Here is a 115,343-nt window from a genome sequence, read left to right as displayed (position 1 = left end):
CACCTCGCCGTGCAGTCGCGCCTCATGACCTGGATGGTGGCGGAAAGGCCGGCTCACGAATGATTAGATCGTTCGAGATCGGGTCCAGTCAGTGCCGGGCGTGTTCGCATTGGCTGTGATCGGCCAGCACCTCAATCACCCGGCATTCACCGACCTTCCCGTGCCGGCAGCCTTCGACCATGAGTTCCAGTTCGGCCTTCAATGCCGTGAGGCTGCGTATCCGCTGAACGACGTCGGCCAGCCGCGCCTGGGCTATGGTATCGGCCGTGGCGCAGGGCTGGCTGGGATTATCCTGCAACGTCAGCAGGGTGCGGATGGCTTCGATGCCGAACCCCAACTCGCGTGAATGGCGAATAAACGCCAGCCGGCGCAAATCGCTGGTTTCATAGTGCCGTCGATTGCCCTCGCTGCGCTTCGGCGCGGGCAGCAGGCCGATTTTCTCATAGTAGCGGATGGTCGGCACTTTCACGCCGCTCTGTCGTGCCGCTTCGCCAATCGGGACACTGCGCATGATTTTTTCGCTTGCTCCTCTAGTCGCTAGAGAATGTAGCGTGCCGCTGGAATGGTTCAAGGAGTGAGACGATGGCTACAACCGCCGCACAAACCCGTTATCGCGTTGAAGGCATGGATTGTGCCGGCTGCGCGACGAAAATCGATAGCGCGCTGCGGCGCATGCATGGCGTCCAGGATGTGAACGTCTCGGTCACTGCCGGCACCATGACCGTCAGGCACACTGCCGAAAGCGACCTCGCCGCGATCGAAAAGAAGGTGACGGGCCTCGGCTATTCTGTGGCTCAGCTCACGAGCGAAGCCGGCCAGATTGCCAAGCCGGCCGGGTACGGCACCAAAGGCGGCCATGACCACGCTGGCCACGACCATGCTGGCCGCGACCATGCCGGCACAGCCAAAGATGACCACGACGACGTGGAGGGGTTGCACGGCCACGACCACACGCCGGCCACGGGGCCGTGGTGGGACAGCGCCAAAGGCCGACTGAGCATCGCCAGCGGCGCCGCATTGGCCGCAGCTTTTGCGATTCACTATGTCTGGCCGGCCAGCGGCGTCTGGCTTTTCATTGCCGCCATGCTGATCGGACTGGTGCCGATTGCACGGCGAGCTGTGATGGCCGCGCTCGCCGGCATTCCCTTCACCATCGAAATGCTGATGACCATCGCGGCGATCGGCGCCGTCATCATCGGTGCCGGCGAGGAAGCCGCCACCGTGGTCTTCCTGTTCCTCATCGGCGAGTTGCTGGAAGGCGTGGCCGCCGGCAAGGCGCGCTCCAGCATCCAGGCGCTGACCACGCTGGTGCCCAAGACGGCATTCCTGGAGGAGAATGGCGCCACGCGCGAAGTTCCGGCCGAAGCCCTTGGGGTTGGCGCCGTCATTCTGGTGCGGCCGGGCGATCGCATTCCAGCCGACGGCAAGATCATCGAGGGCGAAAGCGCCATCGATGAATCGCCGGTGTCGGGGGAAAGCGTGCCGGTGCGCAAGGGCGTCGACGCGGACGTATTCGCCGGCACCATCAATGGCGACGGCGTGTTGCGCATCACCGTTACGGCTGCGGCGTCCGACAACACCATCGCCCGCATCGTCAAGCTGGTCGAGGAGGCCCAGGAAAGCAAGGCGCCGACGGAACGCTTCATCGACCATTTCTCACGCTGGTATACGCCCGCCGTCGTCGCCGTGGGGGCTCTGGTGGCCGTCGTCCCGCCGCTGGCCTTCGGCGACGACTGGAACGAATGGATCTACAAAGGCCTGGCGCTGCTGCTCATCGGCTGCCCCTGCGCCCTCGTCATATCGGTGCCGGCGGCAATCGCCGCCTCGCTCTCGGCCGGCGCCAGGCGTGGTCTTTTAATGAAAGGCGGCGCGGTGCTGGAAGGCTTGGGCAAGATCACCGCCGTGGCGTTGGACAAGACCGGGACGCTGACTCAAGGCAAGCCCGTGGTGACGGATGTCGTGGCCATCGAGATCAGCGAAAAAGAGGTGCTGTCGCTGGCCGCTGCACTCGAAACCGGATCGAGCCATCCGCTTGCCCTGGCTATCCTGCGAAAGGCCAAGGCCGATCGCGTGCCGGTGCCGCCGGCGGCAGAGGCCAAGGCGCTCGGCGGCAAGGGCGTCGTCGGTCGCATTGGCGGTAAGAACGTCTTCCTGGGCTCGCCGATCGCTGGAAGCGAGAAGGTCGCGCTTCCGGCCGAGCAGGCGGCCCGCATCGCCGAACTCAACGACCAGGGCAAGTCGGTGTCGGTGCTACTGATCAACGATTTGCTGGCCGGTTTCATCGCCATGCGCGACGAGCCTCGGCCGGATGCGCAGGCCGGCCTCAAGGCGCTGACCGATGTTGGCATCAGGACTGTCATGCTGACTGGCGACAACCAGCGCGCGGCGGAGGCAATCGGCAAGCAACTCGGTATCGAGGTGCGCTCGGAACTGCTGCCTGAAGACAAGCAGCGCATTGTCGGCGAGTTGAAAGGCCAGGGGCTGACGGTCGCTAAGGTCGGCGACGGCATCAACGATGCGCCGGCGCTCGCCGCGGCCGACATCGGCATTGCCATGGGCGGCGGCACCGATGTCGCCCTGGAGACGGCAGATGCGGCGGTGCTGCATGGCCGCGTCGGCGATGTCGCGGCGATGATAAAACTGTCGCAGGCGACCATGGCCAACATCAAGCAGAACATCGCCATGGCGTTGGGGCTGAAGGCGGTGTTCCTGGTGACGACCGTAGTCGGCATCACCGGCCTGTGGCCCGCCATTCTCGCTGACACAGGCGCGACGGTGCTGGTGACAGCCAACGCCATGCGGCTGTTGCGCTGGAAAGGTGGGGTGTAGATTGCCGCCTTCTATGTCGTTTGGGATGGCCGATGAGCAACAACCATTCGCATCGAAGCGGCGCTTATTATTCGCCCGCGCCGTTTATCGGGGCATTTCTGGCGATTGCCCTTTTCGGTGAGCCGGCATCAATCCCGAGAAGAGCATCTACACCTATTGGAATTTCTCCTATGGAGGCGGTTACGATACGAGTTCTGGCCTGCGAATGGACCATCTGCTTCGCGTTGGCACCGCGGCTGCGCGGTGCCGGTGTAGATGTTGAGGTGAGAGGATGGGAGAAGCCAAGCGATCACGCGCCGGCCTGGATCGATCTGGAATAGTCGAAGCGCAGGCCCCGTTTCCGCGCTGAGCTCCCGGTTGAAGCTTGATCCGTTGTCCAGTAATGCGGCACCATCTCGATGAATTGGGTGCAATAACTGGGGACATGTTCAGCAGCCCCTCCGTTCAAGGCCGCATATTTCGGGCTTCCCATTGCAAAACCTACAGAATTGCTGTAGCTCTTGAACGTCACTGCGGCTGTCGCACACAGCTTGTGGGTGCAGACTGGCGAGTACGCTACATCTAGAATGCGGTCGATGGGGTCGAGATGCCGCCCACGGATTTTTCGCGCAGTTATTGGTGAAATGAACGCACTTAAGCATCCATCTCCGCCTGCCGTGACCAAACGAGCCGACGCGGTCGTCACCATCTGTACGTTTCGAAAACGAGCCCGCCCACCGGTCGAGTCCACACCAGCCTCGCTACCAATCGACACGCAGGACGCGATCCAAACTGCGTGGATTGAAAGGGTCCGGACGTTACCCGCCGATGTCACTGCGGGCGAAATTTACGCGGGACGCGGCTTTTCGTTGGCAGCCCGCTCCTCAGAGATCGCTTCGGCCAAGCTTTACATTCTGTCTGCAGGGCTCGGTCTGGTTGCTGCGGACCGAAAAGTTCCCTTGTATGGGCTTACCGTGTCCGCGGGACACTCCGACTCTATCATGGCGCGGGTTAGGGGTGAATTCGACCCCGGCGCTTGGTTCTCTGGCTTGCAATCATCGGCTCTGTCGGATCCCTGGGTCGACGCGGTTGGTCGAGGGTCTGGGCGCATTCTGATCGCCCTTACTCGGCCCTATGCTCAAATGGTCGGCGAAAGCCTGAATGCACTTGGCCCGCAGGCTTTAGCTCGACTGAGAATTTTCGGTGCTTCTCTTGCCTCAGTTTTGCCACCTGCGTTGCATTCGGTGGTCGCTCCCTATGATGCGCGACTAGAAGCTATCCTGCCTGGAACCCGGTCCGACTTCTCTCAGCGGGCATTGCATCACTTTGTGGGTTTGATTGCCGGAGAGGGGCAGCAGGATCGTGACGCCGATTATGCGGCAGTCAGCAGCGCGCTCACCAAGGTGACGGCGCCCGACAAGCCGCGCCGGCCGCGTCGATCTGATGCAGAGTTGCTTGAGTTGATCGCGGTTCGCCTGCAGTCTCAATTGGGCGTTGCGCGCATTCTGCGTGCACTTCGAGACGAAGAGGGTGTTGCCTGCGAGCAATCACGCTTCAGTCGGCTCTATCAGATCGCCCTTCACAAGAGGGAGGCAGCATGACGCGGCCCCGGAAGACGACCGAGCCTACTCTCGCCGTGCGTGCGGTCCGGACTGAGCAGGCGGACAAAGCTGTTTACGCCTTCTTTGTTGCTGGCGCAGACCTGCTGAAAATAGCGGAAATCAGCCGCGTGCATCGCGACGGTGAAGGCTCGTTGCGAGGATTTCAGCGCAAGGGGATCAAGAGTCACGTTCAGGCGATCACAGAATTCTTAGACCAGGGTCCTGTGCTTTTTCCGAATGCCATCATTCTGGCGATCTCGCCTCGAGCGCGCTTTACCCAGGCACGGGGTGAGAGACCGAGCGGCGACGTGCGGGTTTGTGAAGCAGGGACGCTACGTATCCCACTGCCGAAGGACGGCCCAAAGGCGGCATGGATCGTAGATGGCCAGCAACGCTCGATCGCTCTGTCGCAAGCTCAAAACAAGAGCTTTCCGGTCCCGGTTGTTGCCTTTGTTTCGGAGGAACTTTCCGTCCATCGAGAGCAATTCATCTTAGTCAATAAGGCCAAGCCCCTTGATCCTCGACTGATCAACGAACTCCTTCCGGAAGTCGATACCGCCTTTCCGCGCGATCTTTCATCTCGGAAGATCCCTAGTGAACTAGTCAATCTTCTCCAATCGTCTCCCGATTCCCCGTTCTTCGGTCTGATCAGGAGGCTATCCGAAGACTCCGCCAATGCGGTCGTTACAGATTCCGCTTTGGTCAAGGCGATCAGAAACAGCATTAATAGCGCTCTCGGCTCTCTGGCCCCCTATAAGGCGACGGCTGAATCCCCCGCCGACATCGACGCCATGTATCGCGCACTGGTCTCTTATTGGAGCGCTGTACGCGTCGTGTTCCCGGAGGCGTGGGGTCGTCCGGCTACCGAAAGCCGGCTTATGCACTCGGCCGGGATCGAGGCCATGAGCCTTTTGATGGACCGCATCATGTCGCGTGCCGCGCCCGGTGCAGACTTGCTCGCTCACGCGAGCGAGTCGCTTTCACGCATCGCTCCTTACTGCCGCTGGACCAGCGGCAGGTGGACCGAGCTTCAGCGAGATTGGAACGAAATTCAAAATGTCGGCCGCGACATCAAACTTTTGTCCGGTCACCTGGCGCGCCTCGACCATATGCACGCCTTCGCCAAGGTGGCCTGATGAAGTTTCTCTTTGCAGACAGCGTCGACACGATCGACCCCGACTATGACTTCATTGAAGATCGCAACGGCAGAGGCCGGTCAGTGCACCGGGACGACGAATACCCGCACGAATTCTTAGAGCAAGCACCCTATGACGGGATCCTAGTATCCCGCGGCATCGTGGGGGATATAGGGCACCCAGGAAAGTATTCTGAAGCTCAATTGATGCGATTCCGTCGAGAAGGCGCGCGGCGATTTCTGCGCTATCCGCTCGAACGATTTCCGGAAAGCATCATGCTGGGAGACTGTGGTGCCTTCTCGTACCGCAACCTACCAGAGCCTCCTTATCGCGCCGAAGACACGGCAGAATTTTATGCCGACGGTGGCTTCACCCACGGATGCTCACCCGACCATTTGATCTTCGATTTCGACGACGTTGGTGTGACCCGCAATTTGCATGATGTCCCCGAAGACGTGCGCGGTCGATACGAGATCACCCTTCAGAACGCCGCCGAGTTCCACCAGGCCTCAAAGGCGCTAGGACCGGGATTCACGCCATTGGGCGTCATCCAAGGATGGTCAGCAGAGAGCATGGCGGAGGCCGCACGGAACCTGGCGAGTATGGGATACGACTACTTGGCCATTGGGGGCACAGTGCCCCTGAAGATCGAACAGATCCGCCGCGTTTTGGACGCGTTGCGTGGCGTCCTCCCGGATCATGTCCGCCTTCACCTGCTCGGTTTTGGAAAGATCGAAGAGTTGGCGGTGCTCGAAAAGTACCGCGTAACCAGCTTTGACACGACTTCACCATTGCTACGGGCGTTTAAGGACGCACGAAAGAACTACTGGGCCCGCACGGCCAGTGGCGAACTCTCATACTACACGGCAATACGCATCCCGCAGGCCACCCAGAACAACAAGCTCAAGCACAAGGCGCTTGAAGGGAGGCTCAACCAGGAGGATGCGAGGCGTCTTGAAGACGCCGCGCTGTACCACGTCCGCGCCTATGCCGCCGGTGGGGCCACGCTGGATCAGACTCTTGATGCGGTAGTGGAGTATTGGGCGGTCCTCAATTGGAACGAGGAGGCCTCGGCAAGTCGTCGAGCGGATGCAGCAGCCCGACAACGCAAGGCATATACGCACACACTTGGCGATCGACCTTGGGAACGGTGCAACTGCCGCGTCTGTCGGGAAAGCGGTGTGGAGGCCGTTATTTTTCGAACGTCCAATCGCAACAAGCGACGAGGCATCCACAACCTCCACGTCTTCCACACTCACCTTAGCGAATTTCGACAGGAAACCGTATGAGCAAGCAGCACCTTATTCGGTTCGACGCGCTCGCGCCGGTTCAGAGCGACACGTTGGTGGTCTTTACCTTCGTCGCCAAGGCATCGGAGGTTGCGCGCATCGCTCGCATCGAGCGAGCAGGACGCGACGACGGCGGCGCCCTCCAAGGTTTTCAGAGACCGCAGATAGCGGGCCACATTCGCGAAATCCGCGATTACCTGGAAAAGCCGAACTCGATCTTGCCCAATGCGATAGTGGTCGCTTTCATGGGTGGTGCTCGATTAGAGCCCGCAATGAGCCCTGGTGGCCGCCTTCATCAATTGGTCGTCGATACAGCCAATGGCCCTCCGGGCTGGATCGTCGACGGGCAGCAGCGCTTCACTGCGCTTTCCGAACTTCGTGGCCGCGAGTTTGAAGTGCTCGTTTCAGGCTTCCTTTGCGAGACAGAGGAGGAGCTGCAAAAGCAGTTCATCCTGGTCAACAATACCCGCCCGCTGCCAAAGGCACTTGTCTATGAGTTGCTCCCCAAAGTTGGTGATCTGCCGACACGCATGACGAGCCGATCACAAGCCGCTCTTGTTACCGAGGCGCTAAACTATCGAAAGGGATCCTCGCTAAAGGGTCTGATCAAACAACAAACGAACCCGAAGGGAGTGATCCGCGACACCGTCCTCCAACGGGTCATCATGAATTCCCTCAGCGACGGAGCCCTTCGGCTCTATTCCGGCGAGGACCAGCTTCTGCTCGCGCAGGGTGTCACGACGATGAGCGAATTCTATCACGCGGTTCAGCACGTGTTCTCGGACGATTGGATTGGGCAAACGCCCAAGTCCTCCAGGTTGCTTCACGGCACCGGTATCATCGCGCTGGGCTATGTCATGGATTTTCTCAACAGCGTTACCGGTGCCTCGACACGCGGCGAATTTGCCGCTGGCCTGCGACTGCTCAAAGGAAAGACCGCCTGGAGCGCGGGCGAATGGGAGTTCGGTTCAGAGCGCCGTCGCTGGAACGGGTTGCAGAACGTTCCGGCAGACGTCCGCCAACTGTCATTTCACCTGGTCCAGGTCCTCAAGCGGCGCCTCGCCGAGAACGAGAAGGCAGCCTGAGACGATGAGCTACGCAGTCAAAGAGATGTTCTACTCATTGCAGGGCGAGGGTCGCCATGCTGGTCGCCCCGCCGTCTTCTGCCGCTTTGCTGGCTGCAATCTTTGGAGTGGCCGCGAGCGCGACCGGGCCTCGGCGGCCTGCAATTTTTGTGACACAGACTTTGTCGGTACCGATGGTGAGGGCGGCGGGCGATTCGTCGATGCCAATTCACTGTCCGCTGCGGTCGAGGAGATGTGGGGAGGGGGCGAAACCGAACGGTTCGTCGTTCTTACCGGCGGCGAGCCCCTCTTGCAGGTTGGAGGAGAGCTCATTTTGGCTCTCCACGAGCGTGAATTTGAGATCGCGCTCGAGACCAACGGATCGCTTGCGGCGCCAACCGGGATTGATTGGATTACCGTCAGCCCCAAGGGCGCCATACCGCTTTCCCAAACATCTGGGGACGAGCTGAAACTGGTTTTCCCACAAGTCGGAGTCGACCCAGCTTCGTTCGAGAGCCTCGACTTTGAGCACTTCCTCCTGCAGCCACGTGACGACACCGAGCGCGAAAACAACACGGCGGCAGCTATCGACTATTGCCTGCGGCATCCGCGCTGGCGGCTCTCCCTTCAGACTCACAAGTTCATGGGCATCCGGTAATGTACGAACTCAGCAGGGAGTTTCGCTTCGACGCGGCGCACACTCTTCAGCGAACGGTGGACGTTGAACCAAGTCGCCGGATCCATGGTCATTCTTACCGTGCGGAGGTCGTCATTCGTGGTCGTCCAGATCCGCAGACCGGCATGCTCATGGATCTCTCCCTCTTTGATCAAGCCCTCGAAGAGGCTCGCGACGGCCTGGACCACCGCTTCCTCGACGAGATCAGCGATCTAGGGCCGACCACGATCGAGAACCTGTCGTCCTGGATCTGGCGCAAGGTCGCGCCAGTCTGTCCAAACCTATGGCGAGTAACCGTCAGACGCGACAGTGATACCGGAGCCTGCAGCTTCTACGGTCCGGAGAGCCTGTGATGTCAGGCGATGGCGCTCTCGTACTCTTTTCCGGCGGCCAAGACTCCGCCACCTGTCTCGTTTGGGCGCTTGAACGCTTTGATAGAGTGGAGACGATTGGCTTTGACTATGGTCAGCGGCACCGAGCGGAACTCGATGCGCGTATGGAGTTCCGTGCCGGCCTGACGACAGCCTTTCCGGCGTGGGCCGCAAAACTCGGCGAGGATCGGGTGCTCGATCTGTCCGTACTCGGCGAAATCAGCGACACAGCACTGACGCGTGAAGTTGAAATAGCGACAACGTCATCCGGTTTGCCGAACACGTTCGTGCCGGGTCGCAATATCGTTTTCCTCACCTTCGCAGCTGCAGTGGCCTACCGCCGAGGTCTGAAGCATATGGTAACTGGCGTTTGCGAGACCGATTTTTCGGGTTATCCGGACTGTCGAGACGACACGATCAAGGCTCTTCAAGTTGCTCTCAATCTCGGCATGCAGAGCCGCTTCGTTCTCGATACGCCACTGATGTGGATCGACAAGGCTCAGACTTGGTTGCTCGCGGAGCAGCTCGGTGGGGATCCACTGGTCGACCTAATCCGGGAGCGGACGTTGACCTGCTACAATGGAGACATTGGGCACAACCACGAATGGGGTCGTGGTTGTGGTGGGTGCCCGGCATGTGAACTGCGCGCCCGAGGATATCAGAAGTTCCGCTCAATGGTTCGGGAGACAAGCGATGCATAATCTGGATACCAGGCGAACTCTAGAAGGCGCCGTGTTCTTAGTCGCCTTTGCTTGCACCATTCCTCTCGCCAACTGGCTCATTGGAAACGTGGGCACGGTTTGCGTGCCGGATGGACCGTGCCTCATCCCGGTCGCACCGGGCATTCTCGCACCCAGCGGCGTACTTGCCATTGGCGCGGCGCTAGTTCTCCGCGATCTAGTTCAGAGGCGGCTCGGTCTGATCTGGTCTTTCGCCGCCATAGCCATCGGGGCAATTCTCTCGAGTTTTCTTGCGCCGCCGGCACTAGTGGTTCTGCACAGTGATTATGACTCTTTGGCGGTTGGCACTGGATAGGCTTTGGCCAATTTGAGGCGGGCCTGTTCAGTTGAGAACATCCAGTTGATGCGGGCGCCGCTATTGTTTCGCTGGTTTTCCCAAGCGGCGACCTCGGCAACGAGGCTGTCGCGACTTTCGATGCGGCGGTCGAGGCACTGACTGCGCAGGACGCCGATCTCGATCTCGACCATGTTGAGCCAGCTGGCATGCTTGGGCGTGTAGTGGAACTCCAGCCGTCGCAGGATGCGTCGCGCCTCTGATGGCGGCAAGGCCTGATAGAGCGCGGCGGGCGAGTGGGTCGACAGATTGTCGAGGACGACGCGGATACGCTCGGCATCGGGATAATGGATATCGGCAAGGTCGCGCATGCAGTGGGCAAAGTCCTCTGCCGCGCGCCGCTTGGTGACCTTGACCTTGCGCCAGCAGCGCTGCGCGTCGAGGAAGACGAACAGGTTGGCGGTGCCGTTGCGCTTGTACTCGCAGTCGTAGCGCGCAAGCCTTCCCGGCGCGGCCGGGATCGGCTGGCGCACTTCGCCGATGAGTTGGGTGGGGCTTTCGTCGAAGCACACGACCGGCCGCCGTGGATCTGGCGCCTCGGCGTAGAGGTCGAGCACATCCTCCATGCGCGCGACATACTCGGCGTCGATCTTGGGAATGCACCACATGTCCTTGCGCCACGGCTTGAGGTCGTTCTCGGCCAAGCGACGGCGCACCGTCTCGCGCGACAGCTGTTCATGCTCGGTCAACTTGACGAACGCGTCGGCCAGCAGCTCCAGTGTCCAGCGGGCCCGGCCGGGCGGCGGACTGGAGCAGGCGGTGGCCACCAGCAAGGCTTCCTCCTTGCCCGTCAACTTGCGCTCCGCCCCGGGACGCGGCTCTTCGCTGAGCGCCGCCTCCAGGCCTGTCTCCACGAAGCGGCGCTTGGTGCGGTAGACCGTGGAGCCGCCGACCACCACCGTCGTCGCAATGGTCTCGTCGTTCTGGTCGGCATCGGCAGCCAGCAGGATCTGGGCCCACTTGAGCTTGCGCGCCGGATGCTTGCCACTGCGCAGCATCGCTGTGAGTTCGTCGCGCTCGGGTTGGTCGAGATCGACGCGATAGCGTACATTCATCTGGATAGCCTCCTTCGGTTGCGGAGGTTCCGGAAGAATCGGAAAATGAATCAATTACTTGACGGACAGCCGCCAGCCCAACCCCGCTTCACCGAAAAGCAGGGACAGTATCTCGCCTTCATCTGGACCTACGCCCTGCTCAACGGGCGCTCGCCGGCTGAACGCGACATGCAGCGCTTCTTCGGCGTCACCGCGCCTTCCGTCCATCAGATGGTGCTCACCCTCGAGCGCGCGGGATTGATCCGCAGGCAACCGGGCCTCGCGCGCAGCATTGAACTGCTCGTCGAACCCAATAGCCTGCCCAGGTTACAACCCATCGAACCCGTCAAATCCTCTGTGCAGAGGAACTAGTCTTCGCTTCGACCGTTGCCTTCGCTCTATCCGAAACCGCGGACCTTCTGGTGTACACGCCGCTTCAACGGCGCGGTTTGGTGCTCGCTGCCACCGCAAGCAGTGTGGTGGGACTCATCGTCGACAGCGTTGTGTTCCTGACCCTGGCATTTGGCAGCCTGGATCTTCTCCCTGGGCAAGTCCTGGGCAAGTTTTGGATGGTTCTTCTGGCTTTGCCAGTGCTGGCGTGGATCCGGTCGCGGGAACGAAGGATGGGAATGGCACCTGCCTAGGCGCGGCATGTGGAAGATCGTTCGTCGGATGCTCCAAAAGGCGGCGCATAGTCTGGGACGAAGTGCTCGGTGACTCGCCCCGAACCTACTTCGAGGGGAAGAGGGGAATCGCACGATTGTAATTCCTGCGTTCCCCGAGTTAGGGTCACACTGCGGGCCTTAGATTTATTGCCTGGCGCTACTGTTGTATTCAAATAATCGTGGTGGGGCGGTCGGCATTAGGGAGCGATGGCCCCGCTCGGGGGAGCAATAATCTGTTCAGGGGGATGCTCGTTGGCTTGCCCGGCCGAAGAGGAATAGGGAAGCTGGTTGCAGCGGCCGATGGGCGATGCACGGTCTCGATCTTCTATTCGATCCTACGCACAGAGGTGGTCGAGTACGGCATCGGCGAGATCGGACGGGCGTATCTCAGTCCACAGACCCGCGCCTATGTTCCGGGCAGCTTCGCGATACGCACCCAAGGTATGCGCATCGCGATATATTCGTTGACCGAGTCCTCGGCCCGGCAGGCAAAGGCAGCCTTGGAGCAAGTTTCTGTCAAAGTGACTGTGGATACCAACGCAGATCATGGCGGGACCGCCCGCTTACGTGCACTCGCGGAAAATGCCGATCTATTTGTAATGACGTGGCTGTCGGCAAAGCACGCGGCGACTGAGTTCATCCGGGAGCACCGGGGCAGCAGGCCATTGGTTTACGCCCAGGGCAGAGGCTTCTCTAGCATATTGCGCGCAATCGAAGATCACTTCGGAGGCGCTTCGGCGTCTGGAACATGAAGAGTGGCAGTTCTGCGTGTGTCAGGACCGGAAACGCCAGACCAACGGCCGCGTTTGCAGAACAAAGCTGTCCAGGTGGTCCAGCGCGGGCAAAGGCATGAGGGTCGGACCATGGAAACAGAGTTGAGCAACGACACCGAGATCACTGAACAGGTCCGAAAGGCTTGGTTGTGGGTCAAGGACTCACCCCTGGTCATCGATGACGAGAACATCGCTCGCTTCTACGATGCGATCGTGCGTCCGGCATTCAAGGACGGGCCGCGAACCATTCGTCTCACCAAGGAGCAGAGCGTAGAAGTCCAGACGAGCTTCATGGGCACGGTGCGTGGTGGCTTGGCCGGTCTTTTCGGCATGTTCACCGCGGAAGCTGAGGGCAGCGCGCAACGGCAGAAGACCAAAGGTTGGAACAAGGGGAGCGAGCAGGAACTGGTGCTCGAGCCGATCAGCACGTCGCATCGCCGGCTTGAACAGTTGATCGTCTACTACTCGCTGCTGCATCCCGAGCGCCTGCTCGTTGGCGACAATACCGCGCTTCTCGACTGGCATGACAGACACCTCGCCCAAAGTCTGCCGCGAGCCCTCTGCTTGATCGACCTGCCGCCCGGGCTGCGCTTCATCCCGATGGCCGCCGAGTTCGAGAACGGCAAAGTGCAGCGGCTTTTCAAGGATCTGGCGAGCAAGGCCGGCCGGGAGTTACCAGTATACGATCGGGACCGGAAGGCAGATTACTGGCTCAGCCTGACCGAACTCGCGGAGCCCGGCCGGGCCGCCGAAGTCATCGAAGAGGCTTCTGCCGAGCACGGAAGGATCGAGTGGATCGATTTCCGCGTGGTGCTCGATGGGACTGGTCGCTCGGTGCACCTCCACCTTGAGTCCCGCGGCCGCTACTTCACTGGCGCCTTCGCGTATATGGTAATTCGCCGCGTCGTCGGTCATGGCCTTCGCCTCGTCGGAACGCTCAAGGACGGCCCCGATGTGAATGTCCTGGCAATTTACGAAAAGTGAGGTCGTCCAGGGATTGCTTCGACGGGGCAGGCCCTCGTTCTGTTTTCTGAAGGTCAGGACTCCACGACTGCCTTGGCCTCTCGCGGTTCGAACACGTGGAGACGGTGGGGTTCGACTATGTCTCGCCTTTGGCAGCCTCGACTTCCTGCTCGGTCAGGTACTCATCAAGAGGTGGCTGATCCTGCTTTCCCTGCCAGTGATGCTTTGGCTGCAGTCGCGGCATCAGCGGATTGGCCTGGCGGCTGCGTAGGGCATTGACGGGCACAGCGCCGGTCAAATCTCATCTTGTAAGGTGTCTTCGTCGCCGATCCTGTTGCCCGTACGCAGGAAGCCGTCGCAGAAGTAGCGGAAGTCGCAGGCGGCGCAGGTCTTGCTGTCATTGCAATCGCCTAACCAGGTCGTGAGGATGCTCACGGCCTGCTCTTCCTGAAGCACCCGGCCTTCAATCTCAGCCACCGTGTTGTCGAACGCGCCCGTGGCGTTCGCGATGCTGTCCGGATTGACCGGAATGACCCGGATGGCGCGCTGAAAGAGAAAGTCGTCGCTGAAGTTGGGGTGGGTGCCTGAACGCCAGTTTTCGAGGATGCGCCGATCGCTATCCAAGAAGGGGACGATGTCGGTTCGGTCAGTATTCAACGCGGCACGCAGCGCAGTGATGTCCCCGTCGCCCGGCGACAGTTCATTGATGTAAATGAGGATGCCGGCGGCAACGCGACGGCTGACCCGTTGTTCGTGCCGGAGCCACGCATATGTCTGCACTTGCCATTCGCCATCGGTCCATTCGGGGCTGTCCGTGTCCGGCCGGCGCGTTCCCTTGTAGTCGACGACCACCTCGAACATACCATCCAGTTGCCCCGTCGCCTGCTGAACGGCCTGACGGATCTTGTTTCCCGTGTCAGAGCGGTCTAACTCGATCTCGGTCAACACGTCGATGACGCCGGTCAGCGCATATTTCTCCGCTCGACTGTGGACGCCGGTGCCGGGTATCTCGCGTGTTCCAATGACGCGCTGCTCGGCCTCGGCAATCAGCGGAAACAGATGCGGACCCAGCGTGTTGATAGCGGCCTCTGCTCGCCGGTAGGCCGCCAACCTCGCCTTGCGGCTTCGAGCCCGCTTGTTCTGATTTAGGAGCGATTCTTCGACCGGCCAGGCGAGACGGCGCAGGTCAAACGGCGAAAGGTCAGATGCCGGCGGAGCTATGGGGTCGTCGAGGGTGAAGGACGTATAGGGCACCGGAAAGGGCAGCCCGCCCTGGTCCACCCACAGCCGATAGACGTTCTCAAGCAGCCCATGCATGAACTCTCCATACCAGAGCTGGACGGGGCGGGATGGCGGCAACGAACTGCCATTCTGGTAGCGATATTGCCTCGAACACCTGCGATAGGACAGCAGGTCGCCGGTCAAGGAATACTCCGGAACGATACGGTCGGGCCGTTTTCGAGAGAGTTGCATTCTATATCCAATCGAACGGGATGCGGTCGGGCAGCACAGGCGGACGTCGACATGTCGGGTCGCTGAGCCACGGCCAACTGCCATCCCGTCGCCAGAATGTGGCAACGTTCTTGATCTTGGTGCGATACTGCAGCCCTTGCTGGCAGCCGACGAGCATGAGCAGGCTCTGGGGCCGACTGTAGGCGACGTAGTAGAGCCGGATCAGGTCCTCGAATGTTCGCTGCATGCCGTCTCTGTTCAGGCGCGCGCCTCCAACCGGCGTGGCGTGCGCGAGGTCGTTCTCAAGTCTGGCGACTGAACTTTCCCCTTCTGGAAAGCGCTTGAAACGCTGAGCCGGGGCGTCGCGGGTGAAGTCAGAAGAGATGTCGACGATGACCAAGGGAAACTCCAGACCCTTGGCCTGGTGGATTGTCATGATGTTCAGTCGGTCCCGCGGCACGCTCGGCATGATTTCCTCGTCAACGGCAACGAGGTCCTCGGCGATTGCTCCGAGGATGTCGCGGATGGCGCCTTCCACGGAACGGCCACGATGTGGCTCCGTCCGGTGGATTGACGCCTTGTATCCCGAGAATGTCGATGCCGCGGCGACCGTTCGCGTGATTGCCTCGAGGTAGACCTGCGCCTCCGGATCATCCTGGAAGTCGTCGAACCAGGGTAGAAAGCTGTAGCAGATATCGAGGACAGGCCACTCCGATTCCGGGTCGTTGCCGTGAACCGCCAGGCGGCGCCATCTGGCAACCTTGTCGGAAAGCAATTCCCCGCGTCGGGACCTCGGATTGAGGTCGAGCATATCGAGTGCGTCGTTGCGCCAATGATCGAGGAAATTCCTGGCGTCATTGGTGAGAGCCATCCGCGTTTGGTGGACACCGGGTGTGCCGCGAACCGCCGACGGGTCGATGGATTCGATGAGCAGGCCCAGAAAGCGTCGCACGATTGGAACGTCGCGCAACGCAAGACCGCGAGGATTGAAGACGGATAGGCCCCGTTGCTCGAGCTCGCGTCTCAAATGCAGTGGCAGGCGTTCGCGGCCCTGCTGGCCCCAGGAGGGACGAGTCTTTTCAGCGGCGGTCGACCCGAGCAAGACGGCGTCGCCCAAATCCCCTCCCTCCGCAGCGAAAATCGGTTCTGCGAGGGTGTTTTCATGCGGGCCGGGTATCCGGCCACCCGCCCTAAAGATGCGATGCAGGAAATCGGCGAGGTCGGTGGCAAGCTCGTTGACGTTGTCCCGGAACATGCCGATGACGCCGATCGGGGCGGGGCCAAGCGTGGACACAACGCGACGCTGATGTGGTGGTGCAAGTGGCACCCGCGCGCCGATGAAGTCGGGGTCATTGTTGATGTGGTCGGAGAAGAACTGAACGATCTGATCCGATGAGCGGTAGTTCTCCTCCAGCACGACCAGTTCGGACCGGGTGCCGCCAAGGCTCGCTTGCGCGCGCTGCGCAAAATCGCGGAACAGTTCGATCGTGGCGCCACGGAAACGATAAAGCGCCTGGTCGTCATCGCCGACAACCGTCAGGGATGCATTCCGTCGCCGCGTCAGCTCGAAGTAGATCTCTTCTTGGAGGGGGTTGGTGTCCTGATACTCGTCCACGAGGATGGCGCGCAGTTCGAGCATGCTTCGAGGCATCTTTCCGCCTGCGAGCCGGTCCAGAAAACGCTGCTCCAGCAACGCAAAGTCCATCTGGTTGGTTGTCGCAAGATGGGTCTCATAGCGGTCTTTGATCCGTAAAATGGCCCGACGAAATGCTTGATCGGGGTGTGCGGCGGCATAGGCATTCAGATCGACGCGGTCCTGCACGAGCCGATCGACGATCGTTCTGATGATCTCGGTGGCCTCACCGTTGTTTCGGGTAGGTTCACCACTGAAGCTGTAGCGACCAAGGTAATCTTTGAACGGGTCGCCTAGTTGCTGCAGCTCGGTTCGCAGGTCGCCGCGGCGGTTGAGGATTGCCCGTGCCGCCGATGGTTCGAGGATGACGGGCGGCGCCTCGTTTGGGTCACGCATATCCCGCACCGCTTCCTCGCAGATGCTATCGAGGGTGCCGGCTATGAAACGATTGACGTCGACGGTTTCGAGGTAGCCCCGGTACTCGTGGTCACCGGCGCCTTGAGCGCGGGCCATCAGGTGCGTGCGGAGGTCGGTTCCCCATTCAATAAGGCGCGAGCGAATCTCGCGGCCGGCCTTCTCGGTGAAGGTGGTGATCATAATGTCTTCGGGGGCGATTCCGTCGACGAAGGCAAAGCGCAGGGCGCGCAGCACGAGCGTCGTGGTTTTGCCGGTACCGGGGCCAGCGACGACCAGCAACGGGCGATCAATGTCGGACGCGATCGCATCCTGTTGCCGCTGATTTGGCTGATGCATCGAGAGCGCTTCCGCCACGAGCCCGGGAAAGCTTTCCAAGGTCGGGGCCGTCGGGTAATTTATCAAACTCTACTCCTCCAGGCGGCGTCGCCCGCCGCCTCACCGACAGCTCGCAAGGTTGCACGGTTCGAAGGAAGCGGCATGGTCATCGAGCACACAGCTAGTTCAGCCTTCATCGATCCAAGGCTACACTTGGGAATGGCCAAGCCAGAAATATCGATCAACTATATGCCCCAAATACCCGCAGCGTGCGCGCGGACTCATTGAGAGCATCTTATGAGCGGCGCTCTCGACACGGAAGGGGAAAAGTATTTATCCGCCCCACCAAAATATCGACGTGCAAGTCGGCAGCCCGACCGAGTGGAGGATGAGCCCGATCGTCCGAGCCGCGGTCCCGGCTCCGCCTCGGACGATTGCGCGCCCGGTGCCTAGGAGAGCTGCAGTAAGTTTCTTTACGAAAATAGTAGCAACTCCGCCGGTCGGAGCCGTTCGAACCTTTGCTGCATGGTATATATGACAACTCATGACAACGCTCGCAGGGCGGCAAGCAAGCCGACGCCCTTTGGGGAGATCGTCTCGGGATGCCATTTGGATAAAGCGGGTGAACGCGCTTAGGACGATAGCAATAGCAAGTGGACGTCCGCCATCAAGGGAAGAGACGTACCCCCGTCAATGAAGTCTACGACATGAGCAGGTGGTTTGCGGCTAGCAAAGCCGCCTGGGATAGCCCGCATGAAATGTTCGATGAGTTGCAGGCGGTTCCACTTTAAGTCACCGGGCTTGCAACAGCCGGCGTACGTGAACGTTTCCGAGCCGCAGCCGCATAGCTCATTGTCTCCGCACTCGCTGAGGCGATAGTGGACCTGCAAGGCAAGCGGGCTCCCAATCAGCGCATATTGCTTGCCGGGCCAAGACCCAAGGACCTCAAGAAACAACTGTCGTGCGGCCCACACGGTGTAGAGGTCGAGCAGTGTCCGGAGATCGTCGCCCTCGACCCATGCCCCGTCGTTAGGCGCGAAGGCGCAAACCGAACCGTCCTGGAAGTTGGTGTGACGAGGACCGATCCACCTGGGCGCACTGCCGGTCTCGGTCCAGAATCCCCACGCCCGGGGGCCAACTCCTGATCGATAAGGAAGGGCCACTAGAAAAGTGGCTTCCCGCGTCAAGCCCGGGAGGATCGAGCTTTTGACGAGAAGCCACAGGCCGTCTTTGTCGGGGTATGTTGCCAGTGTCGGGTACGCCTCACCGGCGCGCCTCAATTGGCTTTCGTAGGCTTGTTGAAGGCCGCGGCCGACCCGTGATGCGGGACTGGACGACCGTGATCCACCGGGCGTCCCTTGCCGTCGGGGGGCCCTTTGCCGTGGTCGGGCTGCGGGTCTTCTCTCTCTTTGTCGTTCATCTGCACTTTCCTTTTGCGTTTGGGGATCAACGGAGATCACACCATCGATGTGCACTCGGAGTGACCCGTTCGTGTTGAGGGCCGCGCCGATCTGCCGCAACATAGCTTCGGTCTCCGGCGCCAAAGCGACTTCCCTTGGCATCGGTGATGTGCGAGTCTGTGTCACCTGCACAGGTTGCGCCGATCCACGTTGCCGTGTCAAGGTGTGTCATTCGCACAGGCAAGATGCTTTCATTCGAAGAAAAACTGATCCAAGCCGTAAAGAAGAAACGCGAGGCCGAAGGGCTGAGTATTCGCGGCCTATCAACCGCGGTGGGGGTGAGCTTTTCCACGCTTGCCCGGATCGAGCGGGGAGAGGGGCAGCCAGATAACAATTCCAAGATTCGACTGCTTCAATGGCTTGGCCCCTATGCAGACGAGGCAGGCCTCAGCTTCGACAACGTGGCGTTCGTACATTTTCGCGCGGGACGAAACGTTCAGTCTGGAACTGTTCGAACGCTGCTGCAGGCTGCCGACTGCCTGCGCCAATCATTAGGGAGCGCAAGCGTCGCGACCGATGAAAGCGATATCGCGAACCATGACGCCTTAGCGCTCTCGAAGGAGGAACTCGAGGAGACTGCAGAGCGGTTTCGCGCGGACCTCGGCTTGGACACAGATGACCCCCTAGACAGCCTTCGCCTTGAGGTTCAGGACATCGTCATCGTACCGCTGTCCAAGAATAATTGCATCGACGTGCGAACCGTGAAGCACCTGCGGGATGGTGCTAGCGGTGAATGGTCGGCGATGAGCGTGCCGTTGGACTTGGAGAATGACCGGTGGGCCGTTCTTCTCAACGACAGCCACACAGTGGAGCGCCAGCGTGTTACCGTGCTTGAGGAGTATTGGCACATTCTGCTGGGGCACAAGCTCACCAAAATTAGCAAGGTGGCCGAGGCCTTCGGCCGCACCTACGACGCGACCGAAGAGCATGATGCCTACTACCTTGCCTCAGCATCCCTTCTCCCAAAGGTCGCCATCATCGACGCCGTCTCCAAGAACCTCTCGTCGGCCCAAATAGCCGGGAAATTCGGCACCTCCACGGAATTGGTAGAATACCGAATCAAACGGCTCGGCCTTTGGCGCGAGTACACGGGCAAGCAGATCAAACTAACCCCAGGCTGAAGATAGAAGGGTAGTGCTGGTCAGCGATGTGGCGCGGGTCTACTTTTCGGGAAGGCGTGAGGCAGGGTTTGTGCCGCCGTGGGTCCGCGACGGCCGACAGACCGGTGGGTGGGGTCGCTTGCTCCAAACCATCCCTCGAGTGGACCTTTCCCGATCCCATGCCGGCCGCCGAAATGACGAGCGCCGGCTGGCGGCAACTCGACCCTGCGGCGGCAAATCGGCCTTATGACGCTTCGAGGTATGTCTAGAGAAATCGACGATACACATCGGCGCCTCCGGCCTTCCTCTGAGCAGGGGTCTGGACTGGACGCCGCTGGATGAAGGGCTGGTCAGCGCGGTAGCCGGATCGAGTCGCATCGACATCATGGGTGGTTACTACAGTTCGACCAGACTGATCGAAATGCTGAAATCCGGTCGGCGGAGTGACCGGAAAGACTGCGCGGTAAGGATTGCCGTCGGGCTCGACGCCTCGATCAAGATGGTGCAATGCTGGCGAGACATGCGGGACATTAAGGAGGAGCTTCAAAGCTCTGGTTTTCGGGACGTAACCGTCAAGATCGTCACAGGCCGCCCGCATTTCCACACCAAACTCTTCCATTTTCTCCATAAGACCCAGCATCTATGGCTGATTAGGATCAGCCAATCCAGGCAGCGAGCGGCACGAGTTAGTGGTATCGTTACGCGGAAAGCACCCCGCGCTATCCAGCTACATGGAAAGTGTGTTTTCTAGCGCGACCGAAGTCACCAAGGATATGCCGAAGCGGCAACCGATACGAGACGTCAGAGACTTTTTCCTATCAGGAGCGCTGCTCCACAACCCGCCGAGACACAGCCCATCGTTCGATGCCTTCAGAATGCAGCCAGAGGATCGAGACAAAATAACCAAAGCCGTCGCTGCGGCGATCGATGTCCCGCATGCGAACCCGAGGACTCAGGGGTTTTCATTCAGCTTGCGCAGTGCCGCTGGCGTCGAGCCGGAGGAGGAGGATGGCGACGAGATTAGTCGCATCAAAGTGCGCCACCTGAGTATCGACACGATTCTCGGTAGATGGGTACCTGCATCCTATGCCGATGAAATTCATGAGCAGGTCGCTAAGGACGAGTATCGCCGCTCGGCGGACCTGGAACGTCTGGGACGCTAGATCAGCGGGCCCGAGCGAAGAGACCGTTCGTGTAGCATATCGCAACTACCTCGCGCAGATGGAGCGTTTCCTGAGCCAATATCCGTGCCGACCGTTGTCGGCTTCTTCGGACGTCCACCTTTCCCGAGGATAAGGCCGGCCCCAAAATGGGCGGTGCGGCGATATCGTTCCTCGACGATTTCGAACAGATGCGAGCGCTGTTGCTCGGTAAGGGAGTGGGTTCCGAAGCCATCGAGGACGAGCAGTTGCGCGGGTGAGTTTGTCGATGAGGAGTGGGAAGCGCTCGAGATGGGCGAGCGCAATCCTCGAACAGGGCCACGCGCCACGAAAACGATCGAGCCCTGCTGCTTGCCGGCCGAAGGCGCCGGCCAGCCACGACTTGCCGGTTCCGGTCTGGCCTGTGATGATCAGGTTCCCATGGCCGTCCGGGATTTAGCGCAATCGCTGTCCGCGCTTTCGCCGGTGCCCCTGGACGGTCAGATACTGCCCGCAAGGAGCATCAGGTACGAGAGGCGGCTTGTCCGGTCGGATCGGCTTCCTCTTCGGGAATGTCGTCGAATGACGAGTAGTTCAGATTGTAGAGTTTGGAATAGAGCCCGCCCATAGCCATCAGTTTGTCATGGTTGCCGGTCTCAATAACCTGGCCGTTCTGAAGCACGATGATGCGATCGGCACCACGGATTGTGGCGAGACGGTGGGCGATGACAAGCCCAGTGCGGCCTTCCAGGAGTTTTCTGAGAGCTTTCTGGATGAGCATTTCCGTGTAGCTGTCGATGTTGGCGGTGGCCTCGTCAAGAACAAGGATCTTGGCGTCGGCGACGAGAGCGCGGGCGAAACTGACAAGCTGGCGCTGGCCGAGAGAAAGGTTGCCGCCGCGTTCGCCGAGTTGGGTTTCATACCTGTCGGAAAGTTTCATGATGAAGTCGTGGGCGCCGACCACCTTGGCGGCCTCGATCACCTTCTCCCGCGTGGCTTCCGTCTTGTGGTAGCGGATATTCTCAAAAACCGTCCCGGTGAACAGAAACGGCTCCTGCAGCACCATAGCGATCTGAGTGCCGAGCGATTCCTGGGTGAGATCGCGCACATCATGTCCGCCAACCAGCACTTGGCCTTGCTGAACATCATAGAAGCGGTGGACGAGGGCCATCGCGCTCGATTTACCAGAGCCGGTCGGCCCGACCAAGGCGACCGTCTCGCCGGGATTGACCCGGAAAGAGACGTTTTTCAGCACCGGCTGTTTGGGATCGTACCCGAACGTGACGCTCCTGAACTCGACCGAGCCGTCCATTTCGGGCGCAAGGATCCTGGCATCCGGTTTGTCCTGGACCTCGATCCTGACGTCGAGCACATCGGTCAGGCGCTTGCCGGAGGCCATTGCGCGCTGCATGACGGAATATTGCAGAGTAAGTGAGCGAATTGGGTCAAAGAAGCGTTGGATATAGAATATGTAGGCAACCAATACGCCCACATCGACGCGGCCATTCATGATCATGGAGCCGCCGACCACAATGACGACAGCCATGGCGAGGCCGGTGAGGCCATCGACGATCGGGACCATGACCTGTGCATATTTGGCAGCGGTCAGGTGGGTCGTGAGGTCGGCATGTGCCTTGTCGTCATACAATACGAAGTTGACGTACTGGCGGTCCATGGACTGGACGGTTCGGACGCCTTGAATCGCTTCGGCCAATGCGCCGTTGACGACTGAATTGGTCTCTTGTGCAGCCATGAAGGCCTCGCGGGCACGCGGCAGCCACACGATGCGGATAATCAACAGGGCCGGCAAGACCGAGAGCGTCAGAAAGCCGAGTTTGAAGTTGACCGACAGCATTACGAAGATGATGCCGAAGAGAAGCGCAATGTCGCCTACGGAGTAGATCGAGTTTTCGAGAAATTCGTGGATAGAGTTGACGTCGCCCTGAAGGCGAGACATCAGGCGTCCTACCTCGGTCTTGTCCATGAAGGAGAGCGATACCTTCTGCAGATGGGCAAACATGGCGCGGCGGATGTCGAAGAGGACGTTCTCGGCCATTTTCCCTACCACGGTTTCTTGCGCGTCGGCGGCGCCGAAATTAACCAGAATGGCAAGCGCAAACGCGATGGCGGCCTCAAGCAGGGCGGAGGCATCAGCGCCTGCCGGAGTTATGGCGTGGTCGATCGCGTAGCGGATGATCAGCGGGATGAGAAGCTGCGTGCCAGTGAAAATCAGCAATGCGGCAAGCGAGACGACCGCCATGGCTCGGTAGGGACGAACGAAGGCCCACATGCGGCGAATGGTGTTCTTGTCGAAAGCCCGGCCAAAGATCTCCTCCTCGATGCGATGGGACCCGACGACCGCGCGCGGAGGGCGTCTACCGCTATCATTCGGTTCGATTTCGATTTCGTTGGCGTGCCGCTTGGCCATCAGGGCGCGCCTCCAAACGTGGTCGCAATGTCATCTCCCGGGCGCAACTGAAGATCATAAAGGGCCTTATAGCGTCCTCGCTTGGCCAAAAGCTCTTGATGGGTGCCGCGTTCCACGATCTCGCCGTTGTCGACAAACAGAATCCGGTCGGCGTGCTTGAGTGAACTCAGCCGGTGGGCGATGATGATCGTCACCCTATCCTTGGCGAAACGCCCTATCGCCGCGCGGATGCGCTGCTCTGTGGCGGCGTCGATCGCGGCCGTTGAGTCGTCGAAAACGACGATTGATGGGCGCAACATCATCGTGCGAGCTATGGTGAGACGCTGACGCTGGCCGCCCGAGAGAGAGGCGCCACGTTCGCCGACGACCGTCTTGTAGCCAGCGGGGAGGCCGAGAATGTAATTGTGCAACTGGGCGGATTCGCTAGCGCGCTCGATCGGCTGTTCCTTCGCCCACGGGTCGCCATAAGCGATGTTGTTCTCGATCGTGGTTGTGAACAGGAATGCATCCTGCTGTACGACCGCGACCGCCTTGCGAAGCGATGCGAGGGTGACCCCGCGGATGTCCTGCCCGTCAAGCATGATGGTGCCACCAGTGACGTCGTAAAAGCGGGGGATCAGGTGAGCCATTGTCGACTTGCCAGAACCCGGCGGACCCACGATCGCGATCGTCTCGCCCCTACGGGCGCGGAAGGTAATATTCTTAAGAATGACGCGGTTTCCGGTGCCGGGATATGCAAACGAGACATTGTCGAAGCGCAGAGTGCCTTCACCGATCTCGAGCGGTCTTGCACCGGAAGCATCCCCGATCGTGATGTCCTGGTCGAGCAGACTGAAGAGGCGCGAACCGCAAGTGTAAGCGCGGGCGAAGCCGTTGACCATCAGTCCGATCTGGCGGACGGGCATTTGCAGGATCGTCATGAACGTCAGGAAAGTCGTGAGCGTTCCAACGCTGATCTGGCCGGCGATGAGTTTGTCGCAACCGATCCAGAGGACCAACCCCATGGCGACAAAGAAGGCGAGGGTCATTGCCGACGTGTTGGGCACGTACACGTCAACTTGCTCGTGCGCGAGTTCGAGCGCATTTGTCGAGGCGATGTCGAACTTCGCCATCTCATAAGGCTGTGCCGAAAACGCCCGGACAACGCGGATGCCCGCGAGATTTTCCTCCATCACGCGGCCTAGGACGGAAAGCCGCTCCTGCAGGTCGAGCCAGATGGCGCGTAGCTTAAGCTGGGTGACCGACGATCGCCAGGCTACGAAAGGCACGAAGCTCAGCGCGATCAAACCGAGCACCGGGTCGGTTGAGATCATCATGCAGGCGCCTATCCCGATCAGCATGGTGAGCAGAAAGAACCTAACCAGGGCGGTGGAAAAATACATCCGCACGCCGTCGAGATCGAGGATGCCGAGGGTGATCAGGTCGCCTGAATGCACCCGATCGTGAAAGGAAAAGCTCAGGCGCTGGACCTTGTCGTAACAAGCAAGCCGCAGTTCGTACGCGACGTGGTGCCCGACGGCTTCGGCAAAGTAGTTTTGCGCCATCGTAAAGACGCCGCGTAGCGTACTCGCGCCGAGCAGCAGGAGAGCAGGAGTCCAGAGGGCTTGTTCTGCAGCCGTCACCGTGACACCGCCCCCGATGGCTACTTGGGTCTGGTCGACAGCCCGGCCGAGAAGCTGGGGAATGAGCAACTGCAGGATTACGGCTACCATCATCGAACCGATAGCTAACGCGACCTGCCACGGGTGCCTCAAATTCATGCGCGTAATGCGCAGTAGCGTGCTCAAGCCCCGGCCCCACCCGGCCGCTTTTACATGCGCGGACGATTTGAGAGAGGTCGTGCCAACAGCATCACTGCCCACCGAGTGCCCCCGACTGAATTTTCCGCCTTCGGAAGCGAGCCGGTCGACTCACATCAAAGACGTCCCTCCAAGTTGATCCTGGCCACCATCGGCTCAAGATGCTGATCCGGCGAGTTGCGCCACGGCTTCGCTCGCTGGCATGTCGATCACCGTGATTCCGCTCGCCGCAAGGAAACGGGCTTCGTTTCTGGTCAGCGTTTGCCCGTCCATTATCGCGTAACGAGGGCCTTCTGAGCGCTTCATGATCTGCCTGGCGTAAGTGCGCAGCATCTGATCATTGAAGCGGCAGCCGACGAAGAAAAAACCCCGGTCGACGCGTCTTTCCTTGACCACGTCAGGGATAGGCGTCTGGATATCGATTTCAGTCAGGGCTTCGACATAGTCGGAATCGGCGATGAGGAAATTTGCGGCCGGCCTAATACTGCCATGTGGCGCATAGAGAACCGTCTTTGTCGCTGCTCCAGCCTCGAGTTCCCTTCCCGACAAGTCGTAAGTTCTGGTCCAAATGTCGCCAACTTCGTTCGCCCGCATAACGCCTTGTATCTCGACGACGTCGGTTCGGCCGGCCTCTGCCAGCGCCGCGCGCATGACGCCTTCGTACCAGCTGTCGATGATGAGGGAGAGCGGGAGTTTTGCGAGCCAGGCGTGGAGGATGCTCGGCGCCGCCGGCCCGGCAAATATATCAGTCATCCAAGCTTGAAGTGTGCGGCGATGCCGGCGCTGTTCGATGAACTGCGCGACCGACCACATATTGGTGCGGATCTTCGAGGGGGCTGGCGCCCGCGTGTTGAGTGCCTCGGCAACGGCTTCGGGGGTACACGGTACAGGCGGCTCAGCAGAGCTGAGCCGGAGGAGACCCGGACCGAGATACGGGATCACCTGATCGGAGACTAACGCTCGTCTGGCCAGCTCAAGCAGCTTTCGGGCAAAACTGTCCCGGACGACGACTAGGTGGCCCGAGGTCGGGATCGTGTTCATGCTCGTTTCCTCTTGATGCCTCTCATTGCCGGGCGGCATCAGTCCCCGTCGGAAAGCTTCCTTGCCTCGACGGTGATCGGCAGACGCGTATGCGGCGGAAGATCGGGAAGGAGGAGCCGCCAGCCGTTCCTGAGCGTTACGACCCCGCCCCACAGGTCCTGGTTCTCGAACTTGATAATCGGCTCCTCGATATCCTTTTTGGGGACATACGCCGACAACCCGGCCTCGGTCCTGCGGATCATTACTTTCATGCGGCCGTTCCTTTATTGGGGTTTTCTTCGGCACTGCAGGGAGCGTCGGCTTTGTCGAGGCTCGTCAATTCACGCGCTCGCATGCCGACGACCGTCCCACGGTCGATCCATTCGACCGCGTAGATGAAGAACTGCTGTAGAAACGTGCCAATGTCGCGCACATAACCCTCTTCGCCCTTGCGCACGAGATTTTCGCCGATCTCCCTGCCAGGATAGGTGCCGTCGTTCTTTATGTGACGAGTGGCACGGACCCGCTCTCCCGGCCTAAATTGGGGCGGCCTGCGGATTTCGACCTCCTGTTCGCGTGCGAGCGACATGACGATTCCTTGTTTCTTTGAGGCTACCGTCGTTGATGAGGCGCTCAGGTCTCCCCCAGAGGCAGCCACTGTGTCGGTAGCCCAATTGGAGTCAGGCAGGAACGCAGGTCTTCGGTACCGGACATACCGAGGCACATTGCTGCGTATCGAAGGCCCCCTCGCATTCGGTGCACTTGTGCGGTTCGACCACGTAGCTCTCGCCTTTGAACTTGATCGCACCGGAGGGGCATTCGAATTCGCAGGCGCCGCATTGCGTGCATTGGGATGCGATAATCTTGAAGGCCATTTTGACTCCTGGTTCGGGTGAATGAGACGGCTCAGGCGATCGCCTCGAGTGCCGGGACGCCGGACTCGGCGGCATAAATCGCGCCGATTGCCGTTTCGATGTAATCATGGCCGTAAGCGTCGGTTACTCGGATACCGGCGTCCGCGAGCTGATCCTTGGGGCAATTTCCAATCTTAACGCAAAGCACGACGTCTATGCCTTCCAGCGCAGCGATGACGCCGTCGAGAGTGGCGTTCTCGCCCCAACCCCCGAGGCAATACTGCTCAACCTTGCGGTGACCGACAAAGTTGATCCCCATCGGCGAGGCTTCATACACCTGGAATTCCTTGGCATGGCCGAAGTGTTCGTTGACGCGGCCGCCGCCCTTAGTTGCCACCGCGACGAGGAGGGACTTGCCGGAGCTCGCTGTCTTGACCATTCCGACCGCTTCGCTCCTGGCCGCCAGGTGATCACGGCGCTCGTCCGCCACCAGCTCCCGATAGGCTTCGCGCTTGCTGGCATCGTAGGTGAGCTCACGGGGGATATGGCCGAGCGTGAATTCCTGGCCACGATCCTCACCCAGCAGGCCGACGGCATCTGCCCGGCACTGCCGGCAGTGGCGCATCAACTTGGCGCCGCCTTCAAGACGATCCTGAAGAGCCTTCATCTCCATTGCATTTGGGCCACGCTGCCCGATCAACCCGTAGTGCGTGCCGTGCGCCGGGTCCGAGATCAGAGGCATGACGTTATGCAGGAACGCGCCGCGCTGCCTGACCCACTTGTTCACCTCAATCAGGTGCTGGTCATTCACTCCGGGGATCATCACCGAATTGATTTTGGTGAGGATGCCGCGTGCGCTGAGCATCTCCAATCCCAGCATCTGCCGCTCGTGCAGAATTCTGGCGGCTTCTATGCCGCAATAGCGGCGGTGATCGTAAAAAATCCAGGGATAGATTTTTGCGCCGATTTCCGGATCGACCATGTTGATCGTGATCGTCACGTGGTCGACATTCATGTCGGCAAGCTCGTCGACGTGGTCGGGCAGCGCGAGCCCATTCGTAGAGACGCAAAGCTTGACGTCGGGGATTTCCCTGACGACGCGTTCGAACGTCGCCTTCGTCTTCTCCCAGTCGTAGCAGGCATCGCCCGGTCCGGCGATCCCAAGCACGGAAAGCTGCGGCACTTCATTGGCGACCGCGATCACCTTGCGTACTGCCTGATCGGGCGTCAGCTTTTCCGAGACAACCCCGGGCCGGCTTTCGTTGGCGCAATCATACTTGCGATTGCAGTAGTTGCACTGGACATTGCAGGCCGGCGCGACGGCGACGTGCATGCGCGCGAAATAGTGGTGCGCCTCTTCTGAAAAGCACGGGTGATCCTTGATCTTGTCCCAGATGGCCGGATCCACATCGTCCGGCCTTGTCGACGACCCGCAGGAGGAAGATGCGCAGCCACCCGACTTCGCGCTCACCAGCAACTGGTCGGAGAACCTCGCGCCGGTCAGGCTCTCAACTGAAATCACCGGTGCGGCCATTGAAGGGCTCCGTTACGGGTTAACGTCGCGGTTCGAAGCGCAAGAGAAATGCCAACTGAAAAGGTGGCGCTAGTTCACGAATTGGCTTTGCGCGTCGGATATCATGGAGTTGCTCCGACGTAGCTTTGTCGGACTTCTAACAGGACTATGTTAGAAGGTGAGGAAGACGACCCGGCCGGACATCAGTTCAAGATAGAAATCCCGCGTCGACCGCTCGGCCGTGATCGCCCTCGGCACAACTCCCGACCGGTCTTCCGACGAGGATGTCGGTCTCGGCGACGGCGAGCTCGTCCGCGGTGAAGTTGCCACTGCTCACTTGGGTCTGCATGGTTCCGATTCAGGAGAGTGGGGTGACTCCTTTCTGCGATCGGCAAGACGTCGGCAAGGGCGGGTGATGAAGGGGTGTGACAGCATCACACACTCGCGCAGCTTTGGCCCGGGCTCCGACACATTTGGCGTAGCTGGCGCAGTGTTCTCGTTCTCCACGTCATGAGAACGCTAGAATTTCTTCACCTCAATACCGTGTCGGCGCAAAGCGTATCCGACCTGTCGTGGCGTGACGCCGAGGACACGGGCGGCCTTGGCCTGAACCCAGCCGACCTTCTCCATCGCGCCGATCAGCCGGTCGCGTTCCGTCAGGCGCGGGCCTATTGCAGGGAGAGCGGGATCGTTTGCAGGGTCGGCAGTATGGGGTAGCACGTTATCCTGCGGGGCGCCGAAGCGCCCGGCCGGCATCGGCAATCCGGCGGGCATTATATTGCTTCGAAAGCGCTGGTTGCCGGTATTGCCGCTGTGCGAATGATCAGCTCTTTTCCAGAGGAGCCAAGATAGGCATTGGTTATTGTTGCAGGCAAAATCTGATGGAGCGATTGTCCTTGAACGCGCTAGCGTGGCCGTCCTTTGCACGCAGTTCTCCAATTCGCGGACATTACCAGGGAAGTAGCATTGCGAGATAAACTCGAGCGCCGACGGCGCAAAGGCGAGTTCGAGATGGTTCTCCTTGTTGAATCGTTCGAGGAAGGCGTTCGCAAGGCGAGGGATATCCCCCGGTCGCTCTCGGAGCGGAGGCAGGATGATTGGCACCACATTGATGCGATAATAAAGGTCGGCCCTGAACTCCCCGCTTACGACAGCCGACTCGAGATCCCTGTTGGTGGCGCATATAAGTCGCACGTCGACCTGCAGCGTCTTGGTACCGCCAACACGCTCCAGTTCGCCTTCCTGCAAAACACGTAACAGCTTGGCTTGGAATGCAGGTGAAATCTCGCCGATTTCATCGAGTAGCAGCGTTCCCCCGTTTGCCAATTCAAAACGGCCGGCGCGCTGGGAAATTGCCCCGGTGAAGGCGCCTTTTTCATGTCCGAACAGCTCCGACTCCAGAACGCTTTCCGACAGTGCGGCGCAGTTCAATTTGACGAAAGACTTCCTCTTCCGACCTGAGAGCTTATGGATGGCTTGCGCAAAAAATTCCTTGCCGGTGCCGCTTTCGCCCCGCAGAAGCACGGTGGAATTCGTCCTTGCTACGATGGAGACGGTTTCGAGCACTTGCTTCAATGCGGGACTTTCCCCGATGATCCCATGCATTTTGACCGGCGGATGCGGGACGGGGTCGGTCCTGTCCTCATCGGACGAATTCTCCGGTGTCCATTGCTCATAGACGCGCCGCTCACGATGGAGGCGAATAGTTCGGCCGACGAGATCGGCGACCATCGTCAGAAACCCTATGGCCTCATCGTAGAGGGAGCCGGTGGGGCAGTCCCTTACGCGGTCGATCGACAACACCCCCAGGATCTTATGCTCAGCCTTCACCGGGACTCCAATAAAAGCAATCGAGACGGAATTGCCGCTTGGATATCTCTCAACGTCATCCTGAAATAGCTCGGACGTGCTGACGTCCGGTATGACGAGCCGGGTCCCCGTAGCGACGATCTCGTCTATTGCTGCCTGCGGTATGATGGGGTGCATGCCTGATCTGGCGGTATCGACGTTGCCAGCACTCGCGGCAATCTCCGGCTCACCTTCAGAGTCCAGTAAAACGATTGCTCCCTGACGCATTTGCACAAACGACGGGAGTATATTCGCGACATTGGCAAGCGTAATCTCCAGCCGGGCGGGAGTGGTCAGGGCCTTCGATACCTCGTAGATTCCCCTGAGCCAGACATCTGCTTGGGACAGCGCATCGCTGGCCGGTTCGCGGCGGGTGTCTCGAAGTCCTACCTCGCTAACCCGATCATCCGGCCGTATGTGAGCCATGGAAACACCTCAGGAGTTGTGGTCCACAATGCTCCTCCCAAGCGCCTTTCATATCAATTCTGGAAGCACACTGTTCACCCGCTCCCCTTTGCGAGATGGTGCCAGCAGCGGTTGGCGCTTGAAGTAACTTCAGGAGTACACAGGTGCCCCCATCAAACGGTGCAAACGCTGATCATCCGAACTTGAAGAGGACACCGAAGCCACCGCGCGGATAGTTCCATTCGATCTCGCCGCTGGTCTCGCACAAGATCCGGCAGGTGCCGCACTCCATGCAGCCATCGGCGGTGATTTCAACCTGACCTTTGTCATTCAACTCATAGCATTTCGCTGGACAGACGCGTGTCAGCGCGAGCAGATTCGCGCTTGGTTGCTTGTGCGGTCGCACCTTTATATGCGGACGGCCGGAGTCCACCAGATAGCGGTTCTGGTAAAGCTTGTCTTCGACACGTAATTCTGTCCCTGGGTTCGTCATGTCGTCAGTACCTCACCGCCACGCCAAGGCCAGGCGGATCGCGTCGCTGACCAGCCCCAACCGCGAGCGCGCCTTGATGAAGGCTGCCGTGGTCGCCTTTTCCTTTTCGATCTTTGGCGTGCCGTCGACACGCATGAAGTTTTGCGCGGCTTGCGACATCAACCGCGGGTAGGTCGTGAAGAAATTGCAGGCGTTAGTGTGGAGTAAAGCTGGCATGTCTTTGTATTTCCGCAGGTCTTTGACTACGAAGGATTTATCCAGCATCGTCTGGTAAAGGGCGAGGTTCCGTTTGGTCATTGGATCGTTGCGTCTCTTCACCTGGATGATAGCCTCAGCCGCAATGCGACCGGAGGTCATGGCGAGGTTCGAACCCTCGCGGTGAACGGCGTTGTTTAATTGCGCGGCATCGCCGACAACGACCCAACCGTCGCCAAAGAGCTGCGGAATAGCCTTGTAGCCACCTTCGGGAATGAGATGCGCCGCGTATTCTTTCACCTCCGAACCGGCGATCAGCGGCCGGATCGAAGGATGGTTTTTTAGCGCGTCGAGAAGGGCGTAAGGGCTCTCCATCTTCGCGGCGAAATCCGAGACGAGGCAGCCGATGCCCAGTGAGATCGATTCCTTGTTGGTGTAGAGGAACCCGAGCCCGGCCATGCCGTGGGATATCGTGCCGACTGCCTCGATCACGCAGCCTTCACTCCCTTTGACCCCGAACCGCTGCTCAATGACCTCTTCGGGCAGGAAATGCATCTCCTTTACTGCGAGCGCCACCGCTTCCGGCTTCAGCATCTTGCGAAGACCGCCCCGCGTGCCAAGCAGCCCGCAGACACCTTCTGCAAGAACAACTACGTCCGCGTAGATCGCTCCGCCGGCCCGATCCGTGCGGACGCCGATCACCTTGCCCTTGGCGTCACGGACGAGTTCCGTCACCGTCGTCTCGCACAGAACCGTCGCGCCGGCCTCGCGCACCCTGCGCGAAAACCATTTATCGAACTGGGCACGAATGATCGTATAGCGGTTGGGCTTCACCTCGTTGAAGTCGTCCGACCGATAGTGAATCCCGGTGTGGGAGGTGTCGTCCATCACCCAGAGCCGCTGTTCAACCAGATGCCGCTCGAGCGGTGCATCATCCCGGAAATCCGGGACGATCTTCTCCAGCATGTTCGCGTACATGATGGCGCCCTGGACGTTCTTGGAGCCCGGGTATTCACCTCGCTCCAACTGGAGAACCTTCAAGCCGTCGCTTGCCATGGTGTGAGCAGCTGCGTTCCCGGACATGCCGGCCCCGATGACAATGGCGTCGAACTCTTCGTTGATCATTTCCATCTCCCTTAGCTCGCAAGCTTGTCGCGACTGTGGGGTGACAGCCGCCGGGTGAAGGCCTCGGTCAGCGCGGGCAGGAAACGGACCGCATCGGTGACGATCCCGAGGTGAGCGAAATCGAAAATCGGCGCGTTCGGGTCGGTGTTGATTGCCACGATGAGATCGGCTCCCTCAACTCCAACGCGGTGCTGGATGGCGCCGGAAATACCGGCCGCTATGTAAAGCTTCGGCCGGATTGTCTTGCCTGTCTGGCCGATCTGCCGATCGGCCGACATCCAGCCCTTTTGGACCAGCGGCCGCGAACAGCCGAATTCGGCGCCTATCACTCGCGCGAGACTCTTCACAAGCTGCAGGTTCTCCGCTCCGCCGAGACCGAGCCCTCCCGCAACCACCACATCCGCATAGGCGAGATTGGCGTTACCCGACTGGCTGTCCGGAAGGAATCCTAGCACCTTGGTGACGATTTCATCCTCGGCTAGCGACAGCTTGTGCGGGATGACACGCCCGATCGCTCTGTCGGCCCGCTGGGGCATGGGCATGACCCTCGGTCGCACCGTCGCCATCTGCGGCCTGTAATTGAGCGTGTAGATCGTGCATAGCAAGGAACCCCCAAAAGTCGGACGGGTCGCGGCGAGCGAACCGTCAGCATCCACGTCAAGTTCGGTGCAGTCGGCCGTTAGCCCTGTCAGCAAGGTTGTTGCGACGGAACCGGCGAGATCCCTGCCGAGCGTGGTTGCACCGAGAAGCAGGATCTCGGGTTTGTAAGTAGCAACCAGATCGGTCATCGCCTTGGTGAAAGGCTCATTACGATAGTCGGCGAGCACCGGCGCCTCGACGAAGTAGACGAGGTCGGCGCCATAGGCGAAGGCCTCGGCGACTGCGTTCTGGGTGGCGTCTCCCGGGGGTCCGAGCACAGCACCCGCGAGCTGGGCGCCAAGTTTGTCCGCCAGCTTGCGGCCCTCGCCAAGCAGCTCGAAGGATACGGGGTGGACCTGGCCGCGTTCGAGCTCGATGAAAACCCAGACGTGCCTATAGTCCCTGAAACGCTCAGGAAGCTCTTTCTTCATCCCGGCACGGCCGGGGGGCTGGCGAGGGGTGTCTGAGTTCGTGCTCGACATATGGTCTGCTCCTTGCCGTCACGCGCCCTCGAAGGCGAGTTCCGGTTCCAGCGCCGGCTGGCGGGTGAAGATTGCACCAATCAGTTCGTCGGCGACATCGCGCAGCGTCTTCTCGGCGGTCTCAATTTGCGCCGCCTTTTCCGACCGGGCGCCAGGGGCAAAAACGCGTTTGACGACCGTCGGCGAGCCACGCAAGCCGCATTTGGTGAGGTCTTCAATGCCGGCCTCGGCCGCACTCCATTTCACAATCTGGCTGCGCGCGGCGCAAAGGGCGTCTTCGATCGAGCCCCGGCGCATCTCGTTCGTGCCTTCCAGCATGGTGATGAGGCAAGGCAGCCTGCTCTTCAGCTTCTGGGTGCCGCCCTCGCACCGGCGCTCGACCGTGATCTCGCCTGCAGCAAGATCAATGGAGGCGATTTTCGCGACATAGGTGAGTTGAAGGAGATCGAGACGCTTGGCGATGCCGGGCCCGACTTGGGCGGTGTCGCCGTCGATCGTCTGTTTTCCCGTGAAGACCACGTCCGGCGTGCCGAACGTCTCGCCGATCTTCGCGATTGCCTGGGAAAGAGCAAAGGAGGTGGCCAGCGTGTCAGAACCGGCAAAATAGCGGTCGGTCAAAAGCACCGCGCGATCGGCGCCGTAGCCGAGCGCCTTGCGCAGGGAGTCCTCGGCCATAGGTGGACCCATAGTGAGCACGGTGACCTCCCCGCCATAAGTGTCGCGCAGCCTGAGTGCTTCTTCGAGGGCGAACAAGTCGTAAGGGTTGATGATGGTCGGCACACCCTGGCGCATAATGGTGTTCGTCACCGGATGGACCCGTATCTGTGCCGAGTCCGGCACCTGCTTGATGCTGACGACGATATGCATTGGCGTTCTCTACGCTGTTATCCCGATGCGGGCTGGCGGTGCGAGTTCTTGTCTGCATCATTCGTGCCAAGTGATTTGCGAACGTCTGTTCCTTGTAAATTGCATTGATCTTTTCTGAGGCCCCCGGTTTCGGTGCCCGAATTGTTGGCTTGTCGACATTGTCGCGTCGCAACTATGTAGCGCTTATTCGCCGAACCGCTTCAGGACGGAGTCGAACGGAACGAATGTGCGGCCTGGCGTGTGAGGTTTGTTCGGATTGTGATCTTTGAGCACCTTGAAAACCCGGTGCGCGAGCGGCGAGGAAAGCGCGAACTCCTCGTAGGCGCGTTCCAGCATGGCGCGCATGCGCGCGGCGATCACCTGGTCGGGCAGACCGGAGAAATCTTCCTCGGCAAGGTATTGGCCCACACGCTTGAGGATGTGGAGCCGTGAGACATTGAGCACCTTCGGATCATACGAGACGCCAAGGACAGCGAAGAACTCCTCCGCGGACGACAGGCCTTTCAGTCGCGTGAGGATGTTGGTGACGTCGATGGAACTGCTGTCAGCGGAACAACTCATTGCGTTCTCCCTTTGTCGGAAACGGTGGTTCTGGTGCGTTGGTCGCACATTCGACATGCAGCCCCGAAAGCCGCGGTTTGATGAACGAATGCGCTGAGCCAGCGCGGCAATCGCCTCGTCGACACAACTGCCTCCGGTGCCGAGGCCGGACGTGGCGCGCGGTACAACTGGTCGATCTCCATGGAGGCAGCCGGCCCCGCTTGGAAGCGAGCGAGGTGGGCTGACGCAAGGGCCCGCAGGGCCCGAGCGGGATGGGCTCGACTGTCTCCGGATTGGCCCTCGACCTGGCGCTCGGCCCCGCCCGAGGTCTCCTCGGCCGCCAAGGGGGGCAATGCGGTGAGGCCGACTTCGGTATCTGCATCCTGAAGGACAGCCATCGCGGCGGCCACCTCTTCGCGTGCGGCATTGCCCGCGCGCTCGCCGACTCCAAGGACGACCGAGGCATGGCGCACGCCGGCGCGGATCGCGGCCACCGTGTTGGCGGTAGCGAGGCCGAGATCGTTATGCGCATGGAATTCGAGGTCGACGGGAGACTTCGCTGCGAGCGGGTGACAAGCTCGAAGGTCGAAAGGGGATCGAGGGCGCTGACACAATCGACCAGGCTGACGCGGCTTGCGCCGGCGCGCGCAGCCGTCTTAAGAAGGCGGCGAGATAGTCCTGGGCAGGTATGCGAGCATCCTCAGAGCCCAGGGCGAGGAAAAAGCCGCTGGCGGCCGCGCGCCCGACCATACGCTCGATGAGCTTTAGCGCTCGCCGGACTAGCCCGAGCTTGGTGGCAAGCTGGATATCCGATGCAGGCAACGACAGATTGAGGGCGCGGACGCCGCTCTCGACCGATGCATGGAGATCCCGTGAGGTCATCCGGCGCCATGCCGTGAGCCGCACCGGGACACTCCGTGCGACCACGGCGCAAATTGCGTCGTTCTCGATCGCAAGCTTTCCGCCACGGTCAAGGCAACGCCGGGTGCCTGCTCGCCGTCGTGCAGGGTCGTATCGTTGAGAAAGACCTGATTGCTCATGAATGGTCGCCGGCGCTTCCGGCGCTGAGACCTGGACCGCATTGACGGTCTTCGGCACTCCGCCCTTCCGGCGCAGAACTGAGGGGCTCGCGCAGCTTCTCCACGATGGCAGGCAAGACCTCGAGCACCCGGTCCACGTCGTCCTGGTCGTTGTCACGCGAGAAAGAGAAGCGGACCGCCCCATGTGCGATGTTCATCGCCCTCAGGACATGGCTCGGCTGCGCACAGGCGGAGGTGCAGGCGGAGCCGGAGGAACAGGCGATGCCCATGCGGTCGAGGAGATGCAGGATTCCATCACCTTCGATACGTTCGAAGGCGATGTTTGCGGTGTTCGGCAATCGCTCCAAGGGATCGCCATTGACGAAGGTGTTTGGAACACGCTGAAGAAGCCCGTTCTCCAGCCGGTCGCGGAGCCACTTTATCCGTGTGGTCTCGTCATCCATGAATTTCAGGGTGAGTTCGGTTGCCTTCCCAAGCCCCACTATGCCGGGCATGTTTTCGGTGCCCGCACGCCGGTCTCTCTCTTGGTGACCCCCTTTGATCAGCGAGTGGAAGCGCACACCGCGCTTCACGAAAAGTGCGCCGACGCCTTTGGGTCCATGCAATTTATGGCTGGAGAGCGACAGCATGTCGATTGCGCTCGATTTCAGGTCAATCGGGAGCTTGCCGACTGCCTGCACGGCATCAGTGTGGAAAAGGGCGCCGACTTCCTTGGCCAATTCGGCGAGCTTGGCGACAGGGAAGATCGTACCTGTCTCGTTGTTGGCCCACATGATCGAGACGATTGCCACGTTTGGGCTGAGAGCAGCCCGGTAAGCGTCAACGTCGAGCCGGCCGTGGCGATCTACCGGGATCCTATGTACCTTGACGCGGCGCGTCTCCTCAAGATGCGCGCAAAGCGTCAGCACGGCCGGATGTTCGACGGCGGAAGTCACGATCTCTGTTCGGTCAGGCATCACCTCAAGCGCCGAAAGAATGGCCGCATTGTCGCTTTCCGTTCCACCCGAGGTGAAGGTGATCTCGTCGTCGAACTCCGCGCCGACCAGTGCCTGCACCTGGCGCCGCGCGTTTCTCAACGCGGCGCCGGCAAGGGCGCCAAAACCGTGCGCCGACGAAGGATTGCCGAATTGATCCGTAAGCAACGGCAACATCGCTTCAAAGACTTCAGGATCGACCCGTGTCGTTGCGTTGTTGTCGAGATAGACAACTTTCATGGGCTATGGTCCTCAATGGATCGAATGACGTGAGGCGCAACCCGGTCGCATCGAGCCTTGCGCATGCCGTTGCTGGCGGAGACGATCCAGAAGCGGTGCAGCTGCCCCCAGATTGGCGCAGATTGGGCCGCCATCGCACCGACAAGCTCACCTCAGGCGCCCTCTCTCCTTCTTCGGCAATCAACTACAGGACTTGCCGCAGGAGCACTTCCCGCTCGCATTCGGATTGTCGAAGACAAAGCCGGAGGTTTCGAGACCCATGACGAAGTCGACGGCCATGCCGGCTACATGCGGCTGGGTGCCGGCGTCTACGAACACCTTGATCCCATCCGTCTCGATGATCGCGTCGCCCTCGCGCGGGACGCTCTCCAGGCCCATCGAGTATTTGAAGCCGGAGCAGCCGCCGGCCTCGACCATGATGCGAAAGCCTTCTGCCGGCTCACTAGCCTTGGAAAGAGCGGTTTTAACGGCGGCAACGGCCTTGTCGGTGAGCGTAATCATCGCTCGTTTCTCCTCAGTGCGTGACGGTTTGGGCATCACCGTGCATGGACCGTGCCAATGGGAAAAACCGTTTCCGGACAGTGCGACATCGCCAACGCGGCCACGATTCTGGTTCGGCTTTACCGCGAAGGCGTCGGACAATCGACAGGTATTGTCGGATTTGTCGAGACCGCCACAGGGGGATGAGCTCAAGTTCCCTGTGAACTGGCATGTAAGTCGGTTTCCGAGCGCTTCGAGCAATTGGCACGACTTTTGAGCTCTTTTTTGGCGAGGGCGAAGACGCCCAACCGACAGTATGCGCAACCAGGGGTCAAGACATGCACCAGCGCGAGAAACCTTCGCCGGAGAGAATCCGGCGGGCACGCGAAGACAGCCCTACAATCCGCGACCGCGATCTCGCCGCCCAATTGGGCATTTCGGAAGCAGAGCTTTTCGCGGCACATTGCGGTTTTGGCACGGTGCGCATCCAGCCACGCGTTAATGATATGCTGACCGGTCTCGAGGCGGTCGGCGAGGTGATGGCGCTGACCCGCAATGCCAGTGCCGTGCATGAGAAGATAGGCATCTACGATAAGGTGTTCACCGGAAAGCGTCACGCCATGGTGCTCGGCAAGGACATTGATTTGCGCATCTTCCCGAACGTGTGGGCGCACGGCTTTGCGGTCGAGACACGCGATGGCGGGGAGATCCACCGCAGCCTGCAATTCTTCGACGCCGCAGGCGAGGCAGTGCACAAGGTGCATCTGAGGTCGTCCTCCAACCTCTATGCCTATCAAAAACTGACAGACGAGCTCCAATCCTCGAACCAGGAGCCGATCGTGTCGGTTAAGGGGAGGTCAGCCGAAAACGTCGCAAAGATTGCGGACCAAGCCGCTACAGTCGATGACCTGCGGGAGCACTGGAGCCGGCTGACCGACGTGCACCAGTTCTTCGGCATGCTGAAGGCCCTGAACCTCAGCCGCCGCCAGGCGGTGCGCATGGTCGGCCAGGATTACGCCTGGCTGCTCGACAATGCTGCCGTTGGCGCCATGTTCCATCGTGCGGCCGAGGACGAGATGCCGATCATGTGCTTCGTCGGCAATCGTGGCTGCATCCAGATTCATTCCGGCCCTATCAAGTCGGTCAAGCAGATCGGGCCTTGCATCAATGTGCTCGACGAGACTTTCCACCTGCATCTCAGGGCCCACCACATCCGTGAGGTTTGGGCCGTGCGCAAGCCGACCAGGGACGGTCACGTCACGTCACTCGAAGCCTATGGCGCCAATGGCAAGATGATCGTCCAGTTCTTCGGGACGCGCAAGGAAGGCGAACCCGAGCGCCACGACTGGCGGCTACTGGCCGAGAACCTGCCGCGCATTCCCCGTTCAACCGCCGCTTGAGGTGAGGCCGATGCATATCGATTCCCGTTTCGCTCGGCATGCGCCGCTACTCTGGATTTGCTGACCACCGCTTTGCCTGCCGAGGCCAACGAGGGCACAGCTGCCTTTTGCGGCCCGCCGAGGATCACCTCGATCGGAGGCGCCATTCCCGAGGGCCACCGCGCTTGGCGAGGATCGCCATCATTGCTCCCGTTGCGATGAGCCACAACCTGAACTCCGCGGTAAAGCTACTCAATGCAGGCAAATGCGTCAGCTGCCCGGACGGGTGTGTTGTCGGTCAATTGTCCAACATCCCAGATGTACGGCAGCGGGCGGGAGGAATTGCTCGAAGTGAAGTCGATTGGTCCCTCCGTCAAGATTCCAGAGGACGGCCTCCACAAAGCCAGAGGACGGCTCCCACAAAGGCATCTCGAATGATCCTTCGCCGGCAAGAGCCCTCGGCGTCTCATGCCAAGCTCGAAAAGATAACGTCCGAGACGGATGCAAAGCTGAACACGCCCCAAAGCAGTCCGCATTATCAAAGAACGCTTAGCGCATCCTGTTCGCGCTATCGGCTCAGCGCGGCTAGATTCTTGCCAAGAGCAGCAACACAGCAGTCAACGGCCAGGTTGCCGATGCGACCAGTGCGGTCGAGGATTTCTCCGGCTACCAGCAGATACCCCCACGAGGCGATCGCCATCGTCAGGCCGATGTGATCCTGACGCAGAAGAATTGGGGCTGCCGATCTCGGCAGTGAGCTATTTGCGGGCGCCCTGATGGCCTCGGCGCCGGCGGGCGTGGACCTTGTTCTTGCCATAGGCGCGGCCGATCGCGGCCCGTCTCCGGCTCGCTCAGCCGCTCGACGGCAATCCAATCCATCTCGCGCAAGATATCAGGATCCGGAGCCTTCTCCACCAGCGCGCCGGTTCACCATGTCGTCGGTGATCGATCGTCCTTCGAATTAGTTGGGTCAGCAACCCGACCTTACCGACGAAGTGTCGATGACGACGCGAAGCCGCTCGCTCGCTACAGCGCTTGTGGAGGGCGCGCTCGCGAGCGGCTTCGCTACCGCCGAGCTACACCCTCTCTTGCAGGTGACCTCGTTCGATACTCAGCCTCTTTCACTCGGCTCCTCGTTAGCTTTCTTCCGCAAACCTTGTCGTGTCTGGAACGGTCATGAATGTCGAAATCCCTACCAAGGGTAGCCTCAGAAGGGCCGCTACAACACAGATATGAGCAGCGCCAATGGTGCGCTTACTCGGCACGCAACTTGCTTGATGGTGTCATCGGAGGCGATGTCGACCGTGCGTTGCGGAGCTCAGCGGTGGTGAACAGCCTTGCGATCCAGTCGAGCGCGTAAACGCCTGAACCCAGGAGAACCAAATGGCGACCAACCCGGCTCCAGATCATGTCCCGCCGGAAATGGTGGGCGACTTCAGCCTTTTTACTTCGCCAGGTATGTCACCGACGCCCAACGGCGACCCGCACGCAGCAGTCGCTTGCGTGCATGCCGGACCGCCAATCTTTTATTCGCCCTGGAACACGCGTACCGGGCAGGGTGCTTGGGTCATCACTCGCGCCGCAGATCAGCGCCGGGTGCTGCAGGAGACCGAAAACTTTTCCAGTCATCGCAACATCTTCGCATCCGCACTGGGCGAAGACTGGCCGACGATCCCGCTCGAACTCGATCCACCTTCCCATGGGGTCTTTCGCTCACTGCTCAATCCGCTGTTTTCGCCGAAGCGTGTAACGGAATTGGAACCGACCATCCGCGAGCGAGCGATAGCGCTTATCAACAGGATCGCCTCGTCGGGCACAAGCTGCGATGCCATGAAGGATTTCGCCTTTCCTTTCGCGGTCAGCATCTTCCTTCGCTTCATCGGACTGCCGGAGCACCGTCTTGAGACGTTTGTTGCCTGGGCGAAAGATCTGCTCCATGGCGATGATGTCAGACGGCCGGCGGCGGCTCGGACGATTGTAGCGTTCATAGACGAGCTGGCGGCGATGCGCCGCAACAAGCCCGTCGACGATTTCATGAGCTTCATTGTGCAGGCGCAGGTCGAGGGCCGCGGGCTGACAGACCAGGAGGTCCGTGGCATTGGCGTGCTCGTTTTGGTGGCGGGGCTCGACACGGTCGCTACAGCCATAGGCTTTGACTTGGCCTATCTCGCGCGAAAACTGGAAGATCAGGAATTGCTCCGAAAAGAACCGGACCGGATCGTGCGCGCAGCCGAAGAACTGCTGCGTGCCTTTCCGACCGTTCATTTGATCCGCGTCGCACGGAAAGATATCGACTTCGAAGGCGCGCCGATCCGCAAGGGGGACTTCGTTTCCTGCGCCACGATGATTGCAAATCGTGACCCGGCGGAATTCGAATCTCCCAACACGGTCGATCTGACCCGAGAAGGCATCCGCCACGCCGCCTTTGGCTATGGTCCCCACCGGTGCCTTGGTTCACATCTCGCGCGCCGGGAAATTGTCATTGGCCTGGAGGAGTGGCTGGCGCGCCTGCCGCCCTTTCGGATCAAGGAGGGAACAGCACCCATCACCCACGGCGGCCAACTGTTCGGGATTGAAAATCTGATCCTGGAGTGGGGCTAAACCTAGCCCGGCCTGAGCTGGGGCACAGACGTTGGAGGTCGCCTTGCGCATCATCGTTCACCAAGCCAGATGTCAGGGGCATGCGCAATGCGCGGCGCGAGCGCCGGCAGTCTTCAAGCTGGATGAGGCGGGTTACATCCTCCCCGGTGACATCGAGGTTGCGGACGCGGAGCAACTGCTTGCGTCGGATGGGGTGCGATCCTGCCCCGAACTTGCGCTGGAAATCGACGATCCACCCGCTGCGCGAATCGCTTCGGAGGCCACCCTCAAACCGAAGACAGAGGTCCCGGAACACGTCGGAACCACCGAATTTGCGGCAGACCCGACGGGCCAAGCGAAAATCGTCGAACTGCTCGACCGCGAGGCGATCCGCGACTGCCTCTATCGGTATTGCCGCGGGATAGACCGTGCCGATGAAGCGGCACTGCGCAGCGCCTACTGGCCAGATGCACATGACAATCACGGGGCCTATTGCGGCTCGGCAGAGGGCTTCATCCGGTTTGCGCTCGGCGTCTTCAAGATCGGACCGCGCAACATCCATCAGATCACGAACATCCTTGTCGAATTCATCAACCCGGCAGAGGCCGCAGTCGAGAGCTATTTCACCGCGCTGCAACGCGGACCGGACAAAGACGGAGAAGTGCGTCAGATGTTTCTATGCGGGCGCTACTGCGATCTGTTTCAAAAGCGGGAAGGGGAGTGGCGGATTGCCGAACGGACCGTTGTCTATGACTGGCTGGAGGAGCAGATCCCATCCTTGGTCCTGGAGGCAGAACGCTTCGGCCCGCGACAGCCGATTGGAGCACCGTATCCGGACGATCCTGTCTATGCGCTCGGGGAGCGCCGCATTGCTTCTCATGACAGTGCCATCACAACCTTGGGACCGCATCAGTATGACTACGGACTGTGAAACTTCCAACGCCACCGCGCCACCTGCAAGGGAAAGATGGGCCGGCAGGAACCCCCGCGTGAGAGCGGCAACGCTCTGGTCTGAAACCGTGAGCGCACCGAGGACGCCGGTGGTATCGATTTGCTGGAGCTTGGCAGAGCCCCTCATCGATCCTGAAACTGTCCAATCGCGTTACGGACCCAGTTGAGAGATTTCGACCAGGGACAATGCTGCCAGACCGAACTGGGGGAGACCGGATCATCCCCCCATCAACAACGCTATGGGTCATGGTTTAGCGCGGTGACTTCGAAGGCCAGCTTGGTCATGCGGTCGACCCGCGGCCCGCTGTATTGGGGTTGAGCCCGCGCCGGCGCGTGCCCGTAGTCGGACCCATGTGCTCTCGGCAGGGCCGCTGCATCGCGAAAACAAACCAGGAGAACGGGACCATGTCCGCACAGAAAGACGCATGTGTCGGCGCCGGCCAATGGCCCACCAGCATCGAGCCGGAGAGGGGGTTCGACGAGCATGTTCTTGCCTGCGTTCTCTCGTGTGCGCTCAAGGAGGTCGAGGCTGGCGAAGCGACAGCGACGGAGTCAACAGGGCTGTCCCTTGCCGAGCTGCGCGAGGTCCTGCCCCTGGGTTTGTCCGCAACCGCTATGGCGGCCTTAGCCTTGGAAGACGTCAGCGATCCTGAGCGGGGCATGGAGGAAGAACTTCTGCGCGGCCTTCTGCTGGCGCATGCCCGGCCGAGCGACCCGGCGAGCGCGCGCTTCGCTAAGATCGTCGCCCGGCGCGCCATGCGCGATGACCATCTGTGGCAGGATCTTGGTCTTCTCAATCGGGCCGAGCTCAACCGCCTGCTTGCCACCCATTTCCCGATGCTTGCAGCCGGCAATACCCAAAACATGAAATGGAAGAAGTACTTTTACCGCAAACTCTGTGAGGCCGAAGGGTTTTTGCTATGCACTGCGCCCAATTGCCGGGAATGTAGCGATTTCGACGGTTGCTTCGGCCCGGAGGAGGGCGAATGTGAAGAACGCGTCACATTTGATTTAGGGGCCGCTTTTGGTCACGAGGCCTTGAGGCCTTGATCGCCGTCCCGCCACAAGCGCTTTTCCCGGCGCCGCTGTATGGAGGAGGGGATGTTCATCGCCTCGCGATATTTGGTGACCGTGCGGCGAGCGAGATCTATGCCGCATTCCTTGAGCCGGTCAGCGATGTCATCGTCAGAAAGCATGTTATCAAGCGATTCTTCGGCGACCATCGCTTTGATCCGATGGCGGACAGCTTCGGCGGAGTGCGCGTCACCGCCTTCACAGGAGGCGATCGCGACAGTGAAGAAATACTTGAGTTCGAACACGCCGCGTGGGGTAACCATGTACTTGTTCGAGGTCACCCGGCTTACAGTCGACTCATGCATGTTGATCGCGTCAGCGACCGTCCTGAGATTGAGGGGCCGTAGGTGGGCGACGCCATATTCCAGAAAGGCATCCTGCTGGCGCACGATTTCGGTGGCAACCTTAAGGATCGTCTTGGCGCGCTGATCGAGGCTGCGGATCAACCAGTTCGCGTTTTGCAAGCATTCATTGAGAAATGTCATGTCTTTCGATTTTTTGGCGGCTCGGCAGGAAACCTCCGCGACATAGCTTTGGTTGATCAGCACCTTGGGCAGCGTGTTCGGATCAAGTTCGATCTGCCATCCACCTCCTGGCGAGCGCAGGACCCATACGTCCGGTATCACGCATTCCGGCGTTCCCGACTGGAATCTGTTTCCAGGCTTGGGGTCAAGCGCACGGATTTCCTGCAACATGTCGAGAAGATCTTCTTCATCGACGCCGCAACGCTGCTTCAATGTCTGAAAATCGCGTCGCGCAAGCATCTCAAGGTTGGCAACCAAAACCGCCATCGCCGGGTCGAACCGGTTTCGCTCGCGCAACTGTATCTCGAGACATTCGCTGAGCGATCGTGCGAAAATTCCCGGTGGATCGAGGTGCTGCAAGACGCCCAGCACCCGTTCCACATGGGCCAGCCCGACGTTTAGGGTGTCAGCCAAGTCCGAAGGACTTACCCGAAGATAGCCAGTGTCATCCAGATGCCCGGCAAGCTGATGAGCAATCAGCCGCTCGTGCGGTGTGAAGGCGGTGAGGGAGATCTGACGAGCGACATGGTCGTGCAACGTTTCCGCTAAGGCGACAAACTCCTCGTAGGCAGGACGCTCGCCCGGCGTGGTGTTCGTCGTGCTGAGCTGGGATTTCCCTTGCCTGGGCAGGTCCGGGGACCTTGCCCAGTTCGGTCCTTCAACCTCGCCAGACCACCCTTCGTCGTTTGGCGCATGCTCCAGAAGCGGATTTTTCTCGAGCTCCTGGTCCACGAACTGATGCAGTTCGGCATGCGTCAGCTGCAACAGGCGAATCGACTCGATGAGTTGAGGCGATGCCGCAAGAGACTGTTTCTGAAGTAGGCTGAAGGACGATTTCATGGTCGGTTCGGTATTCCTGTCAAAGAAGCTCTTGGCGGTGGCTAATTAGATCTCTCACAGGTCGACGCTTCTAAGCCGCGTCACGTTTGAACGACCTCACGGGCCGCGCGCCTCCAGAGCTTTGCGCTCTGCACACAGTGTCGTCCAAAACGCAGTTGCGCATGGTCGATGTGCACCAGGTCACGCAGCGTCCTTCAATGATTGAAGGACGTTCTGCGGGGATGAGACGCCATAGGGGTCGGTCTCGCAGTTGTCGGAGAAACCTTCCTCCTCAAACCACTGCTCCACCACGCCATTATTAAGCAGAGCCGCGTAGCGCCACGAGCGCATACCGAAGCCCAGATTGTCCTTGGCAACCAGCATGCCCATTTTGCGCGTGAACTCGCCAGACCCGTCCGGGATCAGCTCGACCTTCTGCAGCCCCAAGGACTTTCCCCATGCGTTCATGACAAAGGCATCGTTGACCGAGAGGCAGTAGATCGCGTCAACTCCTTCTTTCTTGAAATCCTCGTAGAGATCTTCGAAATTGGGCAGTTGGTAGGTCGAGCAGGTCGGGGTGAAAGCGCCAGGCAGGGAGAACAGGATGACGCGTTTGCCGGCAAAGTAGTCGTCGGATGTTTTTTCTTCCCAACGGTACGGATTTGGCCCCTGGATTGAATCATCGCGAACACGCGTCAGAAACGTGACGAATGGGACCTTCTTTTGACCGGTCATCAACTTGCTCCTTTTGAAGAAACTGGCGCACTGGATTTTACTGAGGCTATCGGATTGCCGCGCTGGGGTGCTGCCAGGCCAGGGCGCGAGACAATGCCCTACGCGGCTCCCGATTCTTTCCCCCTTCTGGTCTATGGGAACGGCCCGGCTCCAGATGTTCGGATCTCCAAACCGGGCGATGCGCAGTCTTCAGCGAGGACAACCACCGCCGCCTTCGCCGATCGTTTAGAGCTTCGCGTGCCAGCCATGGTTCGGTATCCGCTTTCATCGTGTTCAAGGGGCTCTGAGCACGAGCAGCAAGAGACATGCCATTTGCAATGAAGCTGCTTCTGCACTCCCCTTTCGGACGACGTCTTTCGCCACGCGGGATGCGCGCCATAGCCGTCGGTGTGTAGCGCGGATATTTGCGCTTCCGCCGGCTGGCAAACACCACACAGCGCATGCCCATGCCCACGGCGCAGCCGCGGGCACCACCGCAGCGAGGGGGCACAGTGCGCTCCTAGTAGCGGTGTTGGCAGAGGCATGACTGACGCGAACGCACGCCTGTGACAGCAATTCATGGCGGCCGCTCTTCGGCAATCGCCAGGATCCCGAGTCGATGAGGATCGAATTTGGCTCGGCCACGATCATGACATGCTTGGCGTTCCAACTGGCTTCGCCGTGCGCGTCCATCGAAACCTCTGTGTCGGAAACGGAACTAGAATTGTCGCAAGGCCGACCGAAACGTCGCCAAGCCGCCGCTGGTTAGCGGGAAGGGGCGCAACGCAAACGGAGCGCCACCCGGGCACGCAAATTGCGGTCGATGATCTTGTCGGTGGGACGTCCGCAATTCGAGCGAGACCCTCGGCTGCGCCCTAACGTCGGCGTTGCAAGAGATGATTTGACGTCTCGCTAGCTCGCGGTTGCTGAACATACGATGCCTGACCTTCAAACGATGATTGAAGAGCAGATTACGCCCTATCTCCCAAGCTCGTCGGCTCCGCCAGTGGGAAGAGTCCATGCCATGAGGCTGTCGGACATAGTTATCCGCGACGGTGAAGCCCTAGCGCTGACACCTTGCAATCTCAGGACATCGACGAGGCTACGCCTCAAGAACGGCACCTGGTCATCCATCAGCTGCCTAGCGCGACCCGCGCTCGCCCGGGCTGCGTAACCTGACCAACTCCGCCCGGGCGAACGCTGATGCACTTCCTGTAGCCGCGAACGGTGAAACCGGCGAGGCGAGGCGCCCGGCACTGGTCCAGGCCCCATCGGGTGGTAGCCGCGACCCAGGTCATATCTAGGCGAGACGAAGGCCTGAACCGACAAAGTAGTCGTGGGCGGGATCGCGCCGCGCGGCTGGTGCGGCTGCATCGCGAGCGCTGAGCTGAAGGTCTTTCCCGTCAGAGGTTGGTTAGGTTGTGCGTTTCGGGCCGAATAGGAACACCGTGAGGGCTGCGAGGAACGTGGCAACCGCGCTGTAGGCAAACACACTGGCGACGCCAACATTGTTCACAAGCAAACCGCCGAAGATCGCGCCGGCTGCGATGGCAATCTGGAACGTTGATGTCATCAGCACACCGGCGCTTTCGGCCTGCTCGGGAACGGCGCGCAGCACCATCCAAGTCTGTACCCCCACCGGCACCGCACCGAAGCCAAAGCTCCATACAGCAACCGCAATGGCCGAGGCGGAGGCCGATGCTCCAGGCATCAGCAATGAGACAGCGGCTATCGCCATGAGCAGGGGCGGCAGCGCCGCGACTGCCTTGAGGCTGTGTTTCGCCAGGAATGCGCCGGCTAAATTGCCGAAGAAGCCGCATACGCCGGAAACGAGCAACAGCAATGAGATCGTCTCGATTCGGAGGGCGGGAATCTCCTCGAGGTAGGCCCGGACATAGGTGAAGCTGGCGAAGTGCCCAGAAGCGACCAGCAGTACGACCAAAAGCGCGACCCTGATAGTTGGCTTCTTGATCACATTCAGCAGACCGCGGAGTCCAGCCATTTCAACCGGCGGCAACGTCGGAATGGTTACGAGTTGCACCAGCAATGTAACGCCATTGACGGCTGCGGCGATCATAAAGGTGGCTCGCCATCCCCAGATGTCGCCTACATAGGCGCCGACTGGAGGCGCGCAAACGATAGCGACCGAAACGCCGGTGAGGATGATTGATAGGGCGCGCGGCAGGAGGTGATTTGGAACCAGCCGAATCGCCAGCGATGCCGAAATCGACCAGAAGCCTCCAAGCGCAATGCCGAGCACGACGCGTGCCGCTAGGAAAACCGGCAGCGACCACGCGACACCCGCCAGAACGTTGGACAGGATCTGAAGCAGCATCATCGCCCACAGGACGATCCTGCGGTCCAGGCGCTTTGTTATGAAGGCGATCGTCGGCGCAGAGATCGCCGCAGCAATCGCCGTCGCTGTCATCGTCTGTCCAGCCGCACCCTCTGTGACATGCAGATCATGCGCGAGCGGCGTCAGTACGCTGGCAGGCAAAAGCTCTGCCGCCACCAACCCGAAGGTGCCCAGGGCAAGCGATATGACCGCGCCCCATGCGGGACGAGATCGTTGATCCGGCTTTTCTGGGCCGTGCAGAAAAGTCTCCATGAAGCCTGTCGCGGATTCGGTCATGAATAAGCTCGCCAGCTTGGGTGCAACTGCAACATGGGTTCGCAGCAGCGACCCGCATTCATGCCAGGAGCACGCCGTTGCCGGCGGCGTCGCACGAAAGGAATGTTCATCGCTGCCCGACATGTTGTGACAGCGCCGCGTGCAATATCAGTGCCGGTTCTCCGAGCCGGACGAGGATGTGATCGTCGGCAGTCGTCGCATCAGGCATGTTCCATGCCGACTTCGCGGGGCCAGTCTCGAACCAGCCATGCGCAACCAGCTACCGAGCACGCACGTCTGATGTCCCGCGGCGGGAGGCGCGCAAGCCGGTCGCTTTGCCGCCGCCTGTATGCAGCCAAAGGTCGGCTCTAGCTCGAAGGCCCGAGTTCTTCCAGTGTCGGTCTCGAAGCTGACGCCTTGTGTCGGGCATTGTCGGGTCCGCTACAGGGCTTGTTCCGACAATTCGCTGGCAGCAAACACTTGTTGGAGCTCAAGCTAACTCGCGGGGCACAAACGAAAAAATACCTTTTTGGTTATCAGCAAGCTACTTGGCACGAGTCTTGAGACCCTTTCGGTGTGAGGCGGCAAGAGCTGCCCATCGGCATTCATATTGCGGCCAGCCGCGACGGATGGAACGAAGGAAGGAAATCTATAATGTCAGGTCTGCGTCAGATCGCCTTTTACGGAAAGGGCGGCATCGGCAAGTCCACCACCTCCCAAAACACGCTCGCCGCCCTTGTCGACCTTGGGCAGAGAATCCTCATCGTCGGCTGCGACCCCAAAGCCGACTCCACCCGCCTGATCCTGAACTCGAAGGCTCAGGATACTGTCCTGCATCTTGCGGCACAGGAAGGTTCGGTGGAAGATCTCGAGCTGCAGGACGTGCTCAAGATTGGCTACAGAGGCATCAAGTGCGTGGAGTCCGGCGGCCCGGAGCCGGGCGTTGGCTGCGCCGGCCGAGGCGTCATCACATCAATCAACTTCCTCGAAGAGAACGGCGCCTATGACGATGTCGACTATGTCTCCTACGACGTGCTCGGCGACGTGGTTTGCGGCGGTTTCGCGATGCCGATACGCGAGGGCAAGGCGCAGGAAATCTACATCGTTATGTCCGGGGAGATGATGGCGCTCTATGCGGCCAACAACATCGCCAAGGGCATCCTGAAATATGCCCATTCGGGGGGCGTGCGGCTCGGAGGCCTGATCTGCAACGAACGTCAAACCGACCGTGAGCTCGACCTCGCTGAAGCCCTGGCTTCCAGGCTCAACTCCAAGCTCATCCATTTCGTGCCGCGCGACAACATCGTCCAGCACGCCGAGCTCAGGAAGATGTCAGTTATCCAGTATGCGCCGGATTCCAAGCAGGCCGGAGAGTATCGCGCGCTGGCCGAGAAGATCCATGCCAATTCTGGCCAGGGCACCATCCCGACGCCGATAACCATGGAGGAGCTCGAGGACATGCTGCTCGACTTCGGCATCATGAAGACCGACGAGCAGATGCTTGCCGAGCTTCAGGCCAAGGAAGCGGCCAAGGCGGCCGCCCAGTAACGACCGATATTGGTCGCCTCTCGGGTTGGGGCGCCTTGCAAAGAACGGCGCTTCATCGGTGACGCGTCATCAGACACCTTGAAAGGGGTCCCATGAGCCTGGAATACGAGAATGATGGTGCTCTCCATGCGAAGCTTATCGAGGAGGTGCTATCGCAATATCCCGACAAGGCGGCGAAGCGCCGCAAAAAACACCTGAGCATCGCAAAGAGCGGGGATGAGGCTGGCGGGGAAAGTGAGATCCTTTCCGAATGCGACGTCAAATCGAACATCAAGTCCATCCCCGGGGTCATGACAATCCGCGGCTGCGCCTATGCCGGCTCAAAGGGCGTGGTCTGGGGCCCAGTCAAGGATATGGTCCATATCTCACATGGCCCCGTCGGTTGCGGCCAATATTCCTGGTCACAGCGACGCAATTACTATGTGGGCACAACGGGCATCGACACGTTCGGGACAATGCAGTTCACCTCCGATTTCCAGGAGAAAGACATTGTCTTCGGCGGTGACAAAAAACTGGAACAGATCATCGACGAGATTGAGGTGCTGTTTCCGCTGAACAACGGCATCACCGTGCAATCCGAATGCCCGATCGGTCTCATTGGTGATGACACCGAGGCAGTTTCTCGCAAGAAAGCCAAGGAGTACGAAAAGACTATCGTGCCGGTGCGCTGCGAGGGCTTCCGCGGCGTCTCGCAATCACTCGGCCACCACATCGCCAATGATGCGATCCGCGACTGGGTCTTCGACAAGAAGGACGTCGAGTTCGAGGCCGGTGCTTACGACGTTAACGTGATCGGCGACTACAATATTGGCGGCGACGCCTGGGCCTCGCGCATCTTGCTTGAGGAGATAGGATTGCGCGTGGTCGGCAACTGGTCGGGCGACGCAACACTGGCCGAGATTGAGCGCGCGCCAAAGGCCAAGCTCAATCTCATCCACTGCTACCGCTCGATGAACTACATCTGCCGACATATGGAGGAAAAGTATGGCGTCGCCTGGATGGAGTACAATTTCTTCGGACCGTCCCAGATCGAGACCTCTCTGCGCAACATAGCCAAGCATTTCGGGCCGGAAATCGAGGAGAAAACCGAGAAGGTGATCGCCAAGTACAGACCGCTTGTTGACGCCGTCATCTCCAAGTACCGGCCGCGTCTCGAAGGCAATACCGTCATGCTATACGTCGGTGGCCTGCGCCCCCGCCACGTCATCACAGCTTACGAGGACCTCGGCATGGTGATCGTCGGCACTGGCTACGAGTTCGGCCACAACGATGACTATCAGCGCACCGGTCATTACGTAAAGAACGGCACGCTGATCTATGACGACGTTACCGGCTACGAGTTGGAGAAGTTCATCGAGGGAGTTCGACCCAACCTCGTGGGCTCTGGCATCAAGGAAAAATACCCGGTGCAGAAGATGGGTATTCCGTTCCGTCAGATGCACTCCTGGGACTATTCGGGACCTTATCACGGCTATGACGGCTTTGCCATTTTCGCGCGTGACGTGGATCTTGCCATCAACAATCCGGTCTGGGATCTCTACCAGGCCCCTTGGAAAGAACGCCCGCCCAGTGGGCGGGCGATAGCTGCCGAATAGACGCCCTGTCCTGGCCTAGTCTCCCCAGAGAGACCATGAACCCCGCGAGCTTGTGAGCCTCGGGATTACCGGAAACGTCTCGATCTATCTGAGCTGCCGAATGCGCGGCCAGATTAAAAAGAGGAATACCAATGCCGCAGTCGGCCGAAAAGATTCTCGACCACGCTCCCCTGTTCCGCGAGCCGGAATACAGGCAAATGCTCGCCGAGAAGAAGCTGAATTTCGAATGTCCGCACCCGGATCAGATCGTTACCGATCAAGGCGAATTTACCAAGACCTGGGAATACCGCGAAAAGAACCTCGCCCGGGAAGCGCTGGTAATAAATCCCGCCAAGGCCTGCCAGCCGCTCGGCGCGGTGTTCGCGGCCGCGGGCTTCGAGCGGACCATGTCCTTCGTCCACGGCAGCCAAGGCTGCGTGGCCTATTACCGCTCGCACCTGTCGCGCCATTTCAAGGAACCTGCTTCGGCGGTTTCCTCCTCGATGACCGAGGACGCGGCAGTGTTCGGCGGCCTGAAGAACCTGGTCGACGGGCTCGCCAACACCTACCAGCTTTACGATCCCAAGATGATCGCAGTGTCGACGACATGTATGGCGGAGGTCATAGGCGACGACCTGCACAGCTTCATCGAGAACGCCAAAGAGGAAAAGTCAGTCCCGCTCGACTTTGACGTGCCCTTTGCCCACACACCAGCCTTCGTTGGTAGCCATGTCGACGGCTATGACGGCATGCTCAAGGGTATTCTGGAGCACTTCTGGAAGGGCCAGCAGCGTACGGAAACCAAGGGAAGCATCAACGTCATTCCGGGCTTCGACGGTTTCTGCGTTGGCAACAACAGGGAACTCAAACGTCTGCTCGATGTGATGGGTGTTTCCTACACCTTCATCCAGGACGCGTCTGACCAGTTCGATACACCATCGGATGGGGAATACCGGATGTACGACGGCGGCACGAAGATTGATGAGGTGAGGGGGGCACTCGACGCTGAGGCAACGCTTTCGCTGCAGCACTACAACACCCGAAAAACGCTGGACTATTGCGGGCAAGTTGGGCAGGCCACGGCTTCCTTCCATTATCCGCTCGGCGTCCAGGCGACTGACGAATTGCTGATGAAGGTCTCGGCGCTTTCCGGGAAGGAAATCCCCGAGGCAATCCGGCTGGAGCGCGGCCGACTGATTGATGCCATGGCGGACAGCCAGTCCTGGCTGCACGGCAAGAAATACGCGATCTACGGCGACCCGGACTTCGTGTACGCCATGGCCCGCTTCGTCATGGAAACGGGCGGCGAGCCGACACATTGCCTCGCCACCAACGGCACCTCGGCGTGGGAAGCCGAGTTGAAGAAACTGCTTGCATCCTCGCCCTTCGGCAAGGACGCTCAGGTCTGGGCGGGCAAGGACCTTTGGGCTATGCGGTCTCTGCTCTTCACCGAGCCAGTGGACCTGCTGATCGGCAATTCCTATGGCAAGTATCTGGAGCGCGACACCGGCACGCCGCTGATCCGGCTGACATTTCCGATATTCGACCGGCACCACCACCATCGCTTTGCGCTCATGGGCTACCAGGGCGGATTACGCGTGCTGACCACGATCCTCGACAAGATCTTCGACAAGCTCGATCGCGAGACGAGCCAGACGGGCGTGACGGACTATTCCTATGACCTCACCCGCTAAAAGACGGCCGGCTTTTCGCCCAGGCGGTTCGTTGCCGAATTGGCTTTGGGGCTTAACGCGATGACCGCGCTCAGTGCCAAGATCCAGGACGTTTTCGACGAGCCTGCCTGCGACAAGAACCGTGGAAAGGACGCCAAGGCGCGCAAGGAGGGCTGCACAAGGCCGCTGACGCCAGGAGCGGCAGCGGGCGGTTGCGCGTTTGACGGGGCCAAGATCGTCCTGCAGCCGATCACTGACGTTGCGCACCTGGTCCATGCGCCGCTCGCCTGCGAGGGCAATTCCTGGGACAACCGAGGTGCTGCTTCGTCTGGGCCAACCTTGTGGCGCACAAGCTTCACGACCGACCTTACCGAACTCGATGTGGTGATGGGGCAGGGCGAGCGGAAGCTCTTCAAGGCGATCCGCGAAATCAAGGAAGCGTATGCGCCGCCGGCAGTCTTTGTCTATTCGACCTGCGTGACGGCGCTCATCGGCGATGATATCGAGGCAGTCTGTAAACGCGCCGCCGAAAAATTCGGCTTGGCCGTGGTTCCGATCAATGCGCCGGGATTGGCCGGCTCCAAGAACCTCGGCAACAAGCTCGCCGCCGAGGCGCTGCTCGACCATGTCATCGGCACGGTGGAACCCGACGACGCCGGGCCGTACGACATCAACATCCTTGGTGAATTCAACCTTTCCGGCGAATTCTGGCTGATAAAGCCGCTCCTTGATCGGCTCGGGATCCGGGTACGCGCCTGCATTCCGGGCGACGCGCGCTATCTCGACGTTGCTTCCGCGCACCGCGCCCGGGCGGCTATGGTGGTGTGCTCGACGGCCCTCATCAATCTAGCCCGCAAGATGGACAAGCGCTGGGACATCCCTTTCTTCGAGGGCTCCTTCTACGGGATCTCGGACACCTCGGAAGCCCTCCGCAAAATTGCTGAGCTGCTGGTGAGGAAGGGCGCCGATCGGGAGATCCTCGACCGCACAGAGACGCTGATCGCTGAGCAGGAGGCGGTTGCATGGAAGAAGCTCAAGGCCTACCGGCGGCGGCTCAAAGGCAAGCGCGTGCTGCTCAACACGGGTGGCGTGAAGTCCTGGTCGGTCCTCCATGCGCTGATGGAGATCGGCTTGGAGATCGTCGGCACCTCAGTCAAGAAATCCACGGTCGAAGACAAGGAGCGCATCAAACAGATCCTAAAGGACGACAACCACGTGTTCGAGCAGATGGCAGCGCGCGACCTTTACGCCATGCTCTCAGAAGGCAAGGCCGATATCATGCTGTCGGGCGGGCGCACGCAATTCGTCGCGCTTAAGGCCAAGACGCCCTGGCTCGACATCAACCAGGAGCGCCAATACCCTTACGCCGGTTACGACGGCATGGTGGAACTCGTACGCCAGATCGACCTCGCCATTCACAACCCGATGTGGTGCCAGGTGCGCGAGCGGGCCCCGTGGGAGTGCCAGCCCGATGTGAAGGACGAATTGCCGAGCACCAAGAATGACACGGCGACCATGCGCGCTGTCCAGGAATTCGCCGGCACGACGCGGACTATTTCGGCTGGTGTTGAGGAAATCCGATGACCCGAATCCTTGCCCAGACCAAATCAGCCTCGGTCAATCCACTGAAATCGTCACAGCCGCTGGGTGCCGCCTTGGCCTTTCTCGGCATCGACGGCGCAGTGCCGCTGTTCCACGGCACCCAGGGCTGCACCAGCTTCGCCCTCGTGCTGTTCGTGCGGCATTTCAAGGAAACGATTCCCCTACAGACCACCGCAATGGATGAAGTGACAACCATCCTCGGCGGGTCAGACAATCTGGAAGAGGCGATCCTCAACCTAAAGACTCGCACGAAGCCAAAGCTGATCGGGGTCTGCACGACGGCGCTGGTGGAAACCCGTGGCGAAGATTCCGCAGGCGACATCGCCGACATCAGGCTGAAACGGGCGGAAGAACTCGCGGGTACTGAGATCGTGCTGGCCAACACGCCGGATTTCAGCGGCGCCCTCGAAGAGGGCTGGGCCAAGGCTGTCACCGCGATGATTGAAGGCATTACGCGGCCTGGCGAGCGGGCGCGCCAGTCAAAGAAGATCGCAATCCTGCCCGGCTGGAACCTCACTGTGGCTGACATCGAGCATTTGCGCGAGATGGTTGAAAGCTTTGGGCTGCACCCGGTGATTTTGCCGGACCTCTCAGGCTCGCTTGACGGTACTGTACCAGACCACTGGGTCCCGACCACCTATGGCGGTACGAGCGTCGAGGACATCCGCGAGCTCGGCGCGGCCGAGCACTGCATTGCCGTCTGCGAGCATATGCGCCGGCCGGCCGAGGTGCTGCACAAGGTGACCGGTGTCCCTTACGTGCTGTTCGAGTCACTGACCGGATTGAAGGACGCCGATCAGTTTGTTTCCCTGCTGTCCACGATTTCTGGCGAGTCTGTGCCGGCCAGTGTGCGCCGCCGGCGGGCGCAATTGCAGGATGCGCTGCTCGACGGACATTTCCATTTCGGAGGCAAGAAAATTGCTATCGCTGCTGAACCAGACCAACTCTATCAATTCGCAACCTTCTTCACGGACATGGGCTCCAAAATCGCGGCGGCGGTCACGACGACCGATATGTCGGAAATTCTGGAAAAGGTACCGGCGGAGTCGATTCAGATCGGCGATCTCGGCGATTTGGAAACGCTTGCCGGCGGCGCTGATCTTCTGGTCACCCATTCACATGGACGCCAGGCGTCGCAGCGCCTTGGCATTCCGCTCATGCGCGTCGGCTTCCCCGTGTTCGACCGGCTCGGCAGCCAGCACAAGCTCTCAATCCTCTATCAAGGGACCCGTGATCTGGTTTTCGAGGTTGCCAACATGTTCCAAGCCGACCGGCATGCGCCGACGCCTGAGGAACTTGATCCATTCCGCAAGCTGGAAACGCCAGGTGGGCCCCGTTCGTCGCCTCTCACTCGTCACTGACGAGGTTCAAGGTCCGATGCGTGAACGACAAGCAGGCGCTTTGCGCGTGGCAATCGCAACCCAGGACATGAAGGAGCTCAATGCACATTTCGGGTCCGCCAAGCGCTTTGTCATCTACGATGTGACGCGCGAGGAATGGAAACTCCTGGAAGCCCTTGCCTTCGACGACGTCTCCGACGAAAGGGGGAAACATCGGACCGAGGGGGATGACCGCATCGCACCGAAGGTGGAAGCGCTGAAGGGCTGCCACCTCCTGTTTTGTCTGGCGATCGGCGGACCTTCGGCAGCCAAGCTTGTCTCGGCAAAAATCCATCCAATCAAGGTGCCGCAGCCACAACCCATCCAAGAGGTGCTGTTGCGCACGCAGACGATGCTGAGGACATGTCCTCCGCCCTGGCTGCGCAAGGTGCTGGCCGAAGCTGGTGTCGCCGGAGAGAAACCGTCCTTCGAGGACGAGGACTGAAACGAGGAAAGAGCGAAATGTTTGAAGTCGCGGTTAGCCCTGATGTCAACGAGGACGAGGCGGCCCTTGCCAGCCCGTTCATCAAATGCCTCGTGCGGTTGATCCGTGCTCAAGATTCCCACGGGTCATGGGACGGCAAAGCGGACGCCGAGTTGCTGGCCGACTTCATCGTCAGCAAGGAACAGCGCCGTACGATTCCAATAATCGGCGATCCCGATCCGGACGTGCTGTGGAGGCTCGACAAGTTTTACACTGCCGTCGCCCTTGCGATCGAAGAGCGCTCCGGCCTGATGGCATCGCCGATGATCGAAATGAGCCATGAGGGCTTCGGGCGCGTGCTTTTCACCGCCGGGCGTCTGGTCGTTCTGTCCAAGACCCTGCGCGACGTGCATCGGTTCGGCTTCGAGACCCTCCGCAAGCTCGCCGAGGCCGGCACGAAACTGGTCGGCGACGCAATCGCAGCCATCGAAACCTATCCCCAGGTAGCGCGCGCGTGATGGGAGCAGGTGTCGAGCGAAGGGGTCATGACAAGTCTTGAGCAGCCGCCATGGCCAGCCTACGCAACCGACGCGGTCCGGGCCGATGGGGCTCTTGAGGTAGCGCCGATGAAGCCACTTGTCCTGATCTGTTCGGACGATACGGAGTTCTATCTGATGTACAGCCACGTTCTGGAGGCGGACGGCTTCGCCAGTGAGCTGGCGGGCGGCGCGAAGGAAGCGCTTGCATTGGCCGACGAACGGGAATTCAAGGCCGTGGTGCTGGACTGCGGGCCAACGAGCATAACCGGGTCTGCAATCTGCGCCCGGCTCAAGCGCGAGCCCCGGACCGGCGGGCTGCCGATTATTGCCCTGATCGCGGCCGGCGCCGAGAACCAGCACCTCGATCTCCTGAAGGCTGGCATTGACGAGAGCTTTGTGCGGCCGATCGCCCCGGCCAAGCTGCTCGACTGTCTACGCGCGAGGCTGGCGCTGACCAAGCGGGGTGCAAATGGTCTTGAAAACGGCGGCTGGCTCTCCTGTGGCGGCCTCGAGATGAAGCTCGACGCCCACCGGGTTCGTGGCAATGGCCACGATATCCACCTCGGACCCATCGAGTTCAACGTGCTGCGGCTTATGATTGAAGCTCCCGGGAAGGTCTTCAGCCGGGACGAACTTATCGGCGCGGCCTGGCCGCCCAATATCCATGTCGGTGCACGCACCGTCGATGTCCATATCAGCCGGATCAGAAAAGCCCTGAAAACGGCTTCGCCCGGCAGCGTCATTCGCACCGTCAGGTCGGCTGGCTATTCGCTCGAGAAGCCGGACGACTGAATTAAGTGCTGGGTGTGGTGCCACTCCCCTCCCGCGCGCGGTGAGCCGGTCCTGCGGCCTGAAACGCCCTAAACGAATACTCAGGAGAAGCAGGCAAATGGCTTTTAAAAGCGTACTCTGTGCGACCGGCGCTGACAATTCCGATCAGGACGTCAGAACTGCCGCCGGCTTGTGTGCCGAAGTCGGCGCGCACCTTTCCGTACTGGTTATACCGCCTCCGATGCTCCTTATGTCGTATCCGTCGATCGGAGATGGTGTCCCCGAGTGGCCTGGAGGACGTGGACAGGCAATTGCCAGATTGAATGACCGGTTTCGACAAATCGACCGATTTACACAGGACGTGGCCAGAATGGAAAGACGCTCCAAAGATATCCAGAGACTGCTGAGAGCTATGTCGCTCGCCTATGACGTTGATACCGACTATTGCGATCCGGCAAGCCTCGGCGAAGTGGCACGACAGCGGGCGCTCTGCGCCGACCTCACGATCATCGGACCGTGTCTCCTCAATGACGAGAATCTCGGACCTCCTGTTGTCAACGGCTGCTTGTTCGATACGGGAAGGCCGGTGCTCGTTGTGCCGAAGGGCACTGGGGCGACCTTGTGGCCACGGCGCGTCCTGGTCGGTTGGGATTCGCGAGTCGAGGCGTCCCGTGCGGTTCGGGAAGCGCTGGGTGTCTTATGCGCTGCTGAGGAAGTTCGCGTTGCCCTGGTCGATCCGAAGGCGAACTATAACGGGAACGGCGCGGAGCCTGGAGCCGACATCGCTGCCTATCTCACTCGGCACGGTGCTCGGGTGTCGGTTGACCTGTTGCCAAGTGCCGGCAAACCGGCGGCCACGGTGCTTGCGCAGCACGCAATCGAGACGTCTGCCGACATGATAGTCATGGGCGCTTATGGCAGCCGTCGGCTGCGTGAGCGGCTCTTTGGCGGCGTGACGAGATGGATCTTTGAGAAGCCGACATTGCCGCTGTTTTTGGCTCGCTGACTGGTTGCGGAGCCGCACCGATGCTGTTCGAAGCTCTACGGTGATGCGTGGATTCATACCGTAGATGCGCTCCATCGAAACAATCGAGTTTACGGAGAGTAACGAACATGAAAAAGCTTTGCTCAGGAGGCGACGCCCACCGGAAATCTCTCCAGTCATGCGCAAGGCGGAAAGTGGAACGGAGTCCTCCCAGTTCTGATGCCCAGGGTACACCACTCAATTTAACCGCTCGCTTTCCTGGCGCATCCTGCAGCACCACGAGCTGACGATTGTGCTCGCGACCGCGGGACGCATTCGGTCCGCAGCTTTGTCGAGGCTGCCCGTGTTGGGAGGGAGATCGTCTGGAAGGGGAAGGCGTTGACGAGGTAGGCCGCGAACGCAGGAGTAATTAGGCGCTGATCCGGATAGAAGCGGCTATTTCGGTCCAGGCCGAGGGTGGACCTGCCGATTGGCGAGGGCTGCTAAGGCGGCCACCAAGCACGGTTGGAAGCCAAAGACGACTTTGATGAGCTCGTCTAATGGTCGAGACCGACTGTCACGCTTCGGAATCACGCTCGTTTAAAGGGAAAGATAATGATCTCGCTGGAGGGCAAACGCGTCTGGTCTCCGGCCACAGCCGGCATGGTTGGGGTGCGCAGTGGTGCGCCGCTATCCGGCGCGCCCGAGGCAAAGGCCCTACGTGGCTTGCCGTTGTAAAACCAACTCGCCGGATAGCCGGACACTACGCTGGCGTTATCGACAGAGTTCGGGCCATAACCGTCTCTGTAGAACCCCACCGTATGAAAGATGAAGGTATCTCGTTCGATATCGACGAGAACGATGATGTGCGGCTTCCACCCGAACCTCGGGTCGAAGCCGCTCATCCGATCCTGGAGCCGTGAATCAACGCCCGCGGTCAGATAATCTTTGCTGCTTCCAGCGTAGAGAACATCTGCGCCGGAGTCGCAGAGCTTCTCATTGTCCCTCCCGAAAATGCGCGGTTCGTCGCGGCCATTGTCACCGGAGAGTTCGTCCCATGCCTTCTCGCCGCAGGATCCGTGATCGCTTTCCCGGGTCAAAGATTGGTCGTCGCCTCCGCAATCGGCGATCCGGTCGATGCCACTGGAACCCAAGCTAACATCGTGACGCTCGTTGCCCAAGGTTTCGGAAGCTGGTTGACCGCTAAGAAACCGTTTCAGCTGTAGGATGAATTTTTTGATCTCAATTCTCCCAGATGCAGCCCACCACGCGACGAAGCGCCTCCGTATATCGCTCGTCGAGTCATCGCTCCAATCGATTGCCATTATGCTCTCATCTGCACGATGAATGTTCCCACGTGCATTTCGCCTTTCCGCCGAGCAGTGCGCATGGCACTGCGGCAGCCCCACTGGGTGGCCAATCATCTGAACATTCGAGATGCCAAACCGCCGACCGTGTGGTGGTCACGTATCTCGGCCACATCGTCGAGCAGGGCACCACAGACCAGATATTGTCGCCGCACTACCACCCCTATACCGATGCACTTTTGTCGGCGATCCCGATTGCCGACACCTGTGTCGTCAAGAAACACATCATTTCCTCGGCGATGGATCCGCCGAGCGGCTGCCCCTTCCAGACGCGCTGTCCGCGCAAGCATCTGGTTCCCAGAGAAATTTGTGAGCGCGAGGTTCCGCCATCCGAAAGCTGCCCGGTAGCCATAATATCAAGTGCCACCTACCGGACGACGCGGTCTTCGTAGTGATGGAGCCGGTCAATAAACTCAAGCCTTAGCCCGAAGAGGAGGCGGGGGTGAGAGAGGCGGGATCGGGATAGGATCAATTCGCGGTCGTGTGTGCGCCAGCTGCTGTGCGGCCGTGTCGACGTCTCTACAGCCTCGATCGCTGTTAGGTCGCCATCCGGGTCCCGACTTAGGCGCGGCGCGCCCTGCCGGTGCCCCTCCTCACTGGCAGAGCCCCTACTTTCAACCAAACCAATGACCGAGACGAATTTCCCGAAGGCCCGCCACGGGATCTTCTTGGGTAGAGATCGCCGAAGACAACGGCGTCGGCAACGCACGCCGACGTCAGGAACAAAGGATTGAGCGGGAACGGCAAAAAATTCAGACATCCGTTCGATCACTTTTCTCCAATGGTGCTGATCCGGGACATCCCGTCCCGTTGCACATCGTCGGCAATCCCTCCGAGCATTAGGGACAGGCTAACCCTTGGCACAGGAAATGCTCATTTTCGCATTTGGGTCCATTCAGTAAATCGCGAATCAGACCGCCGCCGCATTCGCAGAAAACTGGGTAGGAAGAAAAGGACGATATGACTCTTGAAAAGTGGACACGCTTGTCGTTGGCGGCGGCCAAGCGGGAGTGGCTATGAGCGAGCACCTGAGCAAGAGCGGGGGTGCCTCATCTAATTCTTGAACGCGGCCGGATTGCCGAACGCTGGCGCTCGCAGCGGTGGGACTCCCTCGTTGCCAATGGCCCGACCTGGTATGACCGGTTCCCGGGCATGGAGTTTCCAGGGACCGGTCCCGATGACTTTGCCTCCAAAGGAGGAGGTCGCCGACTATTTTGTCGCTTATGCAAAGCAACTCAATGCGCGATCCGCTGCGGCCTGGAGGTCAAGCTCGGGCAAAGAAATGTCGGGCGGCCCGGATTCCGCGCCGAGACGTCGGACGGCGTGATCGAAGCCAACAGCATCATCGCCGCGACCGGACCTTTCCAGATCCCGTCACGATCGCCCGCCGCGGGCCTATCGCGGGCGCGACTTCTAATGGTGGCTGGGGCGTCCTCGGCAAGTGGGACGCCGAGACCCCGGGACCCGGCACCGAACACGTCACGGTCGCGGTGAGCGGCGCGCGCGGCGGCGAGACGATCGACTTCGTCGTCTGGCCGCGCAGGGGCTTACGCTCTTCGGTATGACAAGCACGTACCAGGACGGCGTGATGAGCTTCACGCCTGATCTGGCTAAAAACATTGCCCGCGGCGACGCAAGCTTGATGTCGCTGCTGGATGAAGCCGACGCCTATGTCGCTCGCAACCGTCTCGACCTCTCGGAAGAGCCCGCGGCCGAATGCGTGACCAAACCGTCCGCGAGCTCGACCTGGCCGAGGCCGGGATAGCGGCGATCGTCTGGGCGACAGGCTTTGCTGTCGACTACAGCTGGCTGAAGGTCGACGCCTTCGACGAGAAGGGCCGGCCAAGGCACCACCGTGGCGTCTCGAGCCAGCCCGGCTCTATTTCCTGGGTTTACCTTGGCAGTCCAAAGAGCTTCTTCTGGGGCGTCTGGCATGATGCCAAACACGTGGCCGACCGTATTTCGACGCAGTGAAAATATCTGGCCTACCATGCTGCCGCGAAGGGCCAGCCCCTGGATGCCTGACCTGACCCTGCCCGCCTGCGGTGTGGAAGGGTCACTGCCGCGAGCATCCATCTGCCCGCATCGTCGGTTATCCGACAATGTCGGGTTCCGGACGAGCTGGAATTCGAGAACTCATTGCTTGGGCAGACTTCTTTTCCGGCACGCTTCATGCATGGGAGTTTTCGAACGCATTTGTGAGACGTCATCTCATGGTAGCCCTTCGAAGAACGAGCCGCGCCCGTTTGAAAAAGCCAAATCCTGTGGTGGAGGCAGCCGCTAGAAGCCGCCGTAACATCCGGAAAAGCTGCGCGACAGCATCACACGCGTCCTTCTCGCCCTTGGCGTGGGTTTGGCGCGCGCTGTCGATGTCGCCGACCTTGAGCCCAACGAGGACAGGCTTTTGCCTTCCTCGCAGTCGCGACCGCGGACGGCAAGGCCATTGTCCTGGTGAGCGACGACGGCGCCGGCATTTCGCCCAGCAACCGGACCCGCATTTCGAGCCATTCTTCACCACACGCCGCGATTTCGGCGGCACGGGCATGGGCCTCGGCATCGTGCTGGCCCTCCTGAAAGCGCATGACTCCGAGCGCGGCACGCGCTTCGAGATCATCCTGCCGGCTGCATGAATTGGAGCCTGATCCGAAAACCGGCTTTCGGGATCATGCTCTGGAACTGGAGAATCGAAAAAGTGCGCTACGACGTCGTCATCATCGGCGGAGCCATCGTCGGCTCCTCGATCGCTTATTATCTGCGCGAAGAAGGGTTTTCGGGCTCGATCGCGCTGGTCGAGCGCGACCCGCTGTTCGCCCATGCGGCAACGACGCTGTCCTGCGCTTCGATCCGCCAGCAGTTTTCGATTCCCGAAAACATCCGCCTGTCGCAGTTCACGCTGAAACTGTTCCGGCGACTGACGGAAGAATTCGGTGCCGACGCCGATATCGGCTTTCGCGAAGGCGGCTATCTCATCCTTGCCGGCGAGAACGGTCTGCCGATCCTTAAGCGCAACCACGAGACGCAGATGGCCGAGGGCGCCGACATCGTGCTTGAGGATGCGGAGGCGCTCGTCCGCCGGTTTCCGTGGCTGTCGCCGGAGGGCATCACCGCCGGCGCCTACGGCCGCACGGGCGAGGGCTGGTTCGACGCGCATGCCATGCTGATGCTGTTCCGCAAGGCGCTGCGGGACGAAAACATCGATTTCATCACCGCTGATGTGACCGGTATCGAACAGCAGGGCGACCGCGTCACCGGGGTAAACCTCGACAACGGCGAGCAGCTCGACGCCGGTATCGTCGTCAACGCCGCCGGGCCGAATGCCGGCAAAGTTTCCGCAATGGCCGGGCTGGCGCTGCCGGTGGAGCCGCGCAAGCGCAATGTCTTCATCTTCGAGGCGCGCGAGAAATATGACGACATGCCGCTGCTGGTCGATCCCTCAGGCATCTATGTCAGGCCGGAGGGCTCGGTCTACATCACCGGCGGCGCCGAGCCGGAAGAGGGTGACGGCCCTGCCGATCCCAGCGATTTCGAGCCCGACTGGCCGCTGTTCGAAGAGGTGATCTGGCCGGTGATGGCGACCCGCATTCCAGCCTTCGAGGCGATCAAGCCGACGCGCGCCTGGGCCGGCCATTATGACTACAACACGCTAGACCAGAACGCGGTGATCGGCCCGCATCCGCAGGTGCAGAATTTTCTCTTCGCCAACGGTTTTTCCGGCCACGGCCTGCAGCAGGCGCCGGCCGTCGGCAAGGCGCTGGCCGAGCTGATCGTGCATGGCGGCTATCGCACGGTGGACTGCTCGGCGTTTGGATATGAGCGCGTCGCCGAAGGGCGGGCGTTCAGGGAATTGAACGTGATTTGAGGGAGCGACCGTGCAGACTAAACCGTTCTGTCGAGTTCCCGCCCACCCCCCTCTGGCCTGCCGGCCATCTCCCCCGCAAGGGGGGAGATCGGCAGCTTCGCTGGGGGCTCCAAACTTCTAGCCTTGGAGATTGGCGAAAGCAGCGATGACGGCCAATCTCCCCCCACACGGGGCAGGGCTATCGCATTTGAGTCATGAGTTGGAAGAGATAAGCATCGTTCCAGCCTGCACGCATCATTTTGCCGCGCATGGTGTCCTTTTTGCTGTCGGTTCGAAAGGTATTGAGGCAGAAGCGCCGAGCAGATCGAGGTTTTCAGGGCCGTGATCCTTTCTGGTCCGGCAGTCGGCGGCGCAACATTTCGGCTCGCTTCGTCTGACGACGGTAAAAACCAGCAGCAAAGTCCAAGGTAGGCCATAGTCCACCTCCCCTGCCGGCCGAGTCTCTACGCGATATCGGCGACAGGGGCGAGCGTCTGCCTCTGAGGAAGACGCCGAACAGCAGGCCAAGCCTTACACTGATTTTGGTGGCATTGAGTTCGCTGACACCGTGACATGGAGCCTATCACGGGCGGGAAGTGCCTGGTGGCAGAACTCGACAAGCGGCGCTAGGTTCTGGACGCTGGCGTTGCTGACCAGGACATCGAGGCGCCCGAAGGTTTCGATCGCCTGCATCAGCCGCTTTCCACCTGCCCCTCACGCTGGCAACCATTTTTTGTCAATCGATCGATCCCGGACGCCACTGTTGGACTTCGCTGTGATCAAGATCCGCGGACCACTCTTGCTGCCCCCATCGCGTTGGTTCCATGAGATCTCATTGTAAAAGTTCATGGTTTCTCCTTTCCGATGGCGAGGCTCGGCTTCCGCGAGATAGTCGTGGACGACCTTCCCGAGCGCGAGCGTGAGATCTGCGACGAGGTGTACGGCCGAGACTACTTCCAGCACCGGCAGTTCGGCGACGGGGGCAAGCGCATGCGACCAGAGGTTCAGGGCTGCCGGGCCGGTCCAGGCGCCCCTCAGATGGACGTCCTCTAGATGATATTCCACGAGCTCACAGATACGCGGCGTGCCGTCGACGTGCGGGATGATTTTGAGGAGGAAGCTCGGTTCAGCGAGCGAGGCCCTCACACTCGCGAGGTCGGCGGTTCGGTGCTTGTAGCCCATGGTACCCGTCGCGACGCGGACCGGCCCGTAGTCCAGCGTGCCAACAAGGGTATCCGTCTCCGTTCGGAGCGTTGGGCTAGCGAGCTTCTTGGGAAAGCCCCACAACTCGCGTCCGCCCGCTATCGGCGGATGGTCGTCGAGAAACATGCAGTGGGTGTAGCTCCCCCTGCGGCCACAGAAGGAGACAGGGATGACCTGTCCGCCTTCCGTGTAGTCGCCGAAGCCCGTCGAGTCCGGCATGCGAATGAACTCGAATTTGACCAGAGGCTCGCACACCTGAAGCGGCTCCGGCACAAGGTCGCGCAGTTTCTGCGGATCGGTGCGATATGTGATGATCAGATACTCCCGGTTGCGGAACCGATATGGGCCGGCCGGGTAGGCCGGGCTGGTCAGGGGCATGGCGAAAGCTCTCCCACGGACGGTATCTTGGTGCATGTTTGAAATTCCTTTGTGCTGGATCAAGTGGGCTTAGATCGGTCTGCATGATGGCGGCGAGGCTCTCCGAGGTGCTGTCGTAATTCGTAAGGGATGCATGGCGTAATCGCGCGTAGCCATTTTGCGCTGGGCAATTGCGTTGGGGCGCGATCATTGGCGATGGTCGCGGACGCGGTTCCATGGCTCCGGTTGTGATCGAGAGGCAAGATTCGAGTAAAGTGATTTTGTTCCTCATTTGAAGGCGCTGCTTCCCGTCTGCCCTCGTGGTAGGAGGAGGTGGAGTGGCGGCCAGCTCCGTTTCTCCTCATGACGGGGTTTGCGGATCGACGCGCATGCGCCATGCCAAATGAGAAATCGTTCGAGGCCCGCAGGACAGACGGCCTCGGCGAGCCAGTCGAGAGACAAGGTCTTCGCCTCACGCGGATCAGATACGAATTCCCGAGCACTGCGGTGATGTAGCAGGAAGGCCTGCGATGCCACCAAACCTCTGTCGCGAAAAATATGGAGGTGACGCGGTATCCGCCGTCTAGCGAAACAGCATCCGGCAGCTCGCACTCGACGGCCTGGCTTCATCGCCGGCTTCAGGAGAAAAGATCAGCTATGAGCCGGCAGGCAATCGCTGCACGCGGCGGTCAGGTCGTGTAGATCTTCCGCGCACACAGCCGGCGCCGAAATGATGCTAGATGATGAGCCGACGCCAACATTACCGCAGGGGAGCCAGCCAAGTCTGTCCTCAAGCGTCTGACGATGAGTGATGCATGTCCAAAAGCTGACAGCGACAAAAAACATGTCTGGTCCATTACACACCGGCCGCCTTGGGCGTGAGGTTTTTCGAAGCCTACTCATGCAGTTGCTGCGGCTAAGCGCGCTGGCACGGCCTTTGCTGGAGATGCGGTAATATTGAGTGGGGGCTGACCGCATGAGAACGCGCGAGACGATTGATGGTCTGCTACGCCATCTCGGCGGCGCGCCCGCTCAACGGTCACGGCTACACCTTTTGGCAATGGCTGACGCGCGACATTGCGGTTGCGCCGCCCTGCCGCGCCGATGCGCCCAAAGTTCGTTGATAGTTCGCTCGGCAGATTGAGGTAGCCGGCTGTTGACTGCTGCCCAGGCGGAGATGGCTGGGTTCATTCGGAACGTCTTGACCGTTGGTGTCATGAAGCCAAAGACACCATGCTGGACGTTATGCATGACCAGACGAGTGGGAGTCATAACGAATGATTTTACCGGAACTGCGCTCTGCTATCCCAGCCGGCAGAGTTTTGGAGATAACGACGACCACAGGATGCATCGTGGGATGTTCATATTGTCCGCAGGACAAGTTCGCTGACCGGCAAAGAAAAGTATCTGATACGAAGCATCTTAGTCTTGGAGATTTCAAGCGCTGTCTGGCGCGCGTACCAACCTCCGTCGACATTAGTTTTGCCGGGTATTCTGAGCCATGGCTCAATCCGGATTGCACCGAAATGGTCGAGCACGCTTCCGCCAAAGGCCACGGCATCAGGATTTTCACGACGCTTGTGGGAATGAAGGGGCGGGATCTACAACGCTTGCAGGCGCTGCGGTTGGGGGTATTCGTGGTTCATGTTTTTGATGATGGCGCTCACATGAATAGCCGCCTTGTCGGAGACAAGTATCGCGATTTGGTTGGTCAACTCGTCGACGCCGAGATTCCATCAATTCGATTCGTGGTTTTGGGCGAGCCCCATCCCGATATCGCCGACATTATCCCTGCCGAAGCCCTAGTTCGCGCGCGACCGGTGAGCAGCAGGGGTGGAAGCGTAGATCCTAAGATTGTAGAACCACGGCAGCCAGTCGTCGGAGCGCTGATATGCGTGGACGAACGACAGTATCGGAATGTTCTCCTTCCAAACGGCGAGGTTACTCTCTGCTCCATGGATTTTGAGCGGCGTCACGTACTGGGCAACCTTCTACGCCACGAATACGGCGATCTCTTTAAAAGCCCAGTTTTTTGCGAAATCGTCGATCGCATGAACGGAGCGGATGGTTTTCTGCTCTGTAGGATGTGTGAATTTGCCGATCCAAACGACCGGCTGCTGACTGGGTGCCGGCCGACCGCCTGAAAGAGGCGGGCCGGCGAACGCTGCTTTGGACTGCAAATGCCCGGCGAAATCACGAGTTTTTCGCGTCACGCGAGCGTGATCCCGTACGCGCGGGAGTCGGCCTCCGATCAATACGAGGCGAGCTCATCGAAAGTAGTCGTCGGCTTCCAATCGAGCTTGATGGCCGCCTTGGAGGCATCACCGATCAGTAGGTCAACCTCGATTGGCCCGAAACAACGTTTGTCTATTTGGATCAGCGCCTAGTTATTCCTGCGTTCGCGGCCCAACTCGTCAACACCTTCGCCTTCCCAGAATATCTCTTCCCGACCCGCCTGGAGGCAGCCTCGACAAAGCTGCGGACCGAATGCGTCTCGCTGGTCGCGAGCACCGTCAGGCTCGTGGTGCTGCAGGATGGGGCACACGGCCTCGAATAGCTGTGTGACCGTCTTTAGCTGGATTCTGCGTCTCAAAATCCAGATCTCGCCTCCATCTTCCGCAAGACGGGAGAGACCTCCTGGGGCCCCCGGCTTCCGAAGGCGTCTTTTCAGATTCCAGCCCCGAGAAGTGGCAAGAGCCTTTTTCCGCGCCACAGTCCATGAACCTGGGTTGCTGGCCGTCCTAAGAGAAAATTCCGATGCGGACCTGCCCTATTAGCTACCGGCTCCTGGCAAGAGGACGGCGACGCGGCAAATCGGCCACCGGCAAGGTTTCCCCCTCATTGTCGGATACCCGACAGGATCACAAACCCGCTAACCGTTGCTTTCATGAAAGTTTCCTTTTGGCACGTTTGATGCAGGGGATCTTCCGAACACATCAGCGGATGCCCTCCTATGAGCAGGCTCAGGGAAAAATGCTGTTGCCGCATTCGAGACCGCGCCCTCGCTGACCGCCAAGTCGGTCAAAGGTCGGCGCATCATGGTGGAGGCGGGCGACTTCGCCCGATTAAAACACGGAAAAAGGTTGGAAAGCAGCTCGCCGACCGAGACGCAATCATCGAAGCGGCGGACATATGTCGCCGCCACGCCCCACAAGTCGTGGACATGAGTGTCGATCTCATCACTTGGCCGGGATCCATGGGCTTCATACCCGACCATACGAAAGCGGGGACAAAATCTAGCAAATCCAGCGGCACCGAAGTCGAGAATGCCCGCGTGGAGACTGAAGCCGATGGCCAGAGCCGATATTCCTCGAACATCGCCTAATTGGGAAGCACCTAGAGGAGCAAGACAAGTGGAGCTCTCTTGCATTGGAGTGGGAGCTGGGGCGTCTAATTTGAGCCTTGCGTGCCAGATGCACGAGCAAATTGGGCAAGGGGCACTGTTCTTGGATCGGCAAGTCGACTTCCGCTGGCACCCAGGCAGCGCATTCGATTCCTCGGAGCTCCAGGTCAGCCACTTCAAGGATTTGGTCACGCTGGTTAACCCGCGATCAGCCTACACTTTCGTGAATTACCTGCATGAGAACGGGCGTCTGTACCACTTCCTGAATGCACAGTTCGAAGCCGTGCTCAGAGCTGAGTTCGAGCAATACCTGAACTGGGCCTTTTACAGGAACCCGCTTGTCCGCGGCGGCGAGACGGTGCGCGAAATCCGCTTTGACGGCGAGTTTCGGGTTCGCACCAATAACGCGGTTCTCGGCGCCAGAAACGTCGTGGTCGGCATTGGCAAGCAGGCGCATATTCCACCTCAGTTTCAGGGCTGGACTGGACGCAACCTGTTCCACTCATCTGAATTGCTGCACATTTGTCCTGAGGTGCACAAAAAGCATGTCTGCGTGGTCGGCGGGGGACAGTCCGGAGCCGACGTGCTGTTGCACCTTGTTGGCCGGACGAAAGAACGGCGGCCTCGATCGATCACTTGGGTTTCGCAGCGCGAAAACTACCTGCCCATCGACAACAGTCCGTTCACAAACGAGTTGTTCATGCCCTGCTTCTCGGATCGTTTCGCGGCAATGAGCGAGTCGAAGCGCAAGCTGTTCCTGCGGCGCTTCGTGCTTGCTTCCGACGGCATATCGGAAAGCACGTTGCGTGCGATCTATCAGGCGCTATACCGCCACGCATTTCTAGAGCCAAACCAATGCGCAATCACACTGCGGCCGGGCTGCACTGTCTCGCACTGCATCAACGCCGGCGCGGGCCACAGACTCACCCTGCGGCATGGCATGGAGGAGGTCGAAGAAGTCACGGCCGACATCGTCATCCTGGCCACCGGTTACGAGAACGCGGTGCCAGGCTTCTTGGAACCGATGGCGGACCGGCTGGAAAAGATCGACAACGAATTAGCTATTCGCGAAGATTTTTCGGTGTGCTGGGGCGGACCGCCTGACAGACGCATCTTCGTACAGAACGCGAGCCTAGGACAGCGTGGGCTGGCTGATCCGAATCTAAGCCTGCTGGCATGGCGAGCGCGTCGCATCCTCGACAGCCTTCTGGGGCGCGCGCCGCGCGCCAACCCCGAGCATCCCGGCTTCATCAGCCGTACCTCTATCGAGAGCTGGTCCGACACCGTCGCAGAAGAAATGGGCAGCGGGATATGACCGGCCGACTGCTGATCATTGGCGGTGGCATCCAAGGAATGATTCCGCCTTCACTGCAGCGGAGGCCTGAGAGCGAGACGCACTTAGCGTCGTCCCATATGCCGTGGAGTACTGTTTCCGTCGACCCACAACCTGACCAGCGCCCGACTGCCCTAACCGGAATGTTTGACCAGCCAGTCTTTCCAACAGGAGGCTTTTCGCGTGTTGACTGATGCACAAAGAGAAAAGTGGCAGAAAGACGGATATGTCAGGCTCGAAAGGTTCTTCGATCCCGCAGCTCTGGAACGTATCTCCAGCTTCGTTGAAGATGTATCACGCTGGGATGTCAGCGATGATAAATGGCTCATGTGGTTCGAGAAAACGACGGACAATCGAAAGATCACCTCTAAGGTCGAGAATTTTCTCGACTTCCATGATACGTTGCGTCATTTGCTGCTAGGGGATCAACGCATACAGTCTGCGGTCGAGGATTTGCTTGGGGAAGATTCGCGCAGGCTCAAGGAGTTGCTGATTTTACACTATCCCGACAGCGGCGGCTATCGCCCGCATCAGGACATTTATCACATCCCACACAGATTGCCCGACCGGATGGTCCATGCGGTCATTGCCATAGGCATCGACGACTCCGACCCGGACAACGGCGGGCTTTTCTTCAGCCCTGGCAACCACAAGAAGGGAGTATTTCCCATGGATGCCGGCGGGGTGATTGATCCTGAGATCGCCGAAACATTCTCCTGGGAACCCGTAGTATGGAAGGCTGGCGACATCTTCATCTTCGACGATTACGCACCGCATTACTCGCAGCCGAATAAAAGTAATCGTTCGCGGCGGACGCTCTACTTGGTCTTCCAGCGTGCTTCAATCGGTGGACCGACCCGCGCTGAATATAATGTGCTTAAGCGCGTCCTTAATCCGCCAGAGGGCAAAGTGGCCGATCTAAACAATCTCAAGCCGCCAAACGGCATTTTCTATCGCGATTGAGCTCACGCAACTAGGCGAGGCATGCACGCGAACCTGATCGACCGCTCAAAAATGCGGAGAGTATGTCTGATCTGCGGGCTGCTGGAGCATCGCCGCAGCCCGTTACGACGCTTCGGCACGTCGATTGTGGAGGTGGTCGCCGGGCGGTCTTCTGGGACGCCTAAAGCCCTACCTGCGCGCCCGTCGTCGCCCGCCGGGGGCCCAGAGCCGGATTATTCTGCCGGGCCGCCAACGGGTCCGGGCTATCGCCTCTCTTCGCAATTTGCAGCAGAGGCTGCTGCTTTGGCAGCCGAACATACCGCTGCTTCAACAGCTGAGATTCGTCATGCGCAAATACACGTTTTCTCGAACGGAGCTGTCGCGGGCGTTCGGTATCGACATGGCCACGCTTGGAACGGGAAGCGCCGGCACGGGGTTTTCAATCGGAAAGGTTGGACCGGGCGTCACATCCGAGCCCCATCGGCACGACGAAATCGAGGCCTTCGTGGTCCTGTCTGGCGCTGGCAAGGTCAGGACCGACCTTAGGGAAATCCCGGTCGAGGCCGGCGATGTCGTTCTGTTCCACCCTTTTGAAGCGCATGTGCTGCACAACGATGGGGACGAAGACCTAAATTTCCTCGATGTCTACTGGCGTGACGGCAAGGCTGCCCTCGATGCCGCTGCAAAGGTCGCGGCTCCCCGCCGGCCGATCTTCGTCTTCTCCACGCCGCCGACGCCTAATGGCGATCTGCATCTAGGGCATCTTTCTGGGCCTTATTTTGGCGCCGATGTCTACACGCGTTTCCTACGCATGAAAGGGGCCGAAGCCTATCACCTGACTGGAAGCGACGATTACCAGAGCTACGTCGCAACGCGTGCCGATGCCGATCAATCGACGCCCGCAAAGGTGGCGCGCCACTATGCGAACGAGATTCGCACCACGCTTGCACTTCTTGACTGTGAGGTCCACAGCTTCCTACCCACGTTGGGCGATGACGCTTATGCAGAGTTTCAGGCCGCGTGTTTCCGTAGTCTTCTGAGCAGCTCGGCGGTAGATCTGCGCCAGAGCCCTGCGCTTTTCGATGCAGTGACAGGCGACTACCTTTACGAACCGGATGTAAGCGGCCTCTGCCCCGATTGCGGCGGCTCCACGAGCGGCAACATCTGTGAGGAATGCGGCTCGCCGAATCTATGCCACGACTTGCGTGCAGCCAGGTCCCGTCAATCGGCCGAGGCGCCGGTGGTCGGCTCCGTGCTCCGTGCCGAACTTGCGCTGGAACGATGCTACGATAATATCGACCGGCATTTAAGGGCGTCGGGCGCCCCCGCTCGGATCATGGACCTCTTCGCGCGTCTGCGCCAACGCGGCGACTTTTCCGTGCCCATCACCCACCCGTCGGACTGGGGCCTACCGGCCGAGGGGTTCCCGGGGCAGGTGACCTGGGTCTGGCCAGAGATGGCGTTTGGTTTTCTTTACAACATCCAGGCGCTGGCTAGCTCGCTCGGTCGAGATTGGAATGCGGCCCTGCCCAGCAATGACTGGCAGATTGTCCATTTCTTCGGCTTCGATAATTCCTTCTATCACGCGGTACTTTGTCCGGCGCTTTATGCTGAGGTCTTCTCCCACTGGACGCCGCGCATCCGGTATCATGTGAACGAGTTCTACCTGCTCGACGGCCAGAAGTTCTCGACCAGCCGCGGCCATGCGGTCTGGGGCAAAAAGGTTCTAGGCCCAAAGACAGTCGATGTCGTCCGTCTTCATTTGGGCCTGACACGCCCGGAAGGTGAGCGGACGGACTTCACGCTGGACGCGCTACGCCGCACTGAGGACGAGGTGTTCCAAGGGACCTGGCTGAATTGGCTTGATGCGCTGCACCGGGAAATCAAGCAGGACTTTGGCGGCTGTGTGCCCGACGCAGGCGACTGGGCTCCCGCCGATCGCGCATTCTTTGCTCGGATAGAGATCCATCGCGCGGCGATGGAACGCGCCTATTCGGACGATGGCTTCTCCGTCCGGCGCGCGGCCGCGCAGGCCTGCGATTTTGTGAGCGATTGTGTAATCTACCGACAGGCGCAGGACTATGCAGGGGCGCGACGTCTCTATCCCGCCCGCACCCTCACTTCGCTCGCCCTTCAGACGACGGCCGCTGCAGTCCTGGCACAGACACTCGCGCCGCTGATGCCCCGATTTGCCAGCACGCTGGCGCGAGGCATCGACGGCATCTCAACCGAAACATGGCCCACGTCCGTCCGGCGCCTTGCGCCAGGAACGACCTTTGATCTCGGACCCGTGCTAGGTTTCTACGCCAGAGCAGACATTCCTGTTCCCAATGAGGAGGCATAATAGCGTATCGCAATTTCGACCATTTGGGCGGCAAGCAAAGCCGATGATGCCGAAGCTTTACTCGCTGTCGCTGGCTGCCGAATGCCACTACCAGACCATAGACACAAACACTGGCGGGCCTTAACCGACATATCGTCGAAACGCTGGCCCGCGCCTTGGAGGATCGCTCGGGTGACAGCTTTCCGGCGCATGCCATTCGTGCGGCAAATGCCGAGGGGCTCCACTGCGCTGACCAACTTTTTCGGAATCGCGAAATTTCAGACCTATTGCCCGCCGTCAAGAAGGTCATGCAGTTCGGGCGCTGGTCAGCCTAGCGCCCGTGATAGTGCTCGATAGCGGGACAACGCCTCTCGTCTAAGGCATGACCAGCCCCTTTTTGCTGGCCGAATGCCTATTCGACCCAATTGAGCTTCTAAGGACGACGGGCCATCTACGGCTCAGATTAGTATGGCCGCGCTCGAACGTGAGCCGATCGTGTCGCTCGAGACCTGGCTGCAGAAGGGGCCAGCGTAGAACAATCGTACCGTGGTGCAGCATTGCATGTTGTCGGCGCTCAACGCCGATCGCCCGCGCATCGCCGGCGCCGAATGATGCTAGACGAGCCGACGCCAACTTTACCGCAAGACCGAACAGGCAAGCGGTTCTCGCCCTCAAGCGTCTGACGCATGATGCGTGTCCACAAGCTGACAGCGGCAGAAAACTGTCGGGTTCAAAACAACCGGCCGTCTTGGGCTTGCGAGGTTTTCGAGGCCGTTCATCCATTTACTGCGGGCTAAGCGCTGGCACGACGTTTGCTGGTTGAGATCGGCAATACCGAGTGAGGGCTGATCGCATGAGACACGCAAGACATTGATCCTAACCGGTGTATTCCATTTCCGAGAGAAGAACCAGCTCGCGACAAACGTCAGGAAAGGTGTGGGAATTGGAGAGCAACATGTTGCGTAGGGAGTCCCCGGCTCCTCCGATCAAAGTGGACGACTGGCTGCGTGGCGAACCGCCTTACGAACTTCAGCCCGGCAAGTGTAGGGATGACAATTGGAATGGAACTCTAGTCAATTCGCCCACTTTCTGCGACGCGACCGCAGTCACTATGTCCATGGAGCACAGGGCGGTCGTTTGCTGCAGGTGAAGGCTCGGACTTCAATGACCTCCAACCGAGTCGCCGCGGCCGCGATATTCGACCCGAATTTGGCCCGTCGTTGAAGACGTCACAGTCCAGGACGTGTTTAAGATCGGCCACAGGGGCAGCATTTACGTGGAATGGGCCTGGCCAGGCCGGACGTCGGCTGCGTAAGCGGGCCCGAAGTCGGCGTAACCGAAAACAGAAATCGCTCCTTCGAGGACGAGACCTGAAATTAGAAACGAAATGTCTCACGCAGCGCTTTGCCCTGCCGTCAACAAGGACGGAGAGGCCCGTGCCCGCCCATTCGTCGAATGCCTCCTTCGGCTGATCCGTGCTCAGGACTTCCACGGCCCTGCCAGGGAAATCGGACGCCGGGCTGCTGGCCGATTTCCTCATCACCAAGGAACTGCGCCGGAATATCCAATCGGTGGCAATCCGGATCCGAACGCGCTGTGGAGTCTCAACCTGTCTTAGACCGTAGTGGAGATTGCGATCGAGGAGCGCTCAGGCGTGATGACATAGTCAACAACAGAAATGAAACCGACCGGTGCTTCGGGCGCGTGCTCATCACGGTCGGGCAGTTCGCCGGTGTGTCGGGGCGTCTATCGGTTCGGCTTCGAGAGTCTCCGGAAACTCGCGGATATCGGCGCGAAGCTGGTCGACGATGCGACTGCAGCTATTGCCTATCCCGACGTGGCGTCGGGCGTGAAGAAACCGATTTTCGAGGAAGGATCATGTCAAACCTGGATGAGATGGCGAAGAAAGTCCGAAAGCTTCAACTGCGCGCGGCAATTGCCAAGACGAACTTGCGCGACCTTGCCGAGGGTCTCCCGGTCAAATGGATTGAGATAGAGGAAGTCGCCGAGAAAACGCATGCCCTCTATGCCGAGTTAGATGGTGCCAGGAGAGAGCTCGCCAAAATGAAGACTTTGCGATGAGGAGCACATTCATCAGCCGCGACGGCTCCATATGGGTGCCGGAATATCTGATCGCTATAGATGGCAAGATCTGTATCGGCTGCGGCCGCTGTTTCAAAGTCTGCTCGCGCGAGGTCATGCATCTTTACGGCGTCGATGACGCGGACGAAATCCTCGGCGCCTGCGACGGCGGTGACGACGATTTCGATGGTGAGCTCAATCGCATGATCATGGTTGTCGACCATGCCGGCCGCTGCATTGGCTGCGGAGCCTGCGGCCGCGTCTGCCCAAAGAACTGCCAGACGCATGTAGCGGCCGACCAGATCGCAGCATGAGCAGCATTTACTTGACGAGACAAAACCAGGAGAACGGCATTGCGCTTCATCACATTTTGTCGGCTCCTCGGGCTGGTCCTGTGCGGCAACGCTGTGACGGTTTACTTCGCCTCGCATTATTCGTTCCGTCTAGCAGTCGTCACGACGCTGGGCTGTTCGCTACTTCTTCAGCTGGGTTATTTCGCAAGTGTGCTCTTTCTGATTTGGCGATCCAGCTGCGCTGGCAAAGCCGAGCAAGGGTCTGTTTTCGATAGGTCCCAGGAAGTTCGGTACCAGTCGCCCGACGATGATGAGCGAAAGAATGAAACTCAAGATGGGCCCCAGCGCAATCAAACGCTCGGCATATCGCTGCTCCTCCCTTGAGGCGCTGTAACAAGATCAGAGCCCAGATTCATCACTTTGTTCAAGTTTGATTATTGAGATCATGGTTGCCTGGTATGGTCGAAGGCGACGGCATTCTGATCGTTCTAACGCCAGGGGAATGCAGTTTCGGTTCTCTTGACAATGGTAGTCGATCGCAGCGCACGGCACGGGTTGCTTCGTCTCGAAGGCGAACGAGCGCCGGAAAATATAACAGTGGCGCGCTGTTGCGCATCCTAACGCAGCCGACCTCACTGTCAAATAGGCCCCTTGCAAAACAGCTCTGCGTCGCTCGTTCAGCTCAATCCCGTGCCGCTGGAGAAAACATGCCGAAAAAGTTTGAACGCTACCCGCTCACCTTTGGACCCACGCCCATCTAGAAGCTCGACCGCCTCGGCAAACATCTGGGCGGCAAGGTGGAGATCTACGCCAAGCGCGAGGACTGCAACTCCGGTCTCGCATTCGGCGGAAACAAACTGCGCAAGCTCGAATACATCATCCCCGACGCGATCGCGTCAGATGCGATACCCTCGTCACCGTCGGTGGCGTGCAGTCCAACCACACCCGGATCGTCACCGTGTTCGCCGCCAGATCGGCATGAAACGTGTCTGGTTCAGGAGAGCTGGGTCCACATGAGGATGCCGGCTATGACCGGGTCGGCAACACTCTTGAGCCGCCTCGGAGCAGAGGTGCAGCGCGCAAGGCTGGCAAACACGGCGTGATCGGTTGCCGACACTTTGGCCAAGACGTCGCGCGGCAACCCCATGATGGGGCACATCCAGTCTTGCGGGTCCGCGAACCGCGGCCCGGTGACCGCTGCGAAGCCATCCAGCGCCGACATGGTCCGCACCAGCGGGCGGTTGGTCTGGGCAGCCATCCAGGCCTCGAGCGCCTCGTCGACAGCGCCATGTCATCGAGCGCGCTCATGCCGCCAAGGCGAGCGGCATCTCTTGGCGGCACCCCCAGCTCCACGGCATTAGTTCGTCCCAGCGCGAGGCTGGCCAGTCGTTCTGGATGCGCTCGGTGACATCGGCCATGTGGGCTTCGGCATCGACGCCGCAGAGCTTGCAGGTCTCGATGATGCTGAGCTCGACCGCTGACCGCTCTGCCGCGGCGAATTGCGCCTGCCGACCGTAAATCCACGAATGGCCCGCTCCGCGATCAGGTTGTTGGGCTCGAGCTGGCCATCGTAGAGGAAGCGGTTAACGCGCGCCATCGCTTGGCGCCAGCCGTGGTCGCGACGGGTTTCTTCACGGCGCGCGTACAGCGCGAAAGTACCCGAGTCGACGCCGATCTGTTCAGCAACGTACTTTAGCATTGCGCGAGGCGGAACTTCGTCGAGCCCTAGCACTCTGCCTGGGTATCGACAGAGCTGAACGGCAAAGCCAAGCTGATTATGCTCTCGCCTTCGCAGTCCAACTTCAAGCGATCGGCTGGCGACAACGAATAGTGTCGGATTAGGCTGTCCTCGTCAGCCGGCACATCGAGCTTCAGTCGTTCTTGAGCTTTGAGAAGCTTCCGTTTACCCATTGCCCTCCGTGCACGACCAATGGGCTGGGAGCTTTGTCGAGTCGGGCGCACCAAGAAATCAAATCTGACCCGATGCGACGGCAGTCCACAGGGATCGTATGCATCGGTTCCTGCACTACGTCATAGTTCACGCTCCTTTCCCCATTAGCCTACGATTTCGCACTGCTCTTGTTCTGACCCCCTCATTGGACGTGGTGGGCTCTCCGGCGCCGATTCCTCCCGCCGCCCAGGCACCACCGCCCCGCCCAGCCGTGCCAGCCCAAAAAAATGACCGAATGCATCGGCGGCTGCAGGCGCTTGGCTCGACTTCTCCATCCAAGTGCCGATCACCGAACCGACCGGCTGCTCGGTACAGGGGTTGGAACAAGCAGTTCGAAATCGCACGCGGCCTCTACCAAGCAAAGACAGCTATTGCTGATTTGGTGACGATACCGCCGCCAGGGCTTCGGCGCATCTGACGTCCGGTAGCTGCGCGAAAGACGCTCAGGAGTTGCAGCGCCGCGACCAAAGCGTCCCAATGGTTTCGCGGCCGGGCCGCGTTTTGCGAGCAGCATTGCCTGTGACGACGCGCTGCCACCAGCGAAAGCCGATCTCGTGGAAATACAGGTCGGCATGTTGCGGACCGATACGGTGAAAGACGCCAGCGATGGTGCGGCGGACACAGGAATTGATCCCCTCGACCGAATTGACGTGGACGCCATCCCGGACGTATTCGCGACTGAAATGCTTCACGGTCTCTTGCGAGGCGAAGGTCTCGCCAATGGCTATGAAGGCCTTTGGCTCATCGCTCATCAACGAGCATTGGGCTCGACCTGCGTTTCGACAGCACGCTCCACAGCGCGTAACGAAAGGCCGGTCACGACCGCCGCCGCGCGTCGCCGGTCCGGGACCGCGATCGCTATCGAGTTTTCGACGCGAACATCATTTGCGCCAATACCCAATGCGAGAACAAGTTTCTTGCATTGCACTTCCTCTTCTAAGTCGTCGTACGGACGGTTTTCAGGTGCTACCGTCGGCCTTCGCCGTAGGTGTCCATGACGGTGCTTTTGACGGGAACAGAGGAGATCTGGATAACTTCCGCCAGTTCTTTTACTGGCTGCGGATATCCCTCTTTCCACATCCAGTAGTGATCATCCGCTTCGCCATTGACGCTGACGACTTTCGATCTACCGCGGTTGTCGATAGCGTGGATGATGACACATCCGATGACCCCGCCATCCAGCGCACGCATGTCTTCGACTGCCTCGTAGACGGCGTCCTCCACGGCGGCACCTTTCTTCATGTACAAAACAACAGACCGGGCAGTGCCCGAGCGGATAGTCATCTCGCCCATGCCGGTACAGGCGCAGGCACCGTACCGGTTATCTGCATATGAACCGGCTCCGATTACCGGACTGTCACTAAACGGCCGGGATATTTCCAGCCCCAGCCTGATGTGCTCGTGCCTGCGGCGACGTCGCCCATGCTATCCTGGCCTATGAAAACGGTGGTGTCCTTGCTGATCTCGGGATCGATGGCGTGTTTGCAGAGTTCGGCCAAAGGCGCGTTGGGCCACAATCCTTTTTCTTTGTCGGTTAGCTCTTGGCGGAACCATTTCTCCCAAACAGCTTGAGTATCCGGTATGACATTTTCTCCGGCTTCCGCACCGATCTCGTTCGCAAAACGCGCGGCACCCTGATCGACAAGGAAAACATGGGGAAGTTTCTCCTTTTCACCGCCATGCCATTTCGTTGCAGAAATGCGCTAGCTGCACACCCGCTTACGAAATACGCTGGCTCGGTACAGAACGCTTTATTGAGGATCATGGCATCGATCGCGGTTGGCTCGAGGCTCTCGTAGAACGCTAGGGCAGCCACTCGGTGACGAACCCGCGACAAGCGCTCGCCCTTTCAGTCACCAGCCGAGGGCGTAGGCGGCGGCCCGTCTCGGGTCGGCGCCGCATTCCCTGACACCACTATCAAGATCATGTCGAACGAGGCACACGCCGCCAGCGCGCCACAAACGGTCCGGCCACAGGACGACCGTGTGACCGAGTTCTGACAGCGCGTCGGCTGTTGCATTGGAGAACCGCCCTTCCAGGCACAATCGGCCAGGAAAAGCGGTGTGTGGTGCGAACGAATCAGGGTGGCTATAAGTGACGAATCGCGGCTCCTCGACGGCCGTTTGAGGATCCATTCCGAATACCGACATATTGAGCAGTACCTGTAGCACCGCCTGGATCTGGCTGTCTCCACCTGGGCTGCCAATGGGCATGGTCATCTTCCCCTGGCGAAACACCATCGCTGGGTTTGGCGTGAGCCTCGGGCGTTTGCCCGGCGCGACGGATGATGGATGTTTCGGATCGGCCCAGGATTGCGAGCCGCGCGAGGAAGGAGCCAGACCAGTTCCAGGGATGATGATGGTATCGCTGCAAGTGTCGCTTGGACAAATGGAAATCGCGTTTCCCTGTCTGTCGACAACGGCGACATACGATGTATCGAATGGCCCGGTCTCCGTCTCAGCGCCTGTAACAGCTGAACTCTTGATATTGTTCCCAGCTGGTGGAAGTCCTGGCCATGCCCTGTCCTTTTGGATCAACATTCGGCGCATCTCGGCATAGGGCGACGACAGCAGCATTTCGGCCGGCACATGGATTACGTCAGGATCGCCGTAGAAACCTTCGCGGTCAGCGAACGCAAGCTTTAGTGCTTCGACGACGACGTGAATGTACTCGACTCTATTGTGTCCAAGGGCATTGAGATCGAAGCTCGCCAGAATATTGAGCGCCTGCAGCAAGGCTGGGCCTTGGCTCCAGAATCCGCACGAATGCACGTCGAGATCGCCGAACCTGGTCGACACGGTCGGCGCCAGCTTGACGTGGTACGTCGCCATGTCCTCCTCGGTGAGTAGCCCTCCATTTTCCGCATGAAAGTTCGTGATTGCTCGCATCAGGTCGCCCCGATAAAAAGCATCCCGCGCCGCCTGCAGACCGCTGGTCCGGCAGCTGCCGCGGCCGATGGCGGCCGCTTCCTCGTCGATCATGTATTGCAGGCTTGTCGCGAGATCTCTTTGGATGAATATATCTCCGACGGTCGGGCTCTTTCCTTCTGGCAGATAGATCTCTCTGTTGGACGGCCAGCGGGCATTATTGCACGCCGCCAGGTGAAGCTGTTCAGCCAAGAAAGGATACATGACGAAGCCCTCACGCGCGAATCCTACTGCGGATCGCGCAACCTCGCCAAATGACATCGTTCCGTACCTTGTCAGGGCTTCGATCCACGCGGCTGGCGCGGCGGGAATCACGGTCCGTAAGAGGCCTTCCGGCACTTGGCCCCCATGCTCGCGGATGAACAGCTCACAGCTTGCCCCGGCGGGCCAGGAACCTACACCGTCGATGGACACGAGTTCGCCTCGATCCGCCATCCAAACAATCATCGGCGCGACCCCAGCGACATTCACCTGATCGCTGTGTACAACGCCCAGCACGAGGCCTGCGGCCACCCCTGCATCAATGGCGTTGCCCCCTGCCTGCAAGATCTCAAATCCAGCGTGTGACGCGAGGTAATGCCCGGTGGAGATGGCGTGCCGGCGGCCTGAGATTGCCGGCCGCCATGCTTTGAATGTGCTCTCCTGGCTCGATCCAGCGGCCGAATCGGCAGAGCCTATGGATGTAGATGATGACATCTCCACACTCCTAACAGCCGCGTCAGTCAGCGAACGTCGGCTATGTTGTTTTGCAATAGCGCCCGTTCACGCACTAAAATTGGAACCATGATCATCTCTTGATACAGATCAATCTGTTAGCTATCGTTCACGTGAGCATTCGCCATTCGCGATTTATTTCGGCTATAATCTGCGGGTGCTAGACCGGCCAGACATCGAAGCTTCCCATGTAACCGCCACACGAGGTCCGATCGTGTTTCAAGTTGGCTGGGCGTGGGCGATCGGCGCCCGTGCGTCCGGATGTACCGAAGCCTCCGCTTGGCGTGTCGATTATCCACGCAGCATCTGGCCCAGCGCCAGCATCTGCGGCACGCTGATCACGTCGTTGTAATCTGCTGGACCTAAGGGGTGCGAGGCGAAGCGCGCGATTACCATCTCGGCTTCCGGCGCGACATATATACGTTGACCGTATAGGCCACGTGCTTCGATCGCCCCCAATTCGTTATGCGGTACCCACCATTGACTACGATAGGAATAGCCGCCGGGGAGCTTAGCGGGATGATCGCCTTGTTGAATGTCATGGACGACGGATGCGGGGATAAGCTGGCTGCCGTTCCACTCGCCTTCGCGTCGGATCAACTCGCCAAAACGTGCGAGGTCGCGAAGGGTCGCATTCAGGCCGCCTCCGGCAGCCGGCATGCCGACCCGGTCGACGATGATATACCCGTCCTCCTCGCAGCCGAGTGGCGCCCACAGCCGTTCATGAAGCAACTGCGCGAACGAGCGGCCGGTCACGCGCGCCATTACCCAGGCCATCACTTCGGTGTTGACCGTCTTGTAGGCGAAGGCTTTGCCGTGTGCGCCTTCCTTACGAACCGTACGCAGGTAATCACACGCTGTTTGCGGGCCATCGTAGCCAGCCGGCCGTGGACGCCGACCGCTGGCGATCCTATAGGCCCAGACATCGCTGGAGCGATCGCCGGTGGCATACTCTTCTCTGTGAGCTAGACCAGTATGCATGTCCATCACCTGGCGCAGCGTGGCATCCTCCCACCCGGTGCCTCGCAATTCGGGCAGGTAGTGCGGAATCATCTTCGAGTCGTCGAGCACGCCTTCGTGCACGAACGCCGCAGCCAGCGTGCCCGCATAGGACTTCGTGACGGAGAAGCACAAATGTGGAAGGTGAGGCTGCAGCGCGCCAAAGTAACGCTCATACACGACGCGCCCGCGATGCAGCACCACGATGCCATCGGCGTAGGTGTCGAAGAGCGCCTCGTCAAAGCGGCAGATGCGCCCTTCCATGTCGGTGAAGCTGAGCGCATCGATCTCGGTGGACATGTCGCTGCGCTCGAACTGCGAAGGCGTGCCTCGCCCGCGCCACACGTTGACTGTCGGCGCAAGCTCGCGCATGTGCGACAATGACCAGCGGTTCTGCGGATGTTCGAAGAAAGCGTCGCTCTCGAACGTGATGCGCTTATCCTCAGGCGGCGGCGCACCGCACATCCAACCAAGGACGCGCGGGTCGGAAGCGCGGCCGTCGAGGTAGCGTTGTCCCTCGAATTCGAGCATGCTCTCTCCCCGATTAGCGAGATGCGCACGCTGTTCAAGTTCTGTCATAACCTTGCTCCAAAGCCTTCGAGTTGCCCTAATCACCGCTGCCGCAGCGTTTTGTCCGAGCCCCGGCCTATCTCGCGAACGAATGTAAGCCGCCTTGTGCCGTCAGGCCTTCCGCATGCTCCACATCGGGGTACGCCCCGGCATCTCGACCAAGCCGGTCAGCGTCTTGCGGCGCGCTATTGGCGCCATAAATTGACCGAGCAGAACGTCGCCAACGAAATCCCACCATACTCGTTGCATCTGGCGGGCCAGGGCCTTACGCTCGTCAAGCGTCTCGAGATTTGCCCACTTGGCGCGAAGAGCCTCATACTCGTCGCTCTTCGGCCAGCCGTACCAGCCCCTGTCGCCATTCGCGAGCAGAGCAGGGTTGCCAGTCGGGTCGGTGCGGGAGAAAACAGATTCTGACGTGGTGAAGATGCTCCAGCCGCCGTCCTCAACGGGGCCCTTTTTCGCCCGGCGCGCGACAACCCCGCCCCAGTCGCTCGGTGCAAGCTCGGCATTGACCCCGATCTTCTGCAGCGTGGCCGCAAGAAGTAGCGAGGTATTGCTCGCCGGCGCCCAATCCGTAGGCTGGAGAATGACGACCTTCTCACCGGCATATCCGGCCTCGCTGAACAATTGCCTGGCCTTTTCCGGATCTCCGCCCTTCCTGAACCATCCAGTATTCTCGTCGTTCGAAAAGGGTGTGCCGTTTCCAAATATTGACGTGAGAGTATGAAAGTATTGTGGGTCACCGACCGCGGCACGCATGAACGGCTCTTGATCGATGAGGTGAAGCATAGCCTGGCGCGCCTTCACGTTATCAAAGGGCTTCTGCAGACAGTTCATACGCAGATGCAGGACTGAGCCTGTTTTGTCCAAGACCTGGAGTGTAAGGTTGGGATCGCTCTCGATTACCGGGTAAAGATCGGCCGGCGGCAGCTCAAGGAAATCGATCTCATCCGCTTGCAGGGCCGCAAGAGCCGTCTGCTGGTCACTGATATTCTCCCAGATGACACGATCGACGTTCACTATCTTCCCACCGGCGAATCCGCTGGGCGGCTCCTTGCGCGGTACGTATTTCTCATTACGATCATAAGTGAAGCTCGCGCCCGGCTTTGCGAGCGCTTCATTGACCTTGAACGGCCCCGAACCAATATTGGCGGTCACCTGCTCCGTTGCCGGCAGGTTGGCATCTTTTTCGCGCATGATGACCGGGTCCGGCGCTGAATATCTCCCCAGGATCTCGGTTAAAATTCCCAGCGGCTCCTTGAGCGCGATCGTGAAGGTTTTGTCGTCCTTCTTTGAGATGTCGCGGGCGCGCTCCATGATCAGCCGTCCGCCGGCTGCCACCTGGCCCCAGCGACGGATCGAGGCGACGCAGTCCGCCGCCGTGACGGGGGTGCCATCATGCCAGCCTAGCCCGTCCCGGAGCTCGAACGTATAGGTCTTCTTGTCATCGGAAACACCCCAGTTCGCCACCATTTGCGGCTGCGGCATGAAGTTGGAGTCGAGTGCAAACAGCGTGTCGTAAATGGCCAAACCATGGTCCTGAGTGGTGGTGCTTGTCGTAAAAATCGGATCGAAGACGGTCAGGTCGCCCTTGACCATGCGGACCGTCCGTGCGGCGACTGGCGCTGTCTGTGCTAGTAGGACGGACGGGATCGATACTGCCGTTCCGGCGGCCAGGCCCGCCTTAATGAGGTCCCGTCGAGAGATTGTCATGTCTCAGTTCCCTTTTTGGGCCGATCGCGCGGATGACCCATGTCTAGTTGCTTGATTACCGAGAGGGTGCGTTGCCGCCGGCATAAAGGCTTCGGATTCTCGCGACCTTCCGGAGATGGGCGGTTGCAGATCGGATCCTGGTTCGCAAGCTTCTAATTCCTCCCAGTTGACAGCATTATTTTATACAAGTTCGCCTCACCCTTTTCGGCGACTTCTCGCATCGACACGCAGAGAGCGCTGATTTTTGCGTCAATTCCGCAGGATTTCTGCATACGCTGTTAATCGAACCCTAGCCGAAGCTATCGCGACGCTGGCTAAACGCTCGGGCTCGCGTCCTCCCGAGTATAGATCGCACTCTGCCCATGGGGGGAGGTGGACTACTTCGCAACCAGCATATCCGCCAGCACCCGGGTGCGGCGCGACCCCGGGGTGGCAAGGCCGGCGCTGGTGCTCGCATGATCACGCGCCGGTTTGGCGTCGTCCGTTGCGCGGGGCGCGCGGATGAGCAGCGAGATCGCGGCGGCTGTTAAACTGCTTTGAGTTGACGAACGGCGTCATGATCACCGATTGGCCCGCTCAAGTGCTGCCCGCATCAGGCTCATGGCCGCGACCATTGTCGGCACTACGGCGTCCTCAGGCCTGGGTGCGCCATTGGGCCACGATCTTCGCAACACAGCTACAGTCCGTTCGCTGCGCCATGACCGAGCACCCGCTTTCGCATTTGCAGATGCCACTCAGCACGAGGGCATCTAACTAAGCAGCAGACAAATTGATCGCCCAGCAGGAGCCTGAGCTCGCTGCCGGGCGCTGCGCCTTGGGAGGTGGCGTACTTAGGAATCGTTGCTACCTTGTATGATGGCGCCACAAGTGTAGCGCATTCAATCGACCGGTCCACCCGAACGACGCTCCGTCAACGAAGGAATTCGGCGTTGAAGGCGCCACAGGTGCATAAAAGCAGATGGGGCGATGCCATTATGCGCGTGCGCGACATCGTCGGAAATGCGGCTCCGGCTCCACGGTTCGCTGACGAGGGTTCGGTCCGGAAGCTAGATTGCTAGCGCGCAAACGCCGGTGTCGCTTCAGAAGGCGGTGGCGATGAAGGCCGAGACGACGCGACGGCCGCTCTTGCCGGCATGCGCCAGCACGTTCCTCATGAAGTGCACGTTATGCCGACGTCGGCATAAGGTCCATTATGCCGATGTCCGGATTATGCCGACCTTGGGGGTGGATGTCGGCTTCGGAGGCGGTGATCGCTGCGATGGGGTCGGCATAATCAGAGCGCCTCGAGGAAAGCGAGAAGCTTGTCGGGCGGTCTGTAGCGTCCTGGCGCCGTGTTGGCCGGCGTGGTTTTCGCCAGGGTGCGTTCTTTAAGCTCCAGATCGGCGTGCAAGTAGATGTGGGTGGTCTCGATCTGTTCGTGGCCAAGCCACAGCGCGATCACCGAGGTGTCGACGCCGGCACGCAGCAGTCGCATTGCCGCGGTATGACGCAAGGTGTGCAGTGTGACCCTTTTCCGCTGCAGCGACGGACAGTTTCTGGCAGCGATTTCGACATACCTCGCGAGCCGGTGCTCGAGAGCGTCGCGGCTGATCATCCTGCCGGTCTGTGTAGGGAAGAGGGGATCGGCCGGCTGCCCGGCACGTTCGGCTAGCCAGACGCGCAGCACGGCGGCCATGTTGGAGGTAAGGGGTGTGATCCGCTGCTTTCGCCCCTTTCCGATACAGCTGACATGAGCGCCGGAACCGAGGTGGATATCGGCGCAGTGAAGGCCGATCAGTTCGGACGCCCGCAGGCCGGTTTGGGCGGCGAGCCGAAGCAAGGCGTGGTCGCGCCGCCCGGTCCAGGTCGACCGCGCGGGGGCGGACAGCAATACATCGAGTTCGTCCTCCGTCAGGAACGTCACAAGCCGTCGCTCAAAACGCTTAGGCGGAATGGCGAGCACCCGTTCGATTGTCGCGGCGTACTCGGGATAACGAAGGGCGGCGAACCGGAACAACGACCGGATTGCGGCAAGCCGCGCATTCCGGGTCCGCGCGCTGTTGCCCCGATGACGCTCGAGGTGATCGAGGAAGTCGCCGACACACGCGGCATCGAGGTCGTCGAACTCCAGCCTGGAAGGTTCTGTGCCATGCCGCGCGGCGGCGAAGACCAGCATAAGCCGCAGGGTGTCCCGATAGGCGGCGAGCGTATGCGGGCTGGCTTGCCGCTGCCGGATCAGGCGGTCGGTGAAGAACGCCTGCAAGGTCGCGCTGAGGGCGGTCATGCGCCGCCTCCGATCCGTCGTTCCAGACGATCACCGGCCAGTTGCAGCAATTCCGGAGCCGCCGAGAGATACCAGTACGTCTTGCCCGGATCGACGTGACCGAGATAGGTCGACAGCAGGGCAAGCCGGCGCCCCGGATCACCGCCGTCGCGATAAGCATCAAGAAGCGTGCGAACAGCAAACGCGTGCCGCAGATCGTGGAGCCGTGGTCGGCAGGCCGCCGAGCGCGGCGCGATGCCGACGCGACAGACGAGCTTCTGGAACGTGTTTTGAACGTTCACATAGAGCAGCCTGGTGCCGGCCGGTGAGACGAACAGGGCGTGCGTGTTCGGCGGCCGGCGGGGTCGATCGCGCCGGCGCAGATAATTGCCGAGGGCTGCAACAGTGCTCGGATGTAACGCCAACTCGCGGGATTTTCCGGACTTTCCGCGCCGAATGGTGAGGCCGCCGCCGACCGCATCGAAGTCGTCGCGGTCCAGGCCGATCGCTTCTCCAACCCGCATTCCGGTCACGGCCAGCAAGCCGATCAGGGTCCGGTAGGTTGCTTCCCGATGCGGCGTGCGCAAGGCCGCGGTTGCCGTCATCAAGGCGATGACGTCCTCCTGCGAATAGAGGTAGGGCGTCGCTCGGCAAGATCGCCCCGGCAGCAGATCACACGGCGGCACCTCGGTTGCCGGCTCGATCCCGCGCAGATGGGTCGCAAAGCGGCGAACGACGGAAAGTCGCGCCGACATCCAGCTTCGATCGGCGCCTGCCGGCAGCATCGCCCAAGTGAGGGCCGTCTTGGTGGTCAGGTGGTCTTCGCCCTGCGCCTCGAGGTAGGTGAGGAACTGGGCAAGAAGCTTCTCGGACCGAACAAGCGTGTAGCCGAGGGCGCGACGCATGGCCAGGTAATCGGCCAGGGCCTGGCGAAGGGCGCTCATGCCACCTCTCCCGGCCAAGGGCGGGCGATCGTTCGCAGGGCTTCGCGATCAACCTTGGCATAGATCGCCGTTGTCAGGGCGCGGCGATGACGCAGGACCTGCCCGACCTCCGGTAGCGACGCACCGGCGCGCAACATCGCCGACGCCGCCGTATGGCGCAGGCGGTGGGCGTAGATCTGGCCGAGCCCCGCGCGGCAACCGGCGGCGGCCACTATTTGCGACACGCCAGTGCTTGTGAGGGCATTATGGGGCGCCCTGACGCGCACAAATACTGTCCGGCCCTGGGCGGTCCGGGGACGGCCGTAACGCAGATAGGCCGCCACCGCTTCGCCGACATCGTCCGGCAAGGGAAGGTGTTCGATGCAGCTTCCTTTGCCCCGTACGAGGATCTCACCGGTCCGCCAATCCAGGTCGTCAAGCTTGAGCTTGGCGACTTCCCCCGCCCGCAAGCCGAGACGAACCAACATGGTCAGGACCGCGAAGTCGCGGCAGCCGTTCGACGTATCGCGGCCGCAGGACGTCAGCAGGCGCTGAACCTGGTCGCAATCCAGTCCCTTTGGCAACCCAGCCAATCGCCGATCGGCGACCGAGGGCACGCAAGCGGCAAGAGATCGCGCGATGAGACCCTCGACATGAAGGAACGTGAGCAGCGACCGCAGCGCCGTTACAGTCAGGCTTGCCGCGCCGCGGCTCAGCTGAGGGCAACGTGCCACGACAAAGGTGACGACGTCGGTCGCGGCCAAACCCGCAAGGTCCAGGGCACGCCCGTCGGACGACAATCGATGACGCAGAAAGGGGCGCACCATCCGGGCATAGACATCGGCGGTCGCTTTCCCCAAACCGCGCTCAATCGCCAGATAGCGTTGGTATCGTTCCAGCAACTGATCTGCCGGATCGTCGGGTGCACGGGGCGACGGCAGCACCACGCCGCGAGACTGTAAATAGGCCAACAGGGGCTGCAATGCTTTGATCGAGCGGAGTTGCGGGCCAGCGGCACGACGGGTACGGACGAACCGATCGACCTCGCTCGCACCCAGTCCCTCCACATCCATGCCTTCCAATACGAGCCAGCGGCTCAACCGCGCCACCAGCCGCATCTGCTCGCGAGCGGAAAGCGGCGTATAGCCTTGTCGGGCGAGTTCGCCGGCAAACCCAGCCGCAAACGTGGCAAGCGGGCCCTGGACGCGAACGCGAAACGGATCGATTGACATGAAAGCATCCCCTTCTTTGGAAACAAGAAGAGGAGTTTGCACGATCCGTCAGACCGCCGGTGATTATGCCGACCCCATCGCAGCGATCACCGCCTCCGAAGCCGACATCCACCCCCAAGGTCGGCATAATCCGGACATCGGCATAATGGACGCGGCAGCGCTGCCAGGTGGCCGACAGCACCTTGGTGACGGCGGCTTTGAGACCTTCATGAGCATCGGAGACGACAAGCTTCACGCCACGGAGGCCACGCCGCGTCAGCTTGCGCAGGAACTCCGTCCCGTGCCCGCCCGCGTCTCCCAGTCCCGGTCCCGGTTGCCATTGCGCTGGACGGTTCGCAGCGGCGACTTCTCGCCATAAGCGGCGCCGGTGGCCGCGCCCACCTCCATCTCCATCAGCCGCTCGGCGGCAAAGCCGATCATCTCACGCAGGAGATCGGCATCAGCTGTTTTCTCCACGAGCGTCCGCAGGTTCATCGTGTCGTCGGTCATCGGTGGTCCTTCCAGTCAGGAGTTGGCTTCGACAACCAGACTCTACCGGAAAGCGCCGATGACCACCGCGCTACCCAGCTATACCACGTCTTGGGACGTCACCGCCGCTCCGCTCGAGCAAATCCTCGTGCATAACCGAGTGGCTGGATGGTTCCGGCGCGCAAATCAAGAAGTGATCCGGAATAGGCCCTCGTACCAATGCGCGCCGCTGTCTCTTGTGCGTTGAGGAGTTTCACGGGTGCGCCCCGTTTGCGCCACTGCCGCTCGCGTTCCCGGAGCTCATTTAGTCCCGTGTCGCCGACCGCGCAATGAAGCGTGCCGTTCCTCACAGGCTGGCAGTCGACGACGTGCTTGTCGATCAGAGACCAGACCTCGGCAGGCCCGTCGCTGAGAAGTTGCAAGACCTGTTCACCGAAAGGTGCGCCCAAACTTGATTTCACATCGTCGGGCTTCATCCATAGGCCGAGGCGCCAAAGCCGATTTCCACCGCCTCCAGGACCCTGACCTTCACACCAGCTTGCGCCAGGTGCAATGCCGTCGACAGGCCCCGTGTATCCGCCGCCAACTACGGCTACATCTTGCTTATGGGCGTACCTGAGAACGCTTGACTGCGGGGGCGTCTGGTGCGCCGTGCTCCCAAAGCCCATGGGAACGACTGTTACTCAGCATCTTCGTCCTTTCCAACTCTCACCCATAGAGGTCGCCCTTGGCGGCAAAAGGCAATTGGGTTAGTTTTCGGCGGCGGCAAATTCATGCATTCTCAGAGAGACGAAGGGGGCGTCGAACACTAGGTCAGCCGCATCAAGAAATTTCGGGCAGAGTCACAGAGGACGACAGCCCCTATCGACAGCGCCTGTTCATCGACCCGAAATCGCGGATGGTGAAGCGGATAGACCGCTCCAAGTTCCTCGTTGCGGATTCCCAGGCGGAAATAGACCGAGGGGCATTTCTCGCTGTAGAAGGCAAAATCATCGGCAGCGGTCCAGCCCGGCGCACTCAGCATGTTGTCCTGCCCCAGCAGGTCGGCAACGGTTCGGCGGATAATCTCGACCATGTCAGGGCCGTTGATAACCGGTGGTTCGCCGCGCCTCAAGTCCACCTCGGCATTAGCGTTGTGGATTGAAGCCACGCCTTCGACGATTTGACGTAGCCTCTTCCACGCATGCTGGCGGGTTGCTTCATGCCCGCTGCGGATCGTGCCTTTCAGCCTTACCTCGGCGGCGATGACGTTGTAGGCGCCACCGCCTTCGATGCCGGTGACGGAGACGACCAGCGGATCATACGGATCGATCTCGCGCGACACGATCTTCTGCAACTCCGTCACCATCGAGCAGGCGACGGCGATGGCGTCGACGCCTTCGGACGGTTTTGCGGCATGCGCGGAATTCCCGGTGACGCCAATGTCGAAAATATCGCAGGCAAGCGTGTACGGACCCGCGCCGACCGCGATCTTTCCGGTCTCGGTATAGGGGTCGACATGGATGCCGATCGCCGCGTCGATATCGTCCAGCAGCCCTTCCTCGACGACCCGGCGGCCACCGAGCGGGTCCGCCTCCTCAGCGGGCTGGAAGATGATACGGACGGCGCCGCTGAACGACTGCTTCTGGCGCTCCAGGAGAACGCCGGCGCGTAACCCATCGGGGCGTGGGCGTCATGGCCGCAGGCATGCATGACGCCCGGACGCTTCGAGCTGAACGGTACGCCCGGGGCTTCCGTGATCGGCAGCGCGTCGATGTCGGCCCTGATGACGATCTTGCGGTTCGAAGGACCGGCCGTGCCGACGACGTCAACGGCGAGACCGAAGCCCGCGACTGGCCTGATGCCGCTCAATCCAGCTTCTTCGAGCACCGCTTTCAGATAGGCCTGCGTCTCGCGCTCGTCGTTCGAGAGCTCCGGGTTGCGGTGGAGGTGGCGGCGGATTTCGATCATCCGGCGCTCCAACGCGGCATCCATCAATCCATTGCCGATTTCAGCGTTTGACATGGATCTCTCGCGGGAAGCTAGTCAGCGTCTCGCAGCCACTGGCGGTGACGAGGATCGTTTCGCTCACTTCGATCCCCCAGCCGTCCATCCACATGCCGAGGATGGAGTGTAGGACATTGCCGGGCTTCAGGATCGTCTTGTCACCCCGGCGCAGGCTGATCGTGTGTTCGCCCCAGTCCGGCGGATAGGCGGCGCCGATCGAATAGCCGATGCGGGATTCCTTCTTCAGCCCGTAGCGCTGGATGACGTTGCGCCAGCTTGCCTCGACCTCTTCCGCGAGAACGCCAGGCTTGATTGTTGCGAGGACAGCCTCCATGCCTTCGAGCACGGCCTTTCCGGTGTCGCTGACCTTGACGGGCATGGCGCCGAGCTGAAGCGTGCGCGCCAGACCGGCGGCATAGCGGCGCACAACCCCGGCGAGTTCCAGCGCGACGGTTTCGTTGTCGCCGAACCGGCGGTCGCTCCACATGATATGCGGCGCCGACGCATTCTCACCCCCCAAGATAGTCGGCGGCAGGGCAGTAATGTCGCCGGCGAAATCCGGCGAGCCCGCTATTTGTGCCGCCTGGATTCTGGCGATGGCGTCGCACTCGCGCACGCCCGGCGCAATAACCTCGTAGGCCGCCGTAACCGCCGCCTCGGCAAGGCGCGCGGCCTTGCGAAGATAGCCGATCTCGGCATCCGACTTGACGCTGCGTATCCAATTGACCAGGAGGTCGGCGTCGTGGAAGGCCGCGTTGGGCAGGCCGGCGGTCAGGCGGGCATGCGCCTTCGGCGAATAGTAGTAGGCATCGAGCTCGATGCCGATGTTGCCACGCCCCCAGCCCTTCTTCTCGATCCATGCGGCGATCCAGTCCATCGGATGGCGGTCGGGGCGCTGGACATGATCTTCCGGGAAACCGACGACGTTCTCCGGCTTCATCCATGCGGTCAGTAGCCCGCCTGCCGCATCCATCGCGCGCCCGATCCAGACCGGCTCCTCGTCGCCAAGCGGCACCAGAACCACCTGCGGTGTATAGAACGACCAGCCGTCGTAGCCGGTGATGTAGTGTTGGTTGGCAACGTCGTTGACGATCAGAAGATCGAGGCCACGGCGCGCCATCTCCGCGCGGATGGCAAGAAGCCGGCTTTGGTATTCGCTAAGCGCAAAAGGCAATTGAGTCATATCGGATCATCCTCCTCTAATCGCGTCCGAGTGTCTTCACCTAGCGCAAGTGGTAGTAAGCGGGCTGGGCCGCCCCGTTTGCAAGGGACAGTCGACAAAAGTTGATCGAAGCCAGGCCGCTTCGAACACCTTCCCCGAACTGGCTGAGACCATTCAGGGCCATACCCCATCTCTGAGAACAACACGGCGCTCATGCTAGTGGCAGTTAGGCATTCTTTCGTTACTTAGCCTCCGATCGATTTGCCGGGTTCTATTTTCCTCCGGCCGGTTCGATCGCTTTTTTTTTTCGTTGGTAGACTGGTAATCGTGATTGATGCGGAGCGCATCCATAGGCATCGCGGTACGCTTTTGAGAAATGCGATGCGGAGACAAAGCCGCAAGCCATCGCGATTTCAAGGACCGGCAGGCGCGAGCTGACGAGTAGCAGGTGCGCACGTTCCAGACGAAGGTCCAAATAGTAGCGGCTCGGAGAGCATCCCAGTTCCCGCCTAAACAGCCGCTCGATTTGACGGCGGGATAGGCCGGCTGAACCGACAAGTTCGTCCAATAGCAATGGCTCCGTGAGATTTGCCTCCATCTCCTCGATGACCTTGATGACCGCCTGATGGTTTAATTGCACTCGAGAATGAAGAGGTAGACGTTGGCGGTCACCCGCTGAACGGGTCCTGTACGCGATGGCTTTTTCGCAAATACGATTGGCGACTATCGTCCCATGATGGCGGTCGACCAAATCCAGAAACATGTCGAAGGGGGCGTCCCCCCCGGCGCAAGTGTATAGGTCTCCGTCCCGCTCGAAGGCGGTTTGAGTTGCTACCACACGTGGGAACCGCTCAGAGAATATCGGAAATTGCTCCCAGTGAACCGCGCAACGCCGCCCTTCGGCAAGCCCCGCCCGAGCAAGTACAATCGTACCGCTACATATTCCTACGAGGCTGCCGCGGCGGTTGCGACACTCTCGTAGCCAGGCATCAAGCTGTTTGTGAGGACTTGGAGCATTGCGGCCGCCGACGACCACGACAGCCGGTGCTGAGATTGATCGACGAATTCGTTCACGTTCGAACGACAACGAAGAATCCGCGCAGACCGACAACTTGCAACCCGAGGCTGCAGGTTGCCCGTCGTCCGAAATCACCTGCCAGCTATATACGTCCCGCCCCAACACTTCGTTGGCGAGCCTCAGGGCTTCTACTGCTGACGAGAAGGCCTGGAGCGAAAAGGCCGGCACGAGGTAAAAGCAAAAATTTCGGCATGTGGACTGTAAGTCTAGCATCACGGGGGTGCCCTTTCTCCTGCCTTGATCGCTCATGCTTCCAGCGGCGATGCCAAAACTGCGCGACCCACTTGCTTCGTTGGAGACCAACCCCGCCACGCAACACGAAGTGTCTAAGCCTATCGAACCCATATATTCAGCAGCACCCTTGGCGCGATCCCAGCGCGGTCTAAGACCGATGCTCTCCTACTTAGTCTCGTTCGACATACCCGCTCGCGTACCCACCGGTGACCCGATCGGTAGACCCGGCAGCCGGCACTTGTCGAAGATTGGCAGACTTCCACGGCGTTCTGAGACCGCAGGTTCGGCTGCCGTCCGCCTTATATGTTAAGCCCGTTTCGTGTGAGCTCATCCATAACGGAGTGCACTGCACTCTCAGCGATGCCAACGATTTCTTCAACTTCAGCCTTGGTTGTCACCAGGGGCGGAGCGAAGCCCAGAATGTCGCCATGCGGCATGGCGCGAGCGATAAGACCACGCTCACGCGCTGCCTTGGAAATTAGTGCACCAACCTTGAGCGCGGGATCGAAACGCTTTTTCTTGTCGCGATCGGTCACGAACTCGATTGCGCCCATAAGGCCGATGCCGCGCACTTCGCCGACGATCGGCAACTGCGCAAATTTCTCCTTCAGCAGCGCTTGGAAGAACGCACCGACCTCGCGAGCGTTACCGGAAGGTCTTCTTTTTCGACGATGTCGAGCACCGCGTTGGCTGCGGCAGCCCCAACCGGATGACCTGAATAGGTGTAACCGTGCGAGAATGCGCCGACCTTGTCCGCCCCGTCCTCCAGGACCTTGTAGACCTTCTCGCCGACAATTGCCGCGGAAAGTGGGAAATAGGCGGAAGTCAGACCCTTTGCGATCGTAATGAGGTCTGGCTCGATACCGTAGTGCTGCGAGCCGAACATGGAGCCAGTGCGGCCAAAGCCGGTCATAACTTCATCCGCAATGAGGAGCACATCGTGCTTTTGGAGCACGGCCTGGATTGCTTTCCTGTAGCCTTCCGGCGGAGGTGTGATACCGCCGGTGCCGAGCACCGGCTCGCCGATGAAGGCGCCTACATTATCCGGGCCGAGGCGTTCGATCAGTTGATCGAGCTCGGCGGCGCGGCGGGCTGAGAACTCGCGTTCGGTTTCACCTGGGTTAGCGCCCCAGTAGTGATGCGGAACACCAGTGTGAACGATCTGCGGGAGTGGCAGGTCCATGTGGTCATGGTAGAAGCTCATGCCCGTCATCGAGCCGGAGACGACGCTGCAACCGTGATAGCCCCGCTCACGCGAGATGATCTTCTTCTTGTTCGGCTTGCCACGCAGATTGTTATAGTACCAGACAAGCTTGGCTTGGGTCTCGTTGGCGTCCGAGCCGGACATGCCGTAGAACACTTTGCTCATCTTGCCCGGCGCCATCTTCACCAGGCGATCGGAGAGGATCGCGAGCTCGTCCGTCGTGTGCGCCGCATACGAATGATAGTAAGCTAGGCGATAGGCCTGACGCGAGATTGCTTCTGCCACTTCGGTGCGGCCATAGCCGACGTTGACGCAGTAGAGACCCGCAAAACCATCGATCCATTTGTTTCCATGCGCGTCTTGAATTTGGATCCCCTTTCCGGTCTCGACGATTGTCGGGTCGCCCGGCTTGCCGGTGGCAAAGTCCTTCAACTGCGTGAAAGGATGCAGCACAGCGTTTATATCCTTCTCGCTGATATCCTTGATGTTTATAGTCATGGCGCTTTCCTTTCAGGCCGTGATATTGCCGATGCACACGTATTTGGGTTCGAGATATTCAGCGAGGCCATGTCTTGAGCCCTCGCGACCGAGGCCAGATTGCTTCCATCCCCCGAAGGGTATGGGAGCACCGGTAAATTTCGGGGTGTTGACAGCGACCATGCCGTACTCCAACTGATTGGTCAGCCGCAGGGCGCGGTTCAGATCTCTTGTGTAAACGTAAGCCGCGAGACCCATTTCCGAGTTGTTGGCTCTGGCGAGCACGTCCGCCTCTTCGTCGAAAACCAAGATTGCCGCCACGGGACCGAAAGTTTCTTCCTTAGCAATCAGCATGTCGTCCGTGACGTCTGCGAGAACAGTTGGGTTGACGAAATTGCCCCCGAGCGGACTGTCCTGGCCGCCAACAACGATGCGGGCCCCAGCACAAAGCGCTTGGGACACCTGTTGCCTGCACTTTTCGGCGCCGGATGGTTTGGTCATTGGGCCAATATCGACACCAGGCTCCAATCCGTGCCCAACTTTCAGTCTACTGGTGGCCTTCGCGAATTCTTCCACAAAGCGCTGATAGCTTCCCCGCTGGACATAGATCCTATTGGCTGCCAGGCAGTCCTGACCGGATGTGGCAAATTTGGCTGCCATGCATCCAGCCACGGCAGTCTCCAACGGTGCATCATCGAAAATGATAAAAGGAGCATTGCCGCCAAGCTCAAGTGAAACCTTTTTCAGGGTTTTTGCGGACTGCTCGAGCAGGATCCGACCGACCTCCGTCGAGCCCGTGAAGGAGAATGCCCGCACATCGCTATGATCCAACAGCCGTTTTGTAAGCGGAGGAGCCTCTCCCGTGATCACTTGAAACACGCCGGTGGGGACTCCTGCGTCCTCAGCAAGACGGGCAAGCGCCAGAGCTGAAAAGGGCGTTTCCGGGGCGGGCTTGACAATCTGCAGCCGGCAGCGAGCGCGGCTCCTGCCTTCCTGGTGATCATCGCGGACGGAAAGTTCCAAGGGGTTATGGCGACCGTCACTCCGACCGGCTGCATCTGCACAGAGAGTCGGCTGCCCGTAAGATGGCTCGGGATGGTCTCGCCATACGCTCGTTCGCCCTCCGCTGCAAACCAGTCAAGAAAGCTAGCGGCATATGAAATCTCACCGCGCGCCTCGGTCAATGGTTTGCCTTGCTCGGCGCTCATGATGACCGCGAGGTCTTCCGCGTTCTCGCGCATACCCGCGGCCCATTTCCGCAGGCATGCACCCCGTTCGGAAGGAATAACATCGCGCCATTGTTGAAATGCGCTTCTCGCGACATTGACGGCAGTGTCCACATCGGAAATCTCACAGGCTGCTACCTGAGCCAGTTCCTCGCCAGTAGCTGGATCTACCACCGAGATTGCTTCAATCTTGGTGAGCCAAGCGCCATTCACATAGGCGCGTTTTTGCATAAGGTCTTGCCGTTTGAGCCTTTTTAAAGCGGCAATTGCTAAACCTTTCATCTGTAACTCCAAATCGAGTCTCATTTCCGTCAAACTAGCTTTGCAACTGCGGTGATTGGCAGCGCGATGTAGCGCTGCCAGGCCGTTCTCCTGCGATTAATGCCGTTCTGTTGAGTTTTTCTCTGTCTGATCTCTGCCTGCTTGCGAGAAGTCCGATTACGGAAAGAGGACATTTCTGCAATGGCCGACGACGGTGACGCATTAAGACTCGAGACGCGGCGTAGCGGGTAGGCCTTGTCGACCACGCGTAGCGTGCCTCTTGCGGAGATGTGACAGCACTTAATTATGCCGTACACGCAGACAAGTTATTGACAGTTGATCTTGGCGCTTCGATAACGCTAAGAGCGTCTCGTTTGAAAGAACCATTAGATGAGCTGACACGTTATGTAAAAGATCTGCAGTTTAGCCATCGTCGCGATGGTTTGATAATTTGACTCGGACAACCTCCATACTCACACCAGTCCAAATCCTTTTGCCAGATGTGTCTTTGTGGTCGCATTCAGGCGTGCCATCTTGTGAAGGAACACAAATGGGCATGGAAAAATCTTGGCTCACGACACGAAGGTGGTGAACCTGTCGAAGATAGGGTAGTCAAGCTGCGAGGATTGAAGTTCCGCCAGATATAGTCGCCATTGAGGTTGATGTAGTGATATCTGTGCGGGGCGATATGCCACCGCCTCGCAATGCCGCGCTCGGCCATCATCTCCTCAAGATCGGGCAGGTTCACAATAAGCCCCAGGTATCAGCGCACGCAGAGTGGGATCACAGACTGGCGTCCCTGAACGTCGCAACCCTCCGAAAATGTCGAAGTTCCTTGGTGCAGGCTCCAAACCAACCTCCCGCGCAGAATCATCGCGGCAGTGTCCCTCGTCTTCATCCTCCGCGAAACATGGGTTAAGTGGGCGCTTACGTTCCTTGCCATTTCGCCGGTCATTAGAAAGTTGCAACAACGACTCTCTCTGCGCCCGGAAAGTGCCGTGGGACGAGGTGCTTGGAGGCATGATCCCGCCGTCGCTCAATCGGACTGCACTCGGTGGATATTTCAGCGCCACTGACAGCTTTCCTAATACGAATTGAGCGACCCATATCGGCATCTTCACGGGGCATCGACAATCTTCAGCAAAATATCAATGTGCGAAGATGGATACGAGGCGCCCAAGCCTATCAGAATGGCCATAGGTTCGGAATGCTAACACCCGCGATCATCATCAGACGGGGCTTTATCGCTTATCGGACAGCACGGCAGTGCTTGTGCCGTACGAGCCGGTATGTCTTCCGCAGGCCAGCCGCCGCAAACGATGTGTAGGTCTAGCTTCCGGCAAGCAAGTCTTCGTGTTGTGCCCCGTTAACGCAGGATTACTGCTCGCAACCAAGCCACATTGGTTAATCGCGGATTCTAGATGAGATATTATCTTTTTCGGACACGAGCTTTCTGCCCGACAAAAACTTAACCATCCGCTGGAGGCGGAATTATGTGCGGTTCATGAAGCAGCATGAGTTAGGCGCTAGGGGAGCGCGCGACGTCGCACGAGAGGCTTAATCAGCAGCAGGGGAACCCGCGTCCAACGGGTCTCGCACTTCATGTTTCGTGTGATTACGAAGCATTTCCGCGCCAACACAAACTTGGGCTTGAGCTGAAGCGATCTGCCCGCACCAAGGAAATAACATGATTTCAAATTCACCCGTCCGTCCTCGAGAAGTACCGGTGCGAGTTCACGACGTCGTTATCCTCGGGGGAGGGATCGCTGGAACGAGCCTTGCCTATCACCTTTCCAGGCTCGGGAAGAAGGATGTCGTGATCCTAGAGCGGCATACGCTTACATCCGGGACAACCTGGCATGCTGCGGGCTTGATCATGCAGACACGAGGCACACATGCTCTGACTGAAATCGCGAAATACAATGCGGAACTGTATGCCTCGCTTGAGGCAGAGACCGGCCAAGCCACGGGATTTAAGCAGAACGGCACGCTTGGAGTGGCTCGAACCAAAGATCGTCTCTATGAAACTGCACGCAACGCCTCGGTCGCAAAAAGCTTCGGTCTGGAAGCCCATATGATTTCGCCGCGTGAGGCGAAGGAGCTTTATCCGGCAATCGATTCTTCTGTCATTGAGGGTGCCGTCTTCATCCCAAAGGATGGCCAAACGAGCCCGATCGACACGTGCATGTCTTTGGCTGCCGGCGCAAAAAAGAACGGGGCTAAAATTCTTGAGAAAACTGAAGTAACCGACCTTTGGAGGACGCCGGGTGGGACGTATCAAGTTCGCACGAACCACGGGGTTATCGAAGCCGAGGTTCTGGTTCTGGCGTGTGGCCTTTGGACACGAGATCTTGCAGCGAAATTGGGCGTGCGCGTGCCCCTCTATGCTGCTGAGCATTTTTACACAGTGACCGAGCCTATGGACTTCGTGAAGCCGACGCTACCAGTCCTGCGCGATACTGACGGACACGTGTACATCAAGGAAGACGCTGGCAAACTGTTGGTAGGTGCATTCGAGCCTTGGGGCAAGGCGCTTCCTATGGACAAGCTTCCGAAGGAATCGGCCTTTATTGAGCTTTGGGAAGACTGGGAACATTTCGAGTTGCCGATGACCAAGGCAACCGAGATTATACCGGCATTGCAAAATGCTGGCATTGCTAAGTTTTTCAATGGCCCGGAAAGCTTCACGCCAGATCTCCTCTTCATGATCGGTGAAGTGCCCGGCATGAAAAATCTGTTTGTGTCGGCGGGTTACAATTCCGAAGGTATCGAATTTGGTGCTGGAGCGGGCCGCGCGTTGGCCGAGTGGATCGTGGCGGGCGCGCCTCAGATGGATGTCAGCTTTGTCGATGTTGCACGTTACCACCCGTTCCAGATCAATTTGAGATATTTGCGTGACCGGATACCAGAAGTATTGGGATTGCATTACGAGATTCATTGGCCTTGGCACCAACCCGAGACTTCGCGGGGGGTCCGCAAAAGCGCTCTTCATGATCGATGGGCAAAACTCGGTGCCAGCTTCGGCGAAGGGATGGGATGGGAACGACCGATGTGGTTTGCAGCCGAAGGCGACTCCACTGAAAATGTCTATTCCTACGCGGAACCGAATTGGTTCAAAAATACCAAACTTGAATGCGAGGCCGCACGGTCGGACGCTGTGCTGTTCGACCAAAGCTCGTTCGGCAAACACCTTGTCCAAGGTCGTGATGCCTGCACGTTCCTTCAAAGGCTCTGCGCGGGCAATGTGGACGTACCGGTCGGCAAGCTCGTGTATACGCATATGCTGAACGAAAAAGGTGGAATTGAAACCGACATCACGGTGAACCGTCTGTCGGACACTCAGTTTCTGATTATCTCCTCGGCGACGGTCCACCCGCGCGACAAGGCATGGATTACGTGGCATATTACAGATGATTTGAACGTTACTCTCACCGACGTCACATCTGCTTACGCCGTGCTGTCTCTGCAGGGACCTAAGTCGCGGGATATCCTTAGCAAGGTAACCGACGCCGATTTGTCTAACGAAGCCTTCCCGTTTGCCACCAGCCAGGAAATCGACGTGGGCTATGCCCGGGTCATCGCCAACCGTTTGACCTACATAGGGGAGCTCGGTTGGGAGCTTCATATTCCGTCTGAGATGGTGCAGCATGTGTTCGACGTGCTGTGGGAGGCTGGAAATGAACACAAGCTGAAACCGGCCGGATATCACGCACTTGAACATCTGCGTTCCGAACGCGCGTATCGAGAATACGAACTGGATTTGACACCGGTTGATACCTTGCTCGAAGCAGGTTTGGCGTTCACGATCGACTGGAACAAGGCAGGTGGTTTCATCGGAAAAGAAGCAACTGCAGCGCAAAAGGCATCGATGCCTCTCAAGAAGCGGCTGGTGTCTTTCAAGCTGCGTGATCCCGTACCTGTTCTCTTTCGCGAGGAGCTTATACGACTCAACGGCGAGATCGTTGGCTTTATCTCTTCGGGAGTAAAAAGCTTCACGCTTGGGACTTCGATTGGACTAGGCTATGTCAACCATCCCGATGGTGTGACCAAAGATATGATCGAGAACAGTCAATGGCAGATCGAAATTGCCGGGCAGCTCTATGACGCCGATGCGTCGTTGCAAGCCTTCTTTGATCCCTTTGGCGAGCGCCTAAGAAGGTAGGTTGAAAACTTCGTCCTTTGCATCTGATCCTCACGTCATAGAGGAGGTCATCGCTGTAGCAGGCATAACTATCAGGATGTTGCTGACCGCTTGGTCGGAGTGTGTTTGATCAAGTGAAACATGTGCCACAGCGCGCCCAAGAGCACCACCCATTGACGTCCATGAATAGCTAGAAAACTCTAACGGTAAGTCTAGGCCAGATTGTAGTGAATGATGGTGCTCGTCCCTGCGAAGCGTATCGTGCAACGCGAAGATCCGCGTTGGTATGGGCATCGAGCTTGCCAACGTCAAGATGGCGGACATCGCCGGAAGAGGCGATCCGGCTGAAGGAAACCGCGAGGCGAAAGAGATCATCATCATCGGCTCGAATCGGCAAGATGCTGGCGCAGGAAGCACTGCGCACCGCGTTCGCCACGGGCGCTGACCGTGACATCCTGGTCAAGGCCGATGAACAGACCGAGCCGCTGGGCGTCGCCAAGGTGCTGAAGGGTGTCGTCGACAATGGGAAACCCGGCCTTGTCATCCTCCGCAAGGAGGGGATCGAAGACCCATCCAACCAGTGCTCGAAGGCGACAAGGAAGGGGACGCGCGAGGTCGCCATCGCCTGATCGGCAACGAGCTCGCCGCCGGCCATCTGCTTGCGCCAGGCATAGAGCCTGTGACAGAGCTACGCCGAACGCTTCCGCGACCTCCATCACCGACGCGACGAGCCCGCCGTACTCGCCAGGTCGACCAACGCGCGCTTCTCGGTGCAACTCCACAGCCTTCCTTGCCGCACGCGCCCGGGTACCGTTGCAAGATCTTAGGCCCGCCGTGGCATCGCTTAACATAGCGATCATATCGCCCCTCGCATGTTGCAATGTCCCGGCGCGAGAACTCCATGTTCATCGGCCTATTGCAAGGTGCCTTGGCGCATCGCTATTCGACTCCCTCCCCCTTCCGTCTAATTTCTGCGCAAAGGCGCTCTCCGTTGCAGAAATTCACTGGCAACTGGACGAACCCGCCGCAAAGCGAGCGCAAGGATGGGTTATAGTCGCAAAAGGCTGAAAGAGATCCCAGAAGCAACGGATGTTAGAATGTTGAAAAATTCAAAACCTGTCTGGCAGCAAGTTGAGGATCAGAAGGGTAGATTTCATGAGCTAAGTGACAGGATTTGGGACAACCCCGAGCTGAACTATCAGGAATTCTTTGCCGCCGCTGAGCATTGCCGCGGGCTTGCCTCCGAGGGATTTGTGGTGACGGAAGGATTGGCGAATATCCCGACGGCGATCATGGGCGAGGCGGGCAATGGCGGACCCGTAATAGCAATACTTGGCGAATACGACGCATTGCCGGGATTAAGCCAAGAGGCGGGTCTGGCAGAGGAGCGGCCTGTTCTAGCGGGCGGCTGTGGACACGGTTGCGGCCATAACATACTTGGCTCGGCATCCCTCTTGGCCGCCGTGGCGGTGAAGAACTGGCTCATCCAAGCCGGGTTGCCAGGGCGAGTCCGGTATTACGGCTGTCCAGCCGAAGAAAGCGGATCTGGAAAGAGCTTTTTGGTCCGTGCTGGTGTGTTTGACGATGTCGACGTGGCAATTAGTTGGCACCCCAATGTTTTCACAGGTGTCATCGCTGCCGCTTCGCTCGCATGCGTGGAGATGGAATTCACTTTTCATGGCCGTGCAGCGCATGCTGCATCAGCGCCGCATCAAGGACGAAGCGCGCTCGACGCCGTTGAACTTATGAGCGTAGGCGTGAACTATATGCGGGAGCACATGCCTCCGTCGGCTCGAGTCCATTACGCTCTCATCGACGGTGGTGGTATCGCGCCAAATGTGGTGCAGCCGCGTGCCGTTGTTCGCCATCTTGTTCGTGCGCGCAACCTGGAGGAAATGTGGGGCCTAGTAAAACGAGTGAAGAAAATTGCCGAGGGCGCGGCCCTAATGACTGAGACTACGGTAAACGTAAAACAGCTTGCTGGCGAGGCGAACTTAGTCGGCAATCCACCGTTAGAAGAATCGATGCAGGCGAATCTTGAGCAGCTAGGAGGCCCCGGCTTTGACAGCAATGACAAACAGTTCGCCGCAAAAATTCAACAATCGCTGACTTCAGACGAAATCCGTTGGGATTATCGCAATTATGGGCTGCCGGTTAGATCAGAACCTCTGAGCGAGCAAATCTATCATCTGGATCCCTCTCGCGTGGATTCGGGCTCCACCGACGTAGGCACTGTGAGCTGGGTAGTCCCGACAGTGCAGTGCGACGTCGCGTGTTTTGCTGTGGGAACGCCCTTCCATGCGTGGCAGTTAGTCGCTCAAGGTAAATCGCCGGCCGCGCACAAGGGACTCACGCTTGCTGCAAAGGCCATGGCGGGGGTTGCTTACGATGTCCTATCAAATCCGGCGCTTGTGTCGGCGGCCAAGGACGCATTCAAGCGATTTCGCGATGAAAACCCCTTCATCAATCCGGTCGGGGTAGATGCGGAACCGCCTCTCGAAATGGCGTGCAAGAAGCCGGGACTAAACTGAATGTATGTAGCGTCGGCACACCAGACTTAGTCCGGCTCTCGCTCACCAAGGCGCAACAAGGTAGGATTTGATTGACACGACCAGGCGACTCTAGAGCCGCAATTGCAGAGATTCTCCGCAACTGACGCAAGAGCTGACGTTCTCTGCGCGTGGATGCGAGAGATCGCGGAAAAACTGAGGAGAGCCTGTACTAAAAACAATGGCCCAATTGAGAGGCATTAGAATATTGCGGACCAGGATCTGCAGCCGCCCATGTCGGGATGGTTGCGAGAATGGATCCGAAGCTTTCGTGGCGACAGCAAGGGTTCAGCCTCTCGGAGTTCTAGCAACTAGGCTGGCGTCATCCGCGCGACTGGTTCAAAAAAGGGGAATTGGAGATGACAATCTCTCGGCGTGATCTCATTAAAACAGGTGTGGCTGCCGGAGCGGCTTTTTCGATGCCGTCGGTCCTGCGGGGTCAGACGTCACCGACTGCCGAGCGGACGGTCCGCATGGCGAAAGGCGGTGCGCTCCGCGTGTTCGACCCAATCTGGACAGCGGATTACGTCACCGCGGACTTTGGCCTAGCGATTTATGACACGCTGTTTGCGTTGGATTCCAAGTTAATGCCGCAGCCGCAAATGGTAGGGAAATGGGACGTTTCCGACGATCGGAAGACTTATACGTTCATGCTTCGGGATGGTCTTAGCTGGCACGATGGTACCTCCGTTACCGCGGCAGACTGTGTGGCCTCCATTCGTCGCTGGGCTCAGGTCAATCCCGGCGGACAACTGCTCATGAAGCGCGTCAAGGCCATCTCTAAGAAGGACGACAAGACTTTCACGGTCGTGTTAAGCGAACCACTGGGGTTTTTGATCGATATTCTTGCCAGCGTTGCGACGCCGTGCCTCTTCATCATGCGTGAGAAGGATGCCAACCATGCCGCAACTGAACAGGTGACAGCGACTGTCGGGTCGGGGCCGTTCAAATTCAATGACTCTCTTGCGAAGCCTGGTGCGAGCTTCACCTTTGATCGCAACGAACAATACGTCGCGCGCAAAGAGGCCTCTGACGGACTTGCCGGCGGCAAGATCGTCAAGGTCGATCGTGTGATCTGGGACAACATCGCCGATCAACAGACTGCTTTGACAGCTTTGCAAGCAGGTGAGCTCGATTTCCTTCAGGTTCCGCCGACCGATCTTTACCCCGTGATCGAAACGGATCCGACTCTTGAGCTCCAAGTTCTAGATAAATCCGGATCCGTCGTGTATCTGCGCTTGAACTTTCTGCACAAGCCGTTTGACAGCGTAAAGGCGCGCCGGGCGATGCTTCACCTGGTCGATCAAGAGGCTATGATGCGCGCTGCATACGGCGACCCGAAATACTTTCGTCCCGTCACTTCGATATTTGGAACCGGAATTTATTCCAACGAGGAGAATACCGAGTGGTTCAAGAAGAGAGGAGATCCGGAAAAGGCGAAGCAACTGTTCAAGGAGGCCGGATATGCTGGCGAGCCGGTCGTCATCTTGCAGGCAACCGACTGGGCGGAGGGCAGCAATGCTTCACAGTGGCTGGCGGCCGAGCTGCGCAAGATAGGAGTTAATGCCGAGCTTGCTCCGAGTGACTGGGGCGGGCTTGTCGCGCGTCGGGCGAACAAGGGTCCGGTGGAGGACGGTGGCTGGAGCATCTTTATCACGAGCGATTCGGATTACACTTTGAGTGATCCGCTCAGCAATGTCACCCTAGCCGCGAACGGCGACGAGGCCTGGTATGGCTGGCCGAAGAACGACAAATACGAGGCCCTCCGGGCGAAATGGGCGGAAGTAGACACACTTGAAGAGCGCAGGGCATTGGCCCGCAAGATGCAACGAGTATATTGGGACTTCGTGGGGATGGTTCTGGTCGGTCAAATAGTCTCCCCGATCGCGCGCCGCAAATCGCTCACCGGGCTTATCGGTACGCCGGTGCTTATCCCGATGTGGAACATGCAGAAAGCTCCAGCCTAATGGCAGCATATGTCCTTCGCAGATTGGTTTCGGCCGTCGCCGTCATGGCGATGGTCGGCATCTTCGTGTTTCTGCTTCTCAGGCTGGCGCCGGGCGATCCGGCAGCGATTATCGCCGGCAAGGCGGCTACCGCCGAAATGATCGCTGGCATACGCGAGAGGCTTGGGCTCAGCGATCCTATGCCAGTTCAGTTCCTGCGTTGGGTGCGCGACATGCTCGGTGGCGATTTCGGCACCTCGATATTTGCCGGACGACCGGTTCTCGAGCTGATCTCCCAGCGGCTTGAACCGACCTTATCGCTATCGGTGCTAACAATGGTCCTTTCGGTGGCGGCCGGGGTCTCCTTCGGCATCCTTGCCGCTTGGCGAACTGGTGGGCTAGTCGACCGCCTCCTCGCGGCATTTTCGGCACTTGGTTATTCCGTCCCGGTTTTCGTTATCGGCTATTTTCTAGTATACTTATTCGCTATCAAGACACGTTGGCTGCCCGTCCAGGGGTATGTACCCATCGAGGGTGGCCCGGGGCCATGGTTCGTGCATATGCTGCTGCCCACCGTGGCTCTCAGTCTCGGATACATTGGATTCATCGCCCGGGTGACTCGGGCGAGCATGCTCGAGGTCCTGTCAGAAGACTATATGCGCACCGCCGCCGCCAAGGGTGCTTCGTCCTATGCCATGCTATTACATCATGCCCTGAAGAATGCTGGCGTCCCGATCCTGACCGTCATCGGCCTAAGCTTTGCCTGGCTTATTGGCGGAGTCGTGCTTACGGAAACCGTCTTTAACATTCCCGGCATCGGTCGTCTGGTCGTGGATGCGATAAACAACCGGGACTATCCGATCATTCAGAGCGTGCTCATCCTGACATCGGGTTCATACGTGCTCATCAACCTGGCGGTCGATCTGGCCTACACCGTGGTCGATCCGCGTATCCGGTACTGATATGACGATTTTCTCGGCACCAGTTGAATACGTTCCGTCAGGGCGTGTGCGATTTTCTAACCTTCCCCGTCTGGCAAGGCGGCATCCATTGGTCATGATAGGCGGCAGCCTGTTGGGGCTTCTGATCATCCTGGCGCTTGCCGCGCCGCTTTACGCCGGCGATCCGGGGAACATGGATCCGTTCAAGCGCCTGCAGTCGCCTTCCGCCGACATGTGGTTTGGGAGCGACAATCTGGGGCGGGACGTATTTGCGCGGACGATCTTCGGCGCCCGCATCTCCCTCCTGGTCGGGCTGCTGTCGGCGGCGAGCGCGGGCGTGGTCGGGCTCGTGATCGGTGTCATCACCGGTTATAGCCGCAGCTTCGATAATTTCGTCATGCGGATCATGGACGGTCTAATGTCGATCCCGACGATTTTGCTCGCCATGGCGCTCATTTCTCTGACAGGTCCCGGGATCGGCATCCTCATCGTCGCCATTGCGATCCCCGAGACTCCAGCCGTCGCGCGGCTGGTTCGTTCGGTAGTTCTCGGGGTTCGCGAGCGTCCCTATGTCGAGGCCGCGCTGTGCGGCGGGGCTCGCCTACCTAGGGTATTGTGGAGACATATCCTGCCGAGCACCGTTCCGACCCTCATGGTGCAGTGCGCCACCGTCTGCGCCAGCGCAATCCTGACGGAGGCGGGGCTGAGCTTCCTTGGCGTGGGCGTCCCGCCCGAGATCCCGAGCTGGGGCAACATGATCGCCAGTTCGCGGCTTTATCTCGCCATCGCGCCAATGACGATCTTTGCCCCTGGCATCTGCCTGGCCATCACCGTCCTTGCAGTCAACCTGCTCGGGGACGGCCTGCGCGACCTGTTCGATCCCCGCGCCAGGCAGAGGCGCTGACATGCAAATGCATCACTGGCTAGGGGACGACCTGCTGCTTGACGTGCGAGACCTGGAAACGCATTTCTTTGGCGAAGACAGCATTACCCGTGCGGTGGGTGGCATCAGCTTCAAGGTGAAGAAAGGCGAGACACTCGGCGTCGTCGGCGAATCCGGATGCGGGAAGAGTGTCACGGCGCTGTCGATCCTTCGCCTGCTGCCGAAGCGGGGCGCCAAGACGGTTGGCGGCGAGGTCCGTTTCCATGGTCACGACCTGCTCCAGCTGACCGATCGGGAGATGCGCAAAATCCGCGGCAACCGGATTGCCATGATCTTCCAGGAGCCGATGACGAGCCTGAACCCGGTCTATACGGTCGGGTATCAGATCGCCGAGGCGGTGCAGATCCACACCAAGGCTTCCGGCCCGGCGGCTATGAAGAAAGCAGAAGAGATGCTCAGTCTCGTTCGCATCGCGGATCCTGAGCGTCGCGTCAACAACTATCCCCATGAGATGTCGGGCGGCATGCGGCAGCGCGCCATGATCGCCATGGCTCTGGCCTGCTCGCCGGAACTGTTGATCGCCGACGAGCCTACGACGGCGCTCGACGTCACCATCCAGGCGCAGATCCTGCGGCTGATCGTCGATCTGAAGGAGCGCACTGGAACGGCCGTGATGTTCATCACGCATGACCTGGGCGTTGTTGCCGAGACCTGCCAGCGCGTGATCGTTATGTATGCCGGCCAGATCGTGGAACAGGCCAACGTCATCGATCTGTTTGAGCGTCCGGCGCATCCCTATACCCAGGGGCTCATGCGCTCGGTGCCTGACCGGCGGCGCGGCCGCCAGCGCCGCCTCGCGGAGATTCCCGGCATTGTGCCAAGCCTGCGCGAGCCCATCGTCGGCTGCAGCTTTGCGCCGCGCTGCCCGTTCGCGATCGACATTTGCCGCGACAAGACGCCCGCCCTGCGAGATGTCGGGTCGGAGCACGCCGCGGCGTGCTGGCGCGCCGAAGAGGTGATGGGTGCATGAACGGTCCTCTGCTGAAGATCGAGAAGCTGACCAAGCACTATCCGCTTAGCTCGGGCCTCTTCAAGAAAACCATTCCGGTGATCCGGGCGGTGGAGGATGTATCCTTCAGTGTCGAGGCCGGCGAGACGCTCTGCATCGTCGGCGAATCCGGCTGCGGCAAGTCGACTGTGGCGCGGCTACTGATGCGACTCGTCAAGCCGACGGGCGGGCGCGTATTTATCGACGGAACCGATATTGCTGGACTCAGGACCGACGCGCTTCGCGCCTGGCGCCGTCGCATGCAGATGGTCTTTCAGGATCCTTACTCCTCGCTGAACCCGCGCCTCACCGCCGGCCAGATCATCACCGAACCCGTCGAGAATTTTGAGCGCCTCGGCCGAAGCCAGAGCCAGGCGCTTGCGGCAGACCTTCTGCGAAAGGTCGGAATGTCGCCCGAGATGATGCACAGGCTTCCCTCCGAGCTGTCGGGCGGACAGCGCCAGCGGCTCGGCATCGCACGCGCCCTGGCGCTCAACCCCTCGCTCATCATCGCCGACGAAGCGGTGTCAGCGCTTGACGTATCCGTGCAGGCGCAGATCCTGAACCTGCTTCTGGATCTCCAGCAGCAGATGGGAATCGCCCTCATCTTCATCTCGCATGACCTTGGCGTCGTAGAGCATATCGGCCATCGCGTCGCGGTCATGTATCTCGGCCGGATCGTAGAGCTTGCGCCCTGCGAGGCGCTCTTCGCTAAGCCCGTCCATCCCTACACCGAGGCGCTGATCGCGGCAGCTCCGGTGCCGCATCCGAGGCGGGTTCGGCTCCACGTGCCCATCGAGGGCGAGGTGCCGAGCCCCATCAACCCGCCAAAGGGATGCGCGTTTCATCCGCGTTGCCCGCTCGCGGTCGAACGCTGCCGCGTCGAACTGCCACGTTTGACGCCGATGCCAGATGGGCGCGTCGTGGCATGTCATGTGCGTGCACCGGCAACCGAGAATCCAGGAAATCCGATTGTGGCGGCGATTTCTTAGCCCAGCAAGCGGCATAACAGAGATGCGCTCACCCAACCGGACATCTCGAGCGTAACCCGTAACTCCAACACTGACCATTTGTGAAGTTTCGCAACACAAGATAAGGAAGAATTCATGGAGCAACACTCTAATGAAATTGGTTCAAACTTGAGTCGGACAGGTGAGAACTATGACACTGTAGGTTCGATTGCAACAAACGTTGCAGATGGCTTCACGATTGTAGCAGTCGGTGACCTCATTCTTTCCAGACCGCTGACGAAATACCAACATCCAGGCTTTGATGCCATCGTCAAGATCCTGCGCGAAGCCGATGTAACCTTCGGCAATATGGAATCCCTCATATTCGATATCAGGTCATTTAAAGGTAGTCCGCAGGCTGAGCACGGCGGTTGCTATCACGTCAGCCTGCCAGAGGTCGGCCCTGATCTGAAGGCGATGGGATTCAATCTAGTGAGCCGAGCAAATAACCATACGCTTGATTGGGGCCTTGGAGGAATGCGCGAAACGAGTCGGGTACTCGACGAGAGCGGTATCGTCCATGCCGGTGTGGGGGAAAATCTGGCACAAGCCGGCGCCGCTCGCTTTCTGGAAACTCGACGCGGTCGCGTGGGATTGGTCTCGTTTGCTACAACGTTTGCGCCCATGTCTCGTGCCTGCGATCCCGCCGGCGAGGCGCCCGGCAGGCCAGGACTCAACCCCCTTCGTTTGGCGGAAAGCATCGTGGTCACGCCGGAGACGCTCGAAAACTTAAGGCAAGTGCGCGATGCACTGCCCGGTTATGAGTACGGCCATGGGGACCCAGCCCGAGTCGTGGTCGCCGGAGCAACGTTCAAGGCGGGCGATAAGGCCGGCTACAGCTACGAACCCGACCGGCGCGATGTCGCCGACATCCTGCGAAATGTTCGCCGGGGCAAGCAGTTCTCCGATTTCTGCATCGTCACCAACCACGGTCACGAGCCTAATTGGAGCCATAAAGTGAGCCAGGAACCGCCGGATTACGAGCAATCCTTTGCACGCAGAATGATCGACGCCGGAGCGGACGCATACATTGGTCACGGGCCGCATCTGCTGCGCGGTATCGAAATATACAGGGGCCGACCAATCTTTTATAGCCTTGCGAATTTCTTCTTCGATGCTCTTCGGACGCCCGCAGGGGCTGACATGTTCGCCGCCTATGGCAGGGACCCGGGGGTGGACACGGACGCCGACGTGACAGTCGACGAGGAAGCAAAAGGCTACCCCACAGCAGGTGAATTTATAAGCGCGGTCACTGGCCCGGCCTTCTACGAGAGTGTTATCGCCACCAGCCGCTTTGAGCACAATCAGCTTGCCGAAGTTCGGCTCTACCCCGTCGAGCTCGGTCGCTCGGAAAGGTTTGCAAACCGGGGTATCCCGCGTTTGGCCCCTGCTTCGCAAGCGACAGCCATTCTGCATCGTCTAGAGATGCTCTCGAGACCATTTGGCACCAAGATCGCCGTCGAGAACAGTGTTGGAGTCATAAGGCTGAAGCCCCCCGGCTCGGCACTATGACATGACTCGGGGGCGCGCTTCAGCAGCCTTGTCCAGAAAAGCTGCAACGCTTTAGATCGGTTGTTGGCGACATACCAGTGAGCGGATTATCATTGAGAGAGAGATACAAGTCGATGGTTGTCTAAACAGCGACCGGTGTTAGCCAACCTTCTGGTTTTGTTCCGGCTTTGATCTATACTACTCTAGCTGAACAATAAGCGAAGCACCCGCTGCGTTCGATTTCAATGTGCCGGGATTACAGGTGCGGGTCGTCGATCCAGAGGCCGTGAGTCAACGGGAGTTCTTGAGGCTCTATCAGGAAAGGGTAAGTGATGTTGACGATCCGTGTGACTGACCTTCGAGCCTCGAAGCCATCAAATGTGGCGGTCGCGGGCGACTACGACTGCGCCGGCGGGGCATGGAAGACGATCGACGGGGAGGGGTCTATTGGCGCTGCCTATCCGACGGTTTCTTCACGAGGGTCAGCGTCGCGCTCGCGGTGGCCCGCTCCGACTCCAACATCATTTATGCCGGCACGGACGGGTCGAAGATCCGAGGCGACGGCTCTTACGGTGATGGGGTCTACGGGTCGACAGATGCCGGTCGCAGCTGGCTCATCTGGGACTGAAAAGGACCTGCCATCCGGCAAGATCTGCATTAATCCGCACGACCCCGACCGTCTATGTTGCGGCGCTCGGGGACGCCTTCGGGCCCAACGAGGAACGGGGCGGGTTCCGGTCCAAGGACGGCGGCAAGAACCTGACAGAAGGTCCTCTACCGCAATTCCGACGCCGGCGCCGTCGATATGTCGATGAATCCCAACAATCCGCGCATCCTGTTCGCCACGATCTCGCAAACCCGGCGGACCTTCTGGAATGTCACTAGCGGAGGGCCGGGAAGCGGAATGTTCCGGTCTCTGGACGGCGTGGACAGCTGGGAGGAGTTGTCCGGGCTGAACGGTTTGCCGGGCGGGGTGCTCGGCAAGATCGGCGTCTCCGTCTCGGAAGCGCAGTGCGGTCGCATCTGCGCTCCCCTTGAGGCGGAAGGAGACATGATCGGGCTTTATCGCACCGACATTACCTCGACCGCTTCGCAGAACCGCGATCTGATGCCCATGTCTTCGCCGACTCAGCAGGACAACACTTCGAGCTCGGTTCCGAGCGCCTCGGAATGGGGCGTCATGCGTCATACCCGTTTGCGACTGTACCTACCTGCGGATGACGGCATTCCGATCAAAAAACGGACGCGATTCCCGAATTAGCCGGACGCGATTGCGCCAGGTCGTTACGGAGTTCTGCTAGAAGCCGTTCGCAGCCCATTTCAAAATGGAAGGGCGAAAGCCTTTGCCAAAACCTTCAAACGCGATTACATTCGCATTCCATTTTGGCTCTAGCGCACGATTACCGCAACGAGATGGCATTTTACGGCGAAAAAAGTCACCTCAACTGGAGCTGAAATGAAATACGATCGTATAGACGCTCGCATTCTTGAGATTGTGCAAAAAAATAACCGACTGACTTCTGAAGCAATCGGTGACATGGCCGGGCTATCCGCTACCGCGTGTCAAAGACGACTGAAAACCCTCCGTTCGGAAGGTATCATCGTGGGCGATGTCTCAATCATTTCGCCGAAGGCAGTTGGAAGACCTATTGGGATGTTTGTCCTTGTAAGCCTAGAGCGCGAGCGTGCAGATATAATTGATAGATTCAAGAAGGCCATAAAATCCTCACCTGAAATCGTCAATGGATTTTACGTCACAGGGGACGCCGACTTTGTTCTATATGTGACCGCACGTAGCATGGAAGATTACGAGCAATTCACCCAGAGGTTCTTCTATGAAATCCCCGACATCAAGGGCGTTAAAACGATGGTGATAATGGACCGTGTAAAGGTGGGCTTTGCCCTACCGATCGAGGCTCCGTCCGAAGATTGATACAGTCTAATTAAGTCGCGATCGCTGATTGGTGAAAGGTCTTTTCGACCTCTTGTTCAGAACCAGGACGACGGCTGCGGCGACGCAGATTGCGCAGAGAAGATGCGGCGCATCATTTCAAGACCCTATGTCTTTTCTGCTTGCTGGCTGTGAACTGGTTCGCCCCACACTGGCAGTGTTGAAGCGACGGTTGCTCCCCTACTCGGGGTGTTGAAGTCAAGCGCTTTTCGAGCCTGCCAGCTTCGCTGGCGTTGTGTCGGGCGAATTGAGAAATTGACACCTCCCGTTGCCTCACCGAAGAGTGTTACCTAACGATTGCGGGTTGAAGCGCGGTGATCGCCCTCCAGTCGCCATTGATGATTTCAACGGCTGTCTCCTCACGCGAGACTTTCACGGCTATTTGGACCGTCCGCAGGCTTTTGGTCGTGAACCGCGTTTGATGACCTTCATCAGCCTCTGCAGCACGAGGGCTGCCGAGAGTGTCGGCTTGGCCTCCAATCACACGGGTCTTCACTCGCAGCTTGAACGAGGGCTGGAAGAGATCGCCGTGCAGCCGCACTGCGTCATAGAGACGAACAAGGGCCGCCGTGGCCTCCGCACCCACGAACCTGCCATAGCCGACCAGGCGACGAACGATAGCATCGTTCTTCTGCTCGACTCATGCCTAATCATTCTTCCGATAAGCCCGGAAACGCGTCACTTCCAATCCTTGACTTCTGCACCGGGCGATCACGGAGTTCATTCATGAAGGCGCTTGTCAAAGTCCACGCCTCGAAGCGGAAAGGGGAACAACGACTGGCTCGCTTGATGGCAGCGATGACAACATGCCCTCGGTCCAGCCTATGGCGATATCGGTCAGGACCATCGTTTGCACACGCACCGCAGAACTCACTCCGGCGCGACGGCGCTGCCCGCCGCGAGCTACAGCACGTACTACCGAAAGCAGGCGATCCATCGTCGCTGCGCTGATGGTCAGCAGCTTGTCGCGAAGTTCGCCATCCAGATCGGGCCGGCCATGCCGCTCAAGAGCCGGCAGCAAAATGCGAAAAAGCGGTTTCAGCCGTTTCGAGCAGACGATCGGACGCTTCATAATGCCACCTGCGCCTCCCGAACTTCAGCGCCATAAAGCACCGGATATTGTCTGGCGGGCGAGGGACCGGCAGCTCGAGGTCGCAGCATGCTGATCGTTCGCGATGATAGCCGGTAACCGCGACGAGCTCGTCCAAAATCCGTTGTTTGGCGGCCCGGCAGCTCGATCGATATCGCTCGATAATCGAAACGCGCGGCGGAGCCTTTGTCGAGATTAGTTACCACCAAGGGGATGTCCAGCCCGCAAGTGGTTGCCTCGATGCGGGCGGCTCAGGCGCGGCGTTCCGTGTTCCAGGATTTCGGCTTGTATCGAGTCTCCACATAACCGCGCAGCTCCGGCTTGTGTTCCAGCGCGGCCGGTGCGGATATCATCGGCGGCTTGATCTACGAGACGCTGGAGAACCTTGTTGCCGGGCAGGCCGAAGAGGTAGTCGATTGCATTGTCCACCGCCAGCCCATGACCTTATTACGGCCAAGCCGTCCCGTCTACCCGGATGCAGGCCAGAGGGCGCGGATTCGCCGGCCAAGGCTACGCAAACCGCCGCGGATTTGTCCGTCGGATCTTGACAGGACGCAGGATAATGGCGACCTGACGGCCGGCTCATGCGATCGCAAAGAGATGTCGGCCATGGCGTGTGTCACCCACTCGGGATGGCCCGGACGCCGAGCTGATGCACTCAGCGTCAAACCTAGCTGGGATCTTCTTGCTTCAAGGCTGGAAACGAGAACGGCGCCTGATCCGAACTGCTCAGCCGAAAAGAGTGACTGCGCACCCAGTTTGACTATTTGAGACCAGTGCTGGAACAGCACCACGCCATCGCTGCTG

87 protein-coding genes and 17 pseudogenes are annotated in these 115,343 nt (G+C 59.7%); 54 read left to right on the top strand and 50 right to left on the bottom strand.

What is annotated here, in order from left to right:
• Positions 1-88: 88 nt before the first annotated feature.
• Positions 89-511, bottom strand: a complete 423-nt coding sequence (locus AC0NIE_RS33475) for a MerR family transcriptional regulator (protein WP_473489070.1) — start codon at positions 509-511, stop codon at positions 89-91.
• 71 nt (positions 512-582) lie between these two features.
• On the opposite strand from AC0NIE_RS33475, the gene AC0NIE_RS33470 reads away from it, so the two are divergent.
• The 9 genes from AC0NIE_RS33470 to queC all read left to right on the top strand — a co-directional run bounded on the left by AC0NIE_RS33470 (position 583) and on the right by queC (position 9,646).
• Positions 583-2,829 carry a heavy metal translocating P-type ATPase gene (locus AC0NIE_RS33470; RefSeq protein WP_473489071.1) on the top strand — a complete coding sequence of 749 codons (2,247 nt, stop codon included), beginning with the start codon at positions 583-585 and terminating at the stop codon, positions 2,827-2,829.
• A 32-nt stretch (positions 2,830-2,861) separates the two neighbouring features.
• Complete coding sequence (locus AC0NIE_RS33465; RefSeq protein ID WP_473489072.1) at positions 2,862-3,149, top strand: hypothetical protein; 288 nt, start codon at positions 2,862-2,864, stop codon at positions 3,147-3,149.
• A gap of 303 nt (positions 3,150-3,452) precedes the next feature.
• Positions 3,453-4,409: a hypothetical protein gene (locus AC0NIE_RS33460; RefSeq protein WP_473489073.1), complete on the top strand. Its 957-nt coding sequence runs from the start codon at positions 3,453-3,455 to the stop codon at positions 4,407-4,409.
• Positions 4,406-5,545: a DGQHR domain-containing protein DpdB gene (gene dbpB, locus AC0NIE_RS33455; RefSeq protein ID WP_473489074.1), complete on the top strand. Its 1,140-nt coding sequence runs from the start codon at positions 4,406-4,408 to the stop codon at positions 5,543-5,545. The genes AC0NIE_RS33460 and dbpB (AC0NIE_RS33455) overlap by 4 nt, the downstream gene beginning before the upstream one ends.
• Entirely contained in the window at positions 5,545-6,834 is a 1,290-nt protein-coding gene (dpdA, locus tag AC0NIE_RS33450) for a tRNA-guanine transglycosylase DpdA (RefSeq protein WP_473489075.1), read from the top strand. The genes dbpB (AC0NIE_RS33455) and dpdA overlap by 1 nt, the downstream gene beginning before the upstream one ends.
• Positions 6,831-7,919 carry a DGQHR domain-containing protein DpdB gene (gene dbpB, locus AC0NIE_RS33445; RefSeq protein WP_473489076.1) on the top strand — a complete coding sequence of 363 codons (1,089 nt, stop codon included), beginning with the start codon at positions 6,831-6,833 and terminating at the stop codon, positions 7,917-7,919. Before dpdA ends, dbpB (AC0NIE_RS33445) begins: the two co-directional genes overlap by 4 nt.
• A 4-nt stretch (positions 7,920-7,923) precedes the next feature.
• A complete protein-coding gene (gene queE / locus AC0NIE_RS33440) occupies positions 7,924-8,556 on the top strand; it encodes a 7-carboxy-7-deazaguanine synthase (RefSeq protein WP_473489077.1) in 633 nt (210 codons plus the stop codon).
• On the top strand, positions 8,556-8,927 hold the full coding sequence (locus AC0NIE_RS33435; protein WP_473489078.1) for a 6-pyruvoyl trahydropterin synthase family protein: 372 nt from the start codon (positions 8,556-8,558) through the stop codon (positions 8,925-8,927). Before queE ends, AC0NIE_RS33435 begins: the two co-directional genes overlap by 1 nt.
• The gene (gene queC / locus AC0NIE_RS33430) at positions 8,927-9,646 is read left to right on the top strand and encodes a 7-cyano-7-deazaguanine synthase QueC (RefSeq protein WP_473489079.1); all 720 of its coding nucleotides are present in this window, start codon (positions 8,927-8,929) and stop codon (positions 9,644-9,646) included. Before AC0NIE_RS33435 ends, queC begins: the two co-directional genes overlap by 1 nt.
• Before the next feature lie 303 nt (positions 9,647-9,949).
• On the opposite strand, the gene AC0NIE_RS33425 is transcribed toward queC, so the two are convergent.
• Positions 9,950-11,074: an IS630 family transposase gene (locus tag AC0NIE_RS33425; protein ID WP_474045239.1), complete on the bottom strand. Its 1,125-nt coding sequence runs from the start codon at positions 11,072-11,074 to the stop codon at positions 9,950-9,952.
• A gap of 45 nt (positions 11,075-11,119) precedes the next feature.
• On the opposite strand from AC0NIE_RS33425, the gene AC0NIE_RS33420 reads away from it, so the two are divergent.
• The 3 genes from AC0NIE_RS33420 (at position 11,120) to AC0NIE_RS33410 (ending at position 13,475) form a co-directional block, all read left to right on the top strand.
• Complete coding sequence (locus AC0NIE_RS33420; RefSeq protein WP_473488601.1) at positions 11,120-11,425, top strand: LexA family protein; 306 nt, start codon at positions 11,120-11,122, stop codon at positions 11,423-11,425.
• A gap of 50 nt (positions 11,426-11,475) precedes the next feature.
• Positions 11,476-11,697 carry a VUT family protein gene (locus AC0NIE_RS33415; protein ID WP_473488602.1) on the top strand — a complete coding sequence of 74 codons (222 nt, stop codon included), beginning with the start codon at positions 11,476-11,478 and terminating at the stop codon, positions 11,695-11,697.
• 896 nt (positions 11,698-12,593) lie between these two features.
• Positions 12,594-13,475 carry a hypothetical protein gene (locus tag AC0NIE_RS33410; protein WP_473488603.1) on the top strand — a complete coding sequence of 294 codons (882 nt, stop codon included), beginning with the start codon at positions 12,594-12,596 and terminating at the stop codon, positions 13,473-13,475.
• 115 nt (positions 13,476-13,590) lie between these two features.
• Here the strand turns inward: AC0NIE_RS33410 and AC0NIE_RS33405 are convergent, their stop codons facing one another.
• The 4 genes from AC0NIE_RS33405 to AC0NIE_RS33390 all read right to left on the bottom strand — a co-directional run bounded on the left by AC0NIE_RS33405 (position 13,591) and on the right by AC0NIE_RS33390 (position 18,691).
• Positions 13,591-13,752 carry a hypothetical protein gene (locus tag AC0NIE_RS33405; protein ID WP_473488604.1) on the bottom strand — a complete coding sequence of 54 codons (162 nt, stop codon included), beginning with the start codon at positions 13,750-13,752 and terminating at the stop codon, positions 13,591-13,593.
• Positions 13,749-14,879, bottom strand: a complete 1,131-nt coding sequence (locus tag AC0NIE_RS33400) for a PD-(D/E)XK nuclease family protein (RefSeq protein ID WP_473488605.1) — start codon at positions 14,877-14,879, stop codon at positions 13,749-13,751. Before AC0NIE_RS33400 ends, AC0NIE_RS33405 begins: the two co-directional genes overlap by 4 nt.
• A gap of 49 nt (positions 14,880-14,928) precedes the next feature.
• Positions 14,929-17,358, bottom strand: a complete 2,430-nt coding sequence (locus AC0NIE_RS33395; RefSeq protein WP_473488606.1) for a UvrD-helicase domain-containing protein — start codon at positions 17,356-17,358, stop codon at positions 14,929-14,931.
• A gap of 1,189 nt (positions 17,359-18,547) precedes the next feature.
• Positions 18,548-18,691 (bottom strand): hypothetical protein, encoded by a 144-nt coding sequence (locus tag AC0NIE_RS33390; RefSeq protein ID WP_473488607.1) that lies wholly within the window; start codon positions 18,689-18,691, stop codon positions 18,548-18,550.
• Between the two features lie 225 nt (positions 18,692-18,916).
• Here AC0NIE_RS33390 and AC0NIE_RS33385 point away from each other — a divergent pair, with 225 nt between their 5' ends.
• The 3 genes from AC0NIE_RS33385 (at position 18,917) to AC0NIE_RS33375 (ending at position 20,994) form a co-directional block, all read left to right on the top strand.
• Positions 18,917-19,852, top strand: a complete 936-nt coding sequence (locus AC0NIE_RS33385) for a helix-turn-helix domain-containing protein (protein ID WP_473488608.1) — start codon at positions 18,917-18,919, stop codon at positions 19,850-19,852.
• 364 nt (positions 19,853-20,216) lie between these two features.
• On the top strand, positions 20,217-20,582 hold the full coding sequence (locus AC0NIE_RS33380; protein ID WP_473488609.1) for a hypothetical protein: 366 nt from the start codon (positions 20,217-20,219) through the stop codon (positions 20,580-20,582).
• A gap of 124 nt (positions 20,583-20,706) precedes the next feature.
• Entirely contained in the window at positions 20,707-20,994 is a 288-nt protein-coding gene (locus AC0NIE_RS33375; RefSeq protein WP_473488610.1) for a hypothetical protein, read from the top strand.
• A 499-nt stretch (positions 20,995-21,493) separates the two neighbouring features.
• Here AC0NIE_RS33375 and AC0NIE_RS33370 read toward each other — a convergent pair whose 3' ends face one another.
• The 16 genes from AC0NIE_RS33370 to AC0NIE_RS33295 form a co-directional block, all read right to left on the bottom strand.
• Positions 21,494-23,398: an ABC transporter ATP-binding protein gene (locus AC0NIE_RS33370; protein WP_473488611.1), complete on the bottom strand. Its 1,905-nt coding sequence runs from the start codon at positions 23,396-23,398 to the stop codon at positions 21,494-21,496.
• A complete protein-coding gene (locus AC0NIE_RS33365; protein ID WP_473488612.1) occupies positions 23,398-25,260 on the bottom strand; it encodes an ABC transporter ATP-binding protein in 1,863 nt (620 codons plus the stop codon). Before AC0NIE_RS33365 ends, AC0NIE_RS33370 begins: the two co-directional genes overlap by 1 nt.
• A gap of 93 nt (positions 25,261-25,353) precedes the next feature.
• Positions 25,354-26,238, bottom strand: a complete 885-nt coding sequence (locus AC0NIE_RS33360; protein ID WP_473488613.1) for an SIR2 family NAD-dependent protein deacylase — start codon at positions 26,236-26,238, stop codon at positions 25,354-25,356.
• Between the two features lie 38 nt (positions 26,239-26,276).
• Positions 26,277-26,489 (bottom strand): putative nitrogen fixation protein NifT, encoded by a 213-nt coding sequence (nifT, locus tag AC0NIE_RS33355; RefSeq protein ID WP_473488614.1) that lies wholly within the window; start codon positions 26,487-26,489, stop codon positions 26,277-26,279.
• Positions 26,486-26,806, bottom strand: a complete 321-nt coding sequence (locus AC0NIE_RS33350) for a nitrogen fixation protein NifZ (RefSeq protein ID WP_473488615.1) — start codon at positions 26,804-26,806, stop codon at positions 26,486-26,488. The genes nifT and AC0NIE_RS33350 overlap by 4 nt, the downstream gene beginning before the upstream one ends.
• Before the next feature lie 91 nt (positions 26,807-26,897).
• Positions 26,898-27,092 (bottom strand): 4Fe-4S dicluster domain-containing protein, encoded by a 195-nt coding sequence (locus AC0NIE_RS33345; RefSeq protein WP_473488616.1) that lies wholly within the window; start codon positions 27,090-27,092, stop codon positions 26,898-26,900.
• Positions 27,093-27,123: 31 nt separating this feature from the next.
• The gene (gene nifB / locus AC0NIE_RS33340; protein ID WP_473488617.1) at positions 27,124-28,605 is read right to left on the bottom strand and encodes a nitrogenase cofactor biosynthesis protein NifB; all 1,482 of its coding nucleotides are present in this window, start codon (positions 28,603-28,605) and stop codon (positions 27,124-27,126) included.
• A 498-nt stretch (positions 28,606-29,103) separates the two neighbouring features.
• Entirely contained in the window at positions 29,104-30,858 is a 1,755-nt protein-coding gene (gene nifA, locus AC0NIE_RS33335) for a nif-specific transcriptional activator NifA (RefSeq protein WP_473488618.1), read from the bottom strand.
• 172 nt (positions 30,859-31,030) lie between these two features.
• Positions 31,031-31,330 carry a ferredoxin family protein gene (locus AC0NIE_RS33330; protein WP_473488619.1) on the bottom strand — a complete coding sequence of 100 codons (300 nt, stop codon included), beginning with the start codon at positions 31,328-31,330 and terminating at the stop codon, positions 31,031-31,033.
• A 12-nt stretch (positions 31,331-31,342) separates the two neighbouring features.
• A complete protein-coding gene (locus AC0NIE_RS33325; protein WP_473488620.1) occupies positions 31,343-32,650 on the bottom strand; it encodes an FAD-binding protein in 1,308 nt (435 codons plus the stop codon).
• Between the two features lie 11 nt (positions 32,651-32,661).
• Positions 32,662-33,771 carry an electron transfer flavoprotein subunit alpha/FixB family protein gene (locus AC0NIE_RS33320; RefSeq protein WP_473488621.1) on the bottom strand — a complete coding sequence of 370 codons (1,110 nt, stop codon included), beginning with the start codon at positions 33,769-33,771 and terminating at the stop codon, positions 32,662-32,664.
• An 18-nt stretch (positions 33,772-33,789) separates the two neighbouring features.
• Complete coding sequence (locus tag AC0NIE_RS33315; RefSeq protein WP_473488622.1) at positions 33,790-34,638, bottom strand: electron transfer flavoprotein subunit beta/FixA family protein; 849 nt, start codon at positions 34,636-34,638, stop codon at positions 33,790-33,792.
• 183 nt (positions 34,639-34,821) lie between these two features.
• Positions 34,822-35,199 carry a nitrogenase stabilizing/protective protein NifW gene (nifW, locus tag AC0NIE_RS33310; protein ID WP_473488623.1) on the bottom strand — a complete coding sequence of 126 codons (378 nt, stop codon included), beginning with the start codon at positions 35,197-35,199 and terminating at the stop codon, positions 34,822-34,824.
• Positions 35,196-35,672: a hypothetical protein gene (locus AC0NIE_RS33305; protein ID WP_473488624.1), complete on the bottom strand. Its 477-nt coding sequence runs from the start codon at positions 35,670-35,672 to the stop codon at positions 35,196-35,198. The genes nifW and AC0NIE_RS33305 overlap by 4 nt, the downstream gene beginning before the upstream one ends.
• A 542-nt stretch (positions 35,673-36,214) precedes the next feature.
• Positions 36,215-37,432, bottom strand: coding sequence for a cysteine desulfurase NifS (nifS, locus tag AC0NIE_RS33300; RefSeq protein WP_473488625.1), 1,218 nt, complete (start codon positions 37,430-37,432; stop codon positions 36,215-36,217).
• A gap of 180 nt (positions 37,433-37,612) precedes the next feature.
• Positions 37,613-37,933 (bottom strand): HesB/IscA family protein, encoded by a 321-nt coding sequence (locus tag AC0NIE_RS33295; protein ID WP_473488626.1) that lies wholly within the window; start codon positions 37,931-37,933, stop codon positions 37,613-37,615.
• Positions 37,934-37,990: 57 nt separating this feature from the next.
• On the opposite strand from AC0NIE_RS33295, the gene AC0NIE_RS33290 reads away from it, so the two are divergent.
• From AC0NIE_RS33290 to AC0NIE_RS33265, 6 genes and pseudogenes are all read left to right on the top strand, one after another.
• Positions 37,991-38,119: a hypothetical protein gene (locus AC0NIE_RS33290; protein ID WP_473488627.1), complete on the top strand. Its 129-nt coding sequence runs from the start codon at positions 37,991-37,993 to the stop codon at positions 38,117-38,119.
• 131 nt (positions 38,120-38,250) lie between these two features.
• Positions 38,251-39,312, top strand: a complete 1,062-nt coding sequence (locus AC0NIE_RS33285; protein ID WP_473488628.1) for a hemin-degrading factor — start codon at positions 38,251-38,253, stop codon at positions 39,310-39,312.
• A gap of 1,362 nt (positions 39,313-40,674) precedes the next feature.
• Complete coding sequence (locus tag AC0NIE_RS33280) at positions 40,675-41,892, top strand: cytochrome P450 (RefSeq protein ID WP_473488629.1); 1,218 nt, start codon at positions 40,675-40,677, stop codon at positions 41,890-41,892.
• A gap of 31 nt (positions 41,893-41,923) precedes the next feature.
• Positions 41,924-42,106: pseudogene (locus AC0NIE_RS33275) on the top strand (ferredoxin); the annotation flags it as partial.
• A 126-nt stretch (positions 42,107-42,232) separates the two neighbouring features.
• Complete coding sequence (locus AC0NIE_RS33270) at positions 42,233-42,802, top strand: nuclear transport factor 2 family protein (protein WP_473488651.1); 570 nt, start codon at positions 42,233-42,235, stop codon at positions 42,800-42,802.
• Between the two features lie 425 nt (positions 42,803-43,227).
• Positions 43,228-43,872 (top strand): nitrogen fixation protein NifQ, encoded by a 645-nt coding sequence (locus tag AC0NIE_RS33265; protein ID WP_473488630.1) that lies wholly within the window; start codon positions 43,228-43,230, stop codon positions 43,870-43,872.
• Here the strand turns inward: AC0NIE_RS33265 and rpoN are convergent.
• The 3 genes from rpoN to AC0NIE_RS33250 form a co-directional block, all read right to left on the bottom strand.
• Positions 43,851-45,260 (bottom strand): RNA polymerase factor sigma-54, encoded by a 1,410-nt coding sequence (gene rpoN, locus AC0NIE_RS33260; RefSeq protein ID WP_473480587.1) that lies wholly within the window; start codon positions 45,258-45,260, stop codon positions 43,851-43,853. The two genes, AC0NIE_RS33265 and rpoN, sit on opposite strands and share 22 nt — an antisense overlap.
• 180 nt (positions 45,261-45,440) lie before the next feature.
• The gene (locus tag AC0NIE_RS33255; RefSeq protein ID WP_065010713.1) at positions 45,441-45,974 is read right to left on the bottom strand and encodes a peroxiredoxin; all 534 of its coding nucleotides are present in this window, start codon (positions 45,972-45,974) and stop codon (positions 45,441-45,443) included.
• 1,393 nt (positions 45,975-47,367) lie between these two features.
• A complete protein-coding gene (locus AC0NIE_RS33250; RefSeq protein WP_473488631.1) occupies positions 47,368-48,585 on the bottom strand; it encodes an MFS transporter in 1,218 nt (405 codons plus the stop codon).
• Between the two features lie 633 nt (positions 48,586-49,218).
• On the opposite strand from AC0NIE_RS33250, the gene nifH reads away from it, so the two are divergent.
• The 9 genes from nifH (at position 49,219) to AC0NIE_RS33205 (ending at position 59,080) form a co-directional block, all read left to right on the top strand.
• Positions 49,219-50,112 carry a nitrogenase iron protein gene (nifH, locus tag AC0NIE_RS33245; RefSeq protein WP_065010720.1) on the top strand — a complete coding sequence of 298 codons (894 nt, stop codon included), beginning with the start codon at positions 49,219-49,221 and terminating at the stop codon, positions 50,110-50,112.
• 92 nt (positions 50,113-50,204) lie between these two features.
• A complete protein-coding gene (gene nifD, locus AC0NIE_RS33240) occupies positions 50,205-51,707 on the top strand; it encodes a nitrogenase molybdenum-iron protein alpha chain (RefSeq protein ID WP_473488632.1) in 1,503 nt (500 codons plus the stop codon).
• A gap of 131 nt (positions 51,708-51,838) precedes the next feature.
• Entirely contained in the window at positions 51,839-53,380 is a 1,542-nt protein-coding gene (gene nifK / locus AC0NIE_RS33235) for a nitrogenase molybdenum-iron protein subunit beta (protein WP_473480581.1), read from the top strand.
• Positions 53,381-53,440: 60 nt separating this feature from the next.
• Positions 53,441-54,943, top strand: coding sequence for a nitrogenase iron-molybdenum cofactor biosynthesis protein NifE (nifE, locus tag AC0NIE_RS33230; RefSeq protein WP_473480579.1), 1,503 nt, complete (start codon positions 53,441-53,443; stop codon positions 54,941-54,943).
• On the top strand, positions 54,940-56,322 hold the full coding sequence (nifN, locus tag AC0NIE_RS33225; RefSeq protein ID WP_473488633.1) for a nitrogenase iron-molybdenum cofactor biosynthesis protein NifN: 1,383 nt from the start codon (positions 54,940-54,942) through the stop codon (positions 56,320-56,322). Before nifE ends, nifN begins: the two co-directional genes overlap by 4 nt.
• On the top strand, positions 56,288-56,785 hold the full coding sequence (nifX, locus tag AC0NIE_RS33220) for a nitrogen fixation protein NifX (RefSeq protein WP_473488634.1): 498 nt from the start codon (positions 56,288-56,290) through the stop codon (positions 56,783-56,785). Before nifN ends, nifX begins: the two co-directional genes overlap by 35 nt.
• A 17-nt stretch (positions 56,786-56,802) precedes the next feature.
• Positions 56,803-57,282 (top strand): NifX-associated nitrogen fixation protein, encoded by a 480-nt coding sequence (locus AC0NIE_RS33215; RefSeq protein WP_473488635.1) that lies wholly within the window; start codon positions 56,803-56,805, stop codon positions 57,280-57,282.
• 27 nt (positions 57,283-57,309) lie between these two features.
• Positions 57,310-58,095 (top strand): response regulator transcription factor, encoded by a 786-nt coding sequence (locus AC0NIE_RS33210; RefSeq protein WP_474045220.1) that lies wholly within the window; start codon positions 57,310-57,312, stop codon positions 58,093-58,095.
• 97 nt (positions 58,096-58,192) lie between these two features.
• Complete coding sequence (locus AC0NIE_RS33205) at positions 58,193-59,080, top strand: universal stress protein (RefSeq protein WP_473488637.1); 888 nt, start codon at positions 58,193-58,195, stop codon at positions 59,078-59,080.
• Positions 59,081-59,628: 548 nt separating this feature from the next.
• Here AC0NIE_RS33205 and AC0NIE_RS33200 read toward each other — a convergent pair.
• Entirely contained in the window at positions 59,629-60,363 is a 735-nt protein-coding gene (locus AC0NIE_RS33200) for a hypothetical protein (RefSeq protein ID WP_473488638.1), read from the bottom strand.
• A 122-nt stretch (positions 60,364-60,485) separates the two neighbouring features.
• Between AC0NIE_RS33200 and AC0NIE_RS33195 the strand changes: the two are divergent.
• From AC0NIE_RS33195 to AC0NIE_RS33180, 4 genes and pseudogenes are all read left to right on the top strand, one after another.
• Positions 60,486-60,829, top strand: a pseudogene (locus AC0NIE_RS33195) (oligopeptide/dipeptide ABC transporter ATP-binding protein); the annotation flags it as partial.
• Positions 60,830-61,421: 592 nt separating this feature from the next.
• A pseudogene (locus tag AC0NIE_RS33190) lies at positions 61,422-62,379 on the top strand (NAD(P)/FAD-dependent oxidoreductase).
• A gap of 447 nt (positions 62,380-62,826) precedes the next feature.
• Positions 62,827-63,035 (top strand): annotated as a pseudogene (locus AC0NIE_RS33185) (ATP-binding protein); the annotation flags it as partial.
• Positions 63,036-63,097: 62 nt separating this feature from the next.
• Entirely contained in the window at positions 63,098-64,264 is a 1,167-nt protein-coding gene (locus AC0NIE_RS33180) for an NAD(P)/FAD-dependent oxidoreductase (protein WP_473488639.1), read from the top strand.
• A gap of 855 nt (positions 64,265-65,119) precedes the next feature.
• Here AC0NIE_RS33180 and AC0NIE_RS33175 read toward each other — a convergent pair.
• Positions 65,120-65,860: pseudogene (locus AC0NIE_RS33175) on the bottom strand (acetoacetate decarboxylase); the annotation flags it as partial.
• A 941-nt stretch (positions 65,861-66,801) separates the two neighbouring features.
• Between AC0NIE_RS33175 and AC0NIE_RS33170 the strand changes: the two are divergent.
• Together AC0NIE_RS33170 and AC0NIE_RS33165 are read left to right on the top strand one after the other, a co-directional pair.
• Positions 66,802-66,927 (top strand): hypothetical protein, encoded by a 126-nt coding sequence (locus AC0NIE_RS33170; protein WP_473488640.1) that lies wholly within the window; start codon positions 66,802-66,804, stop codon positions 66,925-66,927.
• A 153-nt stretch (positions 66,928-67,080) separates the two neighbouring features.
• Complete coding sequence (locus AC0NIE_RS33165) at positions 67,081-67,947, top strand: radical SAM/SPASM domain-containing protein (RefSeq protein WP_473488641.1); 867 nt, start codon at positions 67,081-67,083, stop codon at positions 67,945-67,947.
• 107 nt (positions 67,948-68,054) lie between these two features.
• Here AC0NIE_RS33165 and AC0NIE_RS33160 read toward each other — a convergent pair whose 3' ends face one another.
• Positions 68,055-68,132, bottom strand: coding sequence for a hypothetical protein (locus tag AC0NIE_RS33160; protein ID WP_473613721.1), 78 nt, complete (start codon positions 68,130-68,132; stop codon positions 68,055-68,057).
• A gap of 1,084 nt (positions 68,133-69,216) precedes the next feature.
• Here AC0NIE_RS33160 and AC0NIE_RS33155 point away from each other — a divergent pair.
• The 7 genes and pseudogenes from AC0NIE_RS33155 to AC0NIE_RS33125 form a co-directional block, all read left to right on the top strand.
• Positions 69,217-70,461, top strand: a complete 1,245-nt coding sequence (locus AC0NIE_RS33155; protein ID WP_473488642.1) for a lysine N(6)-hydroxylase/L-ornithine N(5)-oxygenase family protein — start codon at positions 69,217-69,219, stop codon at positions 70,459-70,461.
• A gap of 201 nt (positions 70,462-70,662) precedes the next feature.
• Positions 70,663-71,442, top strand: coding sequence for a phytanoyl-CoA dioxygenase family protein (locus AC0NIE_RS33150; protein WP_473488643.1), 780 nt, complete (start codon positions 70,663-70,665; stop codon positions 71,440-71,442).
• A 325-nt stretch (positions 71,443-71,767) separates the two neighbouring features.
• A complete protein-coding gene (locus tag AC0NIE_RS33145) occupies positions 71,768-73,765 on the top strand; it encodes a class I tRNA ligase family protein (protein ID WP_473488644.1) in 1,998 nt (665 codons plus the stop codon).
• Positions 73,766-75,622: 1,857 nt separating this feature from the next.
• A complete protein-coding gene (locus AC0NIE_RS33140; RefSeq protein ID WP_473488645.1) occupies positions 75,623-75,826 on the top strand; it encodes a CCE_0567 family metalloprotein in 204 nt (67 codons plus the stop codon).
• Complete coding sequence (fdxB, locus tag AC0NIE_RS33135; RefSeq protein ID WP_473488646.1) at positions 75,823-76,140, top strand: ferredoxin III, nif-specific; 318 nt, start codon at positions 75,823-75,825, stop codon at positions 76,138-76,140. The genes AC0NIE_RS33140 and fdxB overlap by 4 nt, the downstream gene beginning before the upstream one ends.
• Positions 76,141-76,233: 93 nt before the next feature.
• Entirely contained in the window at positions 76,234-76,503 is a 270-nt protein-coding gene (locus AC0NIE_RS33130; protein WP_473488653.1) for an exopolysaccharide production repressor protein, read from the top strand.
• Positions 76,504-76,826: 323 nt separating this feature from the next.
• Positions 76,827-77,195: pseudogene (locus tag AC0NIE_RS33125) on the top strand (pyridoxal-phosphate dependent enzyme); the annotation flags it as partial.
• 228 nt (positions 77,196-77,423) lie between these two features.
• Here the strand turns inward: AC0NIE_RS33125 and AC0NIE_RS33120 are convergent.
• From AC0NIE_RS33120 to AC0NIE_RS33025, 20 genes and pseudogenes are all read right to left on the bottom strand, one after another.
• On the bottom strand, positions 77,424-77,537 hold the full coding sequence (locus AC0NIE_RS33120; protein ID WP_473488647.1) for a transposase domain-containing protein: 114 nt from the start codon (positions 77,535-77,537) through the stop codon (positions 77,424-77,426).
• A gap of 128 nt (positions 77,538-77,665) precedes the next feature.
• Positions 77,666-77,716: pseudogene (locus AC0NIE_RS33115) on the bottom strand (hypothetical protein); the annotation flags it as partial.
• A 15-nt stretch (positions 77,717-77,731) separates the two neighbouring features.
• Positions 77,732-78,030 (bottom strand): annotated as a pseudogene (locus AC0NIE_RS33110) (DUF4158 domain-containing protein); the annotation flags it as partial.
• A gap of 391 nt (positions 78,031-78,421) precedes the next feature.
• Positions 78,422-78,902 (bottom strand): annotated as a pseudogene (locus tag AC0NIE_RS33105) (transposase); the annotation flags it as partial.
• Positions 78,903-79,036: 134 nt separating this feature from the next.
• Positions 79,037-79,680: pseudogene (locus AC0NIE_RS33100) on the bottom strand (isoaspartyl peptidase/L-asparaginase).
• Between the two features lie 243 nt (positions 79,681-79,923).
• Positions 79,924-81,693 carry a gamma-glutamyltransferase family protein gene (locus tag AC0NIE_RS33095; RefSeq protein ID WP_473488648.1) on the bottom strand — a complete coding sequence of 590 codons (1,770 nt, stop codon included), beginning with the start codon at positions 81,691-81,693 and terminating at the stop codon, positions 79,924-79,926.
• 309 nt (positions 81,694-82,002) lie between these two features.
• A complete protein-coding gene (locus tag AC0NIE_RS33090) occupies positions 82,003-83,241 on the bottom strand; it encodes a serine hydrolase domain-containing protein (RefSeq protein ID WP_473488649.1) in 1,239 nt (412 codons plus the stop codon).
• Between the two features lie 150 nt (positions 83,242-83,391).
• On the bottom strand, positions 83,392-84,993 hold the full coding sequence (locus AC0NIE_RS33085; RefSeq protein ID WP_473488650.1) for an ABC transporter substrate-binding protein: 1,602 nt from the start codon (positions 84,991-84,993) through the stop codon (positions 83,392-83,394).
• Positions 84,994-86,266: 1,273 nt separating this feature from the next.
• Positions 86,267-87,256 (bottom strand): tyrosine-type recombinase/integrase, encoded by a 990-nt coding sequence (locus AC0NIE_RS33080; RefSeq protein ID WP_473490025.1) that lies wholly within the window; start codon positions 87,254-87,256, stop codon positions 86,267-86,269.
• The gene (locus AC0NIE_RS33075) at positions 87,253-88,179 is read right to left on the bottom strand and encodes a tyrosine-type recombinase/integrase (RefSeq protein WP_473490024.1); all 927 of its coding nucleotides are present in this window, start codon (positions 88,177-88,179) and stop codon (positions 87,253-87,255) included. The genes AC0NIE_RS33080 and AC0NIE_RS33075 overlap by 4 nt, the downstream gene beginning before the upstream one ends.
• On the bottom strand, positions 88,176-89,267 hold the full coding sequence (locus AC0NIE_RS33070; RefSeq protein WP_474045213.1) for a tyrosine-type recombinase/integrase: 1,092 nt from the start codon (positions 89,265-89,267) through the stop codon (positions 88,176-88,178). The genes AC0NIE_RS33075 and AC0NIE_RS33070 overlap by 4 nt, the downstream gene beginning before the upstream one ends.
• Before the next feature lie 265 nt (positions 89,268-89,532).
• Positions 89,533-89,879, bottom strand: a pseudogene (locus AC0NIE_RS33065) (transposase); the annotation flags it as partial.
• A 98-nt stretch (positions 89,880-89,977) separates the two neighbouring features.
• Positions 89,978-90,334, bottom strand: coding sequence for an FAD-dependent oxidoreductase (locus tag AC0NIE_RS33060; protein ID WP_473489546.1), 357 nt, complete (start codon positions 90,332-90,334; stop codon positions 89,978-89,980).
• Between the two features lie 332 nt (positions 90,335-90,666).
• Positions 90,667-91,452 carry a M20 metallopeptidase family protein gene (locus AC0NIE_RS33055; protein ID WP_474047337.1) on the bottom strand — a complete coding sequence of 262 codons (786 nt, stop codon included), beginning with the start codon at positions 91,450-91,452 and terminating at the stop codon, positions 90,667-90,669.
• A gap of 110 nt (positions 91,453-91,562) precedes the next feature.
• Positions 91,563-91,808, bottom strand: a pseudogene (locus AC0NIE_RS33050) (M20 metallopeptidase family protein); the annotation flags it as partial.
• A 40-nt stretch (positions 91,809-91,848) separates the two neighbouring features.
• The gene (locus AC0NIE_RS33045) at positions 91,849-93,027 is read right to left on the bottom strand and encodes a M24 family metallopeptidase (protein WP_473489547.1); all 1,179 of its coding nucleotides are present in this window, start codon (positions 93,025-93,027) and stop codon (positions 91,849-91,851) included.
• Between the two features lie 250 nt (positions 93,028-93,277).
• The gene (locus AC0NIE_RS33040) at positions 93,278-93,769 is read right to left on the bottom strand and encodes a GlxA family transcriptional regulator (RefSeq protein ID WP_473489569.1); all 492 of its coding nucleotides are present in this window, start codon (positions 93,767-93,769) and stop codon (positions 93,278-93,280) included.
• A gap of 39 nt (positions 93,770-93,808) precedes the next feature.
• Positions 93,809-94,297 (bottom strand): annotated as a pseudogene (locus AC0NIE_RS33035) (AraC family transcriptional regulator); the annotation flags it as partial.
• A 320-nt stretch (positions 94,298-94,617) separates the two neighbouring features.
• Positions 94,618-96,020: pseudogene (locus AC0NIE_RS33030) on the bottom strand (aminotransferase).
• A gap of 12 nt (positions 96,021-96,032) precedes the next feature.
• Positions 96,033-97,507, bottom strand: a pseudogene (locus tag AC0NIE_RS33025) (NAD-dependent succinate-semialdehyde dehydrogenase).
• 1,666 nt (positions 97,508-99,173) lie between these two features.
• On the opposite strand from AC0NIE_RS33025, the gene AC0NIE_RS33020 reads away from it, so the two are divergent.
• The 11 genes and pseudogenes from AC0NIE_RS33020 (at position 99,174) to AC0NIE_RS32970 (ending at position 113,428) form a co-directional block, all read left to right on the top strand.
• Positions 99,174-101,648: a GcvT family protein gene (locus AC0NIE_RS33020; RefSeq protein WP_473489548.1), complete on the top strand. Its 2,475-nt coding sequence runs from the start codon at positions 99,174-99,176 to the stop codon at positions 101,646-101,648.
• A 265-nt stretch (positions 101,649-101,913) separates the two neighbouring features.
• A pseudogene (locus AC0NIE_RS33015) lies at positions 101,914-102,208 on the top strand (adenine nucleotide alpha hydrolase family protein); the annotation flags it as partial.
• Between the two features lie 516 nt (positions 102,209-102,724).
• Entirely contained in the window at positions 102,725-104,158 is a 1,434-nt protein-coding gene (locus AC0NIE_RS33010) for a M20 family metallopeptidase (protein WP_473489549.1), read from the top strand.
• A 377-nt stretch (positions 104,159-104,535) separates the two neighbouring features.
• The gene (locus AC0NIE_RS33005) at positions 104,536-106,143 is read left to right on the top strand and encodes an ABC transporter substrate-binding protein (protein ID WP_473489550.1); all 1,608 of its coding nucleotides are present in this window, start codon (positions 104,536-104,538) and stop codon (positions 106,141-106,143) included.
• Complete coding sequence (locus AC0NIE_RS33000; protein ID WP_473489551.1) at positions 106,143-107,084, top strand: ABC transporter permease; 942 nt, start codon at positions 106,143-106,145, stop codon at positions 107,082-107,084. Before AC0NIE_RS33005 ends, AC0NIE_RS33000 begins: the two co-directional genes overlap by 1 nt.
• A gap of 1 nt (position 107,085) precedes the next feature.
• On the top strand, positions 107,086-107,967 hold the full coding sequence (locus AC0NIE_RS32995) for an ABC transporter permease (RefSeq protein ID WP_473489552.1): 882 nt from the start codon (positions 107,086-107,088) through the stop codon (positions 107,965-107,967).
• Position 107,968: 1 nt separating this feature from the next.
• Positions 107,969-108,976: an ABC transporter ATP-binding protein gene (locus AC0NIE_RS32990; protein ID WP_473489553.1), complete on the top strand. Its 1,008-nt coding sequence runs from the start codon at positions 107,969-107,971 to the stop codon at positions 108,974-108,976.
• Positions 108,973-109,986, top strand: a complete 1,014-nt coding sequence (locus AC0NIE_RS32985; protein ID WP_473489554.1) for an ABC transporter ATP-binding protein — start codon at positions 108,973-108,975, stop codon at positions 109,984-109,986. Before AC0NIE_RS32990 ends, AC0NIE_RS32985 begins: the two co-directional genes overlap by 4 nt.
• A gap of 114 nt (positions 109,987-110,100) precedes the next feature.
• Positions 110,101-111,516: a CapA family protein gene (locus tag AC0NIE_RS32980; RefSeq protein ID WP_473489555.1), complete on the top strand. Its 1,416-nt coding sequence runs from the start codon at positions 110,101-110,103 to the stop codon at positions 111,514-111,516.
• 790 nt (positions 111,517-112,306) lie between these two features.
• The gene (locus tag AC0NIE_RS32975) at positions 112,307-112,756 is read left to right on the top strand and encodes a hypothetical protein (protein WP_473489556.1); all 450 of its coding nucleotides are present in this window, start codon (positions 112,307-112,309) and stop codon (positions 112,754-112,756) included.
• A 195-nt stretch (positions 112,757-112,951) separates the two neighbouring features.
• Positions 112,952-113,428 carry an Lrp/AsnC family transcriptional regulator gene (locus AC0NIE_RS32970; RefSeq protein WP_473489557.1) on the top strand — a complete coding sequence of 159 codons (477 nt, stop codon included), beginning with the start codon at positions 112,952-112,954 and terminating at the stop codon, positions 113,426-113,428.
• A 757-nt stretch (positions 113,429-114,185) separates the two neighbouring features.
• On the opposite strand, the gene AC0NIE_RS32965 is transcribed toward AC0NIE_RS32970, so the two are convergent.
• Positions 114,186-114,518: a hypothetical protein gene (locus AC0NIE_RS32965; protein WP_473489558.1), complete on the bottom strand. Its 333-nt coding sequence runs from the start codon at positions 114,516-114,518 to the stop codon at positions 114,186-114,188.
• A gap of 194 nt (positions 114,519-114,712) precedes the next feature.
• Positions 114,713-114,962: pseudogene (locus tag AC0NIE_RS32960) on the bottom strand (transposase); the annotation flags it as partial.
• Positions 114,963-115,343 lie beyond the last annotated feature (381 nt).

The organism is Mesorhizobium sp. WSM4842 (assembly GCF_055901575.1).
Note: the sequence above shows the minus strand (reverse complement) of the source record. Positions and strands in the feature narration are given on the sequence as shown.

What these genes read in the sequence shown, in the direction of transcription:
- AC0NIE_RS33475 (WP_473489070.1), bottom strand. Translation starts at nt 511, where the DNA reads ATGCGCAGTGTCCCGATTGGCGAAGCGGCACGACAGAGCGGCGTGAAA.
- AC0NIE_RS33470 (WP_473489071.1), top strand. Translation starts at nt 583, where the DNA reads ATGGCTACAACCGCCGCACAAACCCGTTATCGCGTTGAAGGCATGGAT.
- AC0NIE_RS33465 (WP_473489072.1), top strand. Translation starts at nt 2,862, where the DNA reads ATGAGCAACAACCATTCGCATCGAAGCGGCGCTTATTATTCGCCCGCG.
- AC0NIE_RS33460 (WP_473489073.1), top strand. Translation starts at nt 3,453, where the DNA reads ATGAACGCACTTAAGCATCCATCTCCGCCTGCCGTGACCAAACGAGCC.
- dbpB (WP_473489074.1), top strand. Translation starts at nt 4,406, where the DNA reads ATGACGCGGCCCCGGAAGACGACCGAGCCTACTCTCGCCGTGCGTGCG.
- dpdA (WP_473489075.1), top strand. Translation starts at nt 5,545, where the DNA reads ATGAAGTTTCTCTTTGCAGACAGCGTCGACACGATCGACCCCGACTAT.
- dbpB (WP_473489076.1), top strand. Translation starts at nt 6,831, where the DNA reads ATGAGCAAGCAGCACCTTATTCGGTTCGACGCGCTCGCGCCGGTTCAG.
- queE (WP_473489077.1), top strand. Translation starts at nt 7,924, where the DNA reads ATGAGCTACGCAGTCAAAGAGATGTTCTACTCATTGCAGGGCGAGGGT.
- AC0NIE_RS33435 (WP_473489078.1), top strand. Translation starts at nt 8,556, where the DNA reads ATGTACGAACTCAGCAGGGAGTTTCGCTTCGACGCGGCGCACACTCTT.
- queC (WP_473489079.1), top strand. Translation starts at nt 8,927, where the DNA reads ATGTCAGGCGATGGCGCTCTCGTACTCTTTTCCGGCGGCCAAGACTCC.
- AC0NIE_RS33425 (WP_474045239.1), bottom strand. Translation starts at nt 11,074, where the DNA reads ATGAATGTACGCTATCGCGTCGATCTCGACCAACCCGAGCGCGACGAA.
- AC0NIE_RS33420 (WP_473488601.1), top strand. Translation starts at nt 11,120, where the DNA reads ATGAATCAATTACTTGACGGACAGCCGCCAGCCCAACCCCGCTTCACC.
- AC0NIE_RS33390 (WP_473488607.1), bottom strand. Translation starts at nt 18,691, where the DNA reads ATGAACGACAAAGAGAGAGAAGACCCGCAGCCCGACCACGGCAAAGGG.
- AC0NIE_RS33385 (WP_473488608.1), top strand. Translation starts at nt 18,917, where the DNA reads ATGCTTTCATTCGAAGAAAAACTGATCCAAGCCGTAAAGAAGAAACGC.
- AC0NIE_RS33380 (WP_473488609.1), top strand. Translation starts at nt 20,217, where the DNA reads ATGGGTGGTTACTACAGTTCGACCAGACTGATCGAAATGCTGAAATCC.
- AC0NIE_RS33375 (WP_473488610.1), top strand. Translation starts at nt 20,707, where the DNA reads ATGCAGCCAGAGGATCGAGACAAAATAACCAAAGCCGTCGCTGCGGCG.
- AC0NIE_RS33370 (WP_473488611.1), bottom strand. Translation starts at nt 23,398, where the DNA reads ATGGCCAAGCGGCACGCCAACGAAATCGAAATCGAACCGAATGATAGC.
- AC0NIE_RS33360 (WP_473488613.1), bottom strand. Translation starts at nt 26,238, where the DNA reads ATGAACACGATCCCGACCTCGGGCCACCTAGTCGTCGTCCGGGACAGT.
- nifT (WP_473488614.1), bottom strand. Translation starts at nt 26,489, where the DNA reads ATGAAAGTAATGATCCGCAGGACCGAGGCCGGGTTGTCGGCGTATGTC.
- AC0NIE_RS33350 (WP_473488615.1), bottom strand. Translation starts at nt 26,806, where the DNA reads ATGTCGCTCGCACGCGAACAGGAGGTCGAAATCCGCAGGCCGCCCCAA.
- AC0NIE_RS33345 (WP_473488616.1), bottom strand. Translation starts at nt 27,092, where the DNA reads ATGGCCTTCAAGATTATCGCATCCCAATGCACGCAATGCGGCGCCTGC.
- nifB (WP_473488617.1), bottom strand. Translation starts at nt 28,605, where the DNA reads ATGGCCGCACCGGTGATTTCAGTTGAGAGCCTGACCGGCGCGAGGTTC.
- nifA (WP_473488618.1), bottom strand. Translation starts at nt 30,858, where the DNA reads ATGGCTCACATACGGCCGGATGATCGGGTTAGCGAGGTAGGACTTCGA.
- AC0NIE_RS33330 (WP_473488619.1), bottom strand. Translation starts at nt 31,330, where the DNA reads ATGACGAACCCAGGGACAGAATTACGTGTCGAAGACAAGCTTTACCAG.
- AC0NIE_RS33325 (WP_473488620.1), bottom strand. Translation starts at nt 32,650, where the DNA reads ATGATCAACGAAGAGTTCGACGCCATTGTCATCGGGGCCGGCATGTCC.
- AC0NIE_RS33320 (WP_473488621.1), bottom strand. Translation starts at nt 33,771, where the DNA reads ATGTCGAGCACGAACTCAGACACCCCTCGCCAGCCCCCCGGCCGTGCC.
- AC0NIE_RS33315 (WP_473488622.1), bottom strand. Translation starts at nt 34,638, where the DNA reads ATGCATATCGTCGTCAGCATCAAGCAGGTGCCGGACTCGGCACAGATA.
- nifW (WP_473488623.1), bottom strand. Translation starts at nt 35,199, where the DNA reads ATGAGTTGTTCCGCTGACAGCAGTTCCATCGACGTCACCAACATCCTC.
- nifS (WP_473488625.1), bottom strand. Translation starts at nt 37,432, where the DNA reads ATGAAAGTTGTCTATCTCGACAACAACGCAACGACACGGGTCGATCCT.
- AC0NIE_RS33295 (WP_473488626.1), bottom strand. Translation starts at nt 37,933, where the DNA reads ATGATTACGCTCACCGACAAGGCCGTTGCCGCCGTTAAAACCGCTCTT.
- AC0NIE_RS33290 (WP_473488627.1), top strand. Translation starts at nt 37,991, where the DNA reads ATGGGAAAAACCGTTTCCGGACAGTGCGACATCGCCAACGCGGCCACG.
- AC0NIE_RS33285 (WP_473488628.1), top strand. Translation starts at nt 38,251, where the DNA reads ATGCACCAGCGCGAGAAACCTTCGCCGGAGAGAATCCGGCGGGCACGC.
- AC0NIE_RS33280 (WP_473488629.1), top strand. Translation starts at nt 40,675, where the DNA reads ATGGCGACCAACCCGGCTCCAGATCATGTCCCGCCGGAAATGGTGGGC.
- AC0NIE_RS33265 (WP_473488630.1), top strand. Translation starts at nt 43,228, where the DNA reads ATGTCCGCACAGAAAGACGCATGTGTCGGCGCCGGCCAATGGCCCACC.
- rpoN (WP_473480587.1), bottom strand. Translation starts at nt 45,260, where the DNA reads ATGAAATCGTCCTTCAGCCTACTTCAGAAACAGTCTCTTGCGGCATCG.
- AC0NIE_RS33255 (WP_065010713.1), bottom strand. Translation starts at nt 45,974, where the DNA reads ATGACCGGTCAAAAGAAGGTCCCATTCGTCACGTTTCTGACGCGTGTT.
- AC0NIE_RS33250 (WP_473488631.1), bottom strand. Translation starts at nt 48,585, where the DNA reads ATGACCGAATCCGCGACAGGCTTCATGGAGACTTTTCTGCACGGCCCA.
- nifH (WP_065010720.1), top strand. Translation starts at nt 49,219, where the DNA reads ATGTCAGGTCTGCGTCAGATCGCCTTTTACGGAAAGGGCGGCATCGGC.
- nifD (WP_473488632.1), top strand. Translation starts at nt 50,205, where the DNA reads ATGAGCCTGGAATACGAGAATGATGGTGCTCTCCATGCGAAGCTTATC.
- nifK (WP_473480581.1), top strand. Translation starts at nt 51,839, where the DNA reads ATGCCGCAGTCGGCCGAAAAGATTCTCGACCACGCTCCCCTGTTCCGC.
- nifE (WP_473480579.1), top strand. Translation starts at nt 53,441, where the DNA reads ATGACCGCGCTCAGTGCCAAGATCCAGGACGTTTTCGACGAGCCTGCC.
- nifN (WP_473488633.1), top strand. Translation starts at nt 54,940, where the DNA reads ATGACCCGAATCCTTGCCCAGACCAAATCAGCCTCGGTCAATCCACTG.
- AC0NIE_RS33215 (WP_473488635.1), top strand. Translation starts at nt 56,803, where the DNA reads ATGTTTGAAGTCGCGGTTAGCCCTGATGTCAACGAGGACGAGGCGGCC.
- AC0NIE_RS33210 (WP_474045220.1), top strand. Translation starts at nt 57,310, where the DNA reads ATGACAAGTCTTGAGCAGCCGCCATGGCCAGCCTACGCAACCGACGCG.
- AC0NIE_RS33205 (WP_473488637.1), top strand. Translation starts at nt 58,193, where the DNA reads ATGGCTTTTAAAAGCGTACTCTGTGCGACCGGCGCTGACAATTCCGAT.
- AC0NIE_RS33200 (WP_473488638.1), bottom strand. Translation starts at nt 60,363, where the DNA reads ATGGCAATCGATTGGAGCGATGACTCGACGAGCGATATACGGAGGCGC.
- AC0NIE_RS33170 (WP_473488640.1), top strand. Translation starts at nt 66,802, where the DNA reads ATGGTCTGCTACGCCATCTCGGCGGCGCGCCCGCTCAACGGTCACGGC.
- AC0NIE_RS33165 (WP_473488641.1), top strand. Translation starts at nt 67,081, where the DNA reads ATGATTTTACCGGAACTGCGCTCTGCTATCCCAGCCGGCAGAGTTTTG.
- AC0NIE_RS33155 (WP_473488642.1), top strand. Translation starts at nt 69,217, where the DNA reads ATGCACGAGCAAATTGGGCAAGGGGCACTGTTCTTGGATCGGCAAGTC.
- AC0NIE_RS33145 (WP_473488644.1), top strand. Translation starts at nt 71,768, where the DNA reads ATGCGCAAATACACGTTTTCTCGAACGGAGCTGTCGCGGGCGTTCGGT.
- AC0NIE_RS33140 (WP_473488645.1), top strand. Translation starts at nt 75,623, where the DNA reads ATGTCAAACCTGGATGAGATGGCGAAGAAAGTCCGAAAGCTTCAACTG.
- fdxB (WP_473488646.1), top strand. Translation starts at nt 75,823, where the DNA reads ATGAGGAGCACATTCATCAGCCGCGACGGCTCCATATGGGTGCCGGAA.
- AC0NIE_RS33120 (WP_473488647.1), bottom strand. Translation starts at nt 77,537, where the DNA reads ATGGCCGATGTCACCGAGCGCATCCAGAACGACTGGCCAGCCTCGCGC.
- AC0NIE_RS33095 (WP_473488648.1), bottom strand. Translation starts at nt 81,693, where the DNA reads ATGTCATCATCTACATCCATAGGCTCTGCCGATTCGGCCGCTGGATCG.
- AC0NIE_RS33090 (WP_473488649.1), bottom strand. Translation starts at nt 83,241, where the DNA reads ATGCTCGAATTCGAGGGACAACGCTACCTCGACGGCCGCGCTTCCGAC.
- AC0NIE_RS33085 (WP_473488650.1), bottom strand. Translation starts at nt 84,993, where the DNA reads ATGACAATCTCTCGACGGGACCTCATTAAGGCGGGCCTGGCCGCCGGA.
- AC0NIE_RS33080 (WP_473490025.1), bottom strand. Translation starts at nt 87,256, where the DNA reads ATGACCGCCCTCAGCGCGACCTTGCAGGCGTTCTTCACCGACCGCCTG.
- AC0NIE_RS33075 (WP_473490024.1), bottom strand. Translation starts at nt 88,179, where the DNA reads ATGAGCGCCCTTCGCCAGGCCCTGGCCGATTACCTGGCCATGCGTCGC.
- AC0NIE_RS33060 (WP_473489546.1), bottom strand. Translation starts at nt 90,334, where the DNA reads ATGAAGCCCGACGATGTGAAATCAAGTTTGGGCGCACCTTTCGGTGAA.
- AC0NIE_RS33045 (WP_473489547.1), bottom strand. Translation starts at nt 93,027, where the DNA reads ATGACTCAATTGCCTTTTGCGCTTAGCGAATACCAAAGCCGGCTTCTT.
- AC0NIE_RS33040 (WP_473489569.1), bottom strand. Translation starts at nt 93,769, where the DNA reads ATGTTTCTGGATTTGGTCGACCGCCATCATGGGACGATAGTCGCCAAT.
- AC0NIE_RS33020 (WP_473489548.1), top strand. Translation starts at nt 99,174, where the DNA reads ATGATTTCAAATTCACCCGTCCGTCCTCGAGAAGTACCGGTGCGAGTT.
- AC0NIE_RS33010 (WP_473489549.1), top strand. Translation starts at nt 102,725, where the DNA reads ATGTTGAAAAATTCAAAACCTGTCTGGCAGCAAGTTGAGGATCAGAAG.
- AC0NIE_RS33005 (WP_473489550.1), top strand. Translation starts at nt 104,536, where the DNA reads ATGACAATCTCTCGGCGTGATCTCATTAAAACAGGTGTGGCTGCCGGA.
- AC0NIE_RS33000 (WP_473489551.1), top strand. Translation starts at nt 106,143, where the DNA reads ATGGCAGCATATGTCCTTCGCAGATTGGTTTCGGCCGTCGCCGTCATG.
- AC0NIE_RS32995 (WP_473489552.1), top strand. Translation starts at nt 107,086, where the DNA reads ATGACGATTTTCTCGGCACCAGTTGAATACGTTCCGTCAGGGCGTGTG.
- AC0NIE_RS32990 (WP_473489553.1), top strand. Translation starts at nt 107,969, where the DNA reads ATGCAAATGCATCACTGGCTAGGGGACGACCTGCTGCTTGACGTGCGA.
- AC0NIE_RS32985 (WP_473489554.1), top strand. Translation starts at nt 108,973, where the DNA reads ATGAACGGTCCTCTGCTGAAGATCGAGAAGCTGACCAAGCACTATCCG.
- AC0NIE_RS32980 (WP_473489555.1), top strand. Translation starts at nt 110,101, where the DNA reads ATGGAGCAACACTCTAATGAAATTGGTTCAAACTTGAGTCGGACAGGT.
- AC0NIE_RS32975 (WP_473489556.1), top strand. Translation starts at nt 112,307, where the DNA reads ATGAATCCCAACAATCCGCGCATCCTGTTCGCCACGATCTCGCAAACC.
- AC0NIE_RS32970 (WP_473489557.1), top strand. Translation starts at nt 112,952, where the DNA reads ATGAAATACGATCGTATAGACGCTCGCATTCTTGAGATTGTGCAAAAA.
- AC0NIE_RS32965 (WP_473489558.1), bottom strand. Translation starts at nt 114,518, where the DNA reads ATGAAGCGTCCGATCGTCTGCTCGAAACGGCTGAAACCGCTTTTTCGC.